This window comes from Mediterraneibacter flintii, assembly GCF_055387595.1.
Window position 1 is genome coordinate 1 of sequence record NZ_AP031405.1, and the last position, 115,343, is coordinate 115,343.

Here is a 115,343-nt window from a genome sequence, read left to right on the forward strand (position 1 = left end):
ATCATCCAACCTATCACCTGCTTGGTTATGCCCTCGACCTATTAGTAACAGTCAGCTCCACATGTTACCATGCTTCCACCTCTGCCCTATCTACCTCGTCGTCTTCAAGGGGTCTTACTAGCTTTTGCTATGGGATATCTCTTCTTGAGGGGGGCTTCACGCTTAGATGCCTTCAGCGTTTATCCCTTCCCGGCTTGGCTACTCTGCTATGCCCTTGGCAGAACAACAGATTCACCAGCGGCCAGTCCATCCCGGTCCTCTCGTACTAAGGACAGCTCCTCTCAAATATCCTACGCCCACGCCGGATAGGGACCGAACTGTCTCACGACGTTCTGAACCCAGCTCGCGTACCGCTTTAATGGGCGAACAGCCCAACCCTTGGGACCTACTTCAGCCCCAGGATGCGATGAGCCGACATCGAGGTGCCAAACCACTCCGTCGATGTGAACTCTTGGGAGTGATAAGCCTGTTATCCCCAGGGTAGCTTTTATCCGTTGAGCGATGGCAATCCCACTTTATACCACCGGATCACTAAGTCCTACTTTCGTACCTGCTCCACCCGTCGGTGTCGCAGTCAAGCTCCCTTCTGCCTTTACACTCTCCGAATGGTTTCCGACCATTCTGAGGGAACCTTTGAGCGCCTCCGATACCCTTTCGGAGGCGACCGCCCCAGTCAAACTCCCCACCTGACATTGTCCCCCAGCCGGTTCACGGCTGCTGGTTAGAAACCCAATACTGCAAGGGTGGTATCCCAACAGCGACTCCATGGTAACTGGCGTTACCATTTCCTTGTCTCCCACCTATCCTGTACATGCAATACCGAATCCCAGTATCAAGCTGGAGTAAAGCTCCATGGGGTCTTTCCGTCCTGGCGCAGGTAACCAGCATCTTCACTGGTATTTCAATTTCACCGGGTGCATTGTTGAGACAGTGCCCAAATCATTACGCCTTTCGTGCGGGTCGGAACTTACCCGACAAGGAATTTCGCTACCTTAGGACCGTTATAGTTACGGCCGCCGTTTACTGGGGCTTAAGTTCAAAGCTTCGTGTTGCCACTAACCTCTCCCCTTAACCTTCCAGCACCGGGCAGGCGTCAGCCCATATACCTCACCTTTCGGTTTTGCATAGACCTGTGTTTTTGCTAAACAGTTGCTTGGGCCAATTCTCTGCGGCCAGTCTTACCTGGCACTCCTTCTCCCGAAGTTACGGAGTCATTTTGCCGAGTTCCTTAACAATGCTTCTCCCGTCGGCCTTAGGATTCTCTCCTCATCCACCTGTGTCGGTTTACGGTACGGGTATCTTACAAACAATAGCGGCTTTTCTTGGCAGCTAGCTCACACGCTTCGCTACTCTTAGTTCGCTCCACTTCACGTCTTCGGATTGTGCACCGGATTTGCCTTATGCACTCCTACCTCGCTTGTACCGGGCTTTCCATTCCCGGCTCGTGCTCTCTCTCTGCGTCCCCACAGTTCTGTTATAAGATAGTACAGGAATTTCAACCTGTTGTCCATCGGCTACGTCTTTCGACCTCACCTTAGGCCCCGACTTACCCAGAGCAGATCAGCTTTACTCTGGAAACCTTAGATATTCGGCCGGAAGGATTCTCACCTTCCTCTCGCTACTCATTCCGGCATTCTCTCTTCTTAACAATCCACTGCTCCTTCCGGTACAGCTTCTTCTCGTTAAGAATGCTCCTCTACCAATATACATTCATATATTCCTAAGCTTCGGTAGTGTGTTTTAGCCCCGGACATTTTCGGCGCAGGACCTCTCGACTAGTGAGCTATTACGCACTCTTTTAATGTATGGCTGCTTCTAAGCCAACATCCTAGTTGTCTTTGAAATCCCACATCCTTTTCCACTTAACACACATTTTGGGACCTTAGCTGCAGGTCTGGGCTCTTTCCCTTTCGACCACCCAACTTATCTCGGATAGTCTGACTCCCATGCACCATCTACACGGCATTCGGAGTTTGATATCCCTTGGTAAGCTTTGACGCCCCCTTAGGAATTCAGTGCTCTACCTCCGTAAGACTTGCATGAGGCTAGCCCTAAAGCTATTTCGAGGAGAACCAGCTATCTCCGGGTTCGATTGGAATTTCTCCCCTATCCACACCTCATCCCCACCCTTTTCAACGGATGTGGGTTCGGTCCTCCATTGCCTTTTACGGCAACTTCAACCTGGACATGGATAGATCACCCGGTTTCGGGTCTGCTCCGTCTGACTTAACCGCCCTTTTCAGACTTGGTTTCCCTTCGGCTCCACACCTTTTAGTGCTTAACCTCGCCAGACGACGCAACTCGCCGGACCGTTCTACAAAAAGTACGCGGTTGCGCATTTAAAGCGCTTCCACAGCTTGTAAACATATGGTTTCAGGTTCTCTTTCACTCCCCTCCCGGGGTCCTTTTCACCTTTCCTTCACAGTACTATGCGCTATCGGTCACTAAGGAGTATTTAGCCTTACGGGGTGGTCCCCGCATATTCAGTCAAGGTTTCTCGTGTCTCGACCTACTCTGGATTCCGCCTTGTCATCTTAAGTTTCGCTTACGGGGCTTTCACCCTCTCTGGCTGGCTTTCCCAAAACCATTCTGCTACTCTTGATGAATCAATTATGCGGTCCGAACCCCAGGATGCACGCACCCTGGTTTGGGCTCTTCCGATTTCGCTCGCCGCTACTTTCGGAATCACTGTTGTTTTCTCTTCCTCCGGCTACTTAGATGTTTCAGTTCACCGGGTTCCCTTCCTTACCCTATGGATTCACGTAAGGATACTTGAGGTTTTCTCAAGTGGGTTCCCCCATTCGGATATCTCCGGATCGATGGGTATTTGCCCCTCCCCGAAGCTTTTCGCAGCTTATCACGTCCTTCATCGGCTCTTAGTGCCTAGGCATCCACCATACGCTCTTATTAGCATAACCAACTGACTCCCATTCACGGGAATGAATGGTCATCCACACGTGTATAGCGTTACACGCGTTGGTTCTAGGTCAATTTAGTTTTCCGTCTGTTTTCTTCAGACTCTGGTAATGTTCTCTTACATTTACCTCGGATGTCTTTTCGATATTTCTATCTCTTTCTTCTTTTATATGCAGTTTTCAAGGTACATTTAGATGTGTGACAAACCCTTAGGTTTTAAACCTTCACATCTTATCAGCTGACTGATTTTTTATCAGTCATTAGAAACCAGAACCTTTTCTGCTCTCTAATCACTGGTAAAAAACCTTCGTGACAGTTTCTTTATCTATTTAAACAGCACTTCCCTGCTGATTGGGTTGGCTTTGATAAGTTGTTGCTTATCCTTGCCTGTATCTATGCTTAAAGACTTCACGTGTTCTTTTCACGTATGCGTCCGGTTATTTCTTCAGAATCCCTATTTCCTTTGGTTTCTGAAGTTTCCTTTGCTTTGTCTTTTTTCTTTTTTAAATTTGGCGGCCACCTACTCTCCCACACCGTCTCCAGTGCAGTACCATCGGCCGTCTGCGGCTTAACCATCGTGTTCGGGATGGGTACGGGTGTTTCCCACAAACGCATCGCCACCAAAAAATCTTAAGTTCTTGGTGAGGTCTTTTCGAGCTTAGAACTAGGCTTGTTCTCCGCGCTTCCCTCTCCTTGAACCCTCAACAATAGACAACTGCTCCTTCATCGCTTTGCTATGCTCTGCGATGTGCCTTCTCACTAACCTCGCCTTCCGGCTCGCTAAGTGTTCTGTGCATACTTCTTCTTCCTTAGAAAGGAGGTGATCCAGCCGCACCTTCCGATACGGCTACCTTGTTACGACTTCACCCCAGTTATCCGTCCCGCCTTCGGCAGCTCCCTCCTTTCGGTTGGGTCACTGACTTCGGGCGTTACTGACTCCCATGGTGTGACGGGCGGTGTGTACAAGACCCGGGAACGTATTCACCGCGACATTCTGATTCGCGATTACTAGCGATTCCAGCTTCATGTAGTCGAGTTGCAGACTACAATCCGAACTGAGACGTTATTTTTGGGATTTGCTCCACTTCACAGTCTCGCCTCCCTTTGTTTACGCCATTGTAGCACGTGTGTAGCCCTGCCCATAAGGGGCATGATGATTTGACGTCATCCCCACCTTCCTCCAGGTTATCCCTGGCAGTCTCTCTAGAGTCCCCAGCTTTACCTGCTGGCTACTAAAGATAAGGGTTGCGCTCGTTGCGGGACTTAACCCAACATCTCACGACACGAGCTGACGACAACCATGCACCACCTGTCTCGAATGTCCCGAAGGAAAAACGACATTACTCGCTCGTCATTCGGATGTCAAGGGCAGGTAAGGTTCTTCGCGTTGCTTCGAATTAAACCACATGCTCCACCGCTTGTGCGGGTCCCCGTCAATTCCTTTGAGTTTCATTCTTGCGAACGTACTCCCCAGGTGGACTACTTATTGCGTTGGCTGCGGCACCGAATGGCTTTGCCACCCGACACCTAGTAGTCATCGTTTACGGCGTGGACTACCAGGGTATCTAATCCTGTTTGCTCCCCACGCTTTCGAGCCTCAACGTCAGTCACTGTCCAGTAAGCCGCCTTCGCCACTGGTGTTCCTCCTAATATCTACGCATTTCACCGCTACACTAGGAATTCCACTTACCTCTCCAGCACTCTAGATTAACAGTTTCCAAAGCAGTCCCGGGGTTGAGCCCCGGGCTTTCACTCCAGACTTGCTTATCCGTCTACGCTCCCTTTACACCCAGTAAATCCGGATAACGCTTGCACCATACGTATTACCGCGGCTGCTGGCACGTATTTAGCCGGTGCTTCTTAGTCAGGTACCGTCATTTTCTTCCCTGCTGATAGAGCTTTACATACCGAAATACTTCTTCGCTCACGCGGCGTCGCTGCATCAGGGTTTCCCCCATTGTGCAATATTCCCCACTGCTGCCTCCCGTAGGAGTTTGGGCCGTGTCTCAGTCCCAATGTGGCCGGTCACCCTCTCAGGTCGGCTACTGATCGTTGCCTTGGTGAGCCCTTACCTCACCAACTAGCTAATCAGACGCGGGTCCATCTCATACCACCTCAGTTTTTCACACTTGACCATGCGGTCCTGTGCGCTTATGCGGTATTAGCAGTCATTTCTAACTGTTATCCCCCTGTATGAGGCAGGTTACCCACGCGTTACTCACCCGTCCGCCGCTAAGTCACTTCGCTCTTCCTCCCGAAAGATTCATAGCAATGTGCTTCGCTCGACTTGCATGTGTTAGGCACGCCGCCAGCGTTCATCCTGAGCCAGGATCAAACTCTCGCATGTAGAACTTAGGCTTTGTCTTTAAAAGCCTTATGTTCGTTTGCGCTCCCCATGCTCTTAGCGAGGTCCCTCACGAGCTTAGTGCTGTGGGAGCCTCCTCTTTCTCATGGAAAACATTTGTCCAGTTCAGAATTAACCTCTAGCTAATTCTTATCCTTTTACTGTTCTTGGTTCGTCTGTATTCCATACAGACCGTTCGAAAATTTCTCTCTTAGAATTTTCAAGGATTGTTGTCTATTGTTCAGTTCTCAAGGTGCTTTACTTTGCTAACCTCACGGGTCAGCCTAAATATAATATCATTTATTTCTATTTTTTGTCAAGACTTTTTTTGATTTTTCTTGAACTTTTTTACAATACTTCTTTTGGATACTATATTTAGTGTTTTTCTGACATTATCTACACAACTCTATAGTTGAAACACAAAAACTACTGGATTCACCAGTAGTTTCTGGATAATGTCAAACGGAGAAAGAGGGATTTGAACCCTCGCGCCGGTTTCCCGACCTACACCCTTAGCAGGGGCGCCTCTTCAGCCTCTTGAGTATTTCTCCTGATTCTGAAAACCAACTGCAAAATGAACTATTTTACAGCACACATATTTTCTGCGATAACGCAAGAATTATTATACTAAAGTGAATTTGCAATGTCAACGGTAAAATAAAAGTTTTTCCGATATTTTGACCAATCCTACAGACTTTTTCAAATACTGAATTCTGTCTGTTCTGTATAACAGAATTGCTCTGATACTATTATCTGGATATTCATACAGTGACAGAGCTTTCATTTTCATCAATTGTTTTTTGTATCTTATCATGTACTAGTGCTGCTATTTCTGTTGTTTTCATCTCTTTATAGTCTTCATATTCTATTGGCTTTAAAAAATGCACCTGAACTGTTACCGGAGCAATTGTATTTCTATCAAAAGGCTGAAAGGAATCAATCAGAGCAACCGGAACAATCGGACATTTTGCACGTGTTGCTGCTTTAAAGCTTCCTCCTTTGAAATCGCCGATACGATTTCCACATTTCGATCTTGTTCCTTCTGCAAATATCAAATAATTTCTACCTTTTTTCACTTCATCCGATACGTCAAGAATCACTTTCATTGCCTGACGCACATCTTCTCTATCCAGCATATATGCTTTCATACAGGCAAATACCTGTTTTAAAAACTGGATATTTTTTATCTCTTTTTTAGCTACAACAGAAAATGGAACCGGGCACGCTTCTAATACTGCAAGAACATCGTATAGTCCCTGATGATTCGGGTAAAACATAAAACCATTCTGGGAAGGAATATTTTCTGCTCCATGCACATCAATATACACATTTCCTCCTCTGTTTGCATGTATCACAATCCATTTTAAAAAAGCATATTGATTTTCTTCTGTATATTTTTCTGTATGTGCCGCCCTGTAACAAAGGCGTATCCACATATATGGCACTAATAAAATATTTCGAAATACCATTAGTAAAATACGTTTCATTTTTTCATATCCTTCCTCTATATGCTTTGTACTGGCTTTAGCACATTTTAATAAGAAACCATATGCAGATGCTTAAACACATATCTGCTCCCTGCTCTGCTTTATAGTTTTTCTAAAGTGTAGGCTGCTTACTTTTCCAGGCAATACTCCCGAATCGCTGTTTCATAGAGATTTTGTCCCTTTGAATCTATTACAACAATAGCAGGAAAGTTTTCAACTTCAAGTCTGCGTATTGCTTCTGTTCCAAGATCCTCATATGCGATGACCTCTGACTTTTTAATACATTTCGAAAGCAGCGCTCCTGCTCCTCCTACTGCCGCGAAATAAACTGCTCCATTCCTGATAATTGCATCTACCACCGACGGACTCCTTTTTCCCTTTCCAATCATCGCTCCAAGCCCTAAATCTAAAAGCTGTGGTGTATACTTGTCCATGCGGCTTGCCGTAGTGGGACCCGCCGAGCCAATTGGATAATCTTTGCGGGCAGGTGAGGGCCCCATATAGTAGATTACCTGTTCCTTTAGATTTATTGGAAGTTCGCCGCCCTTCTGTAATATTTCATACATTCTTTTATGTGCAGCATCTCTTGCGGTATAGATGATACCTGTAATATACACATAGTCCCCCGCCCTTAATATCTTAGCGTCCTCTTTTGCAATCGGTACTTTTATATGTCTGTCCACCGCGACAACCTCCTCTTTTTAAGCCCCAGTTTTTAGCCGATATAAATGTTTTTGAATCCCCCACCTGAACAGCTCTTATTTTACAGGTTGATTTAAAATATTTATACCGGCTACTAAAATAATACTTTTTTAATTGTTATCCAATTTATCTTCCTTTACAGAATTTAATATCTATTTCTACTGTGTATATTACCTAAACATAAATAAATCACTCTTTTATAATACTCTTGTTATATGACGATTTACATGACAACAGATATTAATTCCCACAGGCAGGCCCGCTATATGAGTAGGGTATGTATTTACATGAACCGCCAATGCTGTTACAGTACCTCCCAGTCCCCCCGGGCCGATCCCAAGCTGATTGATTTTTTCTAAAAGTTCTTCTTCTAATTCTGCAGCCCATGAAATTTCTGAATGCTTTCCTGTTTCGCGGGTCAATGCTTCTTTGGCCATAAGAGCGCATTTTTCAAATGTGCCTCCTATTCCAACCCCTACTACTATAGGCGGACAAGCATTAGGCCCCGCATCTTTTACTGCTGTCAGCACCGCCTGCTTTACACCTTCTATTCCCTCTGCTGGTTTTAGCATAAATACGCGGCTCATATTTTCACTCCCAAAGCCTTTGGGTGCAACCTTTATTTTTATCTTATCTCCAGTTACAATCCTTATATGAAGAACTGCCGGCGTATTATCTCCCGTATTTTTTCTTAGGATAGGATCTCCAACTACTGATTTTCTTAAAAATCCTTCCTCGTATCCTCGGCGCACACCTTCATTTACAGCCTCTTCCAGACTGCCGCCTGTAAAATGTACGTCCTGCCCTATTTCGAGAAAAATCACTGCCATTCCTGTGTCCTGACAGATTGGTATCATATCTTCTGCCGCTATATGAAGATTTTCCTGAAGCTGACTTAAAATCTGGCGGCCGAGGACAGACTTTTCCTTTTTCTCTGCACCTTTCATAGCGGCTGTCATATCAGAAGAAAGAAAATGATTCACCTCTATACACATCTCTTTTATATTTTCTGTTATTTCATTTACATTTACTGTCCGAATCATAATGATGTCTGTCCCTCTTTTTTCCTATTTATAATATATTACAGAAGAATTTTTACTTCTCTGTTTGTCCGGTGATACTGGTGATAACGTACCCCCGCCGCATCCATCATCCTTTTAGATGCTATCACACTCGGGGTATCCGCATACTTGTCACAATCATATATCACTTCTTTAATGCCCGCCTGGATAATGGCTTTCGCGCATTCATTGCAAGGAAACAATGAGACATACAGCTTTGCTCCGACAAGACTCCCGCCGCTGTAATTTAAAATCGCATTTAATTCGCTGTGAGTAGAATACACATATTTTGTCTCAAGGGGATCTTCCCCCTCACGCGCCCATGGGAATTCATCATCTGAACATCCAATCGGAAAACCATTATAACCCATAGACAAAATTTTATTGTCCTTGCTCACAATGCAGCATCCTACCTGCGTATTCGGATCCTTTGAACGCATGCCTGCCAGCATTGCAACTCCCATAAAATATTCGTCCCACGATAAATAATCTTTTCTCTTTTCAGACATTCGAATTCCCTCCTGTATTTTACTTTGTTCCGAATATCCGGTCTCCGGCATCGCCCAGTCCCGGAACAATATAAGCGTGTTCATTTAACCGTTCATCCAATGCACCGATATACAAATCTACATCCGGATGCTCTTCCTGCATTTTCTTAACGCCTTCCGGTGCCGCAATGATACACATAAAGCGAATGTGCTTTACCCCTTTTTCTTTTAGCATATGAATTGCAGCCGTACTAGACCCCCCTGTCGCCAACATTGGGTCTACCACAAATACTTCTCGTTCCTCACAATCTGCCGGAAGCTTACAATAATATTCAACCGGCTGAAATGTCTCCGGATCTCTGTACAATCCGATATGTCCCACCTTTGCAGTCGGAATGAGGGAAAGCATTCCGTCCACCATTCCCAGGCCTGCCCTAAGAATCGGTACAACCGCTAATTTTTTTCCTGTCAATTCTTTTCCCCATGTTTCTGCAATCGGTGTTTTAATTTTAATATCCTTCAGCTTTAGATCCCGCGTTGCCTCATAACACATTAAACCTGCAATCTCACCAATTACTTCTCTGAACTCTTTTGTACCTACATCCTCCCGTCTGATATAGCTGATTTTGTGCTGAATCAACGGGTGCTCCATCACGTGAATCTCTGCCATCATTCTCCTCCTTTAGTATATGAATTTAATTTATTTGTCAACTTTTCTATTAACTTTGTCAAAATTTCATAACACTCACCGTAGGCAGTCAACGGCTGTCCGTATGGATTCGGAATGTCTCCTTCCACCTCCGTAAATTCATTGAGTGTATACACATTTTTTGTATTTTGATATTCAGATAAAATCTTTTTCTTCAGTCCCTCATCAATTGCCAGAACCAAAGTATCTTCTTGTAAATCTTCTTCTTTTAATTGACTAGAAAAATGTTTCTCAAGGCTTAATTGTCCACTCTTCATAATTGCTTCTATTTTCTGGTTTACTGGTTCCGGAAAGAGTACAATCAGTCCCCTGGAGTCAATCACATATTCTTGTTCCAATTCCTGTGCCCGAAGCAGTTCAGCCGCCATAGGCCCCCGACTTGTATCTGTACTGCTTACAAATAAAATCCGACGGTATTTCTGTTCTTTCACTATCGCAGCAGCAGATAAACGAAGATGACCTGCCGCCTTTTCCAGGCGATTCATAATCGCTTTCCCGATTCCCTGCATCGCAAAAGACTCACTATATATTGCATCCACATTTTCCTCGTCAAATTCTCTTAGAATACGATATAAATTTTTTGCAATTGTTTTTTCATTCTCTCTTGTCCCTATATTCTTAACAAGCCCATACCGATAAAACTGATTTGTTTCATTCGTAGCAATAATCCCAACGGATTTCCCTTTTTTGTATCCCTCATATGCCAACTGACGAATCGCCAGGATTTCTTCCCTTAAGTCTCCTTCTACGATCATCAGCCTTGCTTTTGGAGCATAATGCCTGTACTTCATTCCCGGCGCCTTCGGAGGCTGACTGCTCTCGCTGCCTAAAAGTGTTTCATCTACACTCACTGTTCCAATTATTTCCTCAAACATATCAGCCGTAATTGCCCCTGGACGCAGAATCATAGGCGGAGTTACTGTCATATCCAGTATCGTGGATTCAAGCCCTATATCCACACTTCCGCCGTCTAGTATCATATCTATTTTTCCATTCAGATCCTCTTCTACATGCGCTGCAGTCGTCGGGCTTGGACGCCCTGAGGTATTTGCACTTGGAGCAGAAACAAACCCTCCTGCCGCTTTAATAAGCTGCATAGCAACCGGATCGCTCGGCATCCGAACAGCAACTGTGTTAAGCCCGCCTGTTGTTCCATAGGGAACTGCTGCACTTTTTTCAAATATCATCGTAAGCGGCCCTGGCCAAAAATGCTGCATCAATGCTTCTGTCTCTGGAGGAATATGAACTGCAATTTTCTTTAAGTCCTCTCTATCCGCAATGTGAACGATCAGAGGATTATCGGATGGACGCCCCTTTGCTGCATACGTCTTTTTTGCAGCCTCCTCGTCCAATGCATTTGCACCAAGCCCGTATACTGTCTCTGTAGGAAACGCAACAAGCCCGCCTTGTTTCAATATTTCTCCCGCTTCCTGTATAATAGATTTCTCTATATTATTTTTATCTACTTTTCTTATTTTTGTCCTCATACGCTTCATTATACCATTATTTGTATTAAAAAAAAACTCCTTTATCTGCTTTCTAAGTATTCCATGACTCCATCTGCAATCGCTTCTGCAAGCTCCTTCTGGTATTCTTCTGTGACTAATTTTTCCGCCTCTTCGTAATTGCTTAAAAATCCGCACTCCATAATGACAACTGGCACTTCTGTTTTCTTTAAAAGATAATATGTATCGTTCGCCTTTGCTTCCCTGCTTCCTTCGGTATCTGCTGTTTTTATTGCTTTCTGGATGATTTCGGCTGCCGTTTTCGCCTCTTTTGAATGTGTAAAATAAAATGCCTGCGCTCCATGCACAGATGCTTCGTGGTAACTATTCTGATGAATGCTGACTGTTAGATCCGGAGAATTTTCATTGATGAGCTTCACCCTTTCCTTCAAATCACCCGATTGAGAATTTACCAGGCGTTCACCGTCTTCCCTTGTCATAAGCACTTGTACATCCCTTTTTTCCAAGTATTCCTTCAAATAAATTGCAATGCTCAAATTAACATCTTTTTCCAATGCATCATTTACCCCTATTTTGCCGGGATCCTGTCCGCCATGCCCGGCATCAACAATAACCAAAGGCTTCTCTCTTTTATCTACCTTCTGCGCCGTAGTTTCCATACTCTTATTCATATGACGATACAGATATTCTCCACCCGCCCGACATGCTGCTATCACACATAGCAGCAATGCGATTGCCCCTACAATTTTTATTTTCTGCTGCAAAAAAACATCCTCCTTTCCATATATTGTAATATATGCGAAAGAAGGATGTCCCTTTCACCGACTTCTTAAATCTAATTTACATACTGGAGAATCAAATCCCAAACACTTGCATTTTCCCAGCCGAGCTTCCATTCAGCTACACCTGCCAATTTATTCTGCTTAATCAGCTTTAGTTTTTCTTCAATAGATGTGCTGTCCTCAAGCCATATCTTATAAACGCCTTCATCTGTCTCCCACTGGGCATAATTCTGTTTTGCCGTATCGTCCCATTCTGCCTGGGCACCCACAGACTGAAGCATATCTGCTGCTTCATCCATTCCAAGTGCTGAACTAGTCACTTTATTTGGATAATTTGCTGCTTCCGTACCTTCGTCCTGAGCAAGCTCTTCCTCCGTCTTTGGAGACTCCAGCCACAGCCTTGTATAGAATGGAATACCAGCAATTAATTTCGTATTTGGCACTTTCTTCAATGCGTCTTCAATCCCTGTTTTTACATATTCATAAGACGACACTGAGCCCGCCTCATAGGAACCTTCTGTATGCTCGTCATAGGCCATAATAATTACATAGTCAGCCATTATTCCCTGTTCTTCCAGGTCATAATGTTCATTATAAGGCTGTGGCACATAATTATCTACAGAAAAAACAAGGCCATTTTGCCGGCATTTTACCGATAATTCTCTTACGAACTGAATATAATGTTCTCCACACTCATTTGAAATCAGTTCAAAGTCCAGATTAATTCCGTCTACACCCGACTGTAACGCCGCGGCAATAACCTGATTGATAACATTTGCTCTCTTTGACGTATAACTTAATACCTGGTATGTTTCATCATAAGAGTTAATTCCTCCATGAAAATCTCTAAGCACAGCCCACACCTCTAGCTTAGACTGGTGCGCATAATTCACATACTCAGAATTCGCTATAGATGAAATATTTCCTTCGGTATCTGCAAGATTAAACCATGTCGGAGCGATTGTTGTAAGCCCTTTTGTCCCTGCTATTGTCTCAAGAACATAATTATTTGCATCTTCATTTTCCACATTATGCCATGCCATATTTATAGTATGGTTTTCTGAAATATTTGTATATACGGGCTCCTCAAATTCATTAGAAAGAGTTTCTGTTTTCTCATCTTTCAGAGAACTCGTCTTTACATAGCCAATAAACCCATCGTTGGTAGCGACTTTTTGCCAGTCATTCTCATCTTCAAGAACTGTCACCTTATCCGATTTCTCTACTTCAGTCAAAATCGGACTTTTGACTCCTCCCTGATAACGTACCTCTGTATCTCTTTTTAGTTTGGCTGTCTGAACCTTGCCCCATTCACTTGTAATTACTGCTCGATCCGGCTGTTCATAAACAGAGTATGTCATATTTGTGTAGTGCTGTATAAACGGTAAAGCTATATATGCTGTCTTACCCTCTGTTTTCAATATCACATATTCTTCGCTTTTAGTCTCATTAATCTCTGTATATTCTTTGCTTCCTACTTCAACTGTTACATTTCCGTTCGGAAGTGTATAAAGAAGAACGTTTTCATTAGAATCCCAGTAAATTCTCTTATTGATCCTATCTCTGACTACCGAGTATTCTACATAAGGAGTTCCATCAAACATCTTTCCCGGCGGAACCGCCTCTGTATCCTCCGTGCTGCGAACTACCTGATTATTTACTATAACTGCAATATCATCTTCATTCACTAACCCATAATATTGATTCAAATCGGCTTTCTCACTTGATGAACCGTATCTTTTCCAAAATATAAATCCTGCAATAACTGCAATAATCACTATAATAAGAAGAAATGTCCTTATTATCATATTTCTTCTTCTACGCCTTGCACGGCTACTTCTGCGCCTTGATCTTTGAATGCTTGGATGTTCGGATGTTCTTTCCGTCTCCGGCCGTCTCCCCGTTCTGCGGGTACTGCTGCCCGGGCTTCTTCTCTGCCTTCCCTGCTGTCTCGCCCTGCGGGTATCTGCACCCCTTCTTTCTCTTTCGTCCATGCCGCACCTCCTAGTCAGGCCTTAGTATTCCATGTCTTACTATTTAAACACAGATTTGCGTATATTATACCATATTTTTTATATACGTCATCAATATTTTGCTATTTTTTACGACATTTTAAACGGTTTTGCCGAATATACATCAATTATTTTGTCCTGCATGTAAAGGGGTATTCCATGCCTATTTGTTTCCACTAATATTGATAAAAGCTAAAGATTCTATGTTTCCTTCTGGATTCAGTACATAATCCCGCATATAGCTTCCTTCTTCCTTCAGCATACATGCTGTCACAATTTGCATTGGGCTTGCTTTGCAGTCCTCCATAAAAATGTTTACTCCGTTTTTCTCATAATTTTCCAACTCTGCAAATAATTCTCTATAAGCTGCTTCGTCCCTACTCATGGTCTCCTCCTCTCCCTGGCGATTCTGGTAAACATGTAAAATCTGCCAATCAAACCATACAGAGGTATTCGTGACATACTGCCGGTTTTATGACAATCTGGAAGATAGTATGAATCACAGTGGATAACATCATTGTCGTGTGCTGATTTTGTCCTGACACAGGACTTAAGATTTTGAATTCTGATTTCCTTATCCGGAAACCAGTTCATACTGTACCGAGAAATTTAGAAAAGTAAATTGTATTCCTCCTTCCGTATAAACTCATATTTACCAAGGAATACTATCTTCTGTAACTGCCATTATAGATACTAAACTTTGTGTTTGCAATGTGTTTTTTGTTTATAAGTCAGGCTATTTTGTTGATAACCTAAATCTTGAGTTTATTTCGCTTTACATATTTTTGTTTTTTGTTTATACTAATAGTGAGAAGATATACTATTTGATATATCAATTCATAAGGATGTGATCATATGAAAATCGAAAAACTGAATGAGAATCAAATTCGTTGTACTTTGACACATGCTGATTTGGCAGCACGTCATCTGAAATTAAGCGAACTCGCATATGGCACAGAGAAAGCAAAATCTTTATTTCGTGATATGATGCAGCAGGCTTCCTTTGACTTTGGTTTCGAAGCAGAGGATATTCCGTTGATGATTGAAGCAATTCCTGCTTCTTCTGACTCCATTGTATTGATTATAACAAAGGTGGAGGATCCGGAAGAATTAGATACAAGATTTTCTAAATTTACGTCATCTGGTGATACGGAATCTATGAATTCCGAAACACTGGATAAATTAGAAGGTGCAGAAGAATTTCTCAACCTTTTAAATAAAGTAAAGGAGGCTGCATCAAGTACAGAATCCGAAACAAAAGACAATGACAGTACATCTATTCCTTTTACGGTACGCTTGTTTTCTTTTGAAACGATTGACTCTGTAATCCAGGCAGCGCATCTGATAGCACCGGTATATCAAGGTTCCAACACTTTGTACCATGATACAGAAAATAATATGTATATACTGGCACTTGCACAGTCGGAACATACTGGTAATGAATTTAATAAGATTTGTAATATGCTTTCCGAATATGGATCACCTGAAAAAGGGTCCGCCGCAATCCTCGCATTCTTAGAGGAGCACTGCGAGATTTTTATATCAGCTGATGCAGTACAAAAATTATCTGTACTATAATTTACATTTTTATCTTTCTAAAGCAGATAGTACGTGATTCAAAAAATACCGCCCGGATTAAATCCAGGCGGTATTTTTCATTTCTGTATTCTTTATTTTCCTGCTGCCTGCATCGCTGCATTAATCTTTTCTACAAGCAGGTCGCTGTCTATCCCATGAACCATTGCCGCTTCCTCTAAGGATTCCATCTGTGCAGAAGGGCATCCCAGACAGTGCATTCCAATTTCCATAAGAATCGGAGCTGCTTCCGGATAAACATTTAGCAATTCCCCAATTGTTGTATTTTTAGAAATCTGTGACATTTCTATTTCCTCCTTTTTATATTCAGTGTTTTTAATTATAATCCCTTACTTCCAAATAATCAACCGTCAGAAAAATAAATTAATTTTCTCACTTTTTTAGACTACTTAAAAGTCAAGATTTTTTCTGCTTTTTTTCGACAAATTCCTAATTTCATAACAACTCACCAAAACACGCGTTCTTTTTTTACAGTGAGTAATTCACCAAAAACACATGTTTTTATGTGGATAATGTGGATAACTTTTCAAAAATCTAATGTTTTCCACGTTTTTTTCTAGATTGAGTGTGGATAAGTTGAAAACTTCTTTTTTACCATCTTCGACTCTTTTTTACAATTTCATACAAATTTGTGCATTTTGTATATTGTTATTATTTTCCATATAACTTCTACGATTCTCTTTTTTTTGCTATTTTTTCATTTTAACGACAGCAAAAAACGCACTGCCTTTTTACTGAAAAAAACTGTACTTCTTTTTCATTTTTGAAGTACAGTTTTTATCCAAATCCGTAGTTTACAAAACCCTTCTTATTGTAATAATGTTTGTATATGTCGCACTGCAGATTCCTATACCATCCGCTTCGTTCATTGCATTGACAATATTTCCATCTCCCATATACAAACCGACATGTCCATCGTATAATACCAGGTCTCCCGGAAGTGCTTCTTCATAGCTTACTGGATACCCTACCGTTTCCATATCCCATGTTGTCCGCGGTAAATTAATTCCAAAATGAGCATATACAGATTGTACAAACCCTGAACAGTCTGCTCCTTCTGTCAGACTTGTTCCTCCCCATACATACGGGTTTCCAATAAACTGGCAGGCATAATCAATAACTGCTTGTCCTGTGGCTGACTGTGTTTGTACAATAGCTGCTTCCTGAGCTTGCATTGCCTCTGCGTCCTGCTGTGCTTTATTTTCTTCGGCTATGCGCTCCTCCTCTGCCTCTCTGGTTTCTCCATACGAATACGTCGTCTCTACTGTGATATAGTCTCCGCTGACCCATCCGGAAATATCACCTATTTCTACCGGATACCATCCTTCAACAGGTTCGCCTGTAATCATATATTCTTCATTTTGTTCTACCTGTGTCAGTATATTTGCCTGTGTTCCTTGTCCGTCGCGTACATTAAGCACATACGCTTCTACCTTCATCTTTTCCTTTTCAAATTCTCTCGCATGTGTCTCTGCGTCCTCCCCTGTGTAAAGAGAAGCTGCCGGAACATAGCCTTCTGCGTCTCCGGATTTTATCTTTGCCCAGTCACCTTGAAATTCCAATACTTCTGCAGCGGAATCACTATATAATTTTCCAACCCAGTCACTGGTTTCATCTGGGGCAGTTCTAATGTAGGTATAATCACCTACATTAGAAAATGCCATATTTGAATACTCACCCTCTGCTGTTGGTACTAAATACAGATTTAGATTTTCTTTTACTTCTGTTTCGTAACATTCTGTCAGTACCGATTCGATTCCTGCAACCGGCAAAACGGATTTTTCTTCTGTCTTTTGTTCCGCAGCTTTTACCGTAATTGCGCTCCCCGGAATCATAACTACTCCTGCCAGAGCAGAAATAATTATCTTTTGCCTTATGTGTGTCATCTTCATATAAAACCTCCTTGATTTTCAGTCTTTATCTTTTGTAGGAAGTTCTAAATGTTACACATTTGTTAAATTTGTTACGTTGCCATTATAGCAATCCCTACTATGACTGTCAACCAATTTTATAGTAATTTAATATACATACATCGACACTTTATACTTTTAATTTATAATAAAAAACAATTTATGCAATTATTTATTAACTATTTTGTAACAATTTGTCTGAATTATTCCTTCTATAATATATATTTATAAAGATTTTAAATTGTAACAGTTCAACCATACAGTATGCGGGAAGCATAAAATATGCTTGCATGGTTTTGCGAGTGTACATCTGTATGGTTAAACTGTTACTTTAAATTTTTTTTAATTTTTCTATTGACTTTTATCTTTTTTTGTATTATATTCTAATCACAGTAATCGTTACTGTTATTGTTTTGATATGAAAGGAGGATTCCATTGACAACTTTAAAATATAGTCGGCAACGAGAATCCATCAAAAATTATCTGGCAACAACAAAAGAGCATCCAACTGCCGATACCGTTTATCTTCAGATGAAGAAAGAATTTCCAAATATCAGTCTGGGAACTGTTTACAGAAATTTAAATCTTCTTACGGAAATTGGGGAGGCAATTAAAATCCCTACACCCAACGGCGGTGACAGATTTGATGGAAGGGTCGAACCACACAATCATTTTCTTTGTACTAAGTGCGGACGGTTGCTGGATTTAGAGCTTGACATGAAAAATATAGAAGAAGTCAATCAAATGGCCGGAACGAATTTTGACGGCATTATTCAGTCCAGTTCTATACTCTTTTACGGTGAATGCGGTGACTGCATTAAAAAGTCATAAAATATATAATTTAAGAAAAGGAGATAAAAGCTATGAAAAAATTTGTTTGTACAGTATGTGGTTATGTTTATGAAGGAGAGGCTGCACCGGCTGAATGTCCAGTCTGTCATGCACCGGCTGAAAAATTTAAAGAACAGACAGGTGACAGAGAATGGGCAGCTGAGCACGTAGTTGGAGTTGCTCAGGGTGTAAGTGAGGACATTTTGGCTGATTTAAGAGCAAACTTTGAAGGAGAATGTTCTGAAGTAGGAATGTATCTTGCAATGGCGAGAGTTGCTCACAGAGAAGGTTATCCGGAAATCGGATTATATTGGGAAAAGGCAGCTTATGAAGAGGCAGAGCATGCCGCTAAATTTGCTGAATTGTTAGGTGAAGTTGTAACAGACAGCACAAAGAAGAATCTTGAAATGAGAGTAGATGCTGAAAATGGTGCAACAGCTGGAAAATTTGATCTCGCAAAACGTGCAAAAGCAGCTAACCTGGATGCAATCCATGATACAGTTCACGAAATGGCAAGAGATGAAGCACGTCATGGAAAAGCATTCGAAGGACTTTTGAAGAGATACTTTGGTTAATTATAAAATATAAAAAAAGAAGCTGTCTGCACTTCTATGGCAGACAGCTTCTCTTTATCTAAAACAGTTGTTTTTACAAAATAAACATTTTATAATATAGGAATAAAGTCCCATTATAATAAAAAGGAGGATACGATATGTCAAAGTACGCAGGAACAAAAACAGAGCAAAACCTTATGGATGCATTTTCAGGGGAATCCCAGGCACGCAACAAATATACTTTTTATGCATCTGCTGCGAGAAAAGCAGGATATGTACAGATGGCTAATATCTTTGAGGAAACTGCTTCACAAGAAAAGGAACATGCCAAAATGTGGTTTAAAGAGTTCCATGGAATCGGCAGTGTAGAAGAAAATCTAGAAGATGCCGCAGCAGGTGAAAATTATGAGTGGACAGATATGTATAAACGCATGGCAGAAGAAGCTGAAGCTGAAGGCTTTCCGGAACTGGCTGCCAAATTCCGCGGTGTTGCAAAAGTAGAAGCTTCCCACGAAGCACGTTACAACAGATTGTTAGAACACTTCCGTTCTGGAGAAACATTTAAAGGCGAGGCGCCTCTTGGATGGAAATGTGGAAACTGTGGATTTATCTATGAAGGAGAAGAAGCTCCTGAAGTCTGTCCAGTCTGCGCACATCCAAAGGCTTACTTTGAAAGAAAGGCTGAAAATTATTAGAAATCCTGAAGTTTCTATTATTATACTATCTTCTATATTATAGCTGCGGATATATAAATATGTCCGCAGCTTATTTTAGTTCACCGATCTATTCCCCAAAAACATTCCTTGTAAAATGCAATCCCTTTTTCATATGTCATACTAGCTGGGGACACCTGCGTTGCAAAAGCTGGTAAAGATATATCTGCCCATTTTTCTGCTCCTTCTAAATATTCTGATTCATTTATTCCCATTTCTTTAAACGTCAATGGCAAACCAAAGCTTTTGATAAAATCAAACAAATAATTTTGTAATGCCAACAAAAGTTCTGAATCTGTACCTTTATATCCCAATCTTCTGGCAATTTTACTGTATGAAGAATGTGGTCCTACATATTTTAGTGAATATGGCAGCATTAAACCACAAATATTTCCATGGGATATAGAAAATGCCGGTCCGGGGTGATCGTATGAATGGACGATCCCAGTACAAGAATTCGTAATAGCCACTCCTGCAATAGAAGCAGCGATATGTAAGTTTTCTTTTGCCTGCTTTTTTTCTTCCACTGTAGTAAATTTTGATACAGCAACTGGCAAAGATTCTAAGATATCTAAAGCAGCTTCAATAGAATAAGCTCTTGTTATAGCCGTAGAATTTAAAGCAGTACTTGATTCAATCGCGTGAGCTAAGGCATCTAGAGCAGTAGAAATAGTTAAGGGAACCGGTAAGGAATCTGTCAGATCAGCATCCAACACCGCGTAATGCGGTATCAAAGTGTTATCTAATAGTAATTTTTTAGTTTTTGACACAGAATCAATAAAAACTGCTGCCGATGTAGTTTCCGAACCTGTACCACTAGTAGTAGGAACAGATATATGTACCGCTTTTTTCCCTAGTTTTGGTAATTTATATGGTATTGTCGCCTCTGTAAAAGTCAAATTCGGATTTTCATAAAATAAATGAATTGCCTTAGCAGAATCAAGAACACTTCCTCCGCCTACTGCCAAAATCATATCGGGTTGAAATTCATTTACTTTATCCATACATGCAAAGATATCTTCTATATAAGGTTCATTTCTTATCTGTGCTAAATACATCACGTCAGCGCCAGTAGAAGTCGCTGCATTTTCAATCTTTGTTCTCACTTCATCATTATAGCTACGTCCTCCTCTGATAATACCAATCTTTTTTTTACCCAATGAAGCAAAAAATTCAATAGAGCCGCGCCCGGTAATAAATGTAGGGGCATATAATTGATAGTTATTCATAAATAATCATCCTTTCCCAATTAGTTTAAACTAAAATAGCATTTCTATTGGATACTTTCAATTGACAATAGAGATAAAAATTTTTCTCAAATTTTGTATATATTACATATGTAATTTATATATAACATATGTAATATATACAAAAAATTACGGTAAATTATATACAAAATACCCAAAATTTTCAAAGAATATATTATAATTATTGACAATTTTTCTTACATAACATAAAATTTAACCATTACATTTGATATGTATATATTACATTTGTAACTTAGGAGGTAAAAATTATGAACACAACAGCAAGAATGAATCACATTATTCAACCAGACGGAAAAACTTTTATTTTAGCAATGGATCATGCGGCAAACTTTAACACTTTGCCAGCGCTAAAAAACCCTAAGAAATTAGTTAAAGATATTGCAGCGGCAGGCGCCGATGCCTTTCTTTCTACTGTAGGCATGGCAGAATTCTTAACAGATTCTTTTTTAGGGAAAGGGATTATTGTAAGAATCGATGGCGGAGTTTCTTTTTTGGGAGCTCGTTCAAAGGCAATGCAGATAACTGTGAACGCTGAAGACATTTCACGAATGGGAGCAGATGCAGTAATTACGATGAGTTTTCCAGGTTCTAGTTTTGAAAATGAATATCTGAGCAATCTGACAAGAGTTGCAATGGATTGCCATAAATGGGGAATTCCTGTATTAGCAGAGGCCTTACCCAGAGGCTTTGAGCCTGCTGATGATGCAAGAACTCCAGAAAATCTTACATTTGCATGCAGACAAAGTGTGGAATTAGGTGCAGACTTTGTAAAAACAAATTACACAGGCGATCAAGACTCATTCGCAAAACTTTGTGAAGCAACCTACAAACCTGTTGTAATTCTTGGCGGTGCAAAAAAGGTTCCGGTGGAACATCTATTACAGGAAATTAAAGACGCGCTGGAGGCCGGTGGTGCAGGGGTTGCAATGGGAAGAAATATCTGGGGACACGAAGATCCTGTAAGATATACAGCAGCCATTGCAAAATTAATTCATGAAAACTGTAGTATTGAGGCTGCTATGAAGGAAATGGGCATAAAAGTAGGAGTTTAGTTTATAGAGTCACTGGTCAGGAGGTTTTATGTATGAAAACATATAAAGTTGCAGTTATAGAGGATGTCAAAAAAATTGTATTCAAGGAGGTGAGAAAAAGAGAACCCGAAGACAGACAGGTATTAGTTAAAGTTGATTCCTGCGCGATCTGTACATTGGAGCAAAGAGTTTACAATGGCGTGATGAACAGATATCCATTTGCAGGCGGCCATGAAGCCGCCGGAACAGTAGAAGCGATTGGTAAAAAAGTAAAAGGTGTCCAAGTTGGAGATAAGGTAGCCGTACGTTTATTAAACTCATGCGGAGAATGTTATTACTGCAGAAATGGACATGAAAATCAGTGTACAACATCTTTCATTGCTGAAACACAGGAATGTGCAATGGGACCCGGAGGTTTCGCCGAGTATATGATGATGGATGCATCAGATGTCTATAAAATGGATCCCAAAATTGATTTGACGCATGCTGCGCTGTCAGAGCCATTGGCATGTTGTGTCCACAGTATTGAAAATGGCCAGATTGGACTAGGTGATGATGTAGTTGTAATCGGCGTTGGAATCATGGGAGCTTTACATATACAATTAGCTAAACTAAAGGGCGCGAGAGTAATCGCATGCGAATTAGACGATACCCGGCTGGAAATTGCAAAGAAGATGGGTGCAGACATCCTTATAAATTCCGGTAAATCTGATCCTGTTAAGGAAATCCAGAAAATAACAGAAGGACGGGGAGCAGATGCAGTATTTTGTACAGTGCCTGTGGCAGCATTGGCTAAGCAGGCTGTAGACATGAGTGGAAAATTAGGAAGAGTTGTATTCTATACATCATTCCATCCCGACAATCCCATTGAAGTTAGTCCAAATAAAGTTCATTCTACAGAACAGATAATTACTGGAACCGTAAATCCTATGAAAAAAGATTTCCTAATTGCAACACGTTTATTATCTGGAAAATTGATAGATGTATCTGCTCTGATTTCAGACTGTATACCGTTGGAAAACATTGAAAAGGCTATGGAAAAGGCCATAAGACCTGATACATATCGCATAATTGTAAGACCATAATTTAAAAAGTAAAAGGCAGGGAGATGGAAAGGAAATTAAATCTGCCAAAATTTCATCCTTTTCTTTCTCCTCGCCCTTCATCCAAAGCGATTGTAACATGTTCTCTTTAAAAATACAAATAAAGATTCTTTAATTTTAGTAGAAAGGAGAAAGTTACGAAATATATGTATATTCGTAATAGAATACAATATGGAAAATAATAAGGGAGGTTCATTAAATCTTTTAGCAGCTGTTACTATGATTGCCGGAGGTATGATCGGCAGCGCAATCTTTTCACTCTCAGGTTTAACAATGTATAGCGCCGGGCCAGCAGCTATTCTTTCATGGGTTATTGCAGCGTTGATTATGTTGTGCTATGGACTCGTCTGCGCGGAATTAGCTACCAGATTTCCAAAATCAGGCGGTGTATTCGTTTTTCCTACTAAAGCTCTTGGAAAAACAGAAAAACAAGGCAGATTTTGGGGCTGGATATCTGTATGGGGATATTTTAACGCTAATATTGTCGCAGTAGCATTTGCAGCTATTTATGTAGGAACATATCTTAGCGTCGGCTTTCCAGTTTTTGAAGGAATGCAGATTCCTCTGGCAGTAGGCTCCGTTATTTTAGTGTATTTAATGAATATTATGAAGATGTCCTCACTAGGGAAATTAAATAATATATTAGTAGCAGGTATCGTTATAACAATGCTTATATATATTGTAACTTCTGTTGTAACAGGCGCATTTGAGACGTCTAATTTAATTCCATTTTTCTCACAGGGAGCAGGCGGTAATCTAGGATTTATTTCGGTAGTACCTACTGCAATGACAGGGTATGGTTCGATTGTAGCAGTTTCTTTTATGGTACAAGAAGTAAAAAATCCAAATAGAAATGTTCCGCGGGCCGTATTAATTGCCATGACAATTGTATGTCTACTGTATTTGGGTATGATTGTAGCAACATTAGGAATGATTTCAGCTGATTTCCTGGCTGATAATCCGGGAATGCGCTATATACCTATGTACGCGGCAGCATTTACAAAATTAGCCTCTGTACCATGGATGTCAAAAGTTATCTCTATTTCTGCCTTACTGGCACTGATAACTACTATGTTAGTCGTAATGTCATTGACAGCCCGAGCAATGAAAGCTGTCAGCGATACTAAATTACTTCCGGAAGCTTTTGGTAAAATAAGTTCTAACGGAATCCCTGTTTTCGCTACATCAGTCGTAGCAATTCTTGCGGCAATTATATCTTTCTTCCCTGACTTCACAGAATTGTTAGTTAATTTAGGAGCTCTATTTGCTGTCATGGTAACTGTCATGACAAATATCTCTTTGATCGCTGCCCAGAAAAAATTTCCACTGCCGGAAGGAGCATTCAAAGCCCCTCTGGGTAAAGCGTTGCCATGGATTTCGTTAGTTCTCACATTTATATGTAATATATCTGCCATCATATCAGGAAATATATTGGTATATGCATTCACTCTTGGCTGGTATGTAATAGGAATTATTTACTATAAAATCAGAGTTCGGAAAATTGACAACTAATTTGTCTTCGGAGGATAATCATGGAAGTTTATAAATCAATTATGAAAATGAATAAAACTTGTGTTGCTTTTGGAGAATTTGACTGTATCCACAAAGGACACAAAGCAGTTGTAGAAACCGTTGTCCATACTGCAAAGGATAATACTTTGAAATCTGTAATTGTCAGTATACCAGAAGACGGTGCGGTATTTACTACAGAAGAAGAAAAAGAATATTTATTAAAAGATGCAGATATTGATTATCTTTTTACATACACAGAAAAAACAGAGCATTTTGTAGAAGAGATTATCATTAAAAAATTAGGCGCCAGGATCATAGTCGTTGGAGAAAATCATGCAAATCTGGAACAATTAAAAAAGACTGCTGCAGAATATGAAGTAAGCGTTATTCTGGTTAAAGATGTCAAAGAGAATGATATAAGTATTCATAAATCACTTATTAAAAAGGCATTTGAAGATTGTGACTATGAAAAAATGACAAGCCTTCTTGGGCATCCGTATATTATGTTAGGAAAAGTCGTGCATGGCAAAGCATTAGGCCGGACAGTCGGTATGCCGACCGCAAATCTCCAAGTACCGGACAAGAAGATCAAACCATTAGACGGCGTTTATTGCACAAGAATTATTTTGGATAATGAACTGTTCTTAGCCATGACAAATATAGGAAAACGTCCCTCTGTCGATACCTTTGATTATGTAACGATTGAAGCATTTATTTTAGATTTTTCCAGAGATATATATGGAAAACAATTAGTTCTGGAAGTGCATAAATTTATTCGCGGCGTTATAAAATTCGATAATTTAGAACAAGTACAGGCACAAGTACAAAAAGATATTACAGAAGTTCGGAATTTACTTGATAAGATCAGTTAAAGGATAATCATATCATTAACAATCATAAAAGCAGCCATAAGTGTAATATGTGAGCATATCAATGAACACTTTTGTCTGCTTTTATTTCTCTCAAATTAGAAATATAGTTTTAAATTGATATTGCTTTAAATTTTTCTTTATTATAAAATAAAAGTTAATATATATTAATAAATTGAGTCGGAAGTGTTTAAAATGTCATTTCAAAATTTATCGCCGGATACTATAAATGAATATAGACGTGCTGCGTATTATTACTATAAAAATCATCTAACACAAGAAGAAATCGCAAAGCGAATGAATATGTCACGTCAAAGAGTAAATCGAATCCTTTCAGCATGTATTAAAAACGGGATTGTAAGAATAAGCATTGAAGGGATAGAAAATTGCAATCTGAACTTAGAGTCAGAGCTCGAAAAAAAATATGGACTTAAAGAAGTCTGCGTTATTGAAAATGAAAATAAAGAAGAATTAAATCACAATCTTGGAATCCAGGCTGTTCATTATCTGCGTAGAAATATAAAATCTAACGATATCATTGGTATTGCTCGAGGACATGCAGTATCGGCGGTAGTAGATAATATGCCGCATATTACTACTGTAGACAATATTATTGTAACTCAGTTAACCGGAAGTATTAAAGAAAAAAATTCAAAACTGGGTGTTGATAAGTTAGTATATCAATTAGCTGATAAGCTACAAGCAAGGGAAGAATTATTATATTTTCCACTTATTGTGGGATCTGCAAAGCTAAAATATGCACTTATGCAGGATGCGGTATGTAAAAATACTTATTCAATCATGCGAAATTCTAATATTGCGATTGTAGGGATCGGTGTTGCTCAGAAACAATGGAAGCACATGGTTAATTTATATGATAAGGAAGATTTTTGTCATAAACAGTGGGCTGATTCAGTAGTGGGTGAAGTGTGCACACATTTTTATGACCGTAATGGAAATATGGTAGAACCTCCCTTTAGAGACAGAATGTTGACTCTTTCTCTAGAAGATTATAAAAATATACCAATACGTCTTGGAATAGCCGGTGGTTTAGAAAAATACACTGCTATTAAAGGGGCTGTTTTAGGCAAATATATTAATGTACTCATAACAGAAAAAAGCGTAGCCGAAAAATTACTAGAAGATTAAATATCTATAAATATAAATTGTCTATAAATAATCGGGCTGAAATTTTATTTAAGAAAGCTTTCAGCCCTTATTTTATATATCACATACGTGAAAATATCATATTTTCATCTCAAGATACACCATATCCACAAGCTGCACCCCTCCGTCATACACAGGATGATAATAGTTATCTAGAAAAAAGTTTTTAACCGAATATCCGGATCGTTTAAAACCACATTTTTCATAAAACGGAATCGTTGAAGGGCTATCGCCTGTTCCTACCTGCAAAGTATGAAAATGTCCCCTATAAGTATCTTTTATATATTCAATAAACTGTTTTCCATAGCCGTTTCTTTGACTGTCTGGTTTGACCGCCAAATTTTTAATTTCTAAAATCCCGTTTCCTTCATCTGTTACAACACAAACCGCTATGACATCTTTCTCAGACAAAATATACATTCTTCCCCTGTCTAAATATCTGTCAATCATACTTTCCTGCTCATCTCCAAGCAATAGTAGATTAAGATACTGCTTTTTGTTTTCAACAACCTCTATAATTTCCATAACTTTTTTATACTTTTCCCTTTGTTCTATATTTCTTTTTCCAGCAGCTTTTCTTTTTCCTTCCGTCTCATTTTTTTGATAGCATACTCACGTCTCATCGCCTCTTCTTTTGTCTGGAATTCCTCATAATATGCAAGCATAACAGGACGCCTGGATTTCGTATATTTCGCACCTTTGCCCTCATTATGATCTCGGATACGTTTTTCAAGATTATTTGTCCATCCCGTATAAAGGCTTCCATCTTTACATTTTACAATATATGTATAATTCATCTTCTGCCTCACTTTATAAAAACAAAAACTTCTGCAAAATATTTTATCTTCATAATTTCACTCCCTGTTTCATTTAATTTCCAAACTGAATTTAACAATTTTATTATATCATAAAAATGTAATTTTAGTCACAAATTAGGTCGTTCCGACGCGGCTTTTGCTGTACAGGCATGAACAAAGTGGGCAAGCCCACTTCAACTCCCCTGCCCTCCCTCACTCTTAAGAGGCTTGTCCACTTTGCGCGCCGCTGCAATACCGCAAAGCGGTAAAATTTCCTTATTGCGGCGTGCGCATCCCGCCCGGAGGGATTTTTGTATAATAGGAAATTTATCGAAATTTCCTATTATACAAAAAAGAACCTCTATCTTGCCGCAGCTTAATAGGGGTTCTTCGTCCTTGCTCAGTCTGACGGCAGATTTATTCCTGCCGTGTTTTTTACATAAAATCCAAAGGATTTACCGGTGTTCCGTCTTTTGTTATCTCAAAATACAGATTCGGTCCCTCTACAGAATAATATTTCGTCGGTTCACTTAAAGTCCCGATAAACTCCCCTGTACCGACATAGTCTCCGACTGCCAATGAGACATCACTTAACTGTCCATAAGTAGCAGAATATCCATTTCCCATGTCCAATGTCACCGTTGTTCCAGTCTGCGCAGTTTCTTCGATATTTGTCACAATTCCCGCAGCGGAAGCAGAAATCGTCTCGCCTACCTCACCGCCGATTATCAATGCCGGATTGTATTTGTACTGTTCCAGTGTCGAGAAAAATACAGTCTGATCCATACTATAATTAATCAATACAGCTCCGCTTGCAGGCCATGCAAGTACACTTTCTTCTGAAAACCAAAGATTCGATGTATCTCCTGTTGTCTCTACACCAGTACCTTCCCCCTGGTTTTCATCTGTCTGCTGTTCTTCTGTACTATCTGTCTTATCTTCCTCTTCTGTCTGTATAGATGTATTACTGTCTGCTTCTGGAAGGACAATCTCATTTGTTGTTGTCTCTTTACTTTTCTCTTCTGTAAGCTTTTCTGCCTGTTTTTCAGCCTTTGCTACCTGTTCGTCAATCTGTTTTTCATAATTGTTGAATGTAAATGCCCCAACCATTGCAATCACTGCAACAAAACAAATTACAATACCAACGGCGGCACCTTTGCTTCTGAAAAAAGAAGGCTTTTCGTTTTTATTCATTATCATCACCTCTGGCATTATTTTTGCCAGAAAAGTAATGGGTTATTCTACTTTTGCAAATATTTCTCCTACGTCAGTTAAATTTGTTCCCTCAAAAAAATATTGCAGAATTTCTTCATAGTTTTTTCCCTCTTTTGCCAGTTCATTTGCCATCCATTGGCTCATACCCAAGCCATGTCCTTTCCCTGTCGTTGTCACTTTAAGTTTTCCGTCACTGTCTTTTAAAGAAAACGCGCTGGACGGAAGCGAAAGGGCGTCTCTGAACTGATCCCCTGTGCATACGGTCTCTCCTATCCGCATATTTAATACGTAGCCTGCCGTATCATACGACTGAATTTCAAAGTCTGTAAATTCGTATCCTTTTTTAGCCCTCTCTTCTTCTTCGGCAACTAAAAAATCCTTGCATTTCTCCTGAATTTCCTTGTACTCAAAGGTATGTACCTGCATTTCATCCTCCGCCTCTTTATCCTGTGAACATTCTTTTACTAAAAGATACGGATACTCCTCACTTCCCAAAACCTCCTGAGCGCTCCTTGTTGAGCCATTGCTGGACTGATGAAAAGGAGTCCATGCATAAGTGTCATTATAATACAAGACTTGATTGCCTGTTTCTGTAATTGCTTTTGAATACTTCTCATAATATTTTTTGTATTCTTTTGAATTCCACTTTTTTTCCAGCTCTTCTGCTGTAAGATAGGATTCTGTCATTACTGGATCTTCTGCCCCGTCTATTGTCTTATACAATGCTGTCCTTGCCAGGACTGCCTGTGCTTTCAATGCCTCCTCCTCATAATTTTCCGGCATCTCCTTTGCCAGTACGCCAAGAAAATATTCGCTCCAGGGAACTTCTTTTATTTCTTCCTCATTCCCTGCCTGTGTCTTTACCTGGACATATATTCTGTCTGCCTTATTCTCTGCTTTAATATCTGCTCCATTTACAAATACAGAAATCACATAGGGCAGTAAAATAAGAATTAAGATAAAAGCTCCTACTGCTTTTAATTTCTGTCTTATATACCGTTGTCCCATAAAAACAGCCCTCCATATTCTAATATATGAAGGGCTGTGCTTATTTATGAATGCATTTCTTATTCTTGTTTTTCTGTCTTTTTCCCGTCATCAGACTGTACAGGTTCCGCCTCTGGTACAGGCGGTACCGGTGGTACGGGCGGCAGTGGTGTCACCGGAGGTACTTGAGGTCCCTCTTTTGGTTCCATTCCTGGATTATAATCTTTTTCTCTCATAACAAAGAAACAGATAGATTCATATAAAGGAATCGTGGCACTAAGCACCGCGTGGGCGATAGACATATTCTTAGAAGTAAACCTCGTCAGAATCTGGTGATTTACAAGTATAACAAGTACCTTATAAACTGCTTCGTAGAGTATACTCACCAGCACCAGTACAATCAACCAGACAATGAGTCCCATAATAGAACTAACCCCGAAAGATGCTGCACTGCCCATGCTTCCGCCCGAATAGCTCGCCAGGCTCATAAATGCATTTATTCCCATAATTCCAATCAGAATAATATAGAAAACCATTCCTACAGCTCCATAGATAAAAGGCAATGCCAGAAGCCAGATTCCGGGATTCTTGATTGTTTTGTTTTTCAGTCCAATTCTTCCTGCAAGCTCTCCCTGGAGATAAACTCGGGCAAATGGAATAAACGCAAGCCAAGGGTAATCCATTTTTTGCCTCTTTGCCATCGTATATACCCCGATTGCCTTGAATATATAACTGATAAGATAAAATACCAGACACACGACAAGGATTATCAGGTAGATGGATAAGATTCCAATAATAGCTGATTCTGATGATCCTGACGGTACATCATAACTATATTCATAACTGTAGCTCATAAGCTGCGCCTCCTTCTTATATCCATCATCAGACTATTCAGGCTGCCCTGACGGAACATATACTTTCTTCAGTTTCCAAATATCTGTTACATATTCCTCTATTGTTCTGTCAGAACTGAATTTTCCGCTGCACGCCGTATTGAGAATTGCCATCTTAGACCATCTTTGCTCATCTCTGTACGCCTCCTCAACTCGTTTGTGTGCCTCTGCATATGGCCAGAAATCCTTCAAAATAAAATACATATCCGGACGCGCTGTGCACTGCGTATTCAGTAGAGAATTATACAGATTCTTATACATATTGTGATCTCCATTTGCATACGTACCGTCCATCAACTGATCGATCACCCTCTTCAATTCCCAATCATTGAAGTAAATATCCAACGGATTATAGCCCCCCTGGTTCTCATAATTGATAACCTCCTGAGAACTTAAACCAAAGATAAATGCGTTTTCTTCCCCTACTTCCTGCACAATCTCTACGTTAGCCCCATCCATCGTTCCAAGCGTAGGTGCTCCATTCAGCATAAATTTCATATTTCCTGTGCCAGATGCCTCTTTGGACGCGGTAGAAATCTGTTCGCTGACGTCCGCAGCAGCAAAAAGTAATTCTGCATTTGATACACGGTAATCCTCAATAAAAACTACTTTTAACTTACCATTGATACTTCTGTCATTGTTCACTACATCTGCAACAGAATTGATAAGCTTGATTGTCTCCTTCGCACGCTGGTACCCTGCTGCCGCTTTTGCCCCGAAAATAAAAGTCCGCGGATAGAAAGACATCTCTGGGTGCTCTTTTATCTGATTATACAGATACATAATATGCAGGATATTCAAAAACTGGCGTTTATATTCATGGAGACGTTTTACCTGTACATCAAAAATAGAGCGCGGATCTAATTCTATTCCATTATGTTTTTTAATATATTCTGCCAAACGAACTTTGTTCTTATACTTAATCTGCATAAATTCCCGACGGGCCTGCTCATCATTGACAAGTGGCTTCAAATTCGCTATCTTAGACAAATCTGTAAGCCATCCGTCTCCGATTCTATCGGTAATCCATTCCGCAAGCAGCGGATTTCCATGTGCAAGGAACCGCCTCTGCGTAATTCCATTTGTCTTATTGTTGAACTTCTGCGGGAACATCTCATAGAAGTCCTTCAATTCCTGGTTTTTCAAAATTTCCGTATGAAGCTTTGCCACGCCGTTTACGGAAAATCCGGAAATAATTGCCATATTTGCCATTCTCACCTGGCCGTCCATCAGAATTGCCATTTTCTTAACCTTCTCTTCATTTCCAGGATATTTCTCTCTTACCTGGATTAAGAACCGGCGGTCAATCTCCTGCACAATCTGATAAATACGCGGCAGAAGGCGGGAGAATAAATCAATCGGCCATTTTTCAAGTGCTTCTGCCATAATTGTATGGTTGGTGTATGCACATGTCCTGGACATAACCTCCCACGCTTCTTCCCAGTTTAATCCTTCTTCGTCAATCAGAAGCCGCATCAGTTCCGGAACTGCTACAGTTGGATGTGTATCATTCATCTGAATAACTACTTTCTCATGCAGTTTCCGAATATCACTGTGCTTCTTTTTGTATTTTGCAATCATCGCTTGAAGACTCGCAGAAATAAAGAAATACTGCTGTTTCAGGCGAAGCTCCTTACCCGAATAATGGTTGTCATTTGGATAAAGTACATCTACAATCAGTTTTGCCAGGTTTTCCTGTTCCACTGCTTTGTGATAATTTCCTCTGTCAAATTCATCCAGCTGGAAATCTGTAATTGCCTTTGCGTCCCACACACGCAGTGTATTCACTACATGGTTTCCATATCCGACGATCGGCATGTCATATGGTATCGCCAGCACAGATTCATAATTTTCCTGAATAAAGATGTCTTTTCCTGTTTCTGGATCCTTCTCAAACCGGATATTTCCGCCAAAACGTACTTCCTTTGCGTATTCTTCTCTGCGCAGCTCAAACGGATTTCCTTCCTTAAGCCAATTGTCCGGCACTTCTACCTGGTATCCATTTTCAATTTTCTGCTTAAACATACCATAACGGTAACGGATTCCACAACCATATGCCGGATAATTTAATGTAGAAAGAGAATCCAGAAAACATGCGGCGAGACGTCCCAAGCCGCCGTTTCCAAGAGCCGGATCCGGCTCTTCATCTTCAATCGCATTTAAATCAATGTTCATCTCTTTAAGTGCTTCTTTTACTTCGCTGTATGCAGTCATATTAATCAGGTTATTTCCAAGAGCGCGTCCCATTAAGAATTCCATAGACATATAATAGACCGTCTTGGCATCCGCCTCATCATACGCCTTCTGAGATGCCAGCCAGTCATCAATAATTACTTCTTTTACCGCATAAGACACCGCCTGGAAAATCTGCTGCGGCGTTGCCTCGTCCATCGTTTTGCGGTAAAGTGCCTTTACATTGTCCTGAACTGCCGCTTTAAAAGTTTCTTTTTCAAATCTTTTGCTATACATATATATTACATACCTTCTTTCTCAACACCCATTGTGACAGCTTCCCCGTTTATCTTCCATTCTTTTACATAACCGGACGGCTGTCCCTTTAAAACACTTTCTGCCAATACTTCACTGCTGATAGCTTCGCTGTATTTTTCAAAAATTGTCTCGGCTTTCTGGCTTCCTTCATAAGTCAGGCGAATTCTATCCATTACTTCAAAGTCTGCTTCTTTACGCATTGTCTGAACTTTACTGATAATTTCTCTTACAAATCCTTCCTCTAAGAGCTCTTCTGTCAGATTTGTATCCAGAACAACTGTAATTCCGTTATCGTTTTCTGAAACATACCCTTCGATCTGCGCTGTATCAATCAGCAGCTCTTCTTTAAACAATGTAATCTCCTGTCCGTTTACATCCAGTTTCAATGCACCTGTCTCATTTAATTCATCCATTGCCGCATTTCCGTCTAATGCATCAAGGGCTGCTTTGATTCCACCTAACATTTTACCATATTTGGGGCCAACTGTCTTTAACTGTGGTTTAAAGGTATAGGAAGTAAATTCTCTTACGTCCTCTGTAAATTTTATTTTCTTTACATTCAGTTCATCTGTCACAATATCCTGATAAAACTCGGGAAGCGAAAAACCTGCTTTCACAAACATCTGTCCGATTGGCTGCCGGTTTTTAATATTAGATGTGTTTCTGCATGCACGCCCCATTACAACCAATTTCAGGACATTTTCCATATTTGCTTCCAGCTCTGTATCAATATATCTTTCTTCTGATACAGGGAAGTCACACAGATGAATACTTTCTGGAGCCGTTTTGTCAATACTGCGTACAAGATTCTGATAAATCTCTTCTGTCATAAACGGAATCATAGGAGCCGCTACTTTGGAAACTGTAACAAGTGCAGTATATAAGGTCATATATGCGTTAATTTTATCCTGCTCCATTCCCTTTGCCCAGAACCGTTCACGACTTCTTCTTACATACCAGTTACTCATATCGTCCACAAAATCCTGAAGCGCCCTTGCAGATTCTGGAATCCGGTAATTTGCAAGATTGTCATCTACTGTACGAATCAGTGTATTTAACTTAGACAAAAGCCATTTGTCCATAACAGACAGCTTCTCATACTCTAATGTATATTTTGCAGCGTCAAACTTATCTATATTCGCGTATAATACAAAAAATGCATAAGTATTCCACAGCGTCCCCATAAATTTGCGCTGTCCTTCTGTCACTGCTTTACCATGAAAGCGATTTGGAAGCCATGGAGCACTGTTGACATAGAAATACCAGCGGATCGCGTCGGCACCATATGTCTTTAAAGCGTCAAATGGATCTACCGCATTTCCTTTTGATTTACTCATCTTCTGTCCATTCTCATCCTGTACATGTCCTAAAACAATTACGTTTTTATACGGCGCTTCATTAAACAGAAGTGTAGAGATCGCCAGAAGCGAATAGAACCATCCTCTAGTCTGATCCACCGCTTCAGATATAAAGTCTGCCGGAAACTGTTGTTTAAATATCTCTTCATTTTCAAATGGATAATGATGCTGAGCAAAAGGCATAGAACCACTGTCAAACCAGCAGTCAATTACTTCCGGTACTCGGTGCATCTCCTTTCCACATTCTGGGCAGGTGATTGTCACGTCATCTATATACGGACGGTGCAGCTCTATATCCTCCGGGCAGTTTTTAGACATTTGTTTTAACTCTGCAATGCTGCCTACCGAATGCATATGTCCGCACTCACACTCCCAGATATTTAAAGGAGTTCCCCAGTAACGGTTTCTGCTGATTCCCCAGTCCTGTACATTCTCCAGCCAGTCGCCGAAACGCCCTTTTCCGATACTCTCTGGAATCCAGTTAATCGTATTGTTATTGGCAATCAGATCGTCTTTTACTGCTGTCATCTTGATAAACCAGGATTCACGTGCATAGTAAATAAGCGGCGTGTCACATCTCCAGCAGTGCGGGTAACTATGTTCAAATTTCGGAGCGTCCAGGAGCAGTCCTCTCTCCTCCAAATCTTTTAATACCATTGGATCCGCTTTTTTTACAAATACACCGGCAAATGGGGTTGTCTCTCCCATATTTCCTTTTTCATCTACAAGCTGTACAAAAGGAAGCCCGTATTTTCTTCCCACGTTGGCATCGTCTTCACCAAATGCCGGAGCAATATGGACGATACCTGTTCCGTCTGTCATAGTAACATACGTATCACATACAACATAGAAAGCTTTTTTGTTCTGTTTCTGCGCGCTATCGGCAGCACATTGATAAAGCGGTTCGTATTCTTTATACTCCAGATCTGTTCCTACATAAGTTTCCAACACTTCATATGCCGGTGTTCCTTCTTCAGCCAGTTTTCCAAGTACCTTGTCTGCAAGCGCCTGTGCAATATAGTAGACTCTCTCATCTACTGCCTTCACCTTCAAATAAGTCTCCGTCGGATGCACACACAGCGCTAAGTTGGACGGCAGTGTCCAAGGAGTTGTAGTCCATGCAAGAATATATGCATCCTCATTTTTTACCTTGAATCTTACGATTGCCGAGCGCTCTTTTACATCTTTGTATCCCTGCGCTACCTCCTGCGCAGAAAGCGGAGTTCCACAACGCGGACAATAGGGCACGATTTTAAATCCCTTGTAGAGAAGTTTCTTATCCCAGATCTGTTTTAATGCCCACCACTCTGACTCGATAAAGTTATTGTCATATGTGACATAAGGATGATCCATATCCGCCCAAAATCCGACTGTACTAGAAAAATCCTCCCACATTCCCTTGTATTTCCAGACACTCTCTTTACATTTGTCGATAAACGGTTCCAGACCATATTCTTCAATCTGATCTTTTCCGTCCAGCCCCAGAAGCTTTTCTACCTCCAGTTCTACCGGCAGACCATGCGTATCCCATCCTGCCTTCCTCGGTACCATATTTCCTTTCATTGTACGATACCGCGGAATCATATCCTTAATTACACGGGTAAGTACATGGCCAATATGCGGTTTTCCGTTTGCTGTCGGAGGGCCGTCATAGAATGTATACTCTGGACAGCCTTCTCTTTCCTCCATGCTTTTCTGGAAAATCTGGTTGTCTGCCCAAAATTTTTCAATTTCTTTTTCTCTTTCTACAAAATTCATGTCTGTGGAAACTTTCTTATACATCTTTTCTCTTTCCTTTCTATTATAATATTAAAGAACTATGCGGGTATGCCCGCTTCCACTTTTCTCCCTCTTTTATTAAGAGATATGGCCTGTTAGAAGACATTTATATAAACAGAACACCAAAGACATTTCCTGGTGGATAAAAGGGAACAAAGTTTCCTATACAATAAAAAGAGCTTTCGCCCTGTAATAGGACGAAAGCTTTATACTTACGTTTCACCACCTGTTACAACATACTTAAACCTTATAGTTCGTATATGTGTTCCTGATAACGCTGAAACCTGCGTCAGTCTCTACTCCTTTATTTCTCTACCTTCTATACGGAAAATCTCTCGCGTTTCGAGAACTGCGGCTCAAAAGTGATGTTCGTAAAATATCTTACTGATACCGGGCTTACACCGTCCCCGACTCGCTTGGATGTTCAGATATAATCTACTGTCTTTATCATAGCCTTTTCTTTATTTATGCTTATACAGGGTTATTATAAGTAGGATACATAAAATAGTCAAGAGTTTCTGGATAATCTTTCGGGTAATTTCTCTTATGCATGAGGAATATTTGTATATTCGCTGATTTCTCTACTAATCGTGCATAAGTCCTCTACTGACAGATCATGTAGGTTCTCATGCCCTGTAATTCTGGCGAACATTTTTAATTCTTCCAGAGAAACACGCAGGAAATTTGCCACTCTGGCTGCCGCCGCATCCTCATGCAGACGTGCCCTTAATTCTTTATCCTGTGTCGCAATACCCATAGGACACATACCTGTCCCACAGATTTTATACTGCTGACATGCCATTGCAATCAACGCTGAGGAAGCAATTGCTATGGCATCCGCCCCCATTGCAAGCGCCTTAGCAAAATCAGCAGATACCCGCAATCCTCCTGTAATAATCAAACTAATGTCTGACTGGATACTATCCAAGTATTTCCTTGCACGATACAGCGCATAAATCGTCGGAACACTCGAACTATCTCTTAAAAATTTCGGAGAGGAACCGGTAGCCCCTCCTCTTCCGTCTATCGTAATAAAATCTGGCTCGGCATATACGCAAAAAGCTAAATCTCTCTCAATCCTTCCTGCTGCAATTTTTACCCCTACAGGTCTTCCTTCCGAAGCATACTTCAACTGACTAATTAAATTTTTTAAATCTTCCTTTGTCTTTATTCCCGGAAATCTGGATGGAGCAATGATATCTTTCCCTATCGGCTTATTTCTGACTTCACTAATTTCTCTCGTTACTTTCTCTCCTGGAAGGTGTCCTCCCATTCCTGGTTTTGTCCCCTGCCCGATTTTAATTTCAATAGCATCTGCATTCCGTAAATTTTCTGGGGTTACACTATACAAATTCCCGACATATTCAAAAATATATTTATCTGCTGCTTCCATTTCTTCCGGTAGAATTCCGCCTTCTCCGGAACACATAGCACTGTGTGCCAAAGCAGAACCCCTTGCAAGAGATATTTTTGCTTCTCTTGAAAGTGCGCCAAAAGACATATGGGAAATATACACTGGATTTTCTAAGACAAGCGGTTTACGCGCATGTCTCCCAATTACCGTCTCTGTCCGTACCTGCGCTGTTTCTTCTAATGGCATAGGATCTAGCTGTGCCCCTAATATAAGAATATCGTCCCAACCTGGCATAGGCATTTCTGTTCCCATAGCAGCGGAAATGCTTTTCCCTGTCACAGCAATTTCATGTATTTCCTTCATATATCTACAGCTTTCGTCCTGCCTTACAAACTCTTTTGGGTACTCTAATTTTACTTCCTTTTTTTCTTTTATCTCTTCGTTTCTTTCCTCCTCATAAACGGTAAACTTTTCTGTCGGCTGATGACAGACTGGACATTCCTTTAAATCTGAAAACGGTCTTCTCTCCTGTTCCTCATCATAGATATAACCGCAAACACTACACCTGTACCTTTTCATACTCTCTTCCTCCTTGCGAATCAATCAGAAACCGTATAACACAGCTACTTACTTTTATTCTAGCATAGAGGGAATGAAGTTACTACTTACTTGTTTGGTTTGCTGTACATTCTAGTATTTTCTATATTTATTTTTTCTGTGTCTTTTCTTTCTTCTTTTTACCTGCCTATATTTTACTATCAATATCCATACGATACATAATACTACAACCGCAATACCCACACTGACTGCTATCCTAGCAATGCTGGAAGATTTCGTTTTCTTAGACGTATCTTCCTTTTTCTCCTTCTGTGCAATCTTAATATTTTTATTCTCTTCTTTCTGACTTTCCACATATTTCTTCGTCAAAATTACACTTGCACTCCCAACATTTTGTCCATGATACGTATAGGCAGCTATTCCCTCCCTTGTTTCTTCATCTAAAAGAGTAATCTCTTGTTCTAATTCAGAGAAAGTCACCCCATTTGGCACTGTTACATATGCTTCTTCAGAAAAGGATTCTATTTCTTCAGAGCCTGTTGTGCTTATCTGGTTGTTTAAAGATATTCTATTAAAGTTCTCAAAGGCATAGTCCAGCGCTGCGCGGGTATCATCATAGGCTGCCACACCGTAATCATATAACACGACTGCTGCCAGACGCATTGTCCCATTGTCTGCCATCGTTACAAGTGTCGTTTTTGCCTGATCTGTATATCCGGTTTTTCCACCGGTACAATATGCATAATAATAGTAGTTCTCCGGCCAGAGCATTTTGTGATTTTGATAGACGATTCTCTCCTCATTCATCAGATTAGTAGGAGGAATCGTATAAGATAATGTTCCCATAACATTTTGGAATTCTTCTTGTTTATAAACTTCGGACGCTATCAGAGCCATATCGTGTGCCGTTGTATAATGTTCTTCATCATGCAGTCCATTCGCATTCACCCAATGGGAACCTGTACAGCCAAGCTCCACTGCACGTTCATTCATTTCCTGTATAAAGGCAGAATATCCTCCGCCCATTTTCTGTCCGATATTCTCCGCTACAGCGTAGGAAACTTCATTTGCAGACGCCAGAAGAATTCCATACAACGCCTCATCTAATGTGAGAATTTCTCCTGGCGTCATTCCTATACTGGCATCCCCGTACTCCAGAAAGGAAACACTATCTTCTGAAAAAGTAATCGTATCTGTCAATTCTCCGTTCTCAAGCGCTACCAGTGTGGTAAGCAGTTTTGTAATGCTTGCAGGGTAGTGCCTCTCATCTATTTTCTTTCCATATAGAACAGCTTTGCTGTCCATATCCATAACGACTGCGGAAGCCCCGTACACATTCGGTCCCTGCGGCCATTTCTCAAATGTATTTGTATCTGGCACTACTTCGTAGGATTCTTGTTTTTCCTTCTCCTCTGCCGCCTGTTTTTCTTCTTCTGTCATTTCTGTTTCGGATACAGTATCCGTCAAAGCCTCTTCTGCCATTACCTTCCATGACGGTTGTAGTATAAGCACAATAGCCAATATCATAAGTAAAATCTGTTTTCCTGATTTTCTCATTTTTTAACCTCCACAGCAATAGGCTGCCTTCTCGGTAAATACTTTGAAAATATTTTATCACTAAATAAGAAAAAAATACAGTTCAAGAATATCTGTCTAAAAGTCTAATCAAAAAATGAAAAAACGCCGGAAATCTTGAAAAATCAACATTTCCGACGGAATCTTCTGGCGTCGCTAAGAGGATTTGAACCTCCGGCCTACCGCTTAGGAGTTCCTTGCGGAACGTGGTAGCTAGTGGTTCGATTATCCTTACGGTGGCGTTTAACAGCGGAAATACAGGCAAAAGTCTCTGTTCCTTCTGGAAGCTGATAAACTGACCTATACTCAAATTTACTTTAAAGTGTGAGCAAACGGTTAGCAGAACGGAGCAAATCAGCCTTAAAAATCCACACGTTATATAAATCAATTTTACATCATTTATCACAAGAAAAAAAGATACTCGTATTAAAGAGGACGTTCAGAAATGAGCGTCCTTTCTCTTTGAGAATGAAAGGAGAATTAAAAGCTATGAAAAAGATATTGAAGCGATTAGCCACAGGCTTCCTTGCCTTTGCGACTATCGTTACCGCTTTGCCGACAACGGCAGTCCACGCTTCCGAGAAGCAATATTGGACAGAAAGTGCAGAGCGTGTCGGTATCGTTGAAAAAGTAATGAATGACGGTTCTATCGGTTCGACATTCAATGAGGGACACATGACCGTTGAGGGCGAGGACGCTTTCTGCGTGGATATTAACACCAACTTCCGCAACGGTTATAAGACCAGAGCCGACGCAAGCACACGCATGAGCTACGACCAGATTTCAGATGTTGCCCTCTCAATCGAGTATGTTAATCAGTATGTGCAGAGCCACAGCGGATTGAGCAGTCAGCATATCTATCTTTTGAAACAGTGCGTCGTATGGCAGAGATTGAGCGTTCATCTTGGCTGGCAATGCGATAACGTCAGAGCTTCCTATGATGAAATCTCAAAAGCCGTACAGGACGAAGTTTACGCTGGGGCGAAAGCCTTTGCCAGCGAGAACAAGGGACGCTATGAATGTGGCGGTTATATCTACTCTGGCGAGGGACAGGACATTGGACAGTTCTGGGCGAAACTTGCCGTAGGAAATGCCACCCTTAAAAAGACTTCCAGTAATGCCAGCATTACCGACGGAAACGGGCTTTACTCTATCGCTGGTGCGACATATGGTGTCTATTCTGATAAGGACTGTACGAAACAGCTTGCCACCCTTACGACTGATAACAGCGGAAATACTGATACCGTGGAAGTAAAGGCTGGAACAGTCTACATCAAAGAGCTTTCTGCTCCTGCTGGTTATAAGGTGGACAACACTGTCTATTCCTTAAATGTGGAAGCTGGCAAGACAGCGACACTCAATGTATCAGATACGCCAAAGGTCACAGACACCCTTATCGAGCTTTTCAAGATTGACATGGAAACACAGAAAGACGCTCCACAGGGCGACGCTTCCTTAGAGGGTGCGGAGTTCACATGGAAATTCTATGCGGGACACTATACCGCTGACAATCTCCCTAGTGAGCCTACAAAAACATGGGTGACAAAGACAATCGCTGAAAAGGACAGCGACGGCACTATCCATTATGTTTCCCGCCTTTCTGATGAATACAAGGTATCTGGGGACAGCTTCTATACACAGGGCGGAAAGAACGTGCTTCCTTTAGGAACGCTGACCGTTGAGGAAACGAAAGCACCTAACGGCTATCTTCTTGACGGTGCATATATGCAGACTGACGGAAGCGAGGAACAGATTAAAGGAATGTACCTTACACAGATTACCGAGGACGGCGACATTGCCGTACTGTCTGGAAGCAATCAGTACCATGTATCAGACAAGGTTATCCGTGGCGGTGTAAAAATCCAGAAAAGAGATTTAGAAACCAGCGATACCAAAGGTCAAGGAAGTGCGACTTTGAAAGACGCTGAATTTGAAATCATTTCTCTGAATGACAACGCTGTACTTGTCGAGGGGAAACTTTACAGCAAGAATGAAGTGGTAAAGACAATCCTTACCGACATTGAGGGCGTGGCTTCTACTTCTGCCGACCTGTTACCTTACGGAAAATACCGTATCGAGGAAAGCAAAGCTCCAGAGGGCTATCTGACGGACGGTGCAGAACCGATTGAATTTGAAATCACAGAGGACGGAAAAATCGTTGACCTTACAGGGACAGACACATCAATCTACAATCAAGTGAAGCGTGGCGACCTAGAGGGTGTCAAGATTGGTGCTGGCACACACCAACGTCTTGCGGGAGTTCCGTTTAGGATCACAAGCAAGACCACAGGTGAGAGCCACATTATCGTAACTGATGATAACGGGCAGTTCTCCACTTCTTCCGACTGGGCTTCCCATAAGAACAACACCAACGCAGGAAAGACCAGCGAGGACGGTATCTGGTTTGGAACAAGCGAGCCAGACGACAGCAAAGGTGCTTTGATTTACGATACCTATATCATTGAGGAATTACGCTGTGAGAGCAACAAGGGCTTTGAGCTTATCCCACCTTTTGAAATCGTGGTGTCCAGAAACAATGTGACCGTTGACTTAGGGACGCTTACTGATGAATACGAGAAAGAAATCTCTATCCATACCACAGCCACAGGCAAGGACGGCGAGAAATCTATCGTGGCAGGTAAAAAGGTAACAATCGTTGACACGGTTACGCTTGATGGGCTGGAAAAAGGCACAAAGTATCAGTTGAAAGGCTGGCAGATGTTGAAAGAGGAAAATGCCGAGCTTCTTATTGACGGTCAGCGTGTAGAGAACAGCTACACCTTTACTGCTGATGATGAAGAAATGAAAGTGGAAATTTCCTATACATTCAATGCGTCTGATTTAGGTGGCAAGAACCTTGTAACTTTTGAGGAACTTTACGACCTTTCCAATGAGGACGAGCCTGTAAAGGTGGCTGAACACAAGGACATTGACGACGAGGGACAGACTGTGCTTATCACAGAGCGTATCATCTCTATCCATACCACAGCGACCAGCGAGGACGGAAAGAAAGAGATTGAAGCTGGAAAAGACGTGACAATCATTGATACCGTTACTCTTGACGGCTTGGAAATCGGCACAAAGTATCAGCTCAAAGGCTGGCAGATGATTAAGGACGAAAATGCAGAACTTATCATCAATGGTGAACGTGTCGAGAATGACTATACCTTTACTGCCGACAGTGAAAGCATGGAAGTCCAGATTGCCTTTACATTCGACGCTTCCGAGCTTGGCGGGAAAGAACTTGTGACCTTTGAGGAATTATACGATTTGAGCAATCCAGATGAACCGACTAAGGTTACAGAGCATAAGGACATTGAGGACGACGGGCAGACGGTGACAATCACAGAAGTACCAGAAACACCGGAAGAACCAACAGAACCGGAACAGCCGACCACACCAGATACACCGAACAAGACAACAGACGCTCCAAAGACAGGCGATAATACAAACATTGCCTTATTCTTAGGGCTTCTTGTTCTCTCTGGTGCAGGCGTGGCAGGAACATATTTCTTCAAGCGTAGACGTTCATAATCGAATGGTCTGCTTATGATGAAGAAATCACGTTCCCCGCCGTATGTACTTATAACAGGAAATGAAAATTTAAACTGTTCCTTTTCTGTTAATCTGCTTGCGGATTGACGGAAAAGAACAGTCCACTAGGGGCGTGGGGAGTGTAGCTCCCCACATATTAATCACAGAAAGAAATGAGGTATGAACACATGAAATTGAAATATATCGTGCCTAACATGGCACAGACTTTTGGTAACTTGGAGTTTGCAGGAGAAAATGACGTGGAGCAACAGCGTGTCAATGGTCGCTTTGTCCCCGTAACGAGAAGTTATAACCTGTATTCCGACATTCAGAGAGCCGACGACATTATCGTGGTGCTTCCCGCAAAGACTGGGGAGAAGCGTTTCAAGTATGAGCAGAAAGTCAAGCTCGTCAATCCTAAGATTACCGCCGAGGGAAAGAACGTGCGAGGTCGTGGCTACACAAACTATATCTTAACGGCTGATGATATGCTTCCAGTCGAGGAAAGTAAGTAAAGGGGGATAACAGATTATGAGATTAGCGAATGGAATTGTGTTAGATAAGGAAAAGACGTTTGGAGTGCTGAAATTCTCTGCACTTAGACATGAAGTGCGAGTGGAGAATGAGGACGGGACGACCAGCGAGGAAATCAAGCGTAGAACCTATGATTTGAAGTGCAGTCAGCAGGAACGCACGATACAGGTATCTATCCCAGCGGAAATCCCTGTCAAGGACTACCCGTACAATGCCGAGGTGGAGCTTATCAATCCTGTTGCCGATACGGTGGCAAACGCCAACTACCGAGGGGCAGACGTGGAATGGTACATCAAGGCAGACGACATTGTACTGAAAAATAAAGGCGGTCAGCCCGCAGGCAATCCACAGCACCACGCTCCACAGGGACAGCAGAAAAAATAAAATTGTAGGATAAAATTAAGAAACTATTTTGCTTATCTTTGAAATTTTTTCAGAATAATATAGTAAAATATTGTACATAGTTTCAGAGAGGAGTGAGGATAGTGATTTTAATGATGATTATTCCAATCATTTTAACTGTATTTCCAGTAATGCTGTATCAAGTAGTTTTATTGTTGTGTAAGAGAAAATCAACTTCTACACATTATTTTTGGACATACACTATGATGATTTATGTATGGCTTGTTTTTTCTGTTACGGGTATCGGCTCTGTATGGGACATCATTTCAAAAGGCGGGCTGATTGAAACTTTTCAACAGGCAAATATTGGAATTATCCCGTTTCAGTCAGATGGTTTATTTACTTATTGCATGAATATAATTATGCTTATGCCATTGGGATTTTTATTGCCGTATATATGGAAAAATTTTAGAAATCCAATAAAAGTCGCCCTAACAGGATTAGTGTTTTCAGTATTTATCGAATTTGCTCAATTACCAACTAATCGTTTGGTAGATATTGATGATTTGCTGATGAATACATTAGGTGCGGTTTTAGGATATGTTGTATGGAAACTGATTGGAAATCATTTCTTTAACAAAAAAGAAAAACAGCGAACTATTTCATTGGGAAATTCGGAGCCAGTTATTTATTTAGTGTTAGCTTGTGCAAGTAATTTCCTACTATATAACTGGACATGGTTTCTTTAGAAATAAAGCGGTTAGTCTATACGATTAACCGCTTTTTCTATATTCAGAAAGGGGTGTTTATGAACCTATACAAATACAAGGGAAAGCGTATCAGAGCCAGCGACAAGAACCTTGTGTACCGCTTTTGTACAGGTACGCTCCTGCTCCTGCTCGTGGTGGTTCTCCTGCTACTGAACATGGGACAGCTTTTGCGTACCGATTGGGAGCATTTCAGCTTGCTTGATAATGGCGTGACGCTTTCCACATACAACTTCATAACCATAGGGATAGCGACTGGTGTTTGTACATTGGTCGCTTTTCTTTATTACCGCTTCTTCCATGACAGCTTTAAGAAGCTCCTGCACCGTCAAAAACTGGCACGCATGATACTGGACAATAAGTGGTATGAAGCCCAGACCGTACAGGACAGCGGTTTTTTCACTGACCTGCAGAGCAGATCAAGGGAAAAAATCGTCTGGTTTCCTAAAATCTATTATCAAATGGACACAGGACTGCTCCATATCCGCTGTGAAATCTCTTTGGGGAAGTATCAAGACCAGCTTTTGCGACTGGAAGATAAACTGGAAAGCGGGTTGTACTGTGAGCTGATCGACAAGACGCTCCATGACGGCTATATCGAGTACACCCTGCTCTATGACATGATAGCGAACCGTATCACGATTGACGAGGTAAAGGCTGAAAACGGGGGCTTGCGTCTGATGAAGAACCTTACATGGGAATATGACGCACTCCCTCACGCCCTTATCTGTGGCGGGACTGGCGGTGGAAAGACCTATTTCCTGCTGACAATCATTGAAGCCCTCTTACAGACCAACGCACAGCTTTTCATCTTAGACCCTAAGAACGCTGATCTTGCGGACTTGGGTACGGTCATGGATAACGTGTACCACACAAAAGAAGATATGATAGAGTGTGTCAATGCGTTCTATGAGGGCATGGTAGCAAGAAGCGAGGAAATGAAACAGCACCCAGACTATAAGACGGGTGAGAACTATGCCTATCTGGGTTTACCGCCCTGCTTCCTTATCTTTGATGAGTATGTGGCGTTCTTGGAAATGCTGGGGACAAAGGAAAGCATGAGCCTTTTAAGCCAACTAAAGAAAATCGTCATGCTTGGCAGACAGGCGGGTTATTTCCTTATTGTTGCCTGCCAGCGTCCCGACGCAAAGTATTTTTCAGACGGTATCAGAGATAATTTCAACTTCCGTTTGGGCTTGGGGCGTATCAGTGAGCTAGGCTACGGTATGCTCTTTGGAAGCGACGTAAAGAAACAGTTTTTCCAGAAGCGTATCAAAGGGCGTGGCTATTGTGATGTAGGTACAAGTGTCATATCGGAATTTTATACTCCCCTTGTTCCAAAGGAGCATGACTTTTTACAAGCTATCGGTTCTCTCGTCCTCATAAGGCAGGACGGGACGGCGACGTGCGAAGCGAAAGGCGACGGAACGGACTAGCCTTGCTGGTGTGGCGTAAGCCACGCCAGCGAAAGAAGCCCCTCGGTATCTAACAGAGGGGCACAATTCCGCTGGAAACTACGGTCAAAAAGTCTGGAAATCCCGCTTGATAAAAGGGTTTTCTCTCATTCATAGCTGACTGTGACAATCGGCGGAAAATATCACACTTTCACGATTGGGGGTATGCAGGCTGAATGAAAGCACCTTTATAACCGCCTTGAAAGAGAAACGTCAGTCTTACGGCGTGTCCCAGACAAGGCTTGCAATCATGGCTGGTATCAGCCGTGAACACTTGAACCGTATCGAAGCGGGAAAGGTAACGCTCACGGACGATATGCAGGAAAAGCTCATGGAAGCTGTCGAGAAATTCAATCCCGACGCTCCCATGTTCCTGCTGTTCGACTATGTGCGTATCCGTTTTCCCACGCTGGATATCCAGCACGTTATCAAAGATATATTGAAGCTCAATATCGACTATATGCTCCATGAGGACTACGGACACTACAAATACACCGAGCATTACTATCTGGGTGATGTGTTTGTCTACACCTCGCAGGACGAGGAAAAAGGCACGCTTCTAGAGCTGAAAGGAAAAGGCTGTCGCCAGTTTGAAAGCTATCTGCTGGCACAGGAGCGAAGCTGGTATGACTTCCTCATGGACGCTCTGGTTGAGGGCGGTGTGATGAAACGCCTTGACCTTGCGATTAACGACAGGGCGGGCATACTGGATATTCCAGATCTGACCGCCAAATGCAACCGTGAGGAATGTGTGTCCCTGTTCCGTTCTTTCAAGTCCTATGCTTCGGGCGAGCTGGTGAAGCACAACGAGCAGGACAAGGCGGGCATGGGACACACGCTGTATATCGGCTCTTTGAAATCGGAAGTCTACTTCTGCTGTTATGAGAAGAACTATGAACAGTACGCAAAGCTGGGCGTGCCGATTGAGGAAGCTCCGATAAAGAACCGCTTCGAGATACGACTGAAAGATGAAAGAGCCTATTATGCTGTCCGTGAACTGCTGACCCATTATGACGCAGAACAGACAGCATTTTCTATCATCAATCACTATATCCGCTTCGTGGACAGAGAGCCGGAGAAGCGAAAGACAGACTGGAAGCTCAATGACCGCTGGGCGTGGTTTATCGGGAAAGACCGCCCGCCTATCAAATTGACAACCGACCCAGAGCCTTACACGCTGGAAAGGACGCTGGGCTGGATAAGCCGACAGGTCGCCCCTACGCTGAAAATGCTGAAAAAGATAGACGCTGGCAACAGCACAAGCTATCTGAAAGAGATTGAGGACAACGCAAAGCTGACGGAAAAGCACTTGCAGATAATCAAACAGCAGACAGCGGACACAGAGGAGCTTATCACAGAGTAAAGGAGAAATTTGGTTATGGCAGAACTTGTCAAGGACTTGGTGCTGGTATCGCTGGGAATGGGTATCGGTGTCGTCCTTATGTGTATCGCACAGGTCAGCAAAATGGCTGATGAACAAATGGAAGAAATCAAGAAAGAAAGGATTGATAAAGAATGAATTTCGGACAGAACTTATACAACTGGTTTTTAAGCAACGCCCAGAGCTTGGTGCTTATGGCAATCGTGGTTATCGGTATCTACTTAGGATTTAAGAGAGAGTTTTCTAAGTTAATCGGCTTCCTTGTGATTGCCTTAATCGCTGTCGGGCTGGTATTCAATGCAGGCGGGGTCAAAGACGTGCTGTTAGAGCTGTTCAACCGTATCATTGGAGCGTAACAATCAGCAGTTTGCGGACACGCAAACTTACCTGTCCCCCCCCCTATGGGAGTTCGGGCATAGGGGGGAATGAAAGGGGGTGACGGAATGGTACACAGATAAAAAATAGTCATGCTATGAATTTCATTGAATGGCTGATTTTCAACTGATATAATGTAAGTATGGAAATCATAAATTAAATTTGCGAGGGTAGAAAATGAATGACAAAATGATTGTAAAGAACTTCTATGAGAGGATTGTTTCAGAAAATAGACTTGAAGAATTATCTAAATATGTATCAGAAAACTGTGCTCTGACTCTCGGAGACAAAACTGTACCTTTGGGGTTGGACGGCATGAAGCAACATCTAATATCCGTAAAAAAGACTTATCCAGACTATACAATGAAAATAGTACGTCAATTCAATGATAAGGAATATGTGATTTCTGAATTTATAATGGCAGGTACACATGAGGGTGAATGGATAGGTATTAAACCCACTCATAAGAAATTATCATTTACAGGTGTCAATATAGACAGAGTTGTAAATGGAAAAATCATTGAACATGGTGGTTCTGTAAATACATTTGAAACTCTCTTAGAAGCAAATTTAATTAAGCCAGTATAAGAAGTGAGGTGACTGTATGGAAATTCGACAATTAGAACCCTTTGAGATTGACGAAGCTATCACTTTGATATGGGAAGTATTTTTACAATTTGAAGCTCCCGACTATTCAGATGAGGGTATTCAATCATTTAAGGATTTTATTGAGAATGATGAAATCCTAAAGACGCTTGAATTTTTTGGAGCTTATGAGCAGGACGAATTGAAAGGTGTAATTGCTACAAGCGAAAATCGAAAGCACATCTGCTGTTTCTTTGTAAAAGCAAAATATCATAGGCAAGGAATTGGAAGAACTCTTTGGGAATATGTTTTAAACCACAGTGAAAGAAATGTATTCACCGTTAATTCTTCTCCATATGCTGTACCCGTTTATCGTAAACTGGGGTTTGTTGAAACAGATACGGAACAGTTAGCGGATGGAATGAGATACACGCCTATGAAGTTTGTAAATGCTTGTATGCAATAAATCAAAGTGTTTGGAGGGAAAAAATTATGCTTGATAAAATACCGAGTGCAGAGGAAATGATGACTTTGGTTGGGCAATCATTGTATGATGTATGGAATAAGTTATGTACTTTAATTGACGAAAAATATGAAATGGAACGTCTATGGAATAAAGGTGGAAAGGCATGGACTTATGAGTATAAATATCGCCGAGGTGGTAAGACACTCTGTGCGTTATATGCTAGAGAAAATTGTATAGGATTTATGATTATCTTTGGAAAAGACGAAAGAGCAAAATTTGAAGCAGAACGCAATGATTATTCTCAACAAGTCCAAAAAATCTATGATGAAGCTAAAACCTATCGAGATGGTAAATGGGTAATGTTTGAACCCACCGATACATCAATGTTTCAAGATTTTATTAAATTACTAGGAATTAAGAGAAAGCCAAATAAAAAGTAATAATTATCACGTTGGCGTATACGAAATCATAATTTTACAATTTCATATCCCACACACAAAGCGGTTACTCCTTTGGAGATCAACCGCTTTTTCTATACTCAAATTTCAGATTGGAGTGATTGATTGAAAGATATTTTTACCGATATGCAGGCAAAAATTGGGTGTCCGTATCTTTCCGACCTGCCCTATTACAAGCGTACGGTCTGGTTTGAGATGAAACGCCTTTGCCTGTCTGACTACCCTAAGAAACAGTTAGAAGATTTTTCACGCTATGTATTCGGTGTGCCTTACGCCGTCATACAGGAAGCGTTGACAAGAGAGGAGTGATGAAACATGGAAGAAATGCGTGTGCAGATTGAAGCCAGAGAACCAACAGACGGAGAAATCCGAGCCTTTTGGTTCACCCTGCCTATCGACACAGAACAGGTGGAAGAAATGCTGGGGATTGATGTAGATACAGACTATTACTATATCACAGGCAAGGAGCTTCCCTTTGCTGATGAAGTACAGGAAGATACCACCGTGGAAAAGCTCAATGACCTGTACCATACCTACGAAAATTTACCCTCTGATTTGAAAGAGGACTATACGGAGCTGATGTGCTATTTCACTGACCTTGATGAATTGCACAGATATAGAAACGACATCATTCATTACTCATGGTGTAAGAACATGACGGACGTTGCCCGCCACATTCTGAACAATGACCCAGACTTTACTTCCCTTAGTGAGAGCTTCACCCGCTATTTCGATTTTGAAGCCTACGGACAGTACCTTGACGACAACGGACGCTTTGTGGAAACCGACCACGGTATCTATGAGCTTCCGTAGAAAAGAGGTGTGTGCCTGTGGTTGACGACATGAGGGTGTATATAGCTAATCTTGGCAAGTACAATGAGGGCGAACTTGTCGGGGATTGGTTCTCTTTCCCTATCGACGAGGAAGATGTTGCGGAGCGTATCGGGCTGAACAGCTACTATGAAGAATACGCTGTCCATGATACCGACAACTTTCCGATTGAAATCGGGGAATATATCTCCATTCAAGAACTCAATGAGATGTACGAGATGATTTGTGAGCTTCCCGATTATATCACCGACGCTCTGGACGAGTTTGTTTCCCACTATGGAAGTCTGGAAGAGGTCTACGAACACAAGGACGACATTTATTTCTACCCAGACTGTGAGGACATGACCGATATTGCCTATTACTTCATTGACGAGTTACAGGTATTGGGTGAGATACCGCTACCGTTGCAGAACTATATCGACTATGAAGCATACGGCAGGGACTTGTCCATAGAGGGGACATTTATTGAAACAAGCCGAGGGATATGCGAGATACCATATTAGAGCTGGCAGATCAGCGACAGGAACTGTTGCTACTGACAGCTTTTTCTATCAAGGACAGTCTGAAAATGGCTGTCCTTTTCCATTACAACGAAAGGAGCTGAAACGAATTGAAGAAGATTAAGAGCTACACGGGTATCTGGAACGTGGAAAAAGTCTTATACGCAATCAATGACTTTACTCTCCCGTTTCCCGTTACCTTTACCCAGATAACGTGGTTTGTCATCACGGAGTTTGCTGTCATTCTCTTAGGGGACTTACCGCCGTTATCGCTTATCGAGGGGGCATTTTTAAAATACTTCGGTATTCCCGTTGCCCTCACATGGTTCATGAGCCAAAAGACCTTTGACGGCAAGAAGCCTTACAGCTTCTTGAAATCGCAGATTACGTTTGCTCTGCGACCAAAAGTGACCTATGCAGGAAAAGCCGTGAAGCTGGAAAAGGAAGTGTTCAGCGAACCCGTCACGGCGGTTAGGAGTGTGATGTATGTTCCCGATTAAGTATATCGACAACAACCTTGTCTGGAACAAGGACAATGAGGTATTCGCCTACTATGAGCTGATACCATACAATTACAGCTTTCTATCGGCTGAACAGAAATTTATCGTCCATGACAGCTTCCGTCAGCTTATCGCACAGAGCCGTGAGGGGAAGATACACGCCTTGCAGATAGCAACGGAAAGCTCCGTCAGAAGCATACAGGAGCAGTCAAAGAAGCTGGTGACGGGGCGACTTCGTGATGTGGCGATACAGAAGATAGATGAACAGACGGAAGCCCTTGTTTCCATGATTGGCGACAATCAAGTGGACTACCGCTTTTTTATCGGCTTCAAGCTCATTGTGACCGAGGAAAAGGTCAGCCTTGACAGCATGAAGAAATCAGCGTTTCTGACGTTCAAGGAATTTCTAAACGAGGTCAACCACACGCTGATGAACGATTTTATCTCCATGCCAGATGATGAAATCAACCGCTACATGAAAATGGAAAAACTGCTGGAAAATAAAATCTCCCGCCGTTTCAAGTTCCGTCGTTTGGACAAGAACGACTTCGGGTATCTTATCGAGCATATCTACGGCAGGGACGGCGTGGCGTATGAGGACTACGAATATTCGCTTCCAAAGAAGAAGCTGAAAAAGGCAACGCTTATCAAGCAGTACGACCTTATCCGTCCTACCCGCTGTCTGGTAGAGGAAAGCCAGCGATACATAAGGCTGGAACATGAGGACAGCGAGAGCTTCGTGTCCTACTTTACCGTCAATGCGATTGTGGGTGAGCTGGACTTCCCGTCCAGTGAGATATTTTACTTCCAGCAACAGCAGTTCACGTTTCCTGTTGATACAAGCATGAATGTAGAAATCGTGGGAAACAGAAAAGCGTTATCGACTGTCCGCAACAAGAAAAAAGAGCTGAAAGACTTGGACAACCACGCCTATCAGTCTGGAAGCGAAACAAGCTCAAATGTGGTGGACGCACTGGACAGCGTGGACGAGCTGGAAACCGACTTAGACCAGAGCAAGGAAAGTATGTATAAACTTTCTTACGTTATCCGTGTATCAGCTCCCGACCTTGACGAGCTGAAACGACGCTGTGATGAGGTCAAGGACTTCTACGACGACCTCAATGTAAAGTTAGTCCGTCCTGCTGGGGATATGCTGGGGCTTCACTCTGAATTTCTCCCCGCCAGCAAGCGTTACATCAATGACTATGTGCAGTATGTGAAATCCGACTTCTTGGCAGGTCTTGGCTTCGGAGCGACCCAGCAGTTAGGAGAAAATACAGGTATCTATATCGGCTATTCCGTGGACACAGGAAGAAACGTCTATTTACAGCCGTCCCTTGCTTCACAGGGTATCAAGGGGACAGTCACCAATGCTTTGGCGTCTGCCTTTGTCGGTTCGCTGGGCGGTGGGAAGTCATTCTGTAATAATCTTATCGTCTACTATTCCGTCCTCTTTGGCGGGCAGGCGGTCATTCTCGACCCTAAGAGCGAGCGTGGGAACTGGAAAGAAACGCTCCCAGAGATAGCCCATGAAATCAATATCGTCAATCTTACCAGCGATAAGGAAAATGCAGGGCTTCTTGACCCGTTCGTGATTATGAAGAACGTCAAAGACGCTGAAAGTCTGGCGATAGACATTCTCACATTCCTTACGGGGATTTCCTCTAGGGACGGTGAGAAATTCCCTGTCCTTAGAAAAGCGGTGCGAGCCGTGACCCAGAGCGATCAGCGAGGCTTGCTTCATGTGATAGACGAGCTACGCAGAGAGGACACGGCGATAGCCCGCAACATTGCCGACCATATCGACAGCTTTACGGACTATGATTTCGCACATCTGCTGTTCTCTGACGGTTCAGTGTCTAATGCTATCAGCTTGGACAATCAGCTCAATATCATACAGGTGGCAGATTTGGTACTCCCAGACAAGGACACGACCTTTGAGGAATACACGACCATAGAACTGCTGTCCGTGGCTATGCTGATTGTCATTTCCACCTTTGCCTTAGACTTCATTCATTCAGACCGCAGTATCTTTAAAATCGTGGATTTAGATGAAGCGTGGGCGTTCCTCAACGTGGCGCAGGGCGAAACCCTTTCTAACAAGCTGGTGCGTGCAGGGCGAGCTATGCAGGCTGGCGTGTACTTCGTCACACAATCCTCTGGCGACGTGTCCAAAGAGAGCCTAAAGAACAATATCGGTCTGAAATTCGCTTTCCGTTCTACGGACATCAACGAGATAAAGCAGACCCTTGAATTTTTCGGTATCGACAAGGACGACGAGAACAACCAGAAACGACTTCGTGACTTGGAGAACGGACAATGCCTGCTTCAAGATTTGTACGGACGTGTGGGCGTGGTACAGATACACCCTGTCTTTGAAGAACTATTGCACGCCTTTGATACCAGACCGCCCGTGAAAAGCGAGGTGGAGTGATGAAAGATAGGATAAAGGGGCTTCTGACAAGAAAGAAGCTCTTTCGTTTTTTCAAGATTGCTCTGATAGTCATTTTTACCTCTATTGTGTTCCTCTCCCTGTTCGGGACGGTGGCACACGCTTCTGGGCTGGTAGATGATACCGTCAATGCGGACAACCTGTATTCACAGTACCCGTTGGAGAATTACCAGCTTGACTTCTATGTGGACAATAGCTGGGGCTGGCTTCCGTGGAACTGGCTGGACGGTATCGGGAAGTCCGTACAGTACGGCTTGTACTGTATCACCAACTTTATCTGGACTATCAGCCTGTATCTAAGTAACGCCACGGGGTACGTCGTCCAGCAGGCGTATAAGCTGGACTTTATCAACGACATGGCAGACAGTATCGGAAAGAGCATACAGACCCTAGCGGGTGTGACGGAAAACGGCTTTGGAAGTACGGGCTTTTATGTAGGCTTCCTGCTCCTCATTATCCTTATCGTGGGTATGTATGTAGCCTACACAGGGCTTATCAAGCGAGAAACCAGCAAGGCACTCCACGCCGTTATCAACTTCGTTGTGGTGTTTATCGTGTCCGCTTCCTTTATCGCTTATGCTCCCGACTATATCAAGAAGATTAACGATTTTTCCAGTGATATAAGTACCGCTTCGCTGGATTTGGGAACAAAAATCATGCTCCCCGACAGCGACAGTCAAGGAAAAGACAGCGTGGACTTGATAAGGGACAGCCTGTTCTCCATACAGGTACAACAGCCGTGGCTACTCCTGCAATTTGGAAACAGCGATATAGAGGAAATCGGGGCTGACCGTGTGGAAGCTCTGGTATCGGCTAGTCCCTCTGCCGACGACGGGGCGACCCGTGAGGACGTGGTGAAAACGGAAATCGAGGATAACGACAACGACAATCTGACGATACCGCAGGTCATCAACCGTCTGGGAATGGTGTTCTTCCTGCTTATCTTCAATCTGGGGATAACGATATTTGTTTTCCTGCTTACGGGCATGATGATATTCTCCCAGATACTTTTTATCATCTTTGCCATGTTCCTGCCGATTAGCTTCCTGCTCTCCATGATACCGAGCTATGAGAACATGGCGAAACAGGCAATCGTGCGAGTGTTCAATACGATTATGACAAGGGCGGGAATAACGCTCATTGTCACGGTGGCTTTCAGTATTTCCAGTATGTTCTACAACATATCCACCGATTACCCGTTCTTTATGATTGCGTTCTTACAGATAGTCTGCTTTGCGGGTATCTACATGAAGCTGGGCGACCTTATGAGTATGTTCAGTTTAAACGCTGGGGACAGCCAGAGCATGGGACGCAGGATATTCCGTCGCCCGTATCTGTTCATGCGACACAGGGCTAGGCGTATGGAACACCGTATCGCAAGGGCTGTCGGTGCTGGAAGTGTCGCTGGTGCGGTGGCTGGTACAGTAGCCGGAACAGCCATGAATGACGGTTCTGGGAAATCTGCCAGAGCTGGTACGGGTAGAAAAGAGCGTCGAGAAAATGCGTCTTTTGGAAGCCGAGCTGGTTCTGCTGTGGGTGCGGTGCTTGATACGAAAAACAAGGTCAAGGACAAGGCAACGACTGTCAAGGAGAATATCAAGGATATGCCGACCCAGACTGCCTATGCCGTACACTCCGCAAAGGAAAAGGCAAAAGCAAATGTGTCCGACTTCAAGCGTGGCATTGTGCAGGGGCAGGAAACCAGACAGAGCGAACGTGCCGACAAGCTCCAACAACATAGACAGAATATCGCTGACAAGCGTATGGAGCTTCAAAAAGCACAGGAAGCAAGGCAGACTGGAAGAAAGACGGACGGATCAGCGACAACAGGAGCTACCCGTCCCCATGAAAGACCTGTGACCGCTTCTCCTGCTTCAAAGACAGACACAGGAAAAATGCAGGAAATCAAGCGTCCTGTCACTACTGACAAGGTACATACCGAGCTGACCACGCCACAATCTGTCAAGGAACGTCCGCTGGCTTCAAAATCTGATGAACCTATGCCACAGAAACACGGGACAAGGCTTAATGGTGTGGAACTGAACCGACAGACCACCAGAAAAGAGCGAAACATTAAGAAAGCGACCATAAACACCACGGAAAAGAAAGGACGTAAGAAATGAAGCTGAGACATATCGCCATTATCGGCAGTCTGTTTCCCTTTCTTCTTGCGATAGTGCTTTTCTTTGGTGTGCTTATCAGTGCCGAGGACGACGACGGGGGCGGTGGCTCTTCCTCATGGGTAACGGGTATGAACCTGTCCGCAGAGGTCTTGAAACATCAGCCTATGGTGGAAAAATACGCCAGAGAATACGGCATATCCGAGTACGTCCCCTATCTGCTGGCAATCATACAGGTGGAAAGTGGCGGGACAGCCGAGGACGTTATGCAGAGTTCCGAGAGCATGGGCTTACCGCCTAATTCCCTTGATACAGAAAGCTCAATCAAGCAGGGGTGCAAGTATTTTGCGTCTCTGCTTTCTTCAGCAGAAAGTCAAGGCATAGAGGATATAAACGTCGTGGTACAGTCCTATAACTATGGCGGTGGATATATCGACTATGTAGCTAAGAACGGGAAAAAGCACAGCTTCACGCTGGCAGAGAATTTCGCCCGTGACAAGTCTGGTGGAACAAAAGTCACTTACACGAACCCTATCGCTGTTGCCCGCAACGGTGGCTGGCGTTACGGGTACGGGAATATGTTCTATGTGGAGCTTGTCAGCCAGTATCTCACCGTCAATCAAGTATCGGGCGAGCTGGCACAGAAGATAATGAACGAAGCTCTGAAATATCAAGGCTGGGACTATGTGTACGGCGGGAGCAATCCTAATACTTCTTTTGACTGTTCAGGGCTGGTTCAATGGTGCTATGGCAAGGCAGGTATTTCCTTACCGAGAACGGCACAGGCACAGTATGACGCTACCCAGCATATCCCGCTATCACAGGCACAGGCTGGGGATTTGGTGTTCTTCCACAGTACCTACAATGCGGGGACGTATGTAACCCACGTCGGTATCTATGTGGGAAATAACCAGATGTACCACGCTGGCGACCCGATAGGCTACGCTGATTTGAACAATAGCTACTGGCAACAGCACCTTATCGGGGCTGGCAGAATTAAGCAATAGAAAGAAAGGAATGGAAATATCATGTTCAAGAAGAAAGAAAAACCGATAAAGGAAAAGAAAATCTGCACTATGAAAGTGGGGACGCATAAGAAGTCCGTCATTGCCCTCTGGGTGGTGCTTATCGCAAGCGTGAGCTTTGGTGTGTATAAGAATTTTACGGCTATCGACCAACACACCACGCATGAGATAGAAACCATACAGCTCCGCTTGAATGACACCAACGGCATAGAAAATTTCGTGAAGAATTTCTGTAAATCCTATTACACATGGAGCAACAGCAAGGAAGCAATCGAAGCAAGGACACAGGCTATCAGTGCCTATCTGACACAGGAATTGCAGGATTTGAATGTTGATACGGTGAGAACGGATATACCGACCAGCTCCACGGTCACGGACGTACTTATCTGGGACGTGGAACAGTCTGGGGAGAACGCTTTTTCTGTCACCTATGAGGTAGATCAACAGATAAAAGAGGGCGACCAGACAAGGGACGTATCAGAAACCTATACCGTGACCGTCCATGTGGACGCTGACGGGGATATGGTGATTATCCAGAACCCGACCCTTGCTCCCGCTATGGAAAAATCCGATTATGAACCAAAGACACAGGAAGCAGACAACAGTGTGGACGCTGACACAGTAAATGACGCCACGGCGTTTCTGGAAACATTCTTTAAGCTGTACCCTACTGCAACGGACAAGGAGCTTGCCTACTATGTAGAGGGAAATGCCCTTGAACCGATAAACGGCGACTATCTCTTTTCCGAGCTTGTCAATCCAGTATTTACGGCTGACGGCGACAACGTGAAAGTGAGTGTTGCGGTGAAATTCATTGATAATCAGACAAAGGCAACACAGGTATCACAGTATGAGCTGACGCTACATAAAGATAGCAACTGGAAAATCATAAGGTAGTCAATAGGCTTGCGTCATACATCGTATCGTATGCTACGCAAGCCTTTAACTCTTGCATATATTTATGATTTTGTATATAATTAACCCTCCATTAGTACACCAACCTTTGAAGTGATGATATACTTTTAGTAAGATAGGAGGTTTTTTGATGAATACATATCAAACAACAGAAGTTGCTCGAATAATTGGTGTACACCCAAACACAGTTAGATTGTATGAACAACTTCATTTAATACCACTGGCAAAACGCCAAAAAAATGGATATCGCATTTTTACGGATTTTCACATAGAGCAATTTCGTTTAGCCCGTACAGCTTTAAAAGTTGAAATTTTGCAAAATGGATTGAGAAAAAAAGCTATGAATATTATTAAAGTTTCTGCTACAGGAAATTTTGATATGGCTATTAAATTGACAGATGAATATTTATCACAGCTTGAGCGTGAAAAACATAATGCGGAGCAGGCAATACAAATTGTAAATGAACTCTTAAATGGAGAAAGTAGTCCTAATCAGGTATTATTGAAACGTAAAGAAGTATCAGAGTTTTTAGGCATTACAATGGACACTTTGCGAAATTGGGAGTTGAACGGTTTACTGTGTGTTAAGCGTAAAGCAAATGGTTATCGAGTATATTCAAATGATGATATAAAACGATTACGCATTATTAAAGCATTAAGATGTGCTAACTATTCTTTATCTTCTATTCTTAGAATGTTAAATGCTTTATCGGTCAATCCAGACATAAATATAAAATCTGTGATTGGTATGCCGGAAGAAAACGAAGATATTATAACCGCTTGCGATAAGCTATTGCTGTCACTTAATGACGCTTCTGAAAATGCTCGATTTATGAAAGCGACCCTAATTAATATGAAAAAATCCTTTTAAATACACCCTACATTTTAACACCAGAGTTTTCTCTGGTGTTATTATTTGTCCGTAAAATAAAGGAGGGAATAAAATTGAATACAACAATTAAAGTTGAACATCTCAAAAAATCCTACGGAAATACTTGTGTTGTCAATGATATAAGTCTTTCTGTAAATGAAGGTGAAGTTTTTGGACTTTTGGGAGCGAATGGGGCAGGAAAAAGCACCACGATTGAATGTATTTTAGGAACGAGACAGGCAGACAGTGGGACAGTAGAAATACTTGGAATGTGTCCGACAAAAGAGCGAAAACGATTGTTTGAAAACGTAGGCGTACAGTTTCAAGAGTCAAACTATCAAGAAAAAATTTTGGTGTCAGAGTTATGCGAGGAAACACAATGCCTATATAAAGAAGTTACGGATTATAAAATTTTATTGAAGCAATTCGGACTGTCTGACAAATTAAAAAGTCCTGTATCGGAACTGTCTGGCGGACAGAAACAAAAACTATTTATTGTTTTAGCACTTATCCCTAACCCTAAAGTAGTCTTTTTAGATGAATTGACGACAGGATTGGACACCAAAGCCCGCCGTGATGTATGGAAATGTTTATCGGAGCTAAAGAAAAAAGGATTAACTATTTTCCTTACCTCTCATTTTATGGACGAGGTAGAAAATCTTTGCGATAGGATTATGATTTTGAAAAAGGGAAATACCGTTTTTTCTGGGACAATTGAAGAAGCGATTGCCAGCAGTCCATATAAAGAATTTGAGGAAGTTTATCTTTGGTATGCAGAGGAGGACATGACAAATGAAAACATTTAAGACTATGCTAAAAACAGAATTAAAACTTTCTCTTAGGGGTATGGATATGTTCATTTTTGCTATCTGTATGCCTGTGGTAGTAATAGTTCTATTGGGTATTATTTATGGCGATAAACCTGCTTTTGCTGATGCTGAATATACTTTTTTGCAACAATCATTCGGTGCAGTATCTACAATAGCTATTTGTGCTGGCGGACTAATGGGCTTGCCTTTAGTTGTATCTGATTATAGAAACAGAAAAATTTTAAAGAGACTTAAAGTGACACCTGTTAAGCCGATTACAATTTTACTGGTCGAAATAACTATTTACTGTATTTATTCATTGGTGTCATTGGCACTCATTTATTTAGTGGCTTTTTTATTTTTTGATTTTCAGATAATAGGAAGTTTTTGGCAGTTTTTCTTATCTTTCGTGTTGGTAATGTTGTCTATGTTTAGCATTGGTATGATGGTTGGTGGAATAGCACCAAATATGAAAATCGCAAGTACCGTTGCCAGTATTTTATACTTTCCAATGCTAATTTTTTCGGGTGCAACGCTTCCTTATGAGATTATGCCTAATGCGTTACAAAACTTTGCAAATATACTCCCATTAACACAGGGAATAAAATTATTAAAAGGCACAGCGTTAGGTTTGCCGATTGATAATATCATCTTTCCTATCGGGTTAATGGTTGTAATTATCGTGATTTGTACGACTGTTTCTTTGAAATTCTTTAAATGGGAATAACTATGATAGTTTTAAAAAAGAAAGATATGAAAAAAATTCTTCAAGCTGGAGCAAAGGCCAGAGGTGTGTCGTTATCTGAGTTCAGAGCCGAGATACAAGAAAATATTGACAACACTATGAATAGTAAAGACCCAGTGATACAGAAACGCTTCAAGAAATACTTTGGAAACAGAACGCCTACACCAGAAGAATATATTTACACAATTACAAAAAAAGTGAAAATTTAAGTTTTCTTCCTGCTTCCTGCGGTGCAGATCAGCAGGAAGAACTTACCTTTAAAAAAAGTTGTGGTGCATTTTAAAAAATATCTTGAAAAACATTTTAATTGCCCTTACCATTGCTTTATCAAGCTTGATACCGATTGAAATGTGGGAGGTAATAACTTGGTTATTGAGGAATTTAAAGATATTAAAATTGCATATATACGCAGAACCGGTAAGTATGGTGCAGAAAACAAGCAACTAATGGAAAAGTTAAAAGAATATTTAAAAAGTAATGATTTATTCAAAGATGATACAACGATACTAGGTATAGCTTTGGACAATCCTTTATCAACGCCAGAAAACGAACAGCGATATGACGTGGGAATGATTATCACTGGCAAGGATATTCATTGTGATTTACCTATTCGTAATATTGATAGTGGGCATTACGCTATATTTGAGGTTCCACACGCAGAAAATGACGTGGCAAATTTTTGGAAGAATATTGACACATTAACTTCCGATTTGCCAGTTGACTATACGAAACCGATAATTGAGCGATATGCTTTCTCGAAAATCTCATTACATTTGTGTGAATTTTGTATTCCGTTAAAATAAAAGGTGGTGTTGCCGTGGAAAAGCAATCATGGATATTATGTCCTATTTGCAATAGTAAGACACGAGTTAAAGTGCGAAAAGATACAGAATTGATAAATTTCCCTTTATTCTGTCCAAAATGCAAGCATGAAACTTTAATCAATACAAATCGTGGAATAGTAAAAATTATTAAAGAGCCAGACGCTAAGACGCAGAGCCAATAGTTTGTAAGAATTTTCTTACAGATTATTGGCTTTTTTCATTAAATCCTGCTTCCTGCAAAGCAGATCGGCAGGATAATTTGTAAGAGGAAAAAGAAAACGAGAAGCCTATTTGCTTCCCGTCCCCTTATATTTCATGATACCGTCGATTGTTCCTTGAATGATTTTAAGTTCTTCATCTGTCAGCTCATCGAGCGATACGTCTATCTGCCTGCGGATTGTAGATTTTTTTGCTTTCTCCTGCGGATAGAAATATTCGTCAACAGAGATATGGAACATGGTCACTAAATCATGAAATAGCTGAAAGCTGGGGTGTTTCCCTATATTCTCAATATCTGCGATATGACGTTCTCCGTAAAAGACCTTATCGCCTAAATCATTACGGGAAAGCCCAGCTTTCTCTCTCGCTTTTCTGATTGCCAGTCCCAGCGGACGGAAATCAAAGCTGTGCGTATCTTTCTTTTTCCTCATTTTCAATCACCTGTCATGAGTTTATACTTCATGACACATGATTAGAATGTGTTAAAAATACATATATCATGCGTTAATAATTCATATCAATATTACCTTGACGGTAAATAAAAAAAACCGTTCTAAGGTAATATCTTTTTCCATGTCTTTCAATCTGATTAGGACGGTTTTGGATACCCAGAGCTGTCCTTTTCTTTTGCACTCACGGGACAACTTTGGGTAAGGGGGTTGTGTCATGATTGCGTATCAGCAAATACGCCAGTATTCACAACTGAATAACCGCCTTACAATGGTTATCCAGTCAACACGCCCTGAACATGAGTTAAAAATTCATATCACTTACGTTAGCAAAACAGTCTGTTGGTACATTCGTATTCTAATAGACTGTTTTTATTATATCCGAGATTTACAAATTCTTTTTTGTAAATCTTGGTAGCTGGACACCTCCTTGGGTAGTTGGGGTGCGGAAAGGGGGAAATGGACTTCCGTTCATTTCTACTTTGCACAGAAAGGAGGTGAAACAGTGGAAACATCTTCTTTCAGACAAGCCGTTGAAGCACAGTTCGATTGCCTTTCAAAGAAAGTCATCAAGCGAGCTGTGATGAAAGGCTACCGTGATATGAAGCGACGTGAAAAGCGTGAGTGTTCATTTTCTGATTTGCCAGATTATCAGCAGGAACGCTTTGGCGAGTGTGATAAGTACGAAAGCGACTACACCGTGTTTAACGTGCTGGGAATTGAAGTATGGATTGAAAATGACAAGTTGAGTGAAGCCCTTAAAGCTCTGACCGAGAAGAAGCGAAATATTATTCTGTTGTCCTACTTCATGGATATGGCAGACGGAGAAATCAGCCATTTTATCAATATCCCTCGTTCAAACGTCCAGTATCACAGAACAAAGACGCTTGAAACATTGAGGAAATACATGGAGGAACACAAATGAAGAAACATGAACGTTTACCTTTTGAGGTTATCGTATCAGCGACAGAGGGCGACCCAGAAGCCATTGCTACAGTGATGAACTTCTACGACGGATATATCTCAAAGCTCTGTTTGCGAAAGCTCTATGATGAACACGGAAATGTGTGTATGGTAGTGGACGCAGATTTGAAAAACAGAATACAGACAGCCTTTCTGGACATGATACTCAATTTTGAAATCGCAGTAATCTAAATACATACAGGCGGGCGTGGTGTTTTCCCCTTTCCAGCCACACCGCTTGTCATTCTATAAAAGTCAATAGTCCTGCTGTTGGCTTTTACAGGCTGACAAGCCGTTGCAGTTCTTTGAAAACTAAATAAAGCAGACAGATACGTTTGTGATACAGCGAGCCACGGGGACTGTACGCCATGACCTTTCCAAAAGAGAGCGAGCGACCCACACAGTGATCCGAGAGTGACCTTTGGAAAAGTCGCTCCGCTATGACCTGTATTCACAGAATAATGATACGTCCCAGAGGTGGTTTTGCTCATAGGAATGAGATTGGTTGAGATACCAGCGGAGCTTTTCCAGAGCCGTCTGTCTGCTTGTAAAAAAATTTACCAAAGCAATAAAATACTATTCCCTACATAATCATAGTACGATATAATGAATTATGTTAGACGAAAGTATTTATTGCTATCAATGAAAGGAGTCTTATTTGTGATAGATGATAGCAAAAATACGCAATCTCCCGAAATGGAAAAAAGGACTTATACGGTAGATGAAATCGCAAAACAACTGAATATCAGCAAAAAGGCTACATATGCTCTGGTGAAAAGCGGGCAGTTCAGTTATGTTCGAGCTGGTAGAGTCATACGAGTGTCTAAACTTTCTTTCGATAAATGGTTAAATCAAATTTAACTATTAAGGAGAGATAAGTTATGGCTACAATAAAACAAAGAAAAAAGAGTTTTTCAGTAATCTATTGGTATTTGGATAACACTGGCGAAAGAAAACAGAAGTGGGACACGCTGGGAACTAGAAAAGAAGCAAAACAGCGAAAGGCATTTGTAGAGTATTATCAAGAAAAGTTTGGCTATGTCATTGTTCCCTTAGAAGAACAGTTTGCACAGCAGATTGAGGACTCTAAAAAAGAGTTAGAGGTAGTCAATGAGGATATTACATTCCGAGATTTTTTAAAGATTTTTGTTAATCTCTACGGGACATCTAAATGGTCGCCAAATACATTTAGTAGCAAGGTCGGCTCTATTAGAAATTATATCAATCCGTATATCGGTGATTGGAAGCTCAATGAGATTACGACAAAGAAGTTATCAAAATACTACAATGATTTATTAAGCGTCCCAGAAGTACCGCAATCAAACAGAAAACCTAGCGGGCGTTGTGTTCAGCCAGCAAACATCAAGAAAATTCACGATATTATTCGCTGTGCTTTAAATCAAGCTATCCGCTGGGAATACTTCGACCCTAACAAAAGAAATCCTGCGTCATTGGCTACCTTGCCAAAAGTTCCAAAGGTCAGACGTAAGGTTTGGAGTATTGATACTTTCAAAGAAGCTGTTAAATCTGCGGAAGATGATTTGCTCGTTATGTGTATGCACTTAGCCTTTTCCTGCTCTATGCGTATCGGTGAAATCACAGGTCTTACATGGGAAGATGTGATTATTGACGAGGAAGCGATTGCCAACAACAACGCAAAAGTAATTATCAACAAGGAATTATCCAGAATAAATGCGGAAGCAATGCAAAAGCTGAAAGAGAAAGATGTTATTAAGATTTTTCCTACACAGAAACCGCATTGCACTACACGCCTTGTTCTGAAAACTCCAAAGACGGAAACAAGTAATAGAACCGTCTGGTTGCCTAAGACTGTTGCTAAACTATTAGTGCAGTATAAAAAAGACCAGCAGGAGATGAAAGAATTTCTTGGCAATGCCTATAACGATTACAATCTCGTCATTGCATTGGAAAATGGAAATCCTGTGGAAAGCCGTATTGTCAGAGACAGATTTCAAAAGCTGTGTGAAGAAAACGATTTTGAAGTAGTCGTTTTTCACAGCCTGCGTCATTTGAGTACGGGATATAAGCTGAAAATGACAAATGGTGATGTAAAATCCGTACAGGGTGATACAGGTCATGCGGAAGCAGAAATGGTGACAGATGTTTATTCTGAAATCATTGACGAAGACAGACGTTTCAATGCTCAAAAAATGGATAAAGAATTTTATTCCACCCTCAATGATGAGGAAGAAAAACCCGAGACAAAAACGAGTGTCAGTGACAGCGATATGATGTTGCTGGAGCTTCTAAAATCCCTGTCGCCAGAGATGAAAGAGCAACTCTTGAAGCAAACACTTCAAAATCAATCAAATAGCTAATTTCAAAAAGTGTTAGCAAAATTAAAGAAAATCAGCGATTTTTCATCAGAAATAAAAAAGTGTTAGCAAGCCATACTACCAAAACAGTCCTAAAAAAAATCGAATTTCTATATAAATAAAAAGCTACTAACTTACTTAATAGTTTGTAGAGGGTGTTCGCAACAAAAAAGCTGTAAACCCTTAAAAATAAAGGCTTACAGCGGATTTTCTGGCGTCCCAGACAGGAGTCGAACCTGCGACGTTCCGCTTAGGAGGCGGACCCTCTATCCTACTGAGGTACTGGGACATTATTCAATTTTATCTATAAAACTCAGCTAGAAAAAGCAAGTTAGGCGATTGCTCCAACACGCCCTTAGGAGGCGGTCGCTCTATCCAGCTGAGCTATAGCGACATTTCAAAATTGTCAAATTATAACAACTACTTTTCTTATGTCAGTTACCTTTTTAAAGGCACTCATTGACACATTTAACAATATAACACAATTATTTAAATTTCTCAATATCTTTCCTTATAAGTTTTCCATATTTTATTATCTGCCAAAGGTATTTTTCCTGGCATTATCGGAAAAATATTCATTAAAATTAATTGTATTTTTCAAAGTCTCTGTCATTTTATCATATCCAAATACATTTGGATGTAATCCTTCTAAACTTAATTCTTTACACATAGAATGTTCATCTTTGTTTAAAAAAAGTGGATAATAATCTACAAAAAAAGTGTTGTACTTTTTTGACAATTTCTTTAATCCTTGATTGTACATCCAAATATATTTTTGCCTGTCCTTTTCATGATTTGTCCATTCCATACAAGTAGGTAATAAAGAACAAAGTGCTATGGATAACTGTTCTTTTGCTGAAATAGTAAGTATTTTCTCCATATTCAGCAAAGCCTCCTGAAGAACATTGTCTAAGCTTTTTCCTGTTTCTTGTTTCCAATAATCAAATTCTAAATCCCAAGAATCATTAATTCCTGCCATTATGACCACAATTTTAGGTTTTAATTGTACGGCGTCTGCACGAAACCGATGGAGGAGGGACACTGTCCTGTCTCCTCCGATTCCACGGTTTAGTATCCGAAGTGGATAATCCTGAAAATATGCCGATAATTCCCACATTTGTATAATTGAGTCTCCGATAAATACTATATCTACTTTACAATTTTTTTGTACAATAATCTGATTTTTACAATCAAATTCCATTCTTCTTTCATCTGCTCTCATAATCTGTGAAAGATATCCCGGCTTAATCAATGGTTGATATTGCACTTTTTTATTTTGTATTATTTCTTTTGGATTACTCATTTTTTATCTTTCCCATATAAATTTATTTCTGTAAATTCCCATAACCGGCATTCCATGATTTTTTTCACATACAGTACTCATTCCCCCGATTGTAAAATGTGCCTCTTCCGGTATATCGTCCGCCTGGAGTTTTATTAAAATTTGGTTCCAGCCTTTTAAGAGCTTTGTTACTTTATAATTTGATAAGTCTCCTAAAGCGCCTCCGTTTCCAAGATTCGCCCGTAATGCAGTTTTTTGTATTGTAGTGTGGAGTAATTCTCCATTTAAATACAATTTCATAAACCCATTATTAGGTACTCCTAATACAACCTCTTTATCCTCACAGGAATAGATATGATGCAGAGCATAAATAATTCCTTTCTCTTTGAAACGTGCGCTTAACTGTAAATCATTTCCCGGATTCCATTGTTCTGTAAATCCAGAAGGTGGAGCAATAAACCAGGTTTCTTCATCTACGCCACAGTCATCTTCGAGCGTTTTTCCCTGATAAAATTCTGAAATCATCCAGCGGTTTCCACCTAACAGTATAATCGGAACAGCCGGAACGGCCGTCTCTTCCCTTATCTCTGTTCTCAACCATAAAATATTTGATTCTTTAATCTGCTGATAATCTGCCTGAATTTCATAACAAATTTCTGATTCTTCTTCCGCTTTTATCTTTATAATCTTTTTCTTTGCCTGTGGGGAATAAAAACCAACCGGCATTTCCAGAGAGACCTGTATCGTTTTCTCAATTAAATGAGGATTTTCAAACTTTACATATACTTTTGAAGTACGATTTCCTAAAATTGCAGCGTCATTCTTATACCGTACTGTTATATTTATTGAACCATATGTATATGTAATACTATCTGCCGCATACTTATCTAAAAATGTTAGCTTTGGAACAATTAATTTTACATTTTGGCTCATAGATCCATTATCCGAAAAGATCATTTCATTGCCCCAATATCGCATAACTTTTTCCGCTTCTTTACAAACTACTTCCGTCAATTCACGTATGTCTGTTGGCGCGGTCAGGTTCCTGATTCCACCTGTAGTCATATTTGTGGCAATTTCATAGCCTAAAGGTTTTATCCATTTTTCCGGCAGAGAAGATGCTCCGCCGATAATACCCAGTATTGCCCCCAGAGTTGCTGCCGTACAGTCTGTATCCCATCCACAGTTGACTGCCTTACAAATAGAATCGCCGAAGTCTTCTCCATAAAGCCATCCTATTGTCTGAAATCCAAGGTTTAATGGAGAATACTGAGCTACTGGGTGATAGAATGTCTCCACCAGGTCATTCCTGTTATCTTCATATTTCATTCCTGCATGATAATTATCTATACATCTTTTTACACATTGATATGTCAGACAAGAAGAAGGAATAGAAGATAATGCTGTATCCAGAAGAACAAATTTATCCCCATTTACAAAAGCACAAGATTCCAATACTGCATTAAAAATTTCCCCATAAACAGATTCTCCGCCTCCATGGTCTATAATTGCATCCTGGAATGCGTACCATGCCGCTAACTCCGGGCATCCCGGACTTATACATGCCCAAATTTCTGAACGGATTGGACTGCCCATACAATCTTTAAAGGAATTATTATGCCAGCCGCATACAGGCGGCAGCAACCCTTTTTGCATATTTTCTTTACATAGTCCATATTCATCAAAGTTATAGGCTATACAGTCTCTCCATGCCTCTGCTAAATCGACAGAAGTAATTCCCGGTCCTTTTTTTTGCAGCTCCTGCAACCAAATCAGCTGTAATTCCAGATCATCATTTGGAATTCCGCCTTCCGGAAGAAAAGGATACCAGTCTATATGAAACATTTGTTTGTCACCGAATTTTCCCTCAAGAGGTTCTCCCAATGTCCCTCCTGCATTCTTGCCCAGCCAGCATCCCATTACCTTATCACGAAAACAATTACGGTTAATTTCTATTCGAGTCATATTTTTTTCCTTCTATTAACATTTTTTTCAACGCATTTATGTAGAATTCTACTCGTTCTGGATTTAACTGAGCATCAAAAGGATATTTCGATATAAATGAAGTTTGCAGAAGCCCTTCCTTATACGTTTCCATTTCATCTATTGTTTCATTTAAAAGCTGTGATGCTGTTTTTCTTTCTAATAAAATCTCTGTTTCATCTTTTTCAGTTACATATCTTCCAAAACAGTACCCTCGTGCCGTAAGTCTAAATCCACGTACATACCACCGCATAAATTCAAAATGTTCTTTCATCTTCTGATATGCAGTTTCCTTTAATCCCATATTTCCCGCTTCAACTAAATCCACCAATTTTTCACACGCTATATATGCGTCTTCTTTATCTGATACGATTTTCATAATATTATCAGGTGACATTTCCAGTGCATCTTTTTTCTCTGGATCCCATTCACTTAAACTATGATGTGTTCCACCGATAAAAGTAAACTGCTCTGGCGTAAGATGCATACAACTATCGTTTGAAAATAAACAGCCATTTACAAAGTTTGTTTTTTCCACAATTGTCCATGTTGCATCCATAATTTCTTTTATTTGTTTTACACAGTTCTTCAATTCTCCTGGTGAAAGTTCGTCATTAATCAAATGTTCCCCCTGCAGCCAGCGCAAATAAATCTCTTCTTCACTGATATTTTCGTTATCTGCATATGCTGCTATTGCATATAAATTCACCATATTTAAATTATCGAAACAAGTCCAATCCTGTACACCTTCCCAGTCTGTTCGCGCCAAAAATCCGCTTACTTTGTGTTCTTTTCCATATTTTAGTCTGCGTTTAATATCAGAAAGCATTGCGGATGGCTGTACTCCCCAGCCGAAAAACTGACCATTTACATCATATTCTGTAATTTGTGGATGTTCTCCCACTTTTCCCATCAATGGATTATCCGGAAAAGTCGGATAAAAATCATGCGGCGTATTTTTCAGTGATAAAACAATTTCTTCCGGCATTTCCATAAATGCTTTCTGAAATCTTTCCTGTTCTGCTTTCGTATAAATAAAATCACGTATAATTAATTTCTTCCCAGCTTCTTTAAATGGTTTATATATTGCCATAATCATATTCTTATACCATTCTACCGGATCTAGATTACAACACCTTTCGCATCCGCATGCAAATGTATTACTAATAGCAAGTCTTGCCTCTCCTGTACCAATAGAGCAAATAATTCCAGCTAAATCCGGTAGTGCAAGAAATAATTCTTTATATTTATAAGGTAAAAATTCTTCATACCAGAAAGGATTACTCGGACATATGGTTCCATCTGCCTGCATAAGTTCTTTTTTATACTTCAAAACAAAATCCGAAAACCATAATTCTTTATTTTCAAAATAAATACTAACTCCAGCCTCTTTTGCTTCACGTATAACATGATTTATGTAATCTCTTCTGTTTAAATTCAAATTTTCCCGCAAGGCATGGTTTAATATAGGATGATCCACTTCCAAAAAAGCGTCATAATAACTTTTAGGCTCTCCGCTTCCTCCTAAAAACTTTGCGGGAAAAACTATTTTGTCTTCAATCCCCGGTTCATGAAATACCATTGCGTTCATATTATTACGTACCATAAAGTCTAAACGTCTTCTAATTTCATCCAGGTTCCATATCTGAGTAAAATCGTGAATTTCCATTGCCCGAAAAGTATAATTGTCCATTTATTCATTCTCCTTATGTAATATAATTATTTTTGTTTAATAAATACTTAATTTACCCTTTTAATCCTGATGACGCAATTCCTTCTACAAAATATTTCTGTAAACAGAAAAACATAATCACTAATGGAAGAATCGAAACACATGCCATTGACATAATCTCATTCCAGTTCGTAGACGCCGCGACGTCCAGCCCCATACGTAATGCAAGGGAAAGTGGATATTTTGATACACTGTTAATGTAAATCAGAGGATTCATAAAATCATTCCATGTCCAGATTGTTTGAAAAATACAAATTGATATCATAGACGGCTTTAATATGGGAATCAGTATTCTTGTTAAAATCTGGAAAGAATTACATCCATCAATTTTAGCCGCTTCATCGAGTTCTTTTGGTATTCCTCTTAAAAATTGTACTTCCTGATAAATAAAAAACGGGTAACATGCAAATAATGCCGGCATCCAAAATGGCATATAACTGTCCAGCCATCCGAAATCTCGAAACAAAAGATACCTTGGGATAATAAGGACAGCATTCGGAACCATTAATGTTGATAACATAACTCCAAACAAAAGTTTATTTCCTTTAAAAGAAAATCTCGCAAATCCATATGCAACTACCGTACATGATATTACCGTAAACAATACTGTAGGCACTACCATTACAAACGTATTTATAAAAAAATCAGTAAAAGTATACTGTCCTGAAGAATCCCATCCTTTAATAAAACCAGACCAGTCGAAATGTTCCGGTAACAAATTAACTGCGAGATTTATCTCTTCATTCGTTTTAAATGAGGCAAAAAACATCCATACTAATGGATAGATCATACAAATACCAATTACTGTTATCAATATAAAGGAACACCAACGTGTATATTTCTTCTTTTTCATCTTATTTTCCTCCTCCATCGCTGTAAAATACCCAATATTTTGAAGTAAAGAAAATAAATCCGCTTAAACAGAGTAAAAATATAAATAGCAGCCATGATTCTGCGCTGGCGTACCCGAGATCTGATTTTACAAAAGCATCCTCATATATTTTTAACGCCATAATATTTGTTGACTTCAAAGGTCCGCCGCCTGTTACTACATATGCCGACGTATAATTTTGCAAGGCATTGATCGTCTGCATTACAATATTAAATAACATAACCGGACTTATTAATGGAAGCGTCACTTTAAAAAACACTTTCACTTTGCCTGCTCCGTCAATTTGGGCGGCTTCATATAAGTCTCTCGGCACCTGTTTCAGCGCTGCAAAGAATAAAACCATGGAAGAACCAAACTGCCATATATCAATTAATCCAATTGTAAACAATGCATATTTGGGATCTCCTAACCAGTTAATATCTGTTCCTATGAGATTATTAATAATACCGCTTTTCATGAACATGACACGCCATAAAGCAGAAATTGCCACGCTTCCGCCAAGTATGGAAGGAAGATAATACATTGTCCGGAAAATTCTTATTCCTTTAATTTTCATGCTTAATATCATCGCTACGACCAAAGCAAATATTAATTTTGCAGGGACTACCATTATGATATATTTTATCGTTACCCACATGGAATTAAATAAATCTACATCTTCTGTAAACATTCTTATGTAATTTTCTATCCCTATAAATTGATATTCCCCGCCTAATTTAATATCCGTCAAAGAATACCGGAAAGAATTCACTAACGGAATTAATTGAAACATTAAAAATCCTATAATCCATGGAAATATATACAGATATCCTTTTGCTTCTCCAAGTTTTTTTCTTTTCATATCTTCTCACTTTCCAGAGGGTTGACAGGAATATCAACCCTCCTTAGTCTTTTTATTATTTTTGTAAACGCTCTAATGTCTCTTCGAGAAGACCCATTGTATCATCTGTTATGCTTTCTACGTTTCCTTGGTTATAAGCAATCTTTTCTACCCCATCCTGAAGAATTTCAACCACTTCTGTCGGTGTATAAAGATTCTGATGAATTGTTCCTGTTTCCCCCGCTTTATCAATTGCTGATACTAACACTGGATCAACATAACCATTTTCTTCACAAATCTGCTGACCTTTTTCTGTAGCAGGAAGAGAACGACATGCCTTTAATGTATTAATTGCTGTCTCATCATTATAAAAATAATTCAAAAAATCTGCCGCTACTTCCGGATGCTCACATTTTGATGAAATAGCAAGCATCTGGGGCGGTACATATAAAATACCAGATTCTTTTGCATCTTCAAATTGCGGCATATCCAAAGCTTCAGCTGTATCCTGAAAATCATAATATCCATCAAATATATTAGATGTAGCACCATAAACTACTGCTAATTCGTGATTTATCCATTTGGGATTTGTATTTAATTTTAATGCATATGGAGCACTGTCTGCCGCTGGTTCTATTACATTATTTTCATACATATCATGGATCAATGTAAACGCTTTTAGAAGTTCCTCTTTTGTAAAATTCATCTCCATTGTATCTTTATTAATTAAGTCTTCCCCTGTAATCTGTGCCATAATAGAACCAAGAAGTTCTTTTCCAAGTGTTTCAATGTCAATATTAAACAGATAATATTCTTCATTCACTTCATGGAGTGTCTTTCCTGCCTCAATAAAATCCTCCCATGTTTTAATTGTTTCTGTATCAATACCGGCTTCATCAAACAGCGCTGTATTTGCCAGCCAGATTCCGCCATTAATTCCTGTTGGCAATGCAATCATCTTATCGTCATAATAAGAAAAGTTTTTAATAAACTCCTGATTAAAGTCTGATGTATCTAAAATATCTGCATAATCTTCCAAATTTACGAATACATCTCCAATAGCCATTAAATCCGAGACTGTATTTGCATTATATTGAATAATATCCGCAGCAGTTCCACCCGAAAGCTGTGTCGTTAATTTTTCAAAATAACCGTCATATCCACCATATTCTGCCTCAATCTTTACATTTGGATGTTCCTTTTCATATTGTTCAATTACATCCAAAGTAGCCTGATGTCTGACATCATCCCCCCACCACATAAAACGCAAAGTTACTTGTTCATCTGAACTTTCCGTATTTTGCCCATCCGTTTTGTTTCCCTTGTCTGCATTTCCACATCCACTAAATGCTACTACTGATGAGACTGCCAAAATTACAGACATAAACAGTGACAAATATTTTTTCTTCATAAATCAGTTCCTCCTTCTTTTGATATTATTAAAGTAGCATACTCATATTTTTTCTCACAGATACGTTTCTTGACATTTATTCTGATATTATGATATGATTTTTTTATAAGTATCAATTATTAATATTTATACTCTTTTTATGTCATAAAGCGAGGAATTCATATGTTAAACTTAGTCATTGTTGAAGATGAGTTAAATATTCGTGAATGTCTTATTCATTTATTTCCTTGGGATTCTCTTGGTATAAAAGTGACTGCTAGTTTTTCCAATGGCCAGGATGCATATCATTATTTGTCTACAGAACATGTAGATATTCTTTTAACTGATATACGGCTTCCGAATATTTCTGGACTCGATTTAATTCGTATGCTGCGCGAAGATAAAAATCCAGTGGAAATTATAATTCTCACAGGATATAAACATTTTGACTATGCCAGACAGGCAATTCGCTATCAAGTACGTGATTTTCTTCTAAAGCCAATCAAATATGAAGACCTCACTAAGTCTATATTGAATATTAAAGATATGCTGGAAAAAGAATCCGAGGATTTTCCCGAACCCACGAACAACGGCGACAATACTTATCATACAAAACTCATTACAATGGCCAAAGATTTCGTACAGAATAATTTAAGCAACGCTTCTTTGGAAACTACCGCTATATATGTCCACCTAAGTCCTGGATACTTTTCTAAATTGTTTCACAAAATAACTCAATTAACTTTTTCGGATTATTTAATTCAATGTAAAATGGAACGGGCTGCAGAATTGCTGAATGATATTCATTTTAAGACATACGAGATTTCTTTGATGGTTGGTTATGATAATCCTAAAAATTTTACCCGGGCGTTTAAACAATATTTTAATGTTACTCCAAGAGAATATAGAAATCATATTATTAAAGAATAAGTAGGTCAGGAATTTACTTTATGAAACAAAAATATTTTATTAATAAATTTATCCGGTATTTTTTTCTTTTTTCTGTTCCTGTAATTATTATAGGACTTCTATTGACTGTCTACTCATTTTTTCAAATACGAGAAGATTCAGACAGACAGGCACAAAGCACTTTTCGAATAAGCAGCCAGCTTATGGAAGAAATTTTGACTAAAGGTGATGATATTGCCGATCTGATGAATACCAACAGCGCTATTTCTATGTCTATGTACCGTATCCTTAACCAAAATTCTATGGATTATAAAGAAAATATTACAAAAAATATAATGTTTTATATTTTTGAAAACTTAAAATCCAGCTCCTCTTATGTCGATTCTGTATATGTATATTTTCCAAACGAAGGGGATTATTTTTTTCAGACAAATAGCAAGCTTACATCTATAGATAATTCCGCTGACCAACAATGGCTTAATGAATTCAAAAATCATACAAAAAGGGATGAAAAATGGATTACATTGCGTTCTTCCCAAAATTACTATTTTGAAGATTCCCATAATGTAATAACAATATACAGACGGATTCAATATTATGATGGTGTTTTAGTCATAAATCTGAATCAGTCTGTTTTATCGGAACTTCTTTCTTCTCTTGAAAATTATCCGAATGAATCTATTTTTGTAACTGATTCAAATGGTGATATTTTGTTTTCAAATGCAAATGCAGATAAACTTAATTTAAAAAAGGATCAAGGAATTCATAAACAACTGTCTCTTTCCTTATCTGACAAGGGACATTATCTTTCTTCAGTAAAATATAATCATCATACTTATACAGTAAATGAATTTATCTATCCTGAATATAATCTTCATTTTTTGTCGCTTGTTCCTTCACAAGATATTTACCGCCTAATGTATAATATAATTTATTGCGTTATTGCAGGCATTATTATTGCCGCAATACTTTGTCTTTTATTCAGTCTTTATCTGACTCAAAAGAACTTTCATCAAATAGAACTTCTTATGGATATCCTTTGGCGGGCAGAAAAAGGGATTCTTCCCATTGATGGAAGCGGGGAACTTGTAGATACTAAAAAATTGGATGAATATAATCTGATTTTAAATCGTGTTATTCTCACATTTGTTGAAAATAATACATTGACTATACAGATAAACGAATGGCAGTTAAAGAAAACTATCAGTGAACTTAAGGCTCTTCAACTTCAGATTAATCCGCATTTTTTCTTTAATACGCTCCAATCTATAGATATGGAAATTATAAAAAATGAAGGGTATCAGGCTCCGGCCAGTAGGTTAATACATTCTCTTTCGGATATTTTGCGTTATGCACTTGGTGATTCCAGGACTTCTGTTTCTTTAAGGGATGAAATTCAATCTTGTAAAGAGTATATGGAAATTCAAAAATTTCATAACCCTAGGCAAATTGTACTTTTATGGGACTATGATGATGCTTTACTGGATTACTCCGTCATACGCCTTTTATTTCAACCATTACTTGAAAACAGTATTCACTATAGTATTCAATCACCACAGGATACCCTGGTGATTCGGATTAAAATTTATGATACTGGAGATTTTTTAAAATTTCATATTTTAGATAATGGAATAGGAATTGAAAAAAAACGACTAAAACAAATTAGAGAATCTCTTCATTCTCCAGAAGATCAAGAACACCACATAGGAATAAAAAATACACACAAGCGCCTTGTTCTTACTTATCCTGATAACCCAGGACTAACTATAATCAGTCATTTAAAACAAGGCACTTGTATCAGCTTTTCCATTCCAAAACATAAAAAGTAAAATTATTTGAGAAGGAGATTATCCGATATTTAACCATGTATTTTAAAAATTAATATATCCTTGCAGCCAGATAGTTCCTTTAAATCTTCTTCCGATTTCCGGTTCCCCCATAACTTCTGAAGCCGGCACGCAAATATCAAACTGTAATTCATTTACATCTAATTTCATTTGATATATTTTCTCTTTTGTTACGATATTTTCCCGTAGACGTACAGCCAGAATTTCTCCCATAATAGAGTATAAATCACATTCAACTCCATAAGGCATAAAATATGTGTCTACAATAGAAAATATATCTTCACTTATCAGTCTTTTTGAGACTTTTGAATAAATATCCATATCATCCAATGTCAAAGTCTCTATTGCCGTCTGATCCCCACTGCGTGCGGCATTCAGAAGTTTTTTTCTGTTTTGGGAAGCTTCTTGTTCGTTTCTTATCTGCTTTTCATCTTTCTGAACAGGAAACAATATTTTCCCCGAAAGTGCAAGCCCTGCAAACGTTACAGAGGTTTCCAGACCAGATACAAATCCTATCTGTTTTTCTTTCATGTATTCTACCCCATTTTGCAACGTAAAAATCAGACTAATTCCAACCTTGGGATCCTCACACACTCCTACATATTGTTCACGTTCTATTTTCTTTTCTACTGAAATTTCTGCATAAGTTGTTACTCCACTTCCTTCAAAATATGGGAAATAATAACTCATATCGAATTTCTCTTGCTCGTCTAATTCTCCGCAAAGTGTAATCCCCATATTTTGTCCATATTCTTTCTGAAATTCGCAGAAATCTTCTGATGTATGATAAGAAACAATCGTCTGATGTGTAAAATTCTCTTCCACCTGCTTTAAAACGGATTTTAGTTCTTTTCTTGTATGAACATTTCCAAAACCGATTGCTTTTAAATATTGGTGCATTTTGTTCTCCAATTTTATACTATTTTTTTGGCGTAATCTTCTCAATTCCTCCCATATATGGGCGAAGAGCTTCTGGAATTTTAACGCTTCCATCAGCTTGGAGATTATTTTCCAAAAATGCTATCAGCATTCTCGGAGGAGCCACTACTGTATTATTTAATGTATGCGCAAAATATTTTCCATTTTCACCTTTTACTCTGATTCCTAATCTTCTTGCTTGTGCGTCACCTAAATTAGAACAGCTTCCTACTTCAAAATATTTTTTCTGTCTCGGAGACCATGCCTCCACATCTACAGATTTAACTTTTAAATCTGCCAGATCACCAGAACAACATTCTAAAGTACGAACCGGAATATCCAGCGACCGAAATAAATCTACTGTATTCTTCCATAATTTGTCATACCACTGCATACTTTCTTCTGGCTTGCACACTACTATCATTTCTTGCTTTTCAAACTGATGAATCCTATATACTCCGCGTTCTTCTATTCCATGTGCTCCCTTTTCTTTTCTAAAACATGGAGAATAGCTTGTCAATGTCTGAGGAAGCTCTTCTTCTGACAGAAGCGTATCTATAAATTTTCCAATCATAGAATGTTCGCTGGTACCAATCAAATATAAATCTTCGCCTTCAATCTTATACATCATGGCGTCCATTTCTGCGAAGCTCATAACTCCCGTAACAACATTACTGCGGATCATAAACGGAGGTACGCAGTACGTAAAACCTCTATTTATCATAAAATCTCTTGCATAAGCAATAACAGATGAATGAAGTCTTGCTATATCTCCCATTAGATAATAAAAGCCATTACCTGCTACTTTTCTTGCACTATCCAGATCAATTCCACTAAAAGATTCCATAATTTCTGTATGATAAGGGATTTCAAACTCTGGAATAACAGGATCACCAAAACGTTCAATTTCTACATTCTCACTGTCATCTTTTCCGATTGGTACAGATGGATCAATGATATTTGGAATAGTCATCATAATTTTTTTAATTTTTTCTTCTACTTCTTTTTCTTCTGCAGATAAGGCTTCCATTCTGTCAGCATTTTCTGTTACCTTCTTTTTAAGTGTTTCTGCTTCATCTTTTTTTCCTTGTGCCATCATAGAGCCTATATTTTTAGAAATCTTATTTTTTTCAGCACGTAGTGCTTCAACCTCCTGCTTGATTTCTCTATTCCTTTTATCTAACTCCAAAACTTCATCTACCAACGTAAGCTTACTGTCCTGAAATTTATTTTTTATATTTTGTTTTACAATATCTGGGTTTGTTCTTACAAATTTTATATCTAACATGCTTCTATCCTCTCATTATCTTTTTTGATTTATTTTTTGTTTATTTCTTTTATATCATATGCTTCCTGATAAATTGCCTTTTCAAGAGATTCTCTCTCTTCTTCTGCTAATTCAATATAACTTTCACCTTTGACTATCTCTTTGATATAAGTGTAACAGCCTTCTCTGCTGTGCATCGCATTGAGTATCCAACCGTTATTATTTTCATCTAACATTGTCAATGCAAAACTTAAATTTCCTCCCATCTCATGGAATGCATCATATTTTACAATACCTATCTTTTGATAATTGTTTTCTATCTTTCTATAAATATCTTGAATACTATTTTGATTTTTCTTTGTAGTCTCTAAAATCTCATCTAACAGATTAAATCTTTCAAATATACTTTCTTCTAGATTTTTTCCATCTTTTCCCTTCATAAAAGACGCATAACTTGCTTTTAATCTGTTATATTTCATATTTGCACTTATTAGTAATGCAAATAGAACCACTTGTATCAAAAATAATAATATAAAAATATAGAATGGATCAATTCCTAAACTTCCTAATACTCCACTCTTCATATTTGCCTCCTTATTAATTATAACAATACATTTATATTCTTTTTGTTCTCCCCCAGAGTATCCTTTCAAACATATTGTAACAACTAAATTTATATTTAATCATTTTGAATAGTCATAATTAAATCATAAATTCGTTCTAATTCTTCTTCTGAATAATATTCTATTTCAATTTTTCCTTTTCCATTTGCTTTAGGATTTACACTTACTTTTGTCCCTATAACATTTTTCATTCGTTCTTCTAAATTTTCATAAACAAACGTATGTTCTATTTTTTCTTTTTTAACTTGTTTTTTTGGGTTTTTAAGGGATTTTACTAATTTTTCTGTTTCACGTACACTTAATTTTTCATCAAATATTTTATTTGCAAGATTATATTGTTGTTCTTCATCGTCAATTGCAAGCAATGCCCTTGCATGACCTGTACTAATCATATCATCTACAATCATTTGCTGCACTCGATCACTTAATTTTAAAAGTCTCATAGAATTCGTAACTGCTGTTCTGCTTTTTGATACTCTCTCAGCAACTTCATCTTGTTTTAAATTAAATTCTTCGAGCAGCCTCTTATATGCCATTGCTTCCTCTATTGGATTTAGATTTTCTCTTTGGATATTTTCTATTAAAGAAATTTCTACAATTTCTTGATCTGTATAATTTTTAATTAAAACAGGAACTTCTTTCATTCCGGCTAGCTTTGCTGCTCTCCATCTTCTCTCTCCTGCAATAATTTCATAATAATCTTTCTTTTTCTGAACAAGTAAAGGCTGAAGAATTCCGAATTGTTTTATGGAATCTGCCAATTCTAAAAGTGCATCTTCATCAAAATCTTTTCTCGGCTGTTCTCTATTAGGTTCAACCAAGTTAATTTTTACATTTATTTCTCCATAATTTTCAGCTTTTTTTTCTTCTGCAGATACACTCTTTTCCTTTTTTATATTATTTTCTGCTTTTGTAGGTATAAGACTGTCTAAGCCCTTACCAAGACCATTTCTTTTTACTGCCATTTTCACGCCTCCCCTTTATGAATCACTTCCTCTGCAAGCATCATATAACTTTCAGCTCCTGTTGACTTTGCATCATATAAATTTATTGGCATACCATAACTAGGAGCTTCTGCAAGTCTGATATTTCTTGGTATAATTGTCTTATAGATATTTTGATTCAAATTGTCTTTAACATTTTCTACTACTTGTAATGACAAATTTGTTCTGGCATCATACATGGTAAATACTACCCCTTCAATTTCAAGAGATGGATTTAATCTTTCTTTAACTAATTCAATTGTATGAATAAGCTGACTAAGTCCCTCCAAAGCATAATACTCACATTGTATTGGTACTAAAACTGAATCTGCAGTTGTCATAGCATTAATAGTAAGCATACTTAATGCTGGTGGACAATCAATAATAATAAATTCATAATTATTTCTAATTTTTTCAATCTCATTTTTAATTATAAATTCTTTATTTTCTACCCCTATCAATTCTATTTCTGCTGCGGATAAATTAATATTTGAAGGGAGTACATCCAAATTTTCCAGGACATTTTCACATATACAATCTTTTATGTCAGCGCTGCCTATAATTAGATCATATACATTATTTTCAACTTCATTTTTATCTACACTTAAACCACTTGTCATATTTCCCTGTGGATCCATATCAAGCGCTAAAACTTTTTTTCCAAGACTTGCTAGTGAAGCTGAGAGATTAATAGCTGTTGTTGTTTTTCCTACGCCACCTTTTTGATTGGCGATCGCAATAATTCTGCTCATTTTTGTACTCCTTTCTGATGAATACTTTATTATTATATCACCTTTCTATTTTATTATCTATAATAATGTTTCACGTGAAACATATTTTTTAATAAAAATATCGATTATTTTAAAGTAAATTTAATGTTTCACGTGAAACATATTATTGTTTAAGAATCACTTATACACAAAATTTTCAATTAATTAAGGGTTTATTTGAAAACTTAAGTGTAGTATAATAAAAGATATAATTTGAAAGTGGGTGATAAATTGAGTTGGAAAAGAAAATTGGCTGCTCTTGCTGTATTAACAGGTTCTGTTACAGGCATTATGCATACAGTAAATAAACTAGTATATTATATTTCAACTGTAGATAATTTATTAGATTATAATAAATATAATTACTATGAATGGCGTTTTGGAAAAATTGCTTATAAAAAACAAGGAACAGGAACTCCTATACTATTAATCCACGACTTAAATGTAGGTAGTTCATCTTACGAATGGAATAATATAGTGAATCACCTTTCGAAAACAAACACTGTATATACAATCGATTTACTCGGATGTGGTTGTTCTGATAAGCCGAACTTTACATATACAAATTTTTTGTATGTACAAATGATTAGTGACTTTATTAAGCATATAATTGGTAGTAAAACAGACATAATAGTTTCTGGCGAATCAGGCTCTTTTGTACTTATGGCCTGTTCAAATGATCCTTCTATTATTAATCGTGTTATTTTAGTAAATCCCGAAAGTCTTGTTTCTCTTGCCAAAGTTCCGACAAAAAGAACAAAACTAATGAAATATTTGATATGTACTCCTATACTTGGAACTTTTATTTATAATATAGCTGTAAATAAAAAAACTATAAGTCAAGATTTTTATTCTTCATACTACTATAATCAAAATCTAATTGATGAAAAAAGTATAATGACCTATTTTGAATCTTCACATAAAAAAAATACTCGTTCAAAATATCTTTATGCCAGTCAAAAATCCAGATTTACAAATTCAAATATACTTTATTGTCTGCATAAGTTAAATAACAGTATTTTTATTATAACTGGAAATTCAAATCCCGAAAACGGATTGATAGCAAATCAATATCAAAATCAACTTCCTTCTATTGAGATAATTGGAATAAACAAAACCAAACACCTCCCCCATATGGAGAGACCAGAAGAATTTATAGAACAAGTAAAAATACTATTCTCAGAAGAAAATTAAAATATAAAGTTAATTGACGAAATGGTTCGCGCAAGAGGGAGTGTATTGCAACGTTCGTCAGGGCTTCGCCGGAATTCCTCACTTTTGCAATACACTCCCTCTTGCGCTTACACTTTCGCCAGCTTAAGTTTATAATTTCAGACAAAAAAGAATCGACTTCACGCTGCTACAGAGTTCCAGTCAGAAATTTTTCCTTCGTCTATAGGGAAGTGTGCCCTAACAAAAGAAAACGGCTTCACGTTGTTATAGCCCTTCAATTAGAAGTATCTATACTACTTCCGATTGGAAATGCATGGCAACGTGAAGCCAATTTTTTCCGCTTGGAACTATAAACTTAAGCTGGCAAAAGTGTGAGTGTGAAAGAGATGCTTTGCGTGAGTGAGGAATTTCGGCGAAGCCCTGACGAACGATGCAAAGCATCTCTTTCACACCTCCCTTTTGTCGCTTAAATTTTATATTTCGTCAATTAACTTTATATTTACAATGGTTCTTTTGATGGTAATCCGGCTTTTCTTGGATATTTTTTTTGAGTAATCTTATTTTTTTGTATTTTTATAAATGATCTTCCTATTTCTGATTCTGGTATTTGAAATTTTATATTATTTTCTATTTTCCCGCCCAAAATTTTTACGGCATTTTTTGCCTGTTCTATTTCTTCATCTACAGTGCTGCTTTTATACGAAACAAATATACCCCCTACCCGTATATAAGGAAGACAATATTCAATTAATGTCGAAAGGTTAGCAACTGCACGTGAAACACTTAAATCAAATTTTTCTCTATATTCGTCTTTTTTAGCAAAATCTTCTGCCCTGCCATGTAAAGCAGTTATTCCGTCTAACTGTAGAGTTTGAATTACTTCATTTAAAAAATTAATTCTTTTATTTAATGAGTCTAAAAGAACAATATGTAAATGTGGAAAAGCTATCTTTAAAGGGATTCCAGGAAATCCGGCCCCAGTGCCAATATCAATTACAGAATCTATCTTCTCTATATCAACTGCCTTTACAATCGCAAGACTATCAATAAAATGTTTCTCATATACTTCATCACGATCAGTAATTCCCGTAAGGTTCATCACTTTATTCCACTCTATAAGCAACTCATAATATTGCTTAAATTGTTCATTCTGTTTATTATTTAAATCTATTTTTAAATGCTCTAACTGTATATCGAACTTTTCTGACATCTGATTATCACCTATATATTTATTTTTTTATAAATCATTTTTTTTGTAATAACTCTCCAAATATACAAGAAGAACAGAAATATCTGCTGGTGAAACACCGGATATTCTAGATGCCTGTCCTATAGATTCAGGGCGTAACTGGCTCAGCTTTTGCTTTGCTTCTATACGTAGGCTTTGAATATCATCATAATTAATATTTTGAGGTATTTTCTTATTTTCTAATTTTTTAAACTGTTCAACTTGTCTCTTTTGTCTCGTTATATATCCTTCATACTTAATATTAATTTCAACCTGCTCTTTAACATCATAAGGAAGCTCTACTCGCTCTTTATCTATAGGGACAAGCGCTTCATAAGACAACTCAGGACGTCTAATCAGATCTGCAAGTGTTGTGCCGGAAACAAGAGGGGTACTTTCATAAGAAGAAAGGAGCTTCTGCACTTCATCTGAAGTTCCTATATTTGTATGTTCCATTCTCTTTATTTCTTCTTCTATCATATTTTCTTTTTTTAATAAATTTTTGTATCTCTTCTCATCAATTAAGCCAACCTCATATCCTATTTTAGTAAGCCTTAAATCTGCATTATCCTGCCTGAGCAATAGTCTGTATTCTGCTCTTGATGTCATCATTCTATATGGTTCATGGCTCTCTTTTGTAACTAAATCATCAATAAGAACTCCTATATATCCCTCTGATCTGTCAATTACAATTCCTTCTTTTCCCTGCAGCTTCCTTGCCGCATTAATACCTGCTATCAAGCCTTGTGCAGCTGCTTCTTCATATCCTGAACTTCCATTAAACTGCCCGCCGCTGAACAATCCTTCTATATTTTTAAATTCTAGTGTACTCTTCAACTGTCTTGCATCAATGCAATCATATTCAATTGCATAAGCATTTCTGACTATTTTAGCATGCTCTAATCCAGGCACGCTCCGGTACATTGCATACTGGACATCTTCAGGAAGAGAACTTGACATTCCTCCTATATACATTTCTGTTGTATTTAATCCTTCTGGTTCTATAAATACCTGGTGCCTGTTTTTATCAGAAAACTTCACTACCTTATCTTCTATAGAAGGACAATATCTAGGCCCTGTTCCCTCTATCATTCCCGAAAAAAGCGGAGATCTATCCAGATTATTTTTGATAATTTCATGTGTTTTTTCATTTGTATAAGTTAGCCAACAGGATACCTGTTCAATCTGGACATCCTCTGGATCTGTAGTAAATGAGAAAGGGATGATTCTATTATCCCCTTTTTGTTCTTCCATTTTACTGAAATCGATTGTATTTTTATCAATTCTTGCCGGAGTACCTGTTTTAAACCGATACATCTTTATTCCAAGAGATTTTAAACTGTCAGTCAGATAATTTGCACTTTGCAATCCATTAGGGCCAGTCTGCATACTAACCTCACCATAAATACATCTTGCCTTTAAATAAGTTCCTGTACAAAGAATCACTGCACGACAACGATAGATAGCTCCTGAATAAGTCTGTATTCCAGTTATTTTTCCATCTTCTGTCAGAATATCCGTCACTTCCATCTGTCTTATATCCAGATTTTTCTGGTTTTGAAGAACTCGGCGCATTTCTTTCGTATACTCTGCTTTATCTGCTTGCGCACGAAGGGAATGTACTGCCGGTCCTTTTGAGCTATTGAGCATTTTTGACTGAATAAATGTGCGGTCAATTATTTTTCCCATCTCTCCGCCTAATGCATCTACTTCTCTGACGAGATGTCCCTTTGAACTTCCTCCGATATTAGGATTACAAGGCATAAGTGCAATACTATCCACACTGACAGTAAACATAATTGTTTTAAATCCCAGTCTTGCAGACGCGAGTGCAGCTTCACATCCTGCATGTCCTGCTCCCACTACGACAATATCATATACATCCTTATTTTCCCATACAGAATTTACTGAATATTTCATTGATTAAATCTTCTCCTATTGTTTCTCCTGTAATGCTTCCTAAAGCTTCATAAGCATCCATTAAATCTATGGAATAAAAATCTTCCGGCATTTTCTTATAAATACTTTCTGTTACTTTTTCCAGACTTTCCAAAGCTTCCTTCAATGCTGACTTTTGTCTCAAATTTGTAATATATATTTCATCATTAAAAGAAAGATTTCCTTTTATAAACATTTTCTTCAAAATTTCTTCAAATTCTTGAATTCCTTGTTCTTCCTTTGCCGATATATCAATCATAGGAATTTTACCGGATATGTCTTTCCCATCAGATATGGATTTTGATATAATTTTATTTATTTTTTCCTCCATATCCTGCTTTGTTATAACGGATTCTAAATCTGATTTATTTAATAAGATTATTGTTTTCTTATTATACACAAGATTTAGAATCTTTTCATCATTTTCATCAAGACTTCTGGATACATCTGCCACATAAAGAATAAGATCTGCATCTTTTACATATTCTTTTGCCTTTTCTACTCCCATTTTCTCAATTATATCTTCTGTATCCCTTATTCCCGCAGTATCTATAATATTCAAATTTAATCCTTGTATCTGTATTTGCTCTTCAAGAATATCCCTGGTTGTCCCTTCTATATCTGTTACAATAGCACGCTCCCTGCCAGAAAGCACATTCAATAACGAAGATTTTCCTGCATTTGGTTTTCCTACAATAACTGTCTGTATTCCTTCTTTCATAATTCTTCCATTATCAGAGGAAGAAATTAATTTTTTAAGTTCTATTTTTATTTCTTCTACTGTCTTTCTTAATCTTTCTCCATATCCATCCACACTGATATGCTCCGGATCATCTAATGCTGTTTCAATGAATGCAGTATGATATAAAATTTCCTTTCTTATATCCTCTATCTTCCTGCGAATACTTCCTTTTAACTGACTGATAGAACTCTTTAAAGCATACTCATTTTTAGATTGAATAACATCGATTACAGCTTCGGCTTGTGATAAATCCATTTTGCCATTTAAGAATGCTCTTTTTGTAAATTCACCAGGTTCTGCTGCTCTTGCTCCATTTTCTAATACTGTCTCCAGAATCTTCTGTATAACAAATATTCCTCCATGACAGTTAATTTCTACTGTATCTTCTCCAGTAAATGTTTTTGGCGCCTTCATAACTGTTACAAGAACTTCATCAATTATATCTCTATTTCTTTTAATATACCCATAATGAATCGTATGGCTATCCACCTTTGATAATATTTCTTTTCCCGTATAAATCCGATCAATCACTTTAAATGCCTCATCTCCGCTTATACGGACAATTCCAATTCCGGAATTTGTCATTCCAGTAGAAATTGCGGCAATTGTATCCTTTTTCATTTTCTACCTCATCAATCAAATATTAGATTTCCTATAAAAAATAAATAATAAAGAGACGCCTCTGTCTTCACGAAAGTTTCCGTGAAGCGCAAAACGTCTCTTTCGCTTCTATGTCCTCTTATTTCTTCAAAGTCACAACTACCTTTCTGTAAGGTTCTTCACCTTCGCTATGTGTTGTAACATATGGATCTGACTGCAAAGCTGAATGTATAATTCTTCTCTCATATGGATTCATAGGTTCAAGAGATACTGATCTTCTTGTTCTCTTTACTTTATGTGCAATATTCTTTGCCAAATTTTTCAATGTTTCTTCTCTTCTTGCACGATAATTTTCTGTATCCAGTTTTACTCTGACATATCCTTCCTGATACTTATTTGCAACACGATTTGCAAGATACTGTAACGCATCCAGTGTCTGTCCTCTCTTACCAATCAGAATTCCCATATGTTTTCCATTCATTTCAACACTCAATGCGCCATCTTCATCTATCTTAGAAGTAATTTCTACTTCCATATCCATTGCAGATAATGTATCTTTTAAGAAAGACTCTACTGCTCTTATCGCTTCATCTGTAACTTCAGCAAGCTCACCTTTCTGTTTTACAGCAGGTTCTTCTGCCATCTTTACAGGTTTTTCTTCTGTTTTTTCTGCAGGTCTGGCTTCAGCCTGTTTTGGCTTCTCTCGTTTTATTTCGGGTTTCTTAACAGGTTCTTCTTTTATCTCTGGTTTTGGTTCTGGTTTTCTTCTCGCTTCTATTACTGCTTGTTTCATACCAATTCCCAGAAATCCAGCGCTTCCTTTTTCAATCACTTCATATTCTAGTCTGTCACTTGTTACACCTAACTGAATCAATGCTTCTGTTATTGCATCATCGACAGTCTTTGCTGATACTCTGATACTCCCGTCCATCCCGGCTCCTTCCTGCGATAATTATTTATCACTATCTTCTTTTTTCGTTTTTTCTTTACTTACACTATTATTACTATTATATCTACTTACCAGGTTTGCCTTAGATGCAAGACTTCCAGGCTTTGCATTTTTCGTATATTCTGCTGCTTTTTTGAGCTTTTCTTCTTTTTCAGAATCAGAAACATTTGATTTTTTCTTAGCTGTAACATTTCTTGTATTCTGTGTTGCCATCTTGTTGATTTCTTTTGCAGAAGCTCCCTTTTTTTCGCGTTTCTTAGCCGCTTTTTTCTGATTTTCTTCAATCAGCTCTTCAACAGATTTTTTACTTAAATATTTATTGATTGCAAGCTGCTGTACACATCTTACCAAAGCACTTGCCGCCCAATAGAGACCTAATCCGGCAGGAAGAGTAAAACCAAACACAACTGAAATCAATGGCATTGTATAAATCATTGTTTTCATAGAACCTGCCATCGGATTATCTCCATTATCCTGCATTGCAGGCTGGGGCTGTAATTTCACACTGATAAACTGTGTAAGACCTGCCATCAAAGGAATAATCACTGCCATAATAATTCCTATAATTGAAAAATCATGCAGTGCAGTCATTAACATATTAAAAGGTTGTTCCCCGATATTTATACCTAGAAAACTATTTAAATGCCCTACCTGGCTTACTGTGTCATTTACGATTCCACTTAAAGAAGGCATTTTGTCAACCAAAGTATCCCATGTGGAATCCTGGAATTTATATAATGCATTGACAATGGTATCCGCTTTTGTATAGTCATAGGATTTCGGGCTCATAAGTACCGGACTTGCCTCTCCTATTTTTTCCATAATTTTTTGGAAACCATCTGTTGCCATAATCTGATTTACCACAGGCATATAAACATTTTTTACACCTTCTACATACTTCGGTATATTAGAAACTACCGGATAAAGTGCAAACAGAATCGGCATCTGTATTAACATCGGAAGACATCCTCCTGTTGGAGATGTTCCGTATTTTTCATAAATAATCTGCATTTCTTCCTGTTGTTTCAACATGGAAGCCTGGTCTCTTTTTCCTGCATATTTTTTTTGAACTTTTCTTATATCAGGCTGCATAACAGCTGACATTTTAGACCATTTCTGCTGTTTAATTGTAAGAGGAATCATCAGTGTATAAATAATGACTGTAAAAATAATGATACAAATACCAATGTTCTGAATTCCAATCGCATCCATCACATTATAGATTCCATCCATCAGTTTACCTAACAGCCAGGCAATCTGTTTGATAATCGGCCAGTCTCCATAACCGGCAGCTAAAATTCCATACATCTTTTATCCTCCTTAAGGTACCGGGTCATACCCTCCTTTTGCAAATGGATTGCAGCGCAGTATTCTCCATACAGTCAATGCTCCTCCTTTGACTGCTCCATATTTTTCAATTGCTTCGATCCCATACTGTGAACAAGTTGGTGTATAAATACAGTGATATTGTCTTTTTAATCCGGATAAATACTTCTGATAAAACCGGATTAACGCGATTAAAATCCGTTTCATCTTCTACCGCACTCCTTTATGTTTGTCCAATCAGACATATATATCATGAAGCTTTCCAAGGTGGATCAGTGCACTCTCAATATCATAATACTTCTTTTCTTTTGCACTTACTCTGGCAATTATAACAATATCATATCCACTCTGGAAATGTTCTTCTGAAAGTCTGTAACTTTCTCTGATTAATCTTGTAAGATGATGTCTTACAACACTATTTCCTACTTTTTTGCTGACGGAAATTCCTAAACGGTTTCTTCCAAGTTCATTTTTTAAAATATACATCACAAGATATTTATTTGCATAAGATTTTCCCTGCCTGTATACAATCTGAAAATCTTTATTTTTTTTTAGAGATTCAGAAAATTTCATTCATAACCTCATTCCATCTGCATTCGAATAAATAGAAGAAAAGGCCACATATATGCGGCCTACGCTGATAACCTTTTTCTTCCTTTTGCTCTTCTGGCAGCCAAAACTTTTCTTCCGCCTGCTGTACTCATTCTTGCTCTGAAGCCATGTACTTTAGATCTTGATCTTTTCTTAGGCTGAAATGTCATTTTCATTTACCATACACCTCCCTTTACTTGATATACTTTATATAATAAAGTACAAACAATATTATCTCATTATACAAAAAGACACTGCTCTTAATTATAGAAAAAAAACAGCGATAAGTCAAGCAATTCACGGTATTTTTTTATCCACACAATGTGAATAACTTGTGGATAACTGCAAAATAATCTGTAGATAACTTTTATTTTTATTATAAACTTATCTTAATTCTCAATATCTTCTATGTTTATAAACTTATACACATGGATTTTCCGTTGCTTATACACCTTTTTTGATGTAAAATGTAATAGAGAGATTTTGCCTTTATGTCTCTCTATTATATTGATTAGGAGTTATTATCCATGAATATTGTAGAAGAAAATTGGGAGCAGATCCTAAATAAAATGAAATTAGAATATTGCTCCTCAAATATTTCATATAATACCTGGATTGCCCCACTTACTGTATATGAGGTAACAGAAGATACTGTATACATACTGGTAAAGTTAAGAGCAAGCCTGGAACATATTGAGGAGAAGTACAGGCTTCCTTTCCGTGTATGCATCGGTGAAGTGACAGGAATCGAATATGAGGTTTCATTTGTCACAGAGGATCAGACTGTTATCAGGGAAAAGAAAAAATCAGCTGTTAAAAAACAAAAATCAAATGCTATATTTGAACAGGCAAATCTAAATCCAAAATATACATTTGATACCTTTGTTGTAGGAAGCAACAATAACTTTGCTCATGCTGCTTCTTTGGCAGTAGCAGAATCACCGGGTGAAATTTATAATCCTCTTTTTATATATGGAGGAGTCGGACTTGGCAAAACGCATTTGATGCATTCTATCGCCCATTTTATATTAGAAAATGATCCTTCTAAAAAAGTATTGTATGTTACAAGTGAAACATTTACAAATGAACTCATTGATGCTCTGAAGGTCGGAAAAAATGGAAATGAGCTTGCAATGACAACATTTCGTGAAAAATATAGAAATAATGACGTACTTTTAATTGATGATATTCAATTTATTATAGGAAAGGAAAGTACACAGGAAGAATTCTTCCATACCTTTAATCATCTTCATGTTTCAGGAAAACAAATCATCATTTCCAGTGACAAACCGCCGAAAGATATTGAAACACTTGAGGCAAGGCTCCGGACAAGATTTGAATGGGGATTAATTGCAGACATTTCTTCTCCTGATTATGAAACCAGAATGGCTATTTTGAGAAAAAAAGAAGAATTAGATGGTCTGGAACGCTATCATATTCCCGATGAAGTCATGCAGTATATAGCAAATAATATAAAATCCAATATCCGAGAGCTAGAGGGGTCATTAAATAAACTTATTGCTCTTGCTAATCTCGAAAACAGGGCAATCGATATACCTCTTGCAGCAGAAGCATTAAAGGATATTATTTCTCCTGATAGAAACCGTATTGTAACTCCGGAATTGATTATTGATATTGTGTCGGATCATTTTAATATTCCTGTTTCTGAATTAAAAGGGAAAAAACGTAATGCAGAGATTGTTCTTCCAAGACAAATCATCATGTATTTATGCCGTAAAATGACAGAAACGCCATTAAAATCAATTGGAATTATACTTGGAGGAAGAGATCATGCTTCTATCAGCCATGGAGTAGACAAAATTGAAGCAGCACTTCAAAATGATGAAGCACTTAATAATACTGTAAATATTATAAAGAAAAAAATAAATCCAATATAGTGAAAAAGAAGTACATTTATGTGAATAACTATGTAAAAAGTATGTGGATGAAGACGTAAATAACTATTTTAACCTCTTTTAGGTTTTTGTTATTCCCATTTTATCCTGTTCTTATACAGCTAGTTTCTACAAAGTTATCAAAATGGACAACCCCTTATTTTTTAAGGCTTTAAAGTACTTATTAACATATTCACAGTCCCTATTAAGAATAAGACGGAATTATTTTATATATTTCTATCTAAAAAGAAGGACAAAAATTTATTCCCCACAAATATATGGAAGTTGAAAGGAGTTATCTAACATGAAAATTGTTTGTACAAAATCTAATTTGGTAAAAGGAGTTGGTATCGTATCAAAAGCAGTTCCCTCTAAAACTACAATGCCTATTTTAGAATGTATATTGATAGATGCATCTGCTGAAGAAATTAAATTGACAGCAAATGATATGGAATTGGGAATTGAAACTAGAATTGAAGGAGAGATAATCGAAAGAGGAATTATTGCATTAAATGCAAAAATATTTTCAGAGATTGTAAGAAAGCTTCCGGATAATGATGTTGTAATTGAAACCGAATCTGATAACCAGGCTTTAATTACATGTGAAAAAGCTAAATTTAATATTGCAGCACAATCGGGAGATGATTTTTCATACCTTCCTGTAATTGAAAAAGATGACTTTATTACAGTTACAGAATTTACTTTGAAGGAAGTAATTCGGCAGACAATTTTTTCTATTGCTGATAATGATACAAATAAAATGATGACTGGAGAGCTCTTTGAAATTGAAGAAAATATACTGAAAGTAGTTTCACTTGATGGACATAGAATTTCAATACGCAAGATTGAACTGAAGGATTCTTATGCTTCTAAGAAAGTGATTGTTCCAGGAAAAACTTTGCAGGAAATTAGTAAAATTATCGGTGGAGAAGCTGAAGCTGAAGTGGATATTTCATTTACAAAGAATCATATTGTATTTGAATTTGATAAGACAGTTGTCGTATCACGTCTTATTGAAGGTGAGTATTTTAAGATCGATCAGATGCTTTCCAGTGATTATGAAACGAAAGTAAAAATAAATAAACGTGAATTATTAGATTGTATAGATCGTGCAACACTTTTAATTAAAGAAGGTGATAAAAAGCCAATTATTATAGATATTCGAGATGATTCTATGGAGCTGAAAATAAAATCACAAATTGGTTCGATGGACGAAGAAATTTTTATAGCAAAAGAAGGAAAAGATTTATTGATCGGATTTAATCCTAAGTTTTTAATAGATGCGTTAAGGGTTATTGATGATGAGGAAGTTGAATTATACTTTATGAATGCAAAAGCGCCATGTTTTATCAAAGATGAGGCACAAAGCTATATTTATTTGATTCTTCCGGTAAATTTCAGTGCAGTTGCATAGACAAAAGTAAAATAGGTCGGTCTGGAAAGGAAAAAAAGTGGAGATTATAAAATTACGCCAGCAAGATGAATTTATTAAACTGGGACAGGCTTTAAAAGCAGCAGGATTTGTAGAATCCGGTGTAGAGGCAAAAGAGGTAATACAGGATGGTCTTGTTACAGTAAACAAGGAAGTGGATGTAAGACGCGGCAGAAAACTTTATGATGGAGATGTTGTCGTTTTTAATTCCATGGAAATAAAAATTGAAAAATAGTGCAAAAAAGTGTAAAATAGGTAAGTGGTAATGGAGAAAGTATGGTAATCAAATCTTTAAAGCTTAAAAATTATAGGAACTATGATTTATTAGATTTGACCTTTGATCCAAAGACAAATATTTTGTATGGAGACAATGCGCAGGGAAAAACAAATATTTTGGAAGCGCTTTACCTGACAGGAACTACAAAATCCCACAGAGGCACAAAAGATAGAGATTTAATAAGATTTGGATGTGAAGAATCCCATCTTGAAACAATTGTAAACAAGAATGGAATTGACTTTCAAATAGACATGCATTTAAAAAAGAATAGTCCAAAAGGTATTGCTATTAATAAAATTCCTATCAGAAGAGCAAGTGAATTATTTGGGATTGTACATTTTGTATTTTTTTCTCCCGAAGATTTGAATATCATAAAAGATGGTCCGTCTGGAAGAAGAAGATTTATAGATTTAGAGCTGTCACAGCTTGACAAATTATATCTGAGCAACCTGTCTAATTATAATCGTATTATCAATCAAAGAAATTCCTTATTGAAAGAATTATATAAACAGGAAAAGTTGATGGAAACTTTGGATATATGGGACTTGCAGTTAGTCGAATATGGGAACAAAGTGATGGAAAGGCGTGAAGAATTTATTTGTCAAGTAAATAAAATAATTTCTGATATTCATTTTAAATTAACAGGCGGAAAGGAAAAAATTTCTATTATATACGAAAAGAGTATAGGAACACTTTCTCTTGAACAAGCACTGAAAAAAAACAGGGAAAGAGATATTCGGATGAAAAGTACTTCTGTTGGTCCACATAGAGATGATTTGTGCTTTATGGCAGAAAATTTAGATATTAGAAAGTTTGGCTCTCAGGGACAACAAAGAACGGCAGCTCTTTCTTTAAAGCTTTCAGAAATTGAACTGGTAAAAAAACTAATAAATGATACACCAATATTATTATTAGATGATGTTTTGTCTGAATTGGATAAACATAGGCAAAACTATTTATTGGACAGTATCCATAATATACAGACAGTAATTACTTGTACTGGATTAGACGAATTTGTGAATCATCGTTTTTCTATTAATAAAATATTCCATGTAAAAAATGGAAAAGTAGCGAAAGAAAATTAGGAGGTTTTTTAAATGGGTGCAACAAGTACGGAATTTGATGCTGAATATGGAGCAGACCAAATTCAGATATTGGAAGGATTGGAAGCGGTAAGAAAAAGACCGGGCATGTACATCGGAAGCACCTCCTTAAGAGGTCTCCATCATTTAGTATATGAGATTGTTGACAATGCAGTCGATGAAGCACTTGCCGGATACTGCGACACTATATTTGTCAGTATAAATAAAGATAATTCTATTACGGTAGTAGACAATGGTCGTGGTATTCCTGTAGGGATCAATCATAAGGCAGGACTTCCAGCAGTAGAAGTTGTATTTACAATTCTGCATGCAGGAGGAAAATTTGGCGGCGGCGGATATAAAGTGTCAGGAGGACTTCATGGAGTAGGCGCTTCTGTTGTAAATGCATTGTCTGAATGGCTGGAAGTAGAGATTTACCATGAGGGAAAGATATATAAACAACGTTATGAACGAGGAAAAGTTGCATTCAAATTAAAAATTGTAGGAGATTGTGATGCAGAAAAGACAGGAACAAAGGTAACATTTCTGCCAGATAAGGAAATATTTGAGGAGACAATTTTTGACTATGATACATTAAAGCAACGTTTTAGGGAAATGGCTTTTTTGACAAAGGGTTTGAAAATTATTTTAAGGGATGACAGAGAAGAAGAACCAAAGGAAAAGACATTTCATTATGAAGGCGGAATCAAAGAATTTGTCACATATCTAAACAGAAGTAAAACACCCTTGTATGAGCAGATTATTTACTGCGAGGGAATGAAAGATAATGTGTTTGTGGAAGTGGCAATGCAGCACAACGATTCTTATAGTGATAATACCTATGGATTTGTAAATAATATTACAACTCCTGAGGGTGGAACCCACGTCGTAGGATTTAGAAATGCCCTGACAAAGACATTTAATGATTATGCGAGAAAAAATAAGCTTTTAAAGGACAATGAACCAAATCTGTCAGGAGAAGACATAAGAGAGGGACTGACTGCAATTATCAGTGTTAAGATTGAAGATCCGCAGTTCGAAGGACAAACAAAACAAAAGCTTGGAAACAGTGAAGCCAGAGGAGCAGTCGATAATATTGTAAGTACACAGTTGGAAATATTCCTTGAGCAGAATCCAAATGTAGCAAAACTGACGGTTGAAAAATCTGTTATGGCACAGCGTGCGAGAGAAGCGGCAAGAAAAGCAAGAGATCTGACAAGAAGAAAATCTGCGTTGGAAGGAATGTCGCTTCCTGGAAAACTTGCGGATTGTTCAGATAAGGATCCCGTAAACTGTGAAATATATATCGTAGAGGGAGATTCTGCGGGCGGCTCTGCTAAGACAGCAAGGGATCGTGCAACACAGGCAATTCTTCCATTGCGCGGAAAGATTTTGAATGTGGAGAAGGCACGTCTGGACAAAATTTATGCAAATGCAGAAATCAAAGCAATGATTACAGCATTTGGGACGGGTATCCACGAAGATTTTGATATTTCAAAATTAAGGTATCACAAAATTATTATTATGACGGATGCCGATGTAGACGGCGCTCACATCAGTACTTTATTATTAACCTTTTTATATCGGTTTATGCCTGATTTAATAAAAGAAGGATATGTATATCTGGCACAGCCGCCTCTCTATAAACTGGAAAAAAATAAAAAAGTCTGGTATGCCTACAGTGATGAGGAGTTAAATAATATTTTGACAGAAGTAGGAAGAGACGGAAATAATAAAATCCAGAGATATAAAGGCTTAGGAGAGATGGATGCAGAGCAGCTATGGGATACAACAATGGACCCAGAACATAGAATACTGCTTCGTGTAACAATGGATGAAGAAACATCTTCCGAACTTGATTTAACCTTTACCACCCTGATGGGAGATAAAGTAGAACCAAGAAGAGAATTCATAGAAGAAAACGCAAAATACGTTCAAAATTTGGATATATAGCACTTTACAGCGACTATCCAGAAAATTTATGCAGAGCAAAAATCAAATTCATTTGTATTTTTGTTATGTATAAATTTTATGAATTGGCATTGGAAATGCCAATTCAGAGATAAAATCGAAGATTTTAGAACTGAGATAGGAAGCGGAAGCAACCGAAAATAGCGATAAAATCAAAGATTTTAGAGCTGGATAGTATGCAAAAGTTAAGTAAAAAAGGAGAAAAAAATGGAAGATAATATTTTTGATAAGGTCCATGAAGTCGATTTAAAAAAGACAATGGAAACTTCTTATATCGACTATGCAATGAGTGTAATTGCTGCTCGTGCTCTTCCTGATGTCAGAGATGGATTAAAACCAGTACAGAGAAGAATTTTATATTCAATGATAGAATTGAATAATGGCCCAGATAAACCGCATCGTAAATGTGCGCGTATTGTCGGTGATACAATGGGTAAATATCATCCTCATGGGGATAGTTCTATCTATGGGGCATTGGTTAATCTTGCACAGGAATGGTCTACAAGATACCCTCTCGTAGACGGACATGGAAATTTTGGCTCTGTGGACGGAGACGGCGCTGCGGCAATGCGTTATACAGAAGCAAGGTTAAGCAAAATTTCTATGGAGATGACTGCGGACATTAACAAAGATACAGTAGATTTTGCTCCTAACTTTGATGAGACAGAGAAAGAACCGGTCGTACTTCCGGCTAGATTTCCAAATCTTCTTGTAAATGGGACATCTGGTATTGCGGTAGGTATGGCGACAAACATTCCTCCTCATAATTTAAGGGAAGTAATTGCGGCGGTTGTAAAGATTATTGATGACCAGATAGATGAGAATGGGGAAACTACAATTGAAGATATATTGAAAATTGTAAAAGGTCCTGATTTTCCGACAGGTGCAGAAATTCTGGGCACCAGAGGAATTGAAGAAGCATACCGTACCGGAAGAGGGAAGATAAGAGTACGTGCTGTTACAAATATTGAACCTATGCAAAATGGAAAGAACAGAATTATTGTGACAGAGCTTCCATTTATGGTAAATAAAGCAAGACTGATTGAAAAAATTGCGGAACTTGTCAGAGACAAGAGAGTAGATGGAATTACTGATTTAAGTGATCAGTCCAGCCGTGAAGGTATGCGTATCTGTATCGAACTTAGAAGAGATGTAAATCCGAATGTTATATTAAATCAATTATATAAACATACACAGCTTCAGGATACATTTGGTGTTATTATGCTTGCGCTTGTAAATAATGAACCTAGGATTATGAATATCTTAGATATGCTGAAGCATTATTTGGAACATCAGGAAAATGTCGTTACCAGAAGAACTAAATATGAGTTAAATAAAGCAGAAGAAAGAGCTCATATTTTACAGGGATTGCTGATTGCTTTAGATCACATTGATGAAGTGATTAAAATTATCAGAGGATCCAAAACAGTTCAGATTGCAAAGGAGGAATTGATTGCAAGATTTGAATTGACAGATGTGCAGGCACAGGCAATCGTAGATATGCGTCTGCGGGCACTGACAGGTCTGGAACGTGAAAAGCTGGAAGCAGAATATGAAGAACTGATGAAACGTATTGGAGAGTTAAAAGAGATTCTTGCAGACAGAAAAGTTCTTCTTGGAGTAATCAGAAAAGAAATTTTAATTATTTCCGAAAAATATGGAGATGAGAGAAGAACACATATCGGATATGATGAATTTGATATTTCTATGGAAGATCTGATTCCGAGAGAAAATGTAGTGATTACTATGACAAAGCTTGGATATATCAAAAGAATGACTATGGATACCTTTAAGAGCCAAAATCGCGGTGGAAAAGGAATTAAAGGTATGCAGACGTTGGATGATGATTATATCGAAGAGTTATTTATTACTACAAGTCATCACTATATCATGTTCTTTACAAATACAGGAAGAGTTTACAGACTAAAAGCATATGAGATACCGGAAGCAGGAAGAACGGCAAGAGGAACTGCAATTATTAACCTGCTTCAGCTTATGCCGGATGAAAAAATAACAGCAGTGATTCCTATCTATGAGTATGAGGATGGAAAATATCTGTTTATGGCGACAGAGAAAGGACTTGTAAAGAAAACACCTATAGGTGATTATGCAAATGTCAGAAAAACTGGTCTTGCTGCAATTACACTGCGTGAGGATGACAGGCTGATTGAAGTAAAAGTAACAGATAATAAACAGGATATTATACTTGTAACGAAATATGGACAGTGTATCCGGTTTAATGAGCAGGATGTGCGCTCAACAGGAAGAACTTCTATGGGAGTGCGCGGAATGAATTTAAGTGATAATGATGTTGTTATCGGTATGCAAATGAGCAGCCAGGGAAATTATCTTTTGATTGTTTCTGAAAAGGGTATGGGCAAACGTACAGAAATGGATGAATTCACAAGACAAAACCGCGGTGGAAAAGGTGTAAAATGCTATAAAATTACTGAGAAAACAGGAAATGTAATTGGCATGAAGGCGGTTGATGAAGATAATGAGATTATGATAATAAATACAGAAGGAATTATCATAAGAATGAAGTGTTCTGATATTTCTGTATATGGAAGAATAACTTCAGGCGTGAAATTAATTAATTTACCAGAAAATGAAACTGTTGCAAGTACAGCTAAAGTAAGAAAAGCTTCTGCAGAAATTGATGGAGAACAGGTAGAAATTTCTGGAGAAGAAGAGGAATAATAAAGTTTACAAAGAAATAAAACCTGGTACAATAATTATAAAATAATAAACTTTTGTATCAGGTTTTATTTATTATTATTTAATAGTATACTATACTTATTCTGTTCGAAATGAAATAAGTTACTTATCAAGGTATAGTTTTTTGTAAAATTTATTCATATGCATTCTCTTTTCTTTATAAACGAGGAGATTCTTTTTATCAGGATGATAGATAAGACTCTCTTCATTTTTTTTGACTAGATTAAGGGCAGATGGATAATCTTTTTGATATTTTAATGCAACCAATGCGTTAATCAGACCGCCAAGAGAAGTTTGTTCAGGATTTTGACTTTTTATAAGTTTTTTTTGATATACATCTGCTTGTATCTGATTGAAAGATGAAAAATTAGTAAGTCCTCCACTGATATGTATTTTATCTGTATTTCCTACATAATTTTCCAGTACATCAATATTGTTAGCGGCTTCCATAGCAATAGATTCAAGTAAGGATCTTGCCATATCCTGCTTGGTTGTCTTTAAAGTTAAATTTAAAAAGCAGCCGGCTGCCTTTGTATTCCAGTCAGGAGTTCCGCGCCCCTGAAAATAAGGGAGAGCAATACAACCATTTGCCCCAGGTACAGATTGAAGTATATCTTGATTGATAGAATCGTAATCTTTATCATTCGAATAAAATTGTTCTTTAAACCAGTCATAGAGTGAACAACAAGAAATAATACTGGACTCAAGTACATATTTTCCTTTTTCTGCATGAGCTCCGCATATTACATTATCTTCCAGATTTTCAGGTACTCTGTCGCTATATGCAAGAAGAAAAGCGCCAGTGCCTGTTGTTAATTCCATATCTCCCGTTTGAATGATCCCTAAACCAAGAGCAGCGCACTGCTGATCTCCTCCTGCACTTACAAGAGGGGTTCCCTGTCTGATTCCTGTTGCCTGAAAGAATTCTTTGGTAGTAGTTCCAAGAATTTCTCCGGGGGAGATTAAATCACATAATTTGCCCTTATCAATCTCAAAAAGTTTCAGCAATTCATCATCCCACTGACGGGTTCTGATATTCATCAGAGAAGAACGGCTGCCATACGTATGATCTGTTTTAAATTCTCCTGTCATTAATAGAGCGAGATAATCAGCAATAGTAAGAAGCTTATATGCTGCTTTATATATTTCCGGCTGGTTTCGTTTTATCCATGTCATTTTACTTCCTGAAAATACATCATTGACTCTTGCACCGGTCTTTTTGACAATCAGTTTTTCGGCATACTTTAATTCACTGCAAATAGAGGTATTTCTCTTGTCCATCCACATAATTGCAGGGGAGAGAGGATGCGTATATTTATCAATAGGAATAACAGAAGAACGTTGACTTGTAAGAGAAAGCCCATCTATTTTTTTATTGTTTGTATCAGCCCATTCTGCAAGATTTTTGCCAATCTTATAGAGAGAGGATTTCCAGTCATCTGGATTTTGTTCAGCAAACGTTTCATTGAGATAATGTACAGAATAACGAATTTGATGTATGTGAAGAATCTCTCCGGCTTCATTATACAAAATCCCTCTCATACTGGATGTTCCTACATCAATAACTGCTATGTTCATAATATGTATTCCTCCCAAACAGTTTACGCTAAATAAAAAAATGAAATTTTATATTCCCATATTTACAAATAAAACGTTCTATTAATTCATTATTAATTTATCATATTTGTTCATAAAAATTCAATGTTAATTGTAGAATAATGTTATTTTTGTAATATAATAATATAAAAAATAGTATAAAAAGTATAAAAAATTGTAAATAATGTATAAAAACATAATTTATTATATGATTGAAATAGAACGTATATCATACATTTTATTGAATAGAATGTGCTATTTAGAAAAAAATCTGTATTGGTATCCTTTTACATATATTCTTTCTTATTAACAGGACAATTGCACAAATTGTAATCTATCTTTTTGTATGGTTTGACTAAAATAAAATTTGTTATTGATTTTTTTAAATACGTAGTATAAGATAATGCTCAGAAAGAACTTTATATAAAATATTTTAAGGATTGTAACTCTCTGAGGCATTACCTTTTCGTGAAAGGTATGCAGAGAGTTTTTTGTTTATAAAGGAGAATATTATGTTTGAATTTTTAAAAAAGAAAAAGACTCAAATCGTATCTCCAGTATGTGGAAAATGTATTTCAATTACAGAGGTACCTGATGCAGTTTTTTCTGAAAAAATATTAGGAGATGGATTTGCAATCATTCCATCGGGAGATGTAATTGTATCTCCGGCAGATGGAGAGATTACTACATTGGCAGACACAAAACATGCAGTAGGAATTAAAACAAAGGATGATATAAATATACTTTTGCATGTGGGGCTAGATACAGTAAAATTAAAAGGGGTAGGTTTTCAGTGTTTTGTGAAACAAGGAGAGAAAGTGAAAGCAGGAACACCTCTTATACATGTCGACCATACAGAAATAGAAAAAAGAAATATGAATCTAACAACTGTTGTCGTATTTACAGAAGGATATGACGGTATAGTAAATTTAAACTGCTGTGGAAAAGAAGTAAAAGCTGGAGAAGTATTAATTTCCTGAGAAGGAGGATTTCCATGAGAATTATTAAAAAGATTAACAATAATGTAGCAGTTGGTCTTGATAGTAATGGAAATGAAATAGTGGTGTTTGGTAAAGGGATTGGATTTCCGGAAATGCCGTATGAATTAAAGGAGCTTTCAAAGATAGACAGGACTTATTATAATATCGATCACAAATATTATAAACTTTTAAATGAAGTTTCTGAAGAAGTATTTTTCTTTGTTAATAAATTGTTGGATATAGCGAAGAAAGAAATAGATGGAGATTTAAATCCAAATCTTGTTTTTGTTCTTTCAGATCATATTAATTTTGCAATTATCAGAAATAGAAAAAATATGGATATACCTCTTCCATATTCTTATGAATTAGAATATGCTTATCCTAAGCTAACAAAAATAGCAGGATGGTTTGTTAAGAAAATAAATGAAAGAATGCATACAACTTTGGAAAAGGGAGAGATAACCAGTATTACCATGCATTTTTTAAATGCATTAGAAGGAGAAAAAATAAAAGAAAATACTCGAGATGAATCAGATTATATTGCAAGTATTATCAAGAATATTACTATTATTATAGAAAATTTTTATAATATGGATATAGATAAAAAGAGCTTTTATTATTTCCGTTTTAAGAACCATATAAAATTTTTTGTACAGAGGCAGAAAACAAAAGAAGATATTTTGGATGGAGGAGATGAATTATTCGAAGAAATAAAACGAACTTATCCAAAGGTATTTGAATGTGTAATGAAAGTAGATACGTATCTGGAAGAAGAATTTAAGAAACATTGCTCGAAAAAGGAATTGTTATATTTAATGCTTCATATTCAACAATTATATACAAAGGAGGATTGTAACCGAAAGGGCATTACCCCAAAAGAATAGCTTAGCTATTTTTTTGGGGTTTTCTGTTTAATGATGAAACATGCTTGCGCGCGGCATAGTTTATATAAAAAGTAAAAAGAAAAGGAGAAAGGGGAATGAATAAAGAGCAAAGGATTGCTTCACAAGTGTTAAAACTTGTCGGAGAAAAAGAAAATATCAGTCATGTTTTTCATTGTATGACAAGGCTGAGGTTTAATTTAAAAGATAATGGGCTGGCTAACTTAGAAAAAATAAAAGAGGTAGAGGGTGTTTATGGAGTACAGATAGCAGAGGGAGAATTACAAATTATTATTGGAGCAGGTGTAAATTCTGTATATAATGCTGTTTTAGATTTGACTGGTCTGGAAGAGACAGAAAGTATAGATGAAGATTTGGATGGTATATTACCAGAGAATAAACAAAAGAAAAACATAAAATGGTTTATTAATGGTATATTTAGTGTATTTTCTTCTTGTTTGTCGCCGCTTGTGCCATTATTTGTTGCAATAGGTATTTTTAATATGATTGCTGTATTGATTGGTCCTCAGTTTTTAAATTTAGTAGGGGAAGAATCGGACATCTATAGAAATTTCTATTGGGTCGGACAGACAATTCTTTATTTTTTGCCTGTATTGGTTGGATATACAGCTTCGCGAAAATTTGGCTCTAACACATTAATTACAGTGGTACTTGCTTGTATGTTGATATATCCGGATTTTGTAAGCCTTGTTGGTGAAGGAGCTTCTTATACAGTTTATGGAATTCCTGCGGCTGCAATAGAATATAGCAGTTCATTGATTCCTATAATGCTGATTGCATGGATACAAAAATATATTGAAAAGTTTCTTAATAAATATATACCTGATGTAATAAAAGTTATCTTAATTCCATGTGGTACGATTGCAATCATGCTACCTTTAAGTTTCTGTATTTTAGGGCCGATAGGAAATTATTTGGGAGTAGGTCTTGGAAATTTAATTTTCGGATTATATGATATAGCAGGTCCCTTGGAAACAACACTATTTGGTGCATTCTGTGTGATTCTGACAGGAACAGGTATTTCACGTCCTATTTTCTTTATTGCAATGACAACACTATTTGCGGCAGGGCAGGAAAGTGCAGTTATGCCGATTGCAATGGTAATAAATAATTTTATTGTAATGGGACTTGATTTAGGATATATAATCAAAACAAAATCTGCGAAAAAGAAACAATTTGGTATTACATGTTTTATTTCCTCTGTTTTGGGCGGTGTAAGTGAGCCATCAATTTTTGGAATTATTTTTAATAATAAAAGAGCAATGCTTACAACTATTATTGCAGGAGCAATATCAGGTCTTTATCTTGGCATAATGAATGTAACTTATTATTCATTTGGTCCAAGTAATATTTTAGGAGTAGTTGGTTTCTTTGGAGGAACACAGATGAACTTTATTCATGGATGTATTGCCGCCGGAATAGGTTTCATTGCAGCTTTGATAGTAATGCTGTTAATTTATCACGATGAAAAAAAATAAATAAAAATATATGGAGGTATGAAAAATGAAAGAGAGAAACATGATTTTAGCAAATATTGGTTCAGGATCTTCTTATCTGCCTGATATAGCAGAGATGTTGATTGAAAGAAGAGACAAAATGCAGGTAGAGGAATGGCGGTTGATGGATATTGATGAATACAGACTTAACTGTACAGGCAAATATGTACAGAAAATGTTTGAAGATGCAAATATGCCAACAAAAATAGTACTGACAAATAATTTAGAAGAAGCTGTACAAAACTGTGATTTTGTTATTTGTACTATTCGTCCTGGAAAATCAGATGCTCGGAATCTGGATGAGACAATCCCTTTTAAACACGGATTGATAGGACAAGAAACAACAGCTCCTGGTGGAATGGTAATGGGATTTAAGAGTATCCCGCCTATTTTGGAAATTGCTAGAGCAATAGAAAAATATGCAAAAAAATCATGTTATCTGATAAATCTTGCGAATCCATCTGGTATGATTGCAGAGGCATTAAATCGTCATTCTAATATTAAGTATGCCGGACTATGCAATGGGCCTACTGTTATTCGTACAGCAATGAAAGAAATTTATGGGCAGGAAAATCCAGATGATGTATTTGTAGAGGTAATTGGATTAAACCACTTGATCTGGTGTAAGGTTTTTGTAAAAGGAGAGGATGTAACAGATGAAGCATTTGAAAAACTGTTGGAATGGTCGGCAGAAAATATTCCTGCTCTGAGAAAGGAATTTGTAGAACCTGCATTAGAAAAATTTATTGGTTATATTCCAATGGGACCATATCTTGAATTTTATTATGATTTTCCAAATAGCTTTAAAGACTTGCAGGATTATTCGGGAAACCACTGGGCATCTATGTTGGAACATGTACAAAAACATGTAGGAGATGTGCTGGATGATTTAGTAATTCCTGAACATGCGACTAGAGCAGAGTGCGTAAAAATTGTAGAAAAGCGTACATTTGAATTATATGAAAAATTAGATCCCAGAGCTTATCCGCTGGCTGCAAATACCCGTGGCGGAAAAGGATATGGAGAAGCTGGAATTACATTGATTAATGCTATTTGGAACAATACAAATGAAATATTTAGCCCAGATATAGCAAGTATGGGATGTATTCAGGAATTTGATCCAAACTGTGTATGCACGACAACCTCTCTGGTAAACGCTGCCGGAATTCATCCTATGTGTTTTTCAAAACTTCCAGGTCATATGATGAGCAAAATTTATGCAGCTAAAGAGTATGAAAAATTGGCAGTAGAAGCGGCAGTTACAGGAAGCTATCATGCAGCTTTGGAAGCTTTGGTTGCAAATCCTCTGGTAAATTCCTATTATAATGCAAAAAGTGCATTAAATGAATTGCTCCTTTCAGAAAAGGAATATCTTCCACAGTTTAAAGATGCAATTGAAGCATTAGAAAAAGGACAAGAGCCATTAAATTAGTTTTTAAAATTATATAGCATAATGAAGACAGACATGGAATAAGATATATTATAAATTTGAAAAGGAGTCAGTATAAATGGAAAACAGACTTATTTCTGCTGTAGTGAATTTCCTTGTACGTGCAGTGATTGGCATGGCATTGATTTTTTTCATTAATCAGTTTGTTCTTCCTGATGAAAATACATTGAATGTAGGATTAAATGCTGTCTCCTTTTTGACAACTGGAAGCCTTGGAATTCCAGGTGTCTGTCTTCTTTATGGTATTTTATTTTATCAGACTTTGTGAGTATTTCACAAAATCCTGCAAATTTAGATTTATGTATAGACAAAGGAAAGATTGGCGTTTATAATTCGATTTACACACCAGAAATCAATCTGGTTTTCCATTTACTTAATCTTTTATTGTAAATGGTCTGCGGAATGGATAAAGAAATATATCCATTTGTCATACGTTCTATTCGTGCCGTAGATTCGCGGCAAATTTTTCAATTAATGGACAGTAAAAATAATGATGTAAGGAGGGAGAAAGTGGATTCAGGTCATTTTGTAATATGTGATCCTGAGAAAGAATATGCAGAGAATCTAACAAAGTTTATTTGTGAAAAAGAAAAAACGGATTTTCAGTTTCAAATTTTTTATGATTTGGAAAGTCTTATAATATTTTCCAATGAGATACCTATCGATATACTTCTGATAGCAGAAGAATGTATCCGTGAGGAAACACTTGGTATACCTGCAAAAAAAACATTTATATTGACAAAAAAGGAAAATTACAAAAAGGAAGAAGATAAAAGAAGTATATACCGGTATCAGCCGGCAGAAAAGATTGTAAAACTTATATTTTGTGACAGCAAGGAAGATATAAGTACAAAAGAAACTTCTTCACAAATAAGAAAAAAGCAGCATTCAGAAAAACAATTGGTACGGAAAGGGTTGATAGGAATTTATTCTCCTATACACAGAATTGGTAAAACAAAATTTGCAATCCAGCTAGGAATAAAAACAGCCAAATATGTTCCAACACTCTATCTGAATCTAGAAGAATATCCTGCGAGTGAATTATACTTCCCGGATCAAAAGGAAAAAAATCTTGGAGATCTACTCTATTATACGGGACAAAATAAAGATAATTTAGGATTGCGTATCAGTACTATAGCGGGACAGATAGATGAATTAGACTATATTATGCCAATACCAATTATGCGGGATTTAAGGGAAGTAAAAGAAAAAGACTGGATAAACCTTTTTGATCAAATATTAAAAAAATGTATCTATGAGACAGTGATTCTAGACTTGGGAGACAGTATAGACGGGTTATATTCAATTTTAAAAAATTGTTCTGCAGTATATACACATTATGTAGATGATCCGGTATCTAAGGAAAAAATTATGCGCTATGAACAGAATATCCGGCAGATGGGAATGGAGGAAATACTGGAGCATACTATACGTAAAAGGATTACAAGAAAAAATAGAAATAGTTTAACAGAAGAAAAGAAGGCATGAAAATGGTTAATACAGAATGGCTGTATTCAAAAATGATGCTTCAGATGGATATGTCAAAAGAGATACAGGATGAAGAACTAGAGCAGATGATACAGGACATACTGGAGGAAGCAGGCAGAAAGGAATATATCCCACTTAATGAAAAAATACAGATAAGTCGGGAATTGTTCAACGCATTTCGTAAGCTCGATATTTTACAAGAATTGATAGAAGATGATTCAATTACAGAAATAATGATAAACGGAACAGAACATATATTTTTTGAAAAAGAAGGAAAAATATTCCGTTCAGAGAGAAAATTTTTGTCACTGGAAAAGCTGGAAGATGTAATTCAGCAGATTGTGTCAGGTACAAACCGTTATGTCAATGAATCTTCACCTATTGTGGATGCAAGGTTAGAAGATGGCTCTCGTGTAAATGTAGTATTACGACCTGTTGCTCTGAATGGACCGATTATGACCATTCGAAAATTTCCAAAAGAAGCAATTTCGATGAGACAGCTGATACAATTTGGAAGTATCAGTGAAGAAGCGGCAGAATTTTTAAAAATACTTGTGAGGGCAAAATATAATATTTTTGTCAGCGGAGGAACTGGGGCAGGCAAAACAACATTTTTAAATGCTTTATCAGATTTTATACCGAAGGAAGAAAGGATTATTACAATCGAAGATAATGCAGAACTTCAAATTAAAGGAGTAGATAACCTTGTCCGGCTGGAAGCAAGAAATGCAAATTTAGAAGGGGAAGGCGCAGTCACAATCCGAGATTTAATAAAATCTGCCCTTAGGATGAGACCGGATAGAATTATTGTCGGTGAAGTAAGGGGAGAAGAGACTGTAGATATGATTTCGTCGGCAATGTTAAACGGTCATAGTGGTTCTATGTCTACAGGACATGCAAATAATTCTGCCGATATGTTAAAACGCCTGGAGACAATGATGCTGATGGGAATAGAGCTTCCCTTTACGGCAATTCAAAGGCAAATCGCATCTGCTCTGGACATTATCGTTCATTTAGGAAGACTGCGAGATAAAAGCAGAAAGGTGTTGGAAATAGCAGAAGTAACAGAGTATGAACAGGGAAATATTCAGCTTCGTACACTTTATACATTTCGAGAGGAGGGAACAGAAAATGGAAAAATTCAAGGAAGGCTTATGAAGGTGGAAGAGCTCAATTATACAGAAAAACTGCTGGCTGCAGGATATAAAAGGAATTGAATACATTGTAGGAATAGGAAAAGGAGTTCTTATTTTCGCGGTAATCTCTTATGTGTTTTATGAATCTTGGAAGATGTTCTTTCTATTGCTTCCTGCATTTACATTTTATATGAAAGACTGGCTAAAAACATACAGTCATAAGAAAGAACTGGAATTCAGAAATCAATTTAAAGATAGTATACAGACGATGTCGGCGGCATTAAAAGCAGGATACTCTGTAGAAAATGCACTTCGAGAGACGTATAGTGATTTGAAGTCTCTTTATAAAAAAGACAGCCGGATTTTAAAGGAGTATGAACAGATGATATATAAGCTGAATATAAACAGAACAGCAGAGCAAGTACTGGAAGAATTTTCTGACAGTGTAAATCAGGAAGATGTACAAAATTTTATTACTGTATTTACAGCCGCAAAGAAAAGTGGAGGAGACAGCATTGCGATCATATATAATTCTGTAAAAATAATCAGTGAAAAAATAGAGACAGAAAAAGAAATTCAGACTCTCTTAGCTTCAAAGATAATGGAATTTAAAATTATGTGTGTTATACCGTTTTGCATTATATGCTATTTAAAACTGACATTTGGAGAGTTTTTATCGGTTCTGTACGGGAATATTACAGGAATGATAATTATGAGTATATGTCTTCTTTTTTATATGATTGCGTATCAGATGGGAAAAAGAATCATACATATTGAGGTTTAAAGATTGAAAAAAAGCAAAAAGAAGGAATCTATATATGTAAAATCAGGGGTTATACTATTGCTGTCATTTGGCATATCGTCTTGTATCTGGTTTACAGACAATGGAAAAACCTTAAAACAAAATGAAAAGGGTGAGATACTTCTTAAAAGAAATGATTATGGACAGGGAGATAAAAAAACAGCTCTACATATGCAAGTAGAAGATATTGAACAGACAATGGAGATAGCTGTCGGAGAAAAAGAATATAGCGGCGAACAGCTTGAAGAAATATTTATACAGGCAGAAGAGGATCTTGAAACTTTAATATTAGGAGAGAATGAAAGTCTTTCAGAAGTCCGTTCAGACTTGAATTTGATTACAGAGATTCCAGAAAAGAGCATAGAAGTATCATGGGAACTTGACAATTATGAGATTATGGATATTCAGGGAAGTCTAAAAGAAGAGAATTTAAAAGATGAAGGCACACTACTTGGACTAAAGGCATTACTGACCTATAAAGAAGAAAGCAGGATCTATGAATTTTATGCACATGTTTTTCCGCCCAAAAAGACAAAAGAAGAAAAGCTGGAGAATCAGATCCATTTTTTAATAAATATGGCAGATAAAGAAACAAAAGAAGAAGAATATTTAACTCTCCCTCAAGAAGTTGAAGGTAAAAAAATTCATTGGAGCTATCCTTTAAATTTTAGGGCGGTAGAGATATTATTTCTGGGCTTCCTGTCAGCAACACTTTTTTATTTTTCCGAAAAACAAAAGCGTACAAAAGAAGAAAAGAAGCGAAAATATCAGATGAAAATGGACTATCCTCAAATTATCAACAGACTAATTCTTTATATGGGAGCAGGGATGACAATACGGACTGCCTGGTTTAAAACTGTAGAAGAATATAAGAAAAAAAGAGAAAAGACAGGTAAAAGAGCTGCATATGAAGAAATGGTACATACTATGTATGAAATTCAGAGAGGCAAAACAGAGAAAGAATGTTATGAGGATTTTGGAAACAGGTGTGGGATTTCTTCTTATAAAAAATTTTCTGTTATGTTATCACAAAATCTTCAGAAAGGTTCAAAGGGGCTTGCAGAGCTCTTAAAATCAGAAGCAGAAGATGCATTTGAAGAACGAAAAAATCTGGCAAGAAAAGCGGGGGAAGAAGCAGGTACTAAACTGTTAGTGCCGATGTTTATTATGCTGGCAATTGTTATGGCAATTATGGTAGTGCCGGCGTTCTTTTCTATACAGATTTAAAGAATAAGAAGGGGAGGATAAAATGAGAAAAATAAAGAAAAAAATAGAAGCGATGCTGATACATCGCAAATGTGTATCTGGAGTGACTGTAATTGAGATGGTATTGATTCTTGTTATTATAATAGCCCTTTTATTAATATTTAAATCGCAGCTTATCAATTTGATTAACACAATTTTTGATAAGGTGACAAGTGAAAGCGCAGGAATTTAAAATGTTGAAAGGGGAGGTTACTGCCTTTCTAAGTCTGATATTTGTACTTCTTATTTCCTTTGTTATGGGGGTAATGGAGGCAGCGGTAATACAAGAACAAAAAAGCAAAAGCAGGATAGATACAGACGTTGCTGTTTATTCTGTATTTGGAGAATACCAAAAGGAACTTTTTCAAGAGTACCAGATTTTTGGTATGGAAGGAAGCTATGAAACAGGAGATTTTAATGAACAAAATATTATCAGACGTATGCACTATTATGGAACAACAGGGATGCAGCATGAAATAGAAGCAATACAGCTTCTGACAGATAATCAGGGACAGGCTTTTCGCGAACAGGTAGTTACATATATGGAACAGAAAACAGGAATTTCGACAGTAAAGGAAATTGTTGATATGACAGAATCCTGGAAAGAACAGGAAATAGAAGGAGAGAAAGTAGGGGAAAAAGAAGAAAATGTATTAAGTGATTACGAGGAGTTAATTCCAGAAGGAGAAGAAGCTCCGGATTTAGGAGAAGAGAATCCATTCGCCTGCTTAGAGGAAATAAAGAAATCTGGAATTTTGTCTATGGTGCTGCCTGAAGAATTTCCGCTGTCTGGAAAAAATGTTGATTTAGACAGTCAGCCGTCTTACAGAAACCGGATAACAGGAAGAGGGGAACTTCCAGCGCGGCAGAATTTGGATGGGATTGAGGAAAAACTCCTCTTTTCAGAATATGTGTTGGAAAAATTTCAAAATGCAATGTCGGAGGAGGAAAAAGAACGTTCCCTTTCGTATGAGACAGAGTATATTTTATCTGGCAAGGAAAGTGATGAAAAAAATCTGGAGAGTGTTATACAGAAGATCTTCCTTATACGGATGGGGATTAACTATCTTTATTTACTTACTGATACAGTAAAACAAGGGGAAGCAGCAGCTCTGGCGTTGACGGTTTCAACACTGCTGGCAATTCCTTGGGCGGAAGAAGCTGTAAAACAATTAATTTTAATTGCCTGGGCAGCAGGTGAAAGTATTATGGACTTGAGATCGCTGTTGTCCGGCAATAGAGTGGCGCTTATCAAGACAACAGAGAACTGGCAGTTATCTTTATCTGGTTTGATGACCTTGGGGAGTGAGTCAGATTCTTTAGAAGGAACAGACTGTGAAGGTGGTTTTTCTTATGAAGATTATTTAAGAGTACTTCTTTTTTTAAAAGATAGCGGAGAAATTTCCATGCGATCCTTAGACAGAATAGAACAAAATTTAATATATGAACAAAATTTACCCTTTTTTCGTACAGATTTTTGTATTGTCAAAATAAAATTGCAAAATCAGGCTGTAGTAGGTGGAAAATTTACATACGAATTTCCTATATATTTTGGCTATGAATAATAAATGTAGCCAGGGCTGTAATACCATTTAGATAATGAAAAATGAAATGTAGTCTTTGGTTCTGGTACAGGTGCCCTTTCAATTCATCAGATCCCCAGATGAACGAAACATATTTTAAATTTTTGAGAAAGGAGAAGCTGTGATGTCCAAGCAATCGAATAGAAATAGAAAAATATCCAATCCGCAATCAGAAAGGGCATCTGTACGGGAACCAAAGGCAACTGTAACAATTGAAGCAGCCTTTGCAATTCCGTTTTTTCTGTTCGCATTTTTATGTCTGGTATATTTGATGGAAATTCAGGTAATAAAGGTAAGTATTCATTCTGCTGCGTTAAATGCAGGAAAGAATGCAGCAGAGGAGGTAGCAGTATATGAGTTTCTGGATATAACGAAGCTACAGTCAGATATAGTATATTTGATTGGTTCTGAGCGTTTGGATAGAAGTCTTATAGATGGAGGAAGTGCAGGGATTTCATGTACGGGATCTTATATGGAATCTGGAAACAATGAACTGTATATTAACTTGAAATATGGAGTCAGGCTGCCTTTTCCTACGTTTGGAAATCCTACAGCTAAATATATAGAAAAACTGAAAATAAAAGGATGGACTGGATATGAAAAAGGTATACCTGATTCCGAAGAAGATAAAATTGTTTATATTACAGATACAGGGACAGTCTACCATGAAGACTATCAGTGTTCTTATTTACAGCTATCCATTCAATTTGTTCCATATACTGGATTATCGGATTTGAGAAATAAAGATGGAGGGAAATATTATAAATGTGAAAAATGTGTACATGGAGATGCCTATACAGGTGTATACATTACAGACAACGGCAATAAATATCATAATTCCATTCAGTGCAGCGGATTAAAACGATCGATCCGTGCAGTAAAGAAATCTGAAGTGGCAGGGAGAGGAGGATGTTCCAGATGTACGAAATAAAGCATATAGTATGTATACTATATTTATTTTTACTTTCATTGACAGATATAAAAAAGAGGAGAATTCCTCTATGGGGTCTGATTATCGGAGTTGCTATGTCTGTATTATTTCAGTGTATAACCAGGGATAAGGATTTTATTTTGATTGTCTCAGGCGCAATGACAGGAATCATTTTTATTGTGGTGAGCAGAGTCACGAATGAAAAATTTGGATATGGAGACAGTATTTTAATTTTGGCGCTGGGAATTTTTCTTGGATTTTGGAATATTCTATATTTACTTTTTATAGCGTTTCTTCTTGCCGCCGTATATTCCATTTTTCTTCTTAGTGTATACCACCGAGGCAAAAAGGAAAGCTTTCCGTTCGTTCCATTTCTGGCAATGGGATATGTGGGAGGAATGATGCTTGGAAATTTCTAAATACAAGACAATAAAAAAAGAGGGAATAAAAGGAAATACAACTGTACAAATGGCATATATTCTGCCGCTTTTTTTCTTTTTTTTTATTTTGATTATTCATACAGTTTTTTATTTCCATGACAAAATTATATTAAATGGAATCGCCTGTGAGACTGCGATATTGGGTTCTCAGCTAGAAAGGAGACAGGATGAAACAGGAAAAATAAATCTGGAAGAATTTTTTAAAGAGAGAACAGAAAAGAAACTTATCTTGTTTGCAGAATATACTGTTACAGTCGATAAAACTAAAAAAGAGGTTATAGTTACAGTAGCAGCAAAAAAGAATAAGATGAAACTGAACATTGAACAGAAAGCAAGAATCATGCATACAGAAAAGAGGTTGCGTAGTTGAAAACAACATATGAGAAAGATTGGGATAAAACCTATCTTCATATTGATCTGGAAGAAACATTTAATGAAAATTATCAGCTTCAAATGATAAGAAAAAATAAGATACCAGGAATATTAAAAATGAAGGGAATAGGATTGAACAATGGAAGCAGATATACATTTACTGTCAATGGAATGCAGTCTATGAGGCAAACCTATGAAAAGACAACTATAAAAAAAGAGGATATTTGGCAGTTTATATCCTCTTTGATAACAGTCACAAATACACTGAAAAATTATCTCTTGACTCCGGACTGCCTGCTTTTAAGTCCAGATTATGTATTTATTGAAAATGGTATATATCTGTTCTGTTATCTTCCTATAAAACAGAAGATATTAAGTGAATCTTTCCATGAAATGACAGAGTATTTTGTTAAAAATCTAGACTATGAGGAGACAGAAGGTATATTCCTGGCATATGAATTACATAAAGCTACGCTTCAAGAAAACTATAATTTAGAACAGATATTAAAAAATTATGAAGAGAAAGAAATAGACAGAAGAAATGAAATGGAAGAATTGAAAGAAGGAAGAGCTAGATTTACGGAAGAATATATATTTACGACAGAGGAGGAAAGTTCAGAAATATACGAACCTGTTCAGGACATGGAAACTGTTTGTGAGATGGGAGGATGGAAGAAACCCTGGAAAAAAGTAACAGAAAAAATAAAAAAGAAACGATGGGGAAGTTGGGATGATCTGATTTTGGAAACAGATGGACAAGATAAAAGGTCTCAATTATAATGGAAAGGGTATAACAGCATTACTGTTTTACGAATAAGAGGAATATTCTATAATGGTGAAAAGAGGAATCGCTTTGGAGAGAAATCAGAAAGCAGTTTGTACTACAGGTCTTATAGTTATAAATATTGCAGTATTTATGTTTCTGACTTTAATAGGAAGAACAGAGGATGCAGTGTTTATGCTGGAACATGGAGCTATGTATGAACCTTATATCACAGAAGGACATGAGTATTACAGAATTATTTCAAGCCTGTTTCTGCACTTTGGGATTAGCCATTTGCTGAATAATATGGTAATGCTGGGAGCTTTGGGGTGGAACTTAGAAATGGAAGTTGGAAGAGTGAGATTTCTTCTTATCTACTTTATAAGTGGAATTGGAGGGAATTTTATTTCTCTCTATTCTAATATAGTTCATAAAGAAAATGTTGTATCCGCAGGTGCATCCGGTGCAGTCTTTGGACTTATGGGAGCTCTTCTCTATGTGGTGATACTGAATAGAGGAAGAGTTGGAAGACTGACCGAACGCGGCATGCTTATTATGGTTGTGCTCAGCTTGTATTTTGGCATAACTAGTTCAGGTGTGGACAATTTTGCACATCTGGGTGGTCTCATATGCGGATTCTTATTGACAGCGGTTATTTATCATAAAAAGAAGAAAAAAGAACCTGTTATATAGGAAGCTTAATTGTAAAGGTTGTTCCCTTCGTTGGAGCTGAATCTACGGAAATTGTGCCGTTATGTGCTTCGATAATTCTTTTGGAGAGGGAAAGTCCCAGCCCAGTGCCATCCTCCTTAGATGTGACAAATGGAGTAAAAATAGTATTAATTTTATCAGCTGGAATACCGCATCCGTTATCTTTACACAGGATAATCAGCATATCTTTTTTTCGTTGTGCTGACAGGGTGATAGCTCCATTTTCACCAACCGCGTCTTTTGCGTTACGCAGAAGATTTAACAATACTTCTTCTAGTTTTACTTTATCACCAGTGAAATCACCCAAATGTGATGGAACAGAAGAAGAAAATTCAATAGATGAATCTTCAGAATCCAGAGAGATAGCAAAAGAAACAGCTATATTTTTAAGCAGCTTCTCAATAGAAAAAACGGAATGGTGAAGTGTGCTTCCATTATTAAAGGTAGAGAGTTCATTAAGCAAATTGCACATAAATTCAACATCTTCCATTGTCTGTTTCCAGTGGGAGTATTGTTTTACTTCTGGGTGTTGGATCTCCATAACTTGTAGTGAAGATGATACAAGAGTAAGAGGATTCCTTATTTCATGGGCGATAGTGGATACAGTTGTGCGATGATTTTCTAAAAGCTGGCTGATGATCTGTTTTACGTCTTTGTTTTCCTCCATTAACTGATTCATTTTATTTATATCTATATTATGAAGCATGTAAAAACCTCTCTTTCTACTTCTAATAATTTTAGTCTAACACGATGAAATATAGTGTTCAATAGAATCAACATGACATGTTTCGACACAGACGGCAATGAAAATATTGAATGAAAATTCTTCTCTTTTTTCCCAAAATAGTCTATACTACTAGTAAAACATATGGGGAAAGAGGTATTTATAATGAAAGATAATAATTGCATTTTCTGTAAAATTGCGACTGGAGAGATTCCATCAGCAACGCTCTATGAAGATAAAGATTTTCGGGTTATACTTGATTTAAGCCCTGCGTCGAAAGGACATGCTCTTATTATACCCAAAGACCACTATAGAAATTTATACGATTTAGATAATGAATTAGCATCAAAGGCTTTGGTATTAGCAAAAAAAATGATCCAAAAGCTTACTGACATTTTAGGCTG

107 protein-coding genes, 2 tRNA genes and 3 rRNA genes (1 of these 112 running past the window's edge) are annotated in these 115,343 nt (G+C 38.2%); 64 read left to right on the top strand and 48 right to left on the bottom strand.

The annotated features are described in order from the left end of the window. Positions 1-21 precede the first annotated feature (21 nt). The 13 genes from ACZ5C4_RS00005 to ACZ5C4_RS00065 all read right to left on the bottom strand — a co-directional run bounded on the left by ACZ5C4_RS00005 (position 22) and on the right by ACZ5C4_RS00065 (position 14,352). Positions 22-2,918 (bottom strand): 23S ribosomal RNA (locus tag ACZ5C4_RS00005). Positions 2,919-3,423: 505 nt separating this feature from the next. Next, a 5S ribosomal RNA gene (gene rrf, locus ACZ5C4_RS00010) occupies positions 3,424-3,541 on the bottom strand. Positions 3,542-3,729: 188 nt separating this feature from the next. Then, positions 3,730-5,263, bottom strand: a 16S ribosomal RNA gene (locus ACZ5C4_RS00015). The 16S, 23S and 5S rRNA genes sit together here with 1 tRNA gene alongside, the layout of an rRNA operon. A gap of 460 nt (positions 5,264-5,723) precedes the next feature. Then, positions 5,724-5,811: transfer RNA gene (locus ACZ5C4_RS00020), tRNA-Ser, on the bottom strand. Between the two features lie 210 nt (positions 5,812-6,021). After that, the gene (locus ACZ5C4_RS00025; RefSeq protein WP_464519256.1) at positions 6,022-6,747 is read right to left on the bottom strand and encodes a lysophospholipid acyltransferase family protein; all 726 of its coding nucleotides are present in this window, start codon (positions 6,745-6,747) and stop codon (positions 6,022-6,024) included. 128 nt (positions 6,748-6,875) lie between these two features. Further along, positions 6,876-7,430 (bottom strand): Fe-S-containing hydro-lyase, encoded by a 555-nt coding sequence (locus ACZ5C4_RS00030; RefSeq protein WP_464519257.1) that lies wholly within the window; start codon positions 7,428-7,430, stop codon positions 6,876-6,878. Positions 7,431-7,646: 216 nt separating this feature from the next. After that, the gene (locus ACZ5C4_RS00035; RefSeq protein ID WP_464519258.1) at positions 7,647-8,492 is read right to left on the bottom strand and encodes a fumarate hydratase; all 846 of its coding nucleotides are present in this window, start codon (positions 8,490-8,492) and stop codon (positions 7,647-7,649) included. A 38-nt stretch (positions 8,493-8,530) separates the two neighbouring features. Beyond that, a complete protein-coding gene (locus tag ACZ5C4_RS00040; protein ID WP_464519259.1) occupies positions 8,531-9,019 on the bottom strand; it encodes a deoxycytidylate deaminase in 489 nt (162 codons plus the stop codon). A gap of 19 nt (positions 9,020-9,038) precedes the next feature. Further along, positions 9,039-9,668 (bottom strand): uracil phosphoribosyltransferase, encoded by a 630-nt coding sequence (upp, locus tag ACZ5C4_RS00045; protein ID WP_464519260.1) that lies wholly within the window; start codon positions 9,666-9,668, stop codon positions 9,039-9,041. After that, entirely contained in the window at positions 9,668-11,194 is a 1,527-nt protein-coding gene (locus ACZ5C4_RS00050; RefSeq protein ID WP_464519261.1) for an L-threonylcarbamoyladenylate synthase, read from the bottom strand. Before ACZ5C4_RS00050 ends, upp begins: the two co-directional genes overlap by 1 nt. Before the next feature lie 41 nt (positions 11,195-11,235). Then, complete coding sequence (locus tag ACZ5C4_RS00055; RefSeq protein WP_464519262.1) at positions 11,236-11,937, bottom strand: N-acetylmuramoyl-L-alanine amidase family protein; 702 nt, start codon at positions 11,935-11,937, stop codon at positions 11,236-11,238. A gap of 71 nt (positions 11,938-12,008) precedes the next feature. Continuing rightward, the gene (locus ACZ5C4_RS00060; protein WP_464519263.1) at positions 12,009-13,949 is read right to left on the bottom strand and encodes a glycosyl hydrolase family 18 protein; all 1,941 of its coding nucleotides are present in this window, start codon (positions 13,947-13,949) and stop codon (positions 12,009-12,011) included. 181 nt (positions 13,950-14,130) lie between these two features. Further along, positions 14,131-14,352, bottom strand: coding sequence for a hypothetical protein (locus ACZ5C4_RS00065; protein ID WP_186875833.1), 222 nt, complete (start codon positions 14,350-14,352; stop codon positions 14,131-14,133). A gap of 470 nt (positions 14,353-14,822) precedes the next feature. Here ACZ5C4_RS00065 and ACZ5C4_RS00070 point away from each other — a divergent pair, with 470 nt between their 5' ends. Further along, positions 14,823-15,545, top strand: a complete 723-nt coding sequence (locus ACZ5C4_RS00070; protein WP_464519264.1) for an adaptor protein MecA — start codon at positions 14,823-14,825, stop codon at positions 15,543-15,545. Positions 15,546-15,637: 92 nt separating this feature from the next. Here the strand turns inward: ACZ5C4_RS00070 and ACZ5C4_RS00075 are convergent, their stop codons facing one another. Next, positions 15,638-15,847: a DUF1858 domain-containing protein gene (locus ACZ5C4_RS00075; RefSeq protein ID WP_186875835.1), complete on the bottom strand. Its 210-nt coding sequence runs from the start codon at positions 15,845-15,847 to the stop codon at positions 15,638-15,640. Positions 15,848-16,357: 510 nt separating this feature from the next. Further along, positions 16,358-17,455 (bottom strand): C40 family peptidase, encoded by a 1,098-nt coding sequence (locus ACZ5C4_RS00080; protein WP_464519265.1) that lies wholly within the window; start codon positions 17,453-17,455, stop codon positions 16,358-16,360. Positions 17,456-17,908: 453 nt separating this feature from the next. Here ACZ5C4_RS00080 and ACZ5C4_RS00085 point away from each other — a divergent pair, with 453 nt between their 5' ends. From ACZ5C4_RS00085 to rbr, 3 genes are all read left to right on the top strand, one after another. After that, positions 17,909-18,304 carry a Fur family transcriptional regulator gene (locus ACZ5C4_RS00085; protein WP_464519266.1) on the top strand — a complete coding sequence of 132 codons (396 nt, stop codon included), beginning with the start codon at positions 17,909-17,911 and terminating at the stop codon, positions 18,302-18,304. 32 nt (positions 18,305-18,336) lie between these two features. After that, on the top strand, positions 18,337-18,879 hold the full coding sequence (locus ACZ5C4_RS00090) for an NADH peroxidase (RefSeq protein ID WP_070088086.1): 543 nt from the start codon (positions 18,337-18,339) through the stop codon (positions 18,877-18,879). A 137-nt stretch (positions 18,880-19,016) separates the two neighbouring features. Further along, entirely contained in the window at positions 19,017-19,553 is a 537-nt protein-coding gene (rbr, locus tag ACZ5C4_RS00095) for a rubrerythrin (RefSeq protein ID WP_464519267.1), read from the top strand. A gap of 80 nt (positions 19,554-19,633) precedes the next feature. Here rbr and ACZ5C4_RS00100 read toward each other — a convergent pair whose 3' ends face one another. Next, complete coding sequence (locus ACZ5C4_RS00100; protein ID WP_464519268.1) at positions 19,634-20,800, bottom strand: iron-containing alcohol dehydrogenase; 1,167 nt, start codon at positions 20,798-20,800, stop codon at positions 19,634-19,636. Positions 20,801-21,087: 287 nt separating this feature from the next. On the opposite strand from ACZ5C4_RS00100, the gene ACZ5C4_RS00105 reads away from it, so the two are divergent. The 5 genes from ACZ5C4_RS00105 (at position 21,088) to ACZ5C4_RS00125 (ending at position 26,503) form a co-directional block, all read left to right on the top strand. Beyond that, positions 21,088-21,891: a class I fructose-bisphosphate aldolase gene (locus ACZ5C4_RS00105; protein ID WP_464519269.1), complete on the top strand. Its 804-nt coding sequence runs from the start codon at positions 21,088-21,090 to the stop codon at positions 21,889-21,891. A gap of 32 nt (positions 21,892-21,923) precedes the next feature. Further along, positions 21,924-22,955 carry a zinc-dependent alcohol dehydrogenase gene (locus tag ACZ5C4_RS00110; protein ID WP_464519270.1) on the top strand — a complete coding sequence of 344 codons (1,032 nt, stop codon included), beginning with the start codon at positions 21,924-21,926 and terminating at the stop codon, positions 22,953-22,955. A 189-nt stretch (positions 22,956-23,144) separates the two neighbouring features. Further along, on the top strand, positions 23,145-24,485 hold the full coding sequence (locus ACZ5C4_RS00115; RefSeq protein ID WP_464519271.1) for an APC family permease: 1,341 nt from the start codon (positions 23,145-23,147) through the stop codon (positions 24,483-24,485). A gap of 20 nt (positions 24,486-24,505) precedes the next feature. Further along, positions 24,506-25,357 (top strand): riboflavin kinase, encoded by an 852-nt coding sequence (locus ACZ5C4_RS00120; protein WP_464519272.1) that lies wholly within the window; start codon positions 24,506-24,508, stop codon positions 25,355-25,357. A gap of 192 nt (positions 25,358-25,549) precedes the next feature. After that, on the top strand, positions 25,550-26,503 hold the full coding sequence (locus tag ACZ5C4_RS00125) for a sugar-binding transcriptional regulator (RefSeq protein ID WP_464519273.1): 954 nt from the start codon (positions 25,550-25,552) through the stop codon (positions 26,501-26,503). Positions 26,504-26,599: 96 nt separating this feature from the next. Here the strand turns inward: ACZ5C4_RS00125 and ACZ5C4_RS00130 are convergent, their stop codons facing one another. The 9 genes from ACZ5C4_RS00130 to ACZ5C4_RS00170 form a co-directional block, all read right to left on the bottom strand. Further along, positions 26,600-27,046, bottom strand: a complete 447-nt coding sequence (locus ACZ5C4_RS00130; protein ID WP_464519274.1) for a GNAT family N-acetyltransferase — start codon at positions 27,044-27,046, stop codon at positions 26,600-26,602. A gap of 26 nt (positions 27,047-27,072) precedes the next feature. Further along, the gene (locus ACZ5C4_RS00135; RefSeq protein ID WP_464519275.1) at positions 27,073-27,318 is read right to left on the bottom strand and encodes a GIY-YIG nuclease family protein; all 246 of its coding nucleotides are present in this window, start codon (positions 27,316-27,318) and stop codon (positions 27,073-27,075) included. A gap of 435 nt (positions 27,319-27,753) precedes the next feature. After that, a complete protein-coding gene (locus tag ACZ5C4_RS00140) occupies positions 27,754-28,512 on the bottom strand; it encodes a peptidoglycan DD-metalloendopeptidase family protein (protein ID WP_464519276.1) in 759 nt (252 codons plus the stop codon). A 42-nt stretch (positions 28,513-28,554) separates the two neighbouring features. Next, the gene (locus tag ACZ5C4_RS00145; protein WP_464519277.1) at positions 28,555-29,541 is read right to left on the bottom strand and encodes a SpoIID/LytB domain-containing protein; all 987 of its coding nucleotides are present in this window, start codon (positions 29,539-29,541) and stop codon (positions 28,555-28,557) included. 59 nt (positions 29,542-29,600) lie between these two features. After that, on the bottom strand, positions 29,601-30,374 hold the full coding sequence (locus tag ACZ5C4_RS00150) for a hypothetical protein (protein WP_464519278.1): 774 nt from the start codon (positions 30,372-30,374) through the stop codon (positions 29,601-29,603). A gap of 33 nt (positions 30,375-30,407) precedes the next feature. Next, a complete protein-coding gene (locus ACZ5C4_RS00155; RefSeq protein ID WP_464519279.1) occupies positions 30,408-32,882 on the bottom strand; it encodes a glycogen/starch/alpha-glucan phosphorylase in 2,475 nt (824 codons plus the stop codon). A 5-nt stretch (positions 32,883-32,887) separates the two neighbouring features. Continuing rightward, entirely contained in the window at positions 32,888-36,043 is a 3,156-nt protein-coding gene (gene ileS, locus ACZ5C4_RS00160) for an isoleucine--tRNA ligase (protein ID WP_464519280.1), read from the bottom strand. A 541-nt stretch (positions 36,044-36,584) separates the two neighbouring features. After that, a complete protein-coding gene (locus tag ACZ5C4_RS00165; RefSeq protein WP_464519281.1) occupies positions 36,585-37,973 on the bottom strand; it encodes a glutamate synthase-related protein in 1,389 nt (462 codons plus the stop codon). Positions 37,974-38,084: 111 nt separating this feature from the next. Continuing rightward, a complete protein-coding gene (locus tag ACZ5C4_RS00170; protein ID WP_464519282.1) occupies positions 38,085-39,509 on the bottom strand; it encodes a D-alanyl-D-alanine carboxypeptidase family protein in 1,425 nt (474 codons plus the stop codon). A gap of 507 nt (positions 39,510-40,016) precedes the next feature. Here ACZ5C4_RS00170 and ACZ5C4_RS00175 point away from each other — a divergent pair. The 25 genes from ACZ5C4_RS00175 (at position 40,017) to ACZ5C4_RS00295 (ending at position 61,197) form a co-directional block, all read left to right on the top strand. Next, positions 40,017-43,061, top strand: a complete 3,045-nt coding sequence (locus ACZ5C4_RS00175) for an SrtB-anchored collagen-binding adhesin (RefSeq protein ID WP_076779938.1) — start codon at positions 40,017-40,019, stop codon at positions 43,059-43,061. Positions 43,062-43,249: 188 nt separating this feature from the next. Then, positions 43,250-43,576: a YdcP family protein gene (locus ACZ5C4_RS00180; RefSeq protein WP_076779936.1), complete on the top strand. Its 327-nt coding sequence runs from the start codon at positions 43,250-43,252 to the stop codon at positions 43,574-43,576. Positions 43,577-43,592: 16 nt separating this feature from the next. Then, entirely contained in the window at positions 43,593-43,979 is a 387-nt protein-coding gene (locus tag ACZ5C4_RS00185) for a YdcP family protein (RefSeq protein WP_076779934.1), read from the top strand. 110 nt (positions 43,980-44,089) lie between these two features. Then, positions 44,090-44,686: a VanZ family protein gene (locus ACZ5C4_RS00190; protein WP_206407333.1), complete on the top strand. Its 597-nt coding sequence runs from the start codon at positions 44,090-44,092 to the stop codon at positions 44,684-44,686. Positions 44,687-44,745: 59 nt separating this feature from the next. Beyond that, the gene (locus ACZ5C4_RS00195; RefSeq protein ID WP_076779932.1) at positions 44,746-46,140 is read left to right on the top strand and encodes an FtsK/SpoIIIE domain-containing protein; all 1,395 of its coding nucleotides are present in this window, start codon (positions 44,746-44,748) and stop codon (positions 46,138-46,140) included. Positions 46,141-46,330: 190 nt separating this feature from the next. Next, a complete protein-coding gene (gene mobT, locus ACZ5C4_RS00200; RefSeq protein WP_083582725.1) occupies positions 46,331-47,521 on the top strand; it encodes a MobT family relaxase in 1,191 nt (396 codons plus the stop codon). Between the two features lie 15 nt (positions 47,522-47,536). Then, positions 47,537-47,677, top strand: coding sequence for a DUF3789 domain-containing protein (locus ACZ5C4_RS00205; protein WP_021374764.1), 141 nt, complete (start codon positions 47,537-47,539; stop codon positions 47,675-47,677). Then, on the top strand, positions 47,674-47,895 hold the full coding sequence (locus ACZ5C4_RS00210) for a hypothetical protein (RefSeq protein WP_010817890.1): 222 nt from the start codon (positions 47,674-47,676) through the stop codon (positions 47,893-47,895). Before ACZ5C4_RS00205 ends, ACZ5C4_RS00210 begins: the two co-directional genes overlap by 4 nt. Before the next feature lie 196 nt (positions 47,896-48,091). Further along, positions 48,092-48,502, top strand: a complete 411-nt coding sequence (locus ACZ5C4_RS00215) for an ester cyclase (protein WP_010817891.1) — start codon at positions 48,092-48,094, stop codon at positions 48,500-48,502. Between the two features lie 16 nt (positions 48,503-48,518). Next, on the top strand, positions 48,519-48,965 hold the full coding sequence (locus ACZ5C4_RS00220; protein WP_010817892.1) for a GNAT family N-acetyltransferase: 447 nt from the start codon (positions 48,519-48,521) through the stop codon (positions 48,963-48,965). A gap of 26 nt (positions 48,966-48,991) precedes the next feature. Continuing rightward, a complete protein-coding gene (locus tag ACZ5C4_RS00225) occupies positions 48,992-49,405 on the top strand; it encodes a DUF3788 domain-containing protein (RefSeq protein ID WP_076779928.1) in 414 nt (137 codons plus the stop codon). A 123-nt stretch (positions 49,406-49,528) separates the two neighbouring features. Then, positions 49,529-49,732: a hypothetical protein gene (locus tag ACZ5C4_RS00230; protein WP_076779926.1), complete on the top strand. Its 204-nt coding sequence runs from the start codon at positions 49,529-49,531 to the stop codon at positions 49,730-49,732. Between the two features lie 6 nt (positions 49,733-49,738). Further along, on the top strand, positions 49,739-50,236 hold the full coding sequence (locus ACZ5C4_RS00235) for an antirestriction protein ArdA (protein WP_087162155.1): 498 nt from the start codon (positions 49,739-49,741) through the stop codon (positions 50,234-50,236). A gap of 17 nt (positions 50,237-50,253) precedes the next feature. Beyond that, positions 50,254-50,757, top strand: coding sequence for an antirestriction protein ArdA (locus ACZ5C4_RS00240; RefSeq protein ID WP_087162156.1), 504 nt, complete (start codon positions 50,254-50,256; stop codon positions 50,755-50,757). 107 nt (positions 50,758-50,864) lie between these two features. Continuing rightward, complete coding sequence (locus ACZ5C4_RS00245) at positions 50,865-51,254, top strand: conjugal transfer protein (protein ID WP_070087533.1); 390 nt, start codon at positions 50,865-50,867, stop codon at positions 51,252-51,254. Continuing rightward, positions 51,241-53,688 carry a conjugal transfer ATPase TcpF gene (tcpF, locus tag ACZ5C4_RS00250; RefSeq protein ID WP_076779921.1) on the top strand — a complete coding sequence of 816 codons (2,448 nt, stop codon included), beginning with the start codon at positions 51,241-51,243 and terminating at the stop codon, positions 53,686-53,688. Before ACZ5C4_RS00245 ends, tcpF begins: the two co-directional genes overlap by 14 nt. Next, positions 53,688-55,829 (top strand): CD3337/EF1877 family mobilome membrane protein, encoded by a 2,142-nt coding sequence (locus ACZ5C4_RS00255; RefSeq protein WP_076779920.1) that lies wholly within the window; start codon positions 53,688-53,690, stop codon positions 55,827-55,829. The genes tcpF and ACZ5C4_RS00255 overlap by 1 nt, the downstream gene beginning before the upstream one ends. Next, the gene (locus tag ACZ5C4_RS00260) at positions 55,826-56,833 is read left to right on the top strand and encodes a bifunctional lytic transglycosylase/C40 family peptidase (protein WP_076779918.1); all 1,008 of its coding nucleotides are present in this window, start codon (positions 55,826-55,828) and stop codon (positions 56,831-56,833) included. Before ACZ5C4_RS00255 ends, ACZ5C4_RS00260 begins: the two co-directional genes overlap by 4 nt. A gap of 21 nt (positions 56,834-56,854) precedes the next feature. Next, entirely contained in the window at positions 56,855-57,748 is an 894-nt protein-coding gene (locus ACZ5C4_RS00265; protein ID WP_076779916.1) for a conjugal transfer protein, read from the top strand. Between the two features lie 148 nt (positions 57,749-57,896). Continuing rightward, positions 57,897-58,637: a MerR family transcriptional regulator gene (locus ACZ5C4_RS00270; protein ID WP_076779914.1), complete on the top strand. Its 741-nt coding sequence runs from the start codon at positions 57,897-57,899 to the stop codon at positions 58,635-58,637. 74 nt (positions 58,638-58,711) lie between these two features. Beyond that, positions 58,712-59,443 carry an ABC transporter ATP-binding protein gene (locus tag ACZ5C4_RS00275; protein ID WP_076779912.1) on the top strand — a complete coding sequence of 244 codons (732 nt, stop codon included), beginning with the start codon at positions 58,712-58,714 and terminating at the stop codon, positions 59,441-59,443. Further along, the gene (locus ACZ5C4_RS00280; RefSeq protein WP_076779909.1) at positions 59,430-60,173 is read left to right on the top strand and encodes an ABC transporter permease; all 744 of its coding nucleotides are present in this window, start codon (positions 59,430-59,432) and stop codon (positions 60,171-60,173) included. The genes ACZ5C4_RS00275 and ACZ5C4_RS00280 overlap by 14 nt, the downstream gene beginning before the upstream one ends. Positions 60,174-60,175: 2 nt before the next feature. Beyond that, on the top strand, positions 60,176-60,400 hold the full coding sequence (locus tag ACZ5C4_RS00285) for a hypothetical protein (RefSeq protein ID WP_076779907.1): 225 nt from the start codon (positions 60,176-60,178) through the stop codon (positions 60,398-60,400). Between the two features lie 156 nt (positions 60,401-60,556). Beyond that, positions 60,557-60,994: a GyrI-like domain-containing protein gene (locus ACZ5C4_RS00290; protein ID WP_076779904.1), complete on the top strand. Its 438-nt coding sequence runs from the start codon at positions 60,557-60,559 to the stop codon at positions 60,992-60,994. A 14-nt stretch (positions 60,995-61,008) separates the two neighbouring features. Next, entirely contained in the window at positions 61,009-61,197 is a 189-nt protein-coding gene (locus tag ACZ5C4_RS00295) for a cysteine-rich KTR domain-containing protein (RefSeq protein ID WP_076779902.1), read from the top strand. 105 nt (positions 61,198-61,302) lie between these two features. Here ACZ5C4_RS00295 and ACZ5C4_RS00300 read toward each other — a convergent pair whose 3' ends face one another. After that, a complete protein-coding gene (locus ACZ5C4_RS00300) occupies positions 61,303-61,665 on the bottom strand; it encodes a helix-turn-helix transcriptional regulator (RefSeq protein WP_076779900.1) in 363 nt (120 codons plus the stop codon). Between the two features lie 523 nt (positions 61,666-62,188). On the opposite strand from ACZ5C4_RS00300, the gene ACZ5C4_RS00305 reads away from it, so the two are divergent. The 4 genes from ACZ5C4_RS00305 (at position 62,189) to ACZ5C4_RS00320 (ending at position 64,985) form a co-directional block, all read left to right on the top strand. Beyond that, positions 62,189-62,608 carry an RNA polymerase sigma factor gene (locus ACZ5C4_RS00305; protein ID WP_076779897.1) on the top strand — a complete coding sequence of 140 codons (420 nt, stop codon included), beginning with the start codon at positions 62,189-62,191 and terminating at the stop codon, positions 62,606-62,608. Next, entirely contained in the window at positions 62,605-62,838 is a 234-nt protein-coding gene (locus ACZ5C4_RS00310) for a helix-turn-helix domain-containing protein (RefSeq protein WP_076779895.1), read from the top strand. The genes ACZ5C4_RS00305 and ACZ5C4_RS00310 overlap by 4 nt, the downstream gene beginning before the upstream one ends. A gap of 468 nt (positions 62,839-63,306) precedes the next feature. Next, the gene (locus ACZ5C4_RS00315) at positions 63,307-63,507 is read left to right on the top strand and encodes a helix-turn-helix domain-containing protein (RefSeq protein ID WP_241146957.1); all 201 of its coding nucleotides are present in this window, start codon (positions 63,307-63,309) and stop codon (positions 63,505-63,507) included. A gap of 20 nt (positions 63,508-63,527) precedes the next feature. Next, positions 63,528-64,985: a tyrosine-type recombinase/integrase gene (locus ACZ5C4_RS00320; protein ID WP_076779891.1), complete on the top strand. Its 1,458-nt coding sequence runs from the start codon at positions 63,528-63,530 to the stop codon at positions 64,983-64,985. A gap of 209 nt (positions 64,986-65,194) precedes the next feature. Here ACZ5C4_RS00320 and ACZ5C4_RS00325 read toward each other — a convergent pair. From ACZ5C4_RS00325 to ACZ5C4_RS00355, 7 genes are all read right to left on the bottom strand, one after another. Then, positions 65,195-65,271 (bottom strand) — tRNA-Arg (locus ACZ5C4_RS00325). Positions 65,272-65,514: 243 nt separating this feature from the next. After that, positions 65,515-66,285: an SGNH/GDSL hydrolase family protein gene (locus tag ACZ5C4_RS00330; protein ID WP_464519283.1), complete on the bottom strand. Its 771-nt coding sequence runs from the start codon at positions 66,283-66,285 to the stop codon at positions 65,515-65,517. A gap of 3 nt (positions 66,286-66,288) precedes the next feature. Then, entirely contained in the window at positions 66,289-68,229 is a 1,941-nt protein-coding gene (locus ACZ5C4_RS00335) for an ADP-ribosylglycohydrolase family protein (RefSeq protein WP_464519284.1), read from the bottom strand. Further along, on the bottom strand, positions 68,210-69,940 hold the full coding sequence (locus tag ACZ5C4_RS00340) for a hypothetical protein (protein WP_464519285.1): 1,731 nt from the start codon (positions 69,938-69,940) through the stop codon (positions 68,210-68,212). Before ACZ5C4_RS00340 ends, ACZ5C4_RS00335 begins: the two co-directional genes overlap by 20 nt. Before the next feature lie 52 nt (positions 69,941-69,992). Continuing rightward, positions 69,993-70,832: a carbohydrate ABC transporter permease gene (locus ACZ5C4_RS00345; protein ID WP_464519286.1), complete on the bottom strand. Its 840-nt coding sequence runs from the start codon at positions 70,830-70,832 to the stop codon at positions 69,993-69,995. A 1-nt stretch (position 70,833) separates the two neighbouring features. After that, a complete protein-coding gene (locus tag ACZ5C4_RS00350; RefSeq protein ID WP_464519287.1) occupies positions 70,834-71,712 on the bottom strand; it encodes a carbohydrate ABC transporter permease in 879 nt (292 codons plus the stop codon). Positions 71,713-71,767: 55 nt separating this feature from the next. After that, positions 71,768-73,102: an ABC transporter substrate-binding protein gene (locus tag ACZ5C4_RS00355; protein ID WP_464519288.1), complete on the bottom strand. Its 1,335-nt coding sequence runs from the start codon at positions 73,100-73,102 to the stop codon at positions 71,768-71,770. Between the two features lie 162 nt (positions 73,103-73,264). On the opposite strand from ACZ5C4_RS00355, the gene ACZ5C4_RS00360 reads away from it, so the two are divergent. Beyond that, the gene (locus ACZ5C4_RS00360) at positions 73,265-74,011 is read left to right on the top strand and encodes a response regulator transcription factor (RefSeq protein WP_464519289.1); all 747 of its coding nucleotides are present in this window, start codon (positions 73,265-73,267) and stop codon (positions 74,009-74,011) included. Between the two features lie 20 nt (positions 74,012-74,031). Then, on the top strand, positions 74,032-75,819 hold the full coding sequence (locus ACZ5C4_RS00365) for a sensor histidine kinase (RefSeq protein ID WP_464519290.1): 1,788 nt from the start codon (positions 74,032-74,034) through the stop codon (positions 75,817-75,819). 42 nt (positions 75,820-75,861) lie between these two features. On the opposite strand, the gene ACZ5C4_RS00370 is transcribed toward ACZ5C4_RS00365, so the two are convergent. From ACZ5C4_RS00370 to ACZ5C4_RS00390, 5 genes are all read right to left on the bottom strand, one after another. Next, on the bottom strand, positions 75,862-76,737 hold the full coding sequence (locus tag ACZ5C4_RS00370) for a DUF3881 family protein (RefSeq protein WP_464519291.1): 876 nt from the start codon (positions 76,735-76,737) through the stop codon (positions 75,862-75,864). A gap of 19 nt (positions 76,738-76,756) precedes the next feature. Further along, positions 76,757-78,043, bottom strand: coding sequence for a serine--tRNA ligase (gene serS / locus ACZ5C4_RS00375; protein ID WP_464519292.1), 1,287 nt, complete (start codon positions 78,041-78,043; stop codon positions 76,757-76,759). Positions 78,044-78,072: 29 nt separating this feature from the next. Further along, positions 78,073-78,606, bottom strand: a complete 534-nt coding sequence (locus ACZ5C4_RS00380) for a DUF4446 family protein (RefSeq protein WP_464519293.1) — start codon at positions 78,604-78,606, stop codon at positions 78,073-78,075. Positions 78,607-78,701: 95 nt separating this feature from the next. Then, complete coding sequence (locus tag ACZ5C4_RS00385; protein WP_464519294.1) at positions 78,702-79,610, bottom strand: ParB/RepB/Spo0J family partition protein; 909 nt, start codon at positions 79,608-79,610, stop codon at positions 78,702-78,704. Between the two features lie 2 nt (positions 79,611-79,612). After that, complete coding sequence (locus ACZ5C4_RS00390; protein ID WP_464519295.1) at positions 79,613-80,380, bottom strand: ParA family protein; 768 nt, start codon at positions 80,378-80,380, stop codon at positions 79,613-79,615. 249 nt (positions 80,381-80,629) lie between these two features. Here ACZ5C4_RS00390 and ACZ5C4_RS00395 point away from each other — a divergent pair, with 249 nt between their 5' ends. Next, positions 80,630-81,592 (top strand): alpha/beta fold hydrolase, encoded by a 963-nt coding sequence (locus ACZ5C4_RS00395; protein ID WP_464519296.1) that lies wholly within the window; start codon positions 80,630-80,632, stop codon positions 81,590-81,592. 478 nt (positions 81,593-82,070) lie between these two features. On the opposite strand, the gene rsmG is transcribed toward ACZ5C4_RS00395, so the two are convergent. The 8 genes from rsmG to rpmH all read right to left on the bottom strand — a co-directional run bounded on the left by rsmG (position 82,071) and on the right by rpmH (position 89,121). After that, positions 82,071-82,781 carry a 16S rRNA (guanine(527)-N(7))-methyltransferase RsmG gene (gene rsmG / locus ACZ5C4_RS00400; protein ID WP_464519297.1) on the bottom strand — a complete coding sequence of 237 codons (711 nt, stop codon included), beginning with the start codon at positions 82,779-82,781 and terminating at the stop codon, positions 82,071-82,073. Positions 82,782-82,808: 27 nt separating this feature from the next. Further along, positions 82,809-84,719, bottom strand: coding sequence for a tRNA uridine-5-carboxymethylaminomethyl(34) synthesis enzyme MnmG (gene mnmG, locus ACZ5C4_RS00405; protein WP_464519298.1), 1,911 nt, complete (start codon positions 84,717-84,719; stop codon positions 82,809-82,811). Beyond that, the gene (mnmE, locus tag ACZ5C4_RS00410) at positions 84,685-86,100 is read right to left on the bottom strand and encodes a tRNA uridine-5-carboxymethylaminomethyl(34) synthesis GTPase MnmE (RefSeq protein ID WP_464519299.1); all 1,416 of its coding nucleotides are present in this window, start codon (positions 86,098-86,100) and stop codon (positions 84,685-84,687) included. The genes mnmG and mnmE overlap by 35 nt, the downstream gene beginning before the upstream one ends. A gap of 118 nt (positions 86,101-86,218) precedes the next feature. After that, positions 86,219-87,010 (bottom strand): RNA-binding cell elongation regulator Jag/EloR, encoded by a 792-nt coding sequence (gene jag / locus ACZ5C4_RS00415; protein WP_464519300.1) that lies wholly within the window; start codon positions 87,008-87,010, stop codon positions 86,219-86,221. A 21-nt stretch (positions 87,011-87,031) separates the two neighbouring features. Continuing rightward, entirely contained in the window at positions 87,032-88,336 is a 1,305-nt protein-coding gene (locus ACZ5C4_RS00420) for a YidC/Oxa1 family membrane protein insertase (protein WP_464519301.1), read from the bottom strand. A 12-nt stretch (positions 88,337-88,348) separates the two neighbouring features. After that, positions 88,349-88,561, bottom strand: a complete 213-nt coding sequence (yidD, locus tag ACZ5C4_RS00425; RefSeq protein ID WP_186875873.1) for a membrane protein insertion efficiency factor YidD — start codon at positions 88,559-88,561, stop codon at positions 88,349-88,351. Positions 88,562-88,591: 30 nt separating this feature from the next. Continuing rightward, the gene (gene rnpA, locus ACZ5C4_RS00430) at positions 88,592-88,927 is read right to left on the bottom strand and encodes a ribonuclease P protein component (protein WP_464519302.1); all 336 of its coding nucleotides are present in this window, start codon (positions 88,925-88,927) and stop codon (positions 88,592-88,594) included. 59 nt (positions 88,928-88,986) lie between these two features. Next, entirely contained in the window at positions 88,987-89,121 is a 135-nt protein-coding gene (gene rpmH / locus ACZ5C4_RS00435) for a 50S ribosomal protein L34 (RefSeq protein ID WP_464519303.1), read from the bottom strand. Between the two features lie 351 nt (positions 89,122-89,472). On the opposite strand from rpmH, the gene dnaA reads away from it, so the two are divergent. The 6 genes from dnaA to gyrA all read left to right on the top strand — a co-directional run bounded on the left by dnaA (position 89,473) and on the right by gyrA (position 98,302). Then, positions 89,473-90,843 carry a chromosomal replication initiator protein DnaA gene (gene dnaA, locus ACZ5C4_RS00440; protein ID WP_464519304.1) on the top strand — a complete coding sequence of 457 codons (1,371 nt, stop codon included), beginning with the start codon at positions 89,473-89,475 and terminating at the stop codon, positions 90,841-90,843. A gap of 301 nt (positions 90,844-91,144) precedes the next feature. After that, positions 91,145-92,254, top strand: coding sequence for a DNA polymerase III subunit beta (gene dnaN / locus ACZ5C4_RS00445; RefSeq protein ID WP_464519305.1), 1,110 nt, complete (start codon positions 91,145-91,147; stop codon positions 92,252-92,254). A gap of 37 nt (positions 92,255-92,291) precedes the next feature. After that, positions 92,292-92,507, top strand: coding sequence for an RNA-binding S4 domain-containing protein (locus tag ACZ5C4_RS00450; protein WP_186875878.1), 216 nt, complete (start codon positions 92,292-92,294; stop codon positions 92,505-92,507). Positions 92,508-92,548: 41 nt separating this feature from the next. Next, positions 92,549-93,634, top strand: coding sequence for a DNA replication/repair protein RecF (gene recF, locus ACZ5C4_RS00455; RefSeq protein WP_464519306.1), 1,086 nt, complete (start codon positions 92,549-92,551; stop codon positions 93,632-93,634). Positions 93,635-93,646: 12 nt separating this feature from the next. Then, positions 93,647-95,584 (top strand): DNA topoisomerase (ATP-hydrolyzing) subunit B, encoded by a 1,938-nt coding sequence (gyrB, locus tag ACZ5C4_RS00460; RefSeq protein ID WP_464519307.1) that lies wholly within the window; start codon positions 93,647-93,649, stop codon positions 95,582-95,584. 225 nt (positions 95,585-95,809) lie between these two features. Beyond that, positions 95,810-98,302: a DNA gyrase subunit A gene (gyrA, locus tag ACZ5C4_RS00465; protein WP_186875881.1), complete on the top strand. Its 2,493-nt coding sequence runs from the start codon at positions 95,810-95,812 to the stop codon at positions 98,300-98,302. A gap of 120 nt (positions 98,303-98,422) precedes the next feature. On the opposite strand, the gene ACZ5C4_RS00470 is transcribed toward gyrA, so the two are convergent. Then, positions 98,423-99,898 (bottom strand): FGGY-family carbohydrate kinase, encoded by a 1,476-nt coding sequence (locus ACZ5C4_RS00470; protein ID WP_464519308.1) that lies wholly within the window; start codon positions 99,896-99,898, stop codon positions 98,423-98,425. 530 nt (positions 99,899-100,428) lie between these two features. Here ACZ5C4_RS00470 and ACZ5C4_RS00475 point away from each other — a divergent pair. The 16 genes from ACZ5C4_RS00475 (at position 100,429) to ACZ5C4_RS00550 (ending at position 114,197) form a co-directional block, all read left to right on the top strand. After that, a complete protein-coding gene (locus ACZ5C4_RS00475; RefSeq protein ID WP_464519309.1) occupies positions 100,429-100,896 on the top strand; it encodes a PTS sugar transporter subunit IIA in 468 nt (155 codons plus the stop codon). A gap of 14 nt (positions 100,897-100,910) precedes the next feature. Further along, positions 100,911-101,780 (top strand): PRD domain-containing protein, encoded by an 870-nt coding sequence (locus tag ACZ5C4_RS00480; RefSeq protein ID WP_464519310.1) that lies wholly within the window; start codon positions 100,911-100,913, stop codon positions 101,778-101,780. A gap of 95 nt (positions 101,781-101,875) precedes the next feature. Beyond that, on the top strand, positions 101,876-103,276 hold the full coding sequence (locus tag ACZ5C4_RS00485) for a PTS transporter subunit EIIC (protein ID WP_464519311.1): 1,401 nt from the start codon (positions 101,876-101,878) through the stop codon (positions 103,274-103,276). A gap of 25 nt (positions 103,277-103,301) precedes the next feature. Continuing rightward, entirely contained in the window at positions 103,302-104,726 is a 1,425-nt protein-coding gene (locus ACZ5C4_RS00490) for a family 4 glycosyl hydrolase (RefSeq protein WP_464519312.1), read from the top strand. A 76-nt stretch (positions 104,727-104,802) separates the two neighbouring features. After that, positions 104,803-105,012: a pro-sigmaK processing inhibitor BofA family protein gene (locus ACZ5C4_RS00495; RefSeq protein ID WP_464519313.1), complete on the top strand. Its 210-nt coding sequence runs from the start codon at positions 104,803-104,805 to the stop codon at positions 105,010-105,012. A gap of 242 nt (positions 105,013-105,254) precedes the next feature. Beyond that, positions 105,255-106,232, top strand: a complete 978-nt coding sequence (locus ACZ5C4_RS00500; protein WP_464519314.1) for a P-loop NTPase family protein — start codon at positions 105,255-105,257, stop codon at positions 106,230-106,232. Between the two features lie 2 nt (positions 106,233-106,234). Beyond that, positions 106,235-107,449, top strand: coding sequence for a CpaF family protein (locus ACZ5C4_RS00505; protein WP_464519315.1), 1,215 nt, complete (start codon positions 106,235-106,237; stop codon positions 107,447-107,449). Positions 107,450-107,522: 73 nt separating this feature from the next. Further along, a complete protein-coding gene (locus ACZ5C4_RS00510; RefSeq protein ID WP_464519316.1) occupies positions 107,523-108,152 on the top strand; it encodes a type II secretion system F family protein in 630 nt (209 codons plus the stop codon). 3 nt (positions 108,153-108,155) lie between these two features. Beyond that, positions 108,156-109,397 (top strand): secretion protein F, encoded by a 1,242-nt coding sequence (locus ACZ5C4_RS00515; RefSeq protein ID WP_464519317.1) that lies wholly within the window; start codon positions 108,156-108,158, stop codon positions 109,395-109,397. A 22-nt stretch (positions 109,398-109,419) separates the two neighbouring features. Next, positions 109,420-109,608, top strand: a complete 189-nt coding sequence (locus ACZ5C4_RS00520) for a Flp1 family type IVb pilin (RefSeq protein WP_464519318.1) — start codon at positions 109,420-109,422, stop codon at positions 109,606-109,608. A gap of 1 nt (position 109,609) precedes the next feature. Then, complete coding sequence (locus tag ACZ5C4_RS00525) at positions 109,610-110,980, top strand: DUF5702 domain-containing protein (protein ID WP_464519319.1); 1,371 nt, start codon at positions 109,610-109,612, stop codon at positions 110,978-110,980. A 142-nt stretch (positions 110,981-111,122) separates the two neighbouring features. After that, positions 111,123-111,929 carry a pilus assembly protein gene (locus ACZ5C4_RS00530; RefSeq protein WP_464519320.1) on the top strand — a complete coding sequence of 269 codons (807 nt, stop codon included), beginning with the start codon at positions 111,123-111,125 and terminating at the stop codon, positions 111,927-111,929. Beyond that, positions 111,917-112,348 carry a prepilin peptidase gene (locus ACZ5C4_RS00535; RefSeq protein WP_464519321.1) on the top strand — a complete coding sequence of 144 codons (432 nt, stop codon included), beginning with the start codon at positions 111,917-111,919 and terminating at the stop codon, positions 112,346-112,348. The genes ACZ5C4_RS00530 and ACZ5C4_RS00535 overlap by 13 nt, the downstream gene beginning before the upstream one ends. Then, positions 112,335-112,739, top strand: a complete 405-nt coding sequence (locus tag ACZ5C4_RS00540; RefSeq protein ID WP_464519323.1) for a TadE family protein — start codon at positions 112,335-112,337, stop codon at positions 112,737-112,739. The genes ACZ5C4_RS00535 and ACZ5C4_RS00540 overlap by 14 nt, the downstream gene beginning before the upstream one ends. Further along, entirely contained in the window at positions 112,736-113,521 is a 786-nt protein-coding gene (locus ACZ5C4_RS00545; RefSeq protein ID WP_464519324.1) for a DUF6382 domain-containing protein, read from the top strand. The genes ACZ5C4_RS00540 and ACZ5C4_RS00545 overlap by 4 nt, the downstream gene beginning before the upstream one ends. Before the next feature lie 73 nt (positions 113,522-113,594). Then, on the top strand, positions 113,595-114,197 hold the full coding sequence (locus ACZ5C4_RS00550) for a rhomboid family intramembrane serine protease (protein ID WP_464522291.1): 603 nt from the start codon (positions 113,595-113,597) through the stop codon (positions 114,195-114,197). Here ACZ5C4_RS00550 and ACZ5C4_RS00555 read toward each other — a convergent pair. Further along, complete coding sequence (locus ACZ5C4_RS00555) at positions 114,190-114,921, bottom strand: two-component system sensor histidine kinase NtrB (RefSeq protein ID WP_464519325.1); 732 nt, start codon at positions 114,919-114,921, stop codon at positions 114,190-114,192. The genes ACZ5C4_RS00550 and ACZ5C4_RS00555 overlap by 8 nt on opposite strands. 183 nt (positions 114,922-115,104) lie before the next feature. Here ACZ5C4_RS00555 and ACZ5C4_RS00560 point away from each other — a divergent pair, with 183 nt between their 5' ends. Continuing rightward, positions 115,105-115,343 carry the 5' portion of an HIT family protein gene (locus ACZ5C4_RS00560; protein WP_464519326.1) on the top strand. Its footprint extends 169 nt past the window's final position, so only the first 239 of its 408 coding nucleotides appear in the window; it begins with the start codon at positions 115,105-115,107; the stop codon falls past the right edge of the window.

What these genes read in the sequence shown, in the direction of transcription:
- ACZ5C4_RS00025 (WP_464519256.1), bottom strand. Translation starts at nt 6,747, where the DNA reads ATGAAACGTATTTTACTAATGGTATTTCGAAATATTTTATTAGTGCCA.
- ACZ5C4_RS00035 (WP_464519258.1), bottom strand. Translation starts at nt 8,492, where the DNA reads ATGATTCGGACAGTAAATGTAAATGAAATAACAGAAAATATAAAAGAG.
- ACZ5C4_RS00040 (WP_464519259.1), bottom strand. Translation starts at nt 9,019, where the DNA reads ATGTCTGAAAAGAGAAAAGATTATTTATCGTGGGACGAATATTTTATG.
- upp (WP_464519260.1), bottom strand. Translation starts at nt 9,668, where the DNA reads ATGGCAGAGATTCACGTGATGGAGCACCCGTTGATTCAGCACAAAATC.
- ACZ5C4_RS00050 (WP_464519261.1), bottom strand. Translation starts at nt 11,194, where the DNA reads ATGAGGACAAAAATAAGAAAAGTAGATAAAAATAATATAGAGAAATCT.
- ACZ5C4_RS00060 (WP_464519263.1), bottom strand. Translation starts at nt 13,949, where the DNA reads ATGGACGAAAGAGAAAGAAGGGGTGCAGATACCCGCAGGGCGAGACAG.
- ACZ5C4_RS00065 (WP_186875833.1), bottom strand. Translation starts at nt 14,352, where the DNA reads ATGAGTAGGGACGAAGCAGCTTATAGAGAATTATTTGCAGAGTTGGAA.
- ACZ5C4_RS00070 (WP_464519264.1), top strand. Translation starts at nt 14,823, where the DNA reads ATGAAAATCGAAAAACTGAATGAGAATCAAATTCGTTGTACTTTGACA.
- ACZ5C4_RS00075 (WP_186875835.1), bottom strand. Translation starts at nt 15,847, where the DNA reads ATGTCACAGATTTCTAAAAATACAACAATTGGGGAATTGCTAAATGTT.
- ACZ5C4_RS00080 (WP_464519265.1), bottom strand. Translation starts at nt 17,455, where the DNA reads ATGAAGATGACACACATAAGGCAAAAGATAATTATTTCTGCTCTGGCA.
- ACZ5C4_RS00090 (WP_070088086.1), top strand. Translation starts at nt 18,337, where the DNA reads ATGAAAAAATTTGTTTGTACAGTATGTGGTTATGTTTATGAAGGAGAG.
- rbr (WP_464519267.1), top strand. Translation starts at nt 19,017, where the DNA reads ATGTCAAAGTACGCAGGAACAAAAACAGAGCAAAACCTTATGGATGCA.
- ACZ5C4_RS00100 (WP_464519268.1), bottom strand. Translation starts at nt 20,800, where the DNA reads ATGAATAACTATCAATTATATGCCCCTACATTTATTACCGGGCGCGGC.
- ACZ5C4_RS00105 (WP_464519269.1), top strand. Translation starts at nt 21,088, where the DNA reads ATGAACACAACAGCAAGAATGAATCACATTATTCAACCAGACGGAAAA.
- ACZ5C4_RS00110 (WP_464519270.1), top strand. Translation starts at nt 21,924, where the DNA reads ATGAAAACATATAAAGTTGCAGTTATAGAGGATGTCAAAAAAATTGTA.
- ACZ5C4_RS00115 (WP_464519271.1), top strand. Translation starts at nt 23,145, where the DNA reads ATGGAAAATAATAAGGGAGGTTCATTAAATCTTTTAGCAGCTGTTACT.
- ACZ5C4_RS00120 (WP_464519272.1), top strand. Translation starts at nt 24,506, where the DNA reads ATGGAAGTTTATAAATCAATTATGAAAATGAATAAAACTTGTGTTGCT.
- ACZ5C4_RS00125 (WP_464519273.1), top strand. Translation starts at nt 25,550, where the DNA reads ATGTCATTTCAAAATTTATCGCCGGATACTATAAATGAATATAGACGT.
- ACZ5C4_RS00130 (WP_464519274.1), bottom strand. Translation starts at nt 27,046, where the DNA reads ATGGAAATTATAGAGGTTGTTGAAAACAAAAAGCAGTATCTTAATCTA.
- ACZ5C4_RS00135 (WP_464519275.1), bottom strand. Translation starts at nt 27,318, where the DNA reads ATGAATTATACATATATTGTAAAATGTAAAGATGGAAGCCTTTATACG.
- ACZ5C4_RS00140 (WP_464519276.1), bottom strand. Translation starts at nt 28,512, where the DNA reads ATGAATAAAAACGAAAAGCCTTCTTTTTTCAGAAGCAAAGGTGCCGCC.
- ACZ5C4_RS00145 (WP_464519277.1), bottom strand. Translation starts at nt 29,541, where the DNA reads ATGGGACAACGGTATATAAGACAGAAATTAAAAGCAGTAGGAGCTTTT.
- ACZ5C4_RS00150 (WP_464519278.1), bottom strand. Translation starts at nt 30,374, where the DNA reads ATGAGCTACAGTTATGAATATAGTTATGATGTACCGTCAGGATCATCA.
- ACZ5C4_RS00155 (WP_464519279.1), bottom strand. Translation starts at nt 32,882, where the DNA reads ATGTATAGCAAAAGATTTGAAAAAGAAACTTTTAAAGCGGCAGTTCAG.
- ileS (WP_464519280.1), bottom strand. Translation starts at nt 36,043, where the DNA reads ATGTATAAGAAAGTTTCCACAGACATGAATTTTGTAGAAAGAGAAAAA.
- ACZ5C4_RS00165 (WP_464519281.1), bottom strand. Translation starts at nt 37,973, where the DNA reads ATGAAAAGGTACAGGTGTAGTGTTTGCGGTTATATCTATGATGAGGAA.
- ACZ5C4_RS00170 (WP_464519282.1), bottom strand. Translation starts at nt 39,509, where the DNA reads ATGAGAAAATCAGGAAAACAGATTTTACTTATGATATTGGCTATTGTG.
- ACZ5C4_RS00175 (WP_076779938.1), top strand. Translation starts at nt 40,017, where the DNA reads ATGAAAAAGATATTGAAGCGATTAGCCACAGGCTTCCTTGCCTTTGCG.
- ACZ5C4_RS00180 (WP_076779936.1), top strand. Translation starts at nt 43,250, where the DNA reads ATGAAATTGAAATATATCGTGCCTAACATGGCACAGACTTTTGGTAAC.
- ACZ5C4_RS00185 (WP_076779934.1), top strand. Translation starts at nt 43,593, where the DNA reads ATGAGATTAGCGAATGGAATTGTGTTAGATAAGGAAAAGACGTTTGGA.
- ACZ5C4_RS00190 (WP_206407333.1), top strand. Translation starts at nt 44,090, where the DNA reads ATGATGATTATTCCAATCATTTTAACTGTATTTCCAGTAATGCTGTAT.
- ACZ5C4_RS00195 (WP_076779932.1), top strand. Translation starts at nt 44,746, where the DNA reads ATGAACCTATACAAATACAAGGGAAAGCGTATCAGAGCCAGCGACAAG.
- ACZ5C4_RS00205 (WP_021374764.1), top strand. Translation starts at nt 47,537, where the DNA reads ATGGCAGAACTTGTCAAGGACTTGGTGCTGGTATCGCTGGGAATGGGT.
- ACZ5C4_RS00210 (WP_010817890.1), top strand. Translation starts at nt 47,674, where the DNA reads ATGAATTTCGGACAGAACTTATACAACTGGTTTTTAAGCAACGCCCAG.
- ACZ5C4_RS00215 (WP_010817891.1), top strand. Translation starts at nt 48,092, where the DNA reads ATGAATGACAAAATGATTGTAAAGAACTTCTATGAGAGGATTGTTTCA.
- ACZ5C4_RS00220 (WP_010817892.1), top strand. Translation starts at nt 48,519, where the DNA reads ATGGAAATTCGACAATTAGAACCCTTTGAGATTGACGAAGCTATCACT.
- ACZ5C4_RS00225 (WP_076779928.1), top strand. Translation starts at nt 48,992, where the DNA reads ATGCTTGATAAAATACCGAGTGCAGAGGAAATGATGACTTTGGTTGGG.
- ACZ5C4_RS00235 (WP_087162155.1), top strand. Translation starts at nt 49,739, where the DNA reads ATGGAAGAAATGCGTGTGCAGATTGAAGCCAGAGAACCAACAGACGGA.
- tcpF (WP_076779921.1), top strand. Translation starts at nt 51,241, where the DNA reads ATGTTCCCGATTAAGTATATCGACAACAACCTTGTCTGGAACAAGGAC.
- ACZ5C4_RS00255 (WP_076779920.1), top strand. Translation starts at nt 53,688, where the DNA reads ATGAAAGATAGGATAAAGGGGCTTCTGACAAGAAAGAAGCTCTTTCGT.
- ACZ5C4_RS00260 (WP_076779918.1), top strand. Translation starts at nt 55,826, where the DNA reads ATGAAGCTGAGACATATCGCCATTATCGGCAGTCTGTTTCCCTTTCTT.
- ACZ5C4_RS00265 (WP_076779916.1), top strand. Translation starts at nt 56,855, where the DNA reads ATGTTCAAGAAGAAAGAAAAACCGATAAAGGAAAAGAAAATCTGCACT.
- ACZ5C4_RS00270 (WP_076779914.1), top strand. Translation starts at nt 57,897, where the DNA reads ATGAATACATATCAAACAACAGAAGTTGCTCGAATAATTGGTGTACAC.
- ACZ5C4_RS00280 (WP_076779909.1), top strand. Translation starts at nt 59,430, where the DNA reads ATGAAAACATTTAAGACTATGCTAAAAACAGAATTAAAACTTTCTCTT.
- ACZ5C4_RS00285 (WP_076779907.1), top strand. Translation starts at nt 60,176, where the DNA reads ATGATAGTTTTAAAAAAGAAAGATATGAAAAAAATTCTTCAAGCTGGA.
- ACZ5C4_RS00300 (WP_076779900.1), bottom strand. Translation starts at nt 61,665, where the DNA reads ATGAGGAAAAAGAAAGATACGCACAGCTTTGATTTCCGTCCGCTGGGA.
- ACZ5C4_RS00310 (WP_076779895.1), top strand. Translation starts at nt 62,605, where the DNA reads ATGAAGAAACATGAACGTTTACCTTTTGAGGTTATCGTATCAGCGACA.
- ACZ5C4_RS00320 (WP_076779891.1), top strand. Translation starts at nt 63,528, where the DNA reads ATGGCTACAATAAAACAAAGAAAAAAGAGTTTTTCAGTAATCTATTGG.
- ACZ5C4_RS00330 (WP_464519283.1), bottom strand. Translation starts at nt 66,285, where the DNA reads ATGAGTAATCCAAAAGAAATAATACAAAATAAAAAAGTGCAATATCAA.
- ACZ5C4_RS00335 (WP_464519284.1), bottom strand. Translation starts at nt 68,229, where the DNA reads ATGACTCGAATAGAAATTAACCGTAATTGTTTTCGTGATAAGGTAATG.
- ACZ5C4_RS00340 (WP_464519285.1), bottom strand. Translation starts at nt 69,940, where the DNA reads ATGGACAATTATACTTTTCGGGCAATGGAAATTCACGATTTTACTCAG.
- ACZ5C4_RS00345 (WP_464519286.1), bottom strand. Translation starts at nt 70,832, where the DNA reads ATGAAAAAGAAGAAATATACACGTTGGTGTTCCTTTATATTGATAACA.
- ACZ5C4_RS00350 (WP_464519287.1), bottom strand. Translation starts at nt 71,712, where the DNA reads ATGAAAAGAAAAAAACTTGGAGAAGCAAAAGGATATCTGTATATATTT.
- ACZ5C4_RS00355 (WP_464519288.1), bottom strand. Translation starts at nt 73,102, where the DNA reads ATGAAGAAAAAATATTTGTCACTGTTTATGTCTGTAATTTTGGCAGTC.
- ACZ5C4_RS00360 (WP_464519289.1), top strand. Translation starts at nt 73,265, where the DNA reads ATGTTAAACTTAGTCATTGTTGAAGATGAGTTAAATATTCGTGAATGT.
- ACZ5C4_RS00365 (WP_464519290.1), top strand. Translation starts at nt 74,032, where the DNA reads ATGAAACAAAAATATTTTATTAATAAATTTATCCGGTATTTTTTTCTT.
- ACZ5C4_RS00370 (WP_464519291.1), bottom strand. Translation starts at nt 76,737, where the DNA reads ATGCACCAATATTTAAAAGCAATCGGTTTTGGAAATGTTCATACAAGA.
- serS (WP_464519292.1), bottom strand. Translation starts at nt 78,043, where the DNA reads ATGTTAGATATAAAATTTGTAAGAACAAACCCAGATATTGTAAAACAA.
- ACZ5C4_RS00380 (WP_464519293.1), bottom strand. Translation starts at nt 78,606, where the DNA reads ATGAAGAGTGGAGTATTAGGAAGTTTAGGAATTGATCCATTCTATATT.
- ACZ5C4_RS00385 (WP_464519294.1), bottom strand. Translation starts at nt 79,610, where the DNA reads ATGGCAGTAAAAAGAAATGGTCTTGGTAAGGGCTTAGACAGTCTTATA.
- ACZ5C4_RS00390 (WP_464519295.1), bottom strand. Translation starts at nt 80,380, where the DNA reads ATGAGCAGAATTATTGCGATCGCCAATCAAAAAGGTGGCGTAGGAAAA.
- rsmG (WP_464519297.1), bottom strand. Translation starts at nt 82,781, where the DNA reads ATGTCAGAAAAGTTCGATATACAGTTAGAGCATTTAAAAATAGATTTA.
- mnmG (WP_464519298.1), bottom strand. Translation starts at nt 84,719, where the DNA reads ATGAAATATTCAGTAAATTCTGTATGGGAAAATAAGGATGTATATGAT.
- mnmE (WP_464519299.1), bottom strand. Translation starts at nt 86,100, where the DNA reads ATGAAAAAGGATACAATTGCCGCAATTTCTACTGGAATGACAAATTCC.
- jag (WP_464519300.1), bottom strand. Translation starts at nt 87,010, where the DNA reads ATGGACGGGAGTATCAGAGTATCAGCAAAGACTGTCGATGATGCAATA.
- ACZ5C4_RS00420 (WP_464519301.1), bottom strand. Translation starts at nt 88,336, where the DNA reads ATGTATGGAATTTTAGCTGCCGGTTATGGAGACTGGCCGATTATCAAA.
- yidD (WP_186875873.1), bottom strand. Translation starts at nt 88,561, where the DNA reads ATGAAACGGATTTTAATCGCGTTAATCCGGTTTTATCAGAAGTATTTA.
- rnpA (WP_464519302.1), bottom strand. Translation starts at nt 88,927, where the DNA reads ATGAAATTTTCTGAATCTCTAAAAAAAAATAAAGATTTTCAGATTGTA.
- rpmH (WP_464519303.1), bottom strand. Translation starts at nt 89,121, where the DNA reads ATGAAAATGACATTTCAGCCTAAGAAAAGATCAAGATCTAAAGTACAT.
- dnaA (WP_464519304.1), top strand. Translation starts at nt 89,473, where the DNA reads ATGAATATTGTAGAAGAAAATTGGGAGCAGATCCTAAATAAAATGAAA.
- dnaN (WP_464519305.1), top strand. Translation starts at nt 91,145, where the DNA reads ATGAAAATTGTTTGTACAAAATCTAATTTGGTAAAAGGAGTTGGTATC.
- recF (WP_464519306.1), top strand. Translation starts at nt 92,549, where the DNA reads ATGGTAATCAAATCTTTAAAGCTTAAAAATTATAGGAACTATGATTTA.
- gyrB (WP_464519307.1), top strand. Translation starts at nt 93,647, where the DNA reads ATGGGTGCAACAAGTACGGAATTTGATGCTGAATATGGAGCAGACCAA.
- gyrA (WP_186875881.1), top strand. Translation starts at nt 95,810, where the DNA reads ATGGAAGATAATATTTTTGATAAGGTCCATGAAGTCGATTTAAAAAAG.
- ACZ5C4_RS00470 (WP_464519308.1), bottom strand. Translation starts at nt 99,898, where the DNA reads ATGAACATAGCAGTTATTGATGTAGGAACATCCAGTATGAGAGGGATT.
- ACZ5C4_RS00475 (WP_464519309.1), top strand. Translation starts at nt 100,429, where the DNA reads ATGTTTGAATTTTTAAAAAAGAAAAAGACTCAAATCGTATCTCCAGTA.
- ACZ5C4_RS00480 (WP_464519310.1), top strand. Translation starts at nt 100,911, where the DNA reads ATGAGAATTATTAAAAAGATTAACAATAATGTAGCAGTTGGTCTTGAT.
- ACZ5C4_RS00485 (WP_464519311.1), top strand. Translation starts at nt 101,876, where the DNA reads ATGAATAAAGAGCAAAGGATTGCTTCACAAGTGTTAAAACTTGTCGGA.
- ACZ5C4_RS00490 (WP_464519312.1), top strand. Translation starts at nt 103,302, where the DNA reads ATGAAAGAGAGAAACATGATTTTAGCAAATATTGGTTCAGGATCTTCT.
- ACZ5C4_RS00495 (WP_464519313.1), top strand. Translation starts at nt 104,803, where the DNA reads ATGGAAAACAGACTTATTTCTGCTGTAGTGAATTTCCTTGTACGTGCA.
- ACZ5C4_RS00505 (WP_464519315.1), top strand. Translation starts at nt 106,235, where the DNA reads ATGGTTAATACAGAATGGCTGTATTCAAAAATGATGCTTCAGATGGAT.
- ACZ5C4_RS00510 (WP_464519316.1), top strand. Translation starts at nt 107,523, where the DNA reads ATGTTCTTTCTATTGCTTCCTGCATTTACATTTTATATGAAAGACTGG.
- ACZ5C4_RS00520 (WP_464519318.1), top strand. Translation starts at nt 109,420, where the DNA reads ATGAGAAAAATAAAGAAAAAAATAGAAGCGATGCTGATACATCGCAAA.
- ACZ5C4_RS00525 (WP_464519319.1), top strand. Translation starts at nt 109,610, where the DNA reads ATGTTGAAAGGGGAGGTTACTGCCTTTCTAAGTCTGATATTTGTACTT.
- ACZ5C4_RS00530 (WP_464519320.1), top strand. Translation starts at nt 111,123, where the DNA reads ATGTCCAAGCAATCGAATAGAAATAGAAAAATATCCAATCCGCAATCA.
- ACZ5C4_RS00535 (WP_464519321.1), top strand. Translation starts at nt 111,917, where the DNA reads ATGTACGAAATAAAGCATATAGTATGTATACTATATTTATTTTTACTT.
- ACZ5C4_RS00555 (WP_464519325.1), bottom strand. Translation starts at nt 114,921, where the DNA reads ATGCTTCATAATATAGATATAAATAAAATGAATCAGTTAATGGAGGAA.